46 protein-coding genes and 3 pseudogenes (2 of these 49 running past the window's edge) are annotated in these 115343 nt (G+C 71.1%); 12 read left to right on the top strand and 37 right to left on the bottom strand.

Annotated elements, in window-relative coordinates:
• The 13 genes and pseudogenes from RMN57_RS06225 to RMN57_RS06165 form a co-directional block, all read right to left on the bottom strand.
• Window positions 1-7956: the 5' portion of a type I polyketide synthase gene (locus tag RMN57_RS06225; RefSeq protein ID WP_313762361.1), read on the bottom strand. 6225 nt of this gene lie to the left of the window's left edge; only the first 7956 of its 14181 coding nucleotides appear in the window; it begins with the start codon at window positions 7954-7956; its stop codon lies beyond the left edge, outside the window.
• A gap of 54 nt (window positions 7957-8010) precedes the next feature.
• Window positions 8011-12987: a type I polyketide synthase gene (locus RMN57_RS06220; protein WP_396327988.1), complete on the bottom strand. Its 4977-nt coding sequence runs from the start codon at window positions 12985-12987 to the stop codon at window positions 8011-8013.
• Between the two features lie 113 nt (window positions 12988-13100).
• A complete protein-coding gene (locus RMN57_RS06215; protein ID WP_396327987.1) occupies window positions 13101-19790 on the bottom strand; it encodes an SDR family NAD(P)-dependent oxidoreductase in 6690 nt (2229 codons plus the stop codon).
• Window positions 19791-19833: 43 nt separating this feature from the next.
• Window positions 19834-22650, bottom strand: a complete 2817-nt coding sequence (locus tag RMN57_RS06210) for a type I polyketide synthase (RefSeq protein WP_313762358.1) — start codon at window positions 22648-22650, stop codon at window positions 19834-19836.
• On the bottom strand, window positions 22647-30206 hold the full coding sequence (locus tag RMN57_RS06205) for a type I polyketide synthase (RefSeq protein WP_313762357.1): 7560 nt from the start codon (window positions 30204-30206) through the stop codon (window positions 22647-22649). Before RMN57_RS06205 ends, RMN57_RS06210 begins: the two co-directional genes overlap by 4 nt.
• A 130-nt stretch (window positions 30207-30336) precedes the next feature.
• A complete protein-coding gene (locus RMN57_RS06200) occupies window positions 30337-40269 on the bottom strand; it encodes an SDR family NAD(P)-dependent oxidoreductase (RefSeq protein WP_313762356.1) in 9933 nt (3310 codons plus the stop codon).
• A 42-nt stretch (window positions 40270-40311) separates the two neighbouring features.
• Window positions 40312-50127, bottom strand: a complete 9816-nt coding sequence (locus RMN57_RS06195) for an SDR family NAD(P)-dependent oxidoreductase (RefSeq protein ID WP_313762355.1) — start codon at window positions 50125-50127, stop codon at window positions 40312-40314.
• A gap of 272 nt (window positions 50128-50399) precedes the next feature.
• On the bottom strand, window positions 50400-51095 hold the full coding sequence (locus RMN57_RS06190; RefSeq protein WP_313762354.1) for a demethylmenaquinone methyltransferase: 696 nt from the start codon (window positions 51093-51095) through the stop codon (window positions 50400-50402).
• 451 nt (window positions 51096-51546) lie between these two features.
• Window positions 51547-51792 (bottom strand): hypothetical protein, encoded by a 246-nt coding sequence (locus tag RMN57_RS06185; RefSeq protein WP_313762353.1) that lies wholly within the window; start codon window positions 51790-51792, stop codon window positions 51547-51549.
• 115 nt (window positions 51793-51907) lie between these two features.
• Window positions 51908-52027, bottom strand: a pseudogene (locus RMN57_RS06180) (exodeoxyribonuclease III); the annotation flags it as partial.
• An 18-nt stretch (window positions 52028-52045) separates the two neighbouring features.
• Window positions 52046-52570 (bottom strand): flavin reductase family protein, encoded by a 525-nt coding sequence (locus RMN57_RS06175; RefSeq protein ID WP_313762352.1) that lies wholly within the window; start codon window positions 52568-52570, stop codon window positions 52046-52048.
• Window positions 52571-52593: 23 nt separating this feature from the next.
• On the bottom strand, window positions 52594-54726 hold the full coding sequence (locus tag RMN57_RS06170) for a tetratricopeptide repeat protein (RefSeq protein WP_313762351.1): 2133 nt from the start codon (window positions 54724-54726) through the stop codon (window positions 52594-52596).
• Window positions 54727-54756: 30 nt separating this feature from the next.
• The gene (locus RMN57_RS06165) at window positions 54757-55902 is read right to left on the bottom strand and encodes a hypothetical protein (protein ID WP_313762350.1); all 1146 of its coding nucleotides are present in this window, start codon (window positions 55900-55902) and stop codon (window positions 54757-54759) included.
• Between the two features lie 390 nt (window positions 55903-56292).
• Here RMN57_RS06165 and RMN57_RS06160 point away from each other — a divergent pair, with 390 nt between their 5' ends.
• The 3 genes from RMN57_RS06160 to RMN57_RS06150 all read left to right on the top strand — a co-directional run bounded on the left by RMN57_RS06160 (window position 56293) and on the right by RMN57_RS06150 (window position 62861).
• The gene (locus tag RMN57_RS06160) at window positions 56293-56859 is read left to right on the top strand and encodes a flavoprotein (RefSeq protein WP_313762349.1); all 567 of its coding nucleotides are present in this window, start codon (window positions 56293-56295) and stop codon (window positions 56857-56859) included.
• 40 nt (window positions 56860-56899) lie between these two features.
• Window positions 56900-59863 (top strand): AAA family ATPase, encoded by a 2964-nt coding sequence (locus tag RMN57_RS06155; protein ID WP_313762348.1) that lies wholly within the window; start codon window positions 56900-56902, stop codon window positions 59861-59863.
• 61 nt (window positions 59864-59924) lie between these two features.
• A complete protein-coding gene (locus RMN57_RS06150) occupies window positions 59925-62861 on the top strand; it encodes a type 2 lanthipeptide synthetase LanM family protein (protein ID WP_313762347.1) in 2937 nt (978 codons plus the stop codon).
• A 427-nt stretch (window positions 62862-63288) separates the two neighbouring features.
• On the opposite strand, the gene RMN57_RS06145 is transcribed toward RMN57_RS06150, so the two are convergent.
• The gene (locus tag RMN57_RS06145; RefSeq protein ID WP_313762346.1) at window positions 63289-63723 is read right to left on the bottom strand and encodes an Hsp20/alpha crystallin family protein; all 435 of its coding nucleotides are present in this window, start codon (window positions 63721-63723) and stop codon (window positions 63289-63291) included.
• Window positions 63724-63832: 109 nt separating this feature from the next.
• Here RMN57_RS06145 and RMN57_RS06140 point away from each other — a divergent pair, with 109 nt between their 5' ends.
• Entirely contained in the window at window positions 63833-64669 is an 837-nt protein-coding gene (locus RMN57_RS06140; protein WP_380235034.1) for a hypothetical protein, read from the top strand.
• Here the strand turns inward: RMN57_RS06140 and RMN57_RS06135 are convergent.
• From RMN57_RS06135 to RMN57_RS06100, 8 genes are all read right to left on the bottom strand, one after another.
• Complete coding sequence (locus RMN57_RS06135) at window positions 64654-65016, bottom strand: hypothetical protein (RefSeq protein ID WP_313762345.1); 363 nt, start codon at window positions 65014-65016, stop codon at window positions 64654-64656. The two genes, RMN57_RS06140 and RMN57_RS06135, sit on opposite strands and share 16 nt — an antisense overlap.
• Window positions 65017-65077: 61 nt before the next feature.
• Window positions 65078-65257, bottom strand: coding sequence for a hypothetical protein (locus RMN57_RS06130; protein WP_313762344.1), 180 nt, complete (start codon window positions 65255-65257; stop codon window positions 65078-65080).
• 345 nt (window positions 65258-65602) lie between these two features.
• Entirely contained in the window at window positions 65603-65884 is a 282-nt protein-coding gene (locus RMN57_RS06125; RefSeq protein ID WP_313767727.1) for a MerR family transcriptional regulator, read from the bottom strand.
• An 809-nt stretch (window positions 65885-66693) separates the two neighbouring features.
• The gene (gene aspA, locus RMN57_RS06120; RefSeq protein ID WP_313762343.1) at window positions 66694-68103 is read right to left on the bottom strand and encodes an aspartate ammonia-lyase; all 1410 of its coding nucleotides are present in this window, start codon (window positions 68101-68103) and stop codon (window positions 66694-66696) included.
• A 37-nt stretch (window positions 68104-68140) separates the two neighbouring features.
• Entirely contained in the window at window positions 68141-69157 is a 1017-nt protein-coding gene (locus tag RMN57_RS06115; protein ID WP_313762342.1) for an asparaginase, read from the bottom strand.
• Window positions 69158-69262: 105 nt separating this feature from the next.
• Complete coding sequence (locus tag RMN57_RS06110; protein ID WP_313762341.1) at window positions 69263-70702, bottom strand: amino acid permease; 1440 nt, start codon at window positions 70700-70702, stop codon at window positions 69263-69265.
• Window positions 70699-71376, bottom strand: a complete 678-nt coding sequence (locus RMN57_RS06105; protein WP_313767726.1) for a FadR/GntR family transcriptional regulator — start codon at window positions 71374-71376, stop codon at window positions 70699-70701. The genes RMN57_RS06110 and RMN57_RS06105 overlap by 4 nt, the downstream gene beginning before the upstream one ends.
• Window positions 71377-71462: 86 nt before the next feature.
• A complete protein-coding gene (locus RMN57_RS06100) occupies window positions 71463-72251 on the bottom strand; it encodes a gamma-glutamyl-gamma-aminobutyrate hydrolase family protein (RefSeq protein ID WP_313762340.1) in 789 nt (262 codons plus the stop codon).
• A 264-nt stretch (window positions 72252-72515) separates the two neighbouring features.
• Here RMN57_RS06100 and RMN57_RS06095 point away from each other — a divergent pair, with 264 nt between their 5' ends.
• The gene (locus RMN57_RS06095; RefSeq protein WP_313762339.1) at window positions 72516-73424 is read left to right on the top strand and encodes a LysR substrate-binding domain-containing protein; all 909 of its coding nucleotides are present in this window, start codon (window positions 72516-72518) and stop codon (window positions 73422-73424) included.
• 260 nt (window positions 73425-73684) lie between these two features.
• Here RMN57_RS06095 and RMN57_RS06090 read toward each other — a convergent pair whose 3' ends face one another.
• From RMN57_RS06090 to RMN57_RS06070, 5 genes and pseudogenes are all read right to left on the bottom strand, one after another.
• Window positions 73685-74125 carry a DUF1931 family protein gene (locus tag RMN57_RS06090; RefSeq protein WP_313762338.1) on the bottom strand — a complete coding sequence of 147 codons (441 nt, stop codon included), beginning with the start codon at window positions 74123-74125 and terminating at the stop codon, window positions 73685-73687.
• Window positions 74126-74171: 46 nt separating this feature from the next.
• Window positions 74172-75848 carry an FAD-dependent oxidoreductase gene (locus tag RMN57_RS06085; protein WP_313762337.1) on the bottom strand — a complete coding sequence of 559 codons (1677 nt, stop codon included), beginning with the start codon at window positions 75846-75848 and terminating at the stop codon, window positions 74172-74174.
• A 33-nt stretch (window positions 75849-75881) separates the two neighbouring features.
• Window positions 75882-76145, bottom strand: coding sequence for a UBP-type zinc finger domain-containing protein (locus RMN57_RS06080; protein WP_313762336.1), 264 nt, complete (start codon window positions 76143-76145; stop codon window positions 75882-75884).
• Window positions 76145-76603, bottom strand: coding sequence for a thioredoxin (trxA, locus tag RMN57_RS06075; RefSeq protein ID WP_313767725.1), 459 nt, complete (start codon window positions 76601-76603; stop codon window positions 76145-76147). Before trxA ends, RMN57_RS06080 begins: the two co-directional genes overlap by 1 nt.
• Window positions 76604-76702: 99 nt before the next feature.
• Window positions 76703-77822, bottom strand: a pseudogene (locus RMN57_RS06070) (Hsp70 family protein); the annotation flags it as partial.
• Between the two features lie 567 nt (window positions 77823-78389).
• Between RMN57_RS06070 and RMN57_RS06065 the strand changes: the two are divergent.
• Window positions 78390-79934 (top strand): helix-turn-helix domain-containing protein, encoded by a 1545-nt coding sequence (locus RMN57_RS06065; protein WP_313762335.1) that lies wholly within the window; start codon window positions 78390-78392, stop codon window positions 79932-79934.
• Window positions 79935-80136: 202 nt separating this feature from the next.
• Here the strand turns inward: RMN57_RS06065 and RMN57_RS06060 are convergent.
• Window positions 80137-80280 (bottom strand): annotated as a pseudogene (locus RMN57_RS06060) (exodeoxyribonuclease III); the annotation flags it as partial.
• Window positions 80281-80367: 87 nt separating this feature from the next.
• On the opposite strand from RMN57_RS06060, the gene RMN57_RS06055 reads away from it, so the two are divergent.
• Window positions 80368-81951, top strand: a complete 1584-nt coding sequence (locus RMN57_RS06055) for a recombinase family protein (protein WP_313762334.1) — start codon at window positions 80368-80370, stop codon at window positions 81949-81951.
• Between the two features lie 93 nt (window positions 81952-82044).
• On the opposite strand, the gene RMN57_RS06050 is transcribed toward RMN57_RS06055, so the two are convergent.
• The 3 genes from RMN57_RS06050 to RMN57_RS06040 all read right to left on the bottom strand — a co-directional run bounded on the left by RMN57_RS06050 (window position 82045) and on the right by RMN57_RS06040 (window position 91108).
• Window positions 82045-83094: a hypothetical protein gene (locus tag RMN57_RS06050; protein WP_313762333.1), complete on the bottom strand. Its 1050-nt coding sequence runs from the start codon at window positions 83092-83094 to the stop codon at window positions 82045-82047.
• Window positions 83095-83133: 39 nt separating this feature from the next.
• Window positions 83134-88389 (bottom strand): ATP-binding protein, encoded by a 5256-nt coding sequence (locus RMN57_RS06045; RefSeq protein ID WP_313762332.1) that lies wholly within the window; start codon window positions 88387-88389, stop codon window positions 83134-83136.
• Window positions 88390-88720: 331 nt separating this feature from the next.
• Window positions 88721-91108: a preprotein translocase subunit SecA gene (locus tag RMN57_RS06040; protein ID WP_313762331.1), complete on the bottom strand. Its 2388-nt coding sequence runs from the start codon at window positions 91106-91108 to the stop codon at window positions 88721-88723.
• Window positions 91109-91569: 461 nt separating this feature from the next.
• Between RMN57_RS06040 and RMN57_RS06035 the strand changes: the two genes are divergently transcribed.
• From RMN57_RS06035 to RMN57_RS06015, 5 genes are all read left to right on the top strand, one after another.
• Window positions 91570-92340, top strand: a complete 771-nt coding sequence (locus RMN57_RS06035; protein ID WP_313762330.1) for a recombinase zinc beta ribbon domain-containing protein — start codon at window positions 91570-91572, stop codon at window positions 92338-92340.
• Window positions 92341-92502: 162 nt separating this feature from the next.
• Window positions 92503-94572, top strand: coding sequence for a Shedu anti-phage system protein SduA domain-containing protein (locus tag RMN57_RS06030; RefSeq protein ID WP_313762329.1), 2070 nt, complete (start codon window positions 92503-92505; stop codon window positions 94570-94572).
• A 488-nt stretch (window positions 94573-95060) separates the two neighbouring features.
• Complete coding sequence (locus tag RMN57_RS06025) at window positions 95061-100301, top strand: sacsin N-terminal ATP-binding-like domain-containing protein (RefSeq protein WP_313762328.1); 5241 nt, start codon at window positions 95061-95063, stop codon at window positions 100299-100301.
• Window positions 100302-100507: 206 nt separating this feature from the next.
• On the top strand, window positions 100508-101155 hold the full coding sequence (locus RMN57_RS06020; RefSeq protein ID WP_313762327.1) for a DCL family protein: 648 nt from the start codon (window positions 100508-100510) through the stop codon (window positions 101153-101155).
• Between the two features lie 679 nt (window positions 101156-101834).
• Complete coding sequence (locus tag RMN57_RS06015; protein WP_313762326.1) at window positions 101835-105311, top strand: hypothetical protein; 3477 nt, start codon at window positions 101835-101837, stop codon at window positions 105309-105311.
• A gap of 402 nt (window positions 105312-105713) precedes the next feature.
• Here the strand turns inward: RMN57_RS06015 and RMN57_RS06010 are convergent, their stop codons facing one another.
• The 6 genes from RMN57_RS06010 to RMN57_RS05985 all read right to left on the bottom strand — a co-directional run.
• The gene (locus RMN57_RS06010) at window positions 105714-110054 is read right to left on the bottom strand and encodes a hypothetical protein (RefSeq protein WP_313762325.1); all 4341 of its coding nucleotides are present in this window, start codon (window positions 110052-110054) and stop codon (window positions 105714-105716) included.
• A 433-nt stretch (window positions 110055-110487) separates the two neighbouring features.
• Window positions 110488-112653 (bottom strand): hypothetical protein, encoded by a 2166-nt coding sequence (locus tag RMN57_RS06005; RefSeq protein WP_313762324.1) that lies wholly within the window; start codon window positions 112651-112653, stop codon window positions 110488-110490.
• Window positions 112654-112907: 254 nt separating this feature from the next.
• On the bottom strand, window positions 112908-113543 hold the full coding sequence (locus tag RMN57_RS06000) for a hypothetical protein (protein ID WP_313762323.1): 636 nt from the start codon (window positions 113541-113543) through the stop codon (window positions 112908-112910).
• Between the two features lie 338 nt (window positions 113544-113881).
• Window positions 113882-114187 (bottom strand): hypothetical protein, encoded by a 306-nt coding sequence (locus RMN57_RS05995; RefSeq protein ID WP_313762322.1) that lies wholly within the window; start codon window positions 114185-114187, stop codon window positions 113882-113884.
• 180 nt (window positions 114188-114367) lie between these two features.
• Window positions 114368-115198: an SDR family NAD(P)-dependent oxidoreductase gene (locus RMN57_RS05990; protein ID WP_396327986.1), complete on the bottom strand. Its 831-nt coding sequence runs from the start codon at window positions 115196-115198 to the stop codon at window positions 114368-114370.
• Window positions 115199-115246: 48 nt separating this feature from the next.
• A protein-coding gene (locus RMN57_RS05985) for a Tn3 family transposase (protein WP_380235046.1) crosses the window boundary here: on the bottom strand, window positions 115247-115343 show its end. The gene runs 623 nt beyond the window's last position; the window shows 97 of its 720 coding nt (coding positions 624-720); its start codon lies off the right edge, out of view — the gene reads right to left on this strand; it ends in the stop codon at window positions 115247-115249.

Here is a 115343-nt window from a genome sequence, read left to right as displayed (position 1 = left end):
TCCGAGTTCGAGGTAGGTGGTGACGTTGTGGTGGTGGGTGAGGGTGGTGATGGCTTGGGCGAATTGGACGGTGTTGCGGAGTTGTTGGGCCCAGTAGGTGGGGTCGGTGAGTTGTTGGGTGGTGGCGGGGTGTCCGGTGAGGTTGGAGATGAGGGGGATGCGGGGTGGGTGGTAGGTGAGGGTGGTGGCGGTGTGGGTGAGTTGGGTGAGGGCGCTGTCCATGGCGGGGGAGTGGAAGGCGTGGCTGACGTTGAGGGTTTTGGTTTTGCGGCCTTGGTTTTCGAAGTGGGTGGCGATGGTGTGGAGGGTGTGGGGGTCGCCGGAGAGGACGAGGTTGGTGGGGCTGTTGATGGCGGCGATGCTGACGTGGTGGTGGTGGCCGTCGAGGTGGGGGCGGATTTCGTCTTCGGTGGCTTGGATGGCGGTCATGGTGCCGCCGGTGGGGGCGGCTTGCATGAGTTGGGCTCGGGTGGCGACGAGGGTGACGGCGTCGGTGAGGTTGAGGACGCCGGCGAGGTGGGCGGCGGTGAGTTCGCCGATGGAGTGGCCGAGGAGGTAGTCGGGGGTGAGGCCGAAGGTTTCGATGAGTCGGAAGAGTGCGACTTCGAGGGTGAACAGGGCGGGTTGGGCGTAGCCGGTCTGGTGGAGGAGGGTGGCTTCGTGGGTGTCGGGGTCGGCGAAGACGAGGGTTTTGAGTGGGCGGTCGAGGTGGGTGTCGAAGAGGGCGCATGTGTGGTCGAAGGCTTCGGCGAAGACGGGGAAGCGTGTGTACAGCTCGCGTCCCATGCCGGCTCGTTGGGCGCCCTGACCGGTGAACAGGAAGGCGGTTTTGCCGGGGGTGGTGGTGTCCTTGGTGAGGCCGGGGGCGGGCTCGCCGTCGGCGAGGGCCTGTAGGCGGGTGAGGAAGTCGTCGCGGTGGTCGGCGAGGACGACCGCTCGGTGGTCGAACGTTGCCCGTTCCATTGCCAGCGACCAGGCCACGTCGGCGAGATCGAGTTCGGGGTTGGTCTCGATGTGGCTGTGTAGGCGTTCGGCCTGGGCGCGCAGTGCGGCGTCGGTCTTGCCGGACAGCACCCACGGCACCAGGCCCGTGGCGGGAGTCGCCCCCTCCACCGGATCCGGTGCCTCGACCAGCGGTGCCTGCTCCAGGATCACGTGCGCGTTGGTCCCACTGATGCCGAAGGAGGAGATGCCGGCCCGGCGCGGTGCACCCGTCTGGGGCCAGGGGGTCTCCTCGGTGAGGAGGGAGACGGCGCCGCTGGTCCAGTCGACGTGTGGTGTCGGTTCGTCGACGTGCAGGGTGCGGGGGAGGATGCCGTGGCGCATGGCCATGACCATCTTGATGACGCCGGCGACGCCGGCGGCGGCCTGGGTGTGGCCGATGTTGGCTTTGAGGGAGCCGAGCCACAGCGGCCGGTCCTCCGCGCGTTCCTGGCCGTAGGTGGCCAGCAGCGCCTGAGCCTCTATCGGGTCGCCGAGCGTCGTACCGGTGCCGTGGCCCTCGACGGCGTCGACATCGGTCGCGCTGAGCCCTGCGTTGGCGAGCGCTCGCCGGATGACGCGTTGCTGCGACGGACCGTTGGGGGCGGTGAGGCCGTTGCTGGCGCCGTCCTGGTTGACGGCCGAACCCCGGACGACGGCCAGCACCCGGTGCCCGTGGCGCTGTGCGTCGGAGAGCCGCTCGATCAGCAGCATGCCCACGCCCTCGCCCCAGCCGGTGCCGTCGGCGGCCGCGGCGAACGGCTTGCACCGCCCGTCCGCCGCCAGCCCCCGCTGCCGACTGAACTCCACGAACGAGATCGGACTCGGCATCACCGAGACACCACCGACCAACGCCAGGTCGCACTCGCCCTGCCGCAGCGCCTGCGCGGCCAGGTGCAGCGCCACCAGCGACGACGAGCACGCCGTGTCGACCGTGACCGCCGGCCCCTCCAGGCCGAGCGTGTAGGCGATGCGGCCGGACATGACACTGGCCGCGTTGCCGGTCAGGGCATAGCCCTCGATCCCCTCCGGCCCGCCGGGCAGCAGCGCGGCGTAGTCCTGGGACGACGCCCCGGCGAAGACCCCGACCTGCTGTCCCCGGACTGACGCCGGGTCGATCCCGGCCCGCTCGAACACCTCCCAGGACGTCTCCAGCAGCAACCGCTGCTGCGGATCCATCGCCAGCGCCTCACGCGGCGAGATCCCGAAGAACCCGGCATCGAACTGCGCAGCTTCGTACAGGAAACCGCCCTCGCGCACATAGCTCGAACCCGGGCGGTCGGGATCCGGGTCGTACAACCGCTCCAGGTCCCAGCCACGGTCCGTCGGGAAGCCGGAGACGGCGTCCTGTCCCTCGTGCACGAGCCGCCACAGGGCCTCGGGGGAGTCCGCGCCGCCGGGGAACCGGCAGCTCATCCCCACGATCACGATCGGATCCTCGCCCGTGGTCGGAGCCGGGCCCCGCGTCGGCGACGGCCCCGCCGACCGCACCGCCCCGGCGTCCGCCCCCAGGACCTCCACCATGAGGTGACGGGAGAGCACCTCGGGCGTCGGGTAGTCGAAGACCAGAGTGGCCGGAAGCCGCAGCCCGGTCAGGGAGTTGAGGCGGTTGCGCAGCTCCACGGCGGTCAGCGAGTCGAACCCGAGCTCCCGGAACGGCCGTCCGGCCGCCACCGACTCGGCACCCGTGTGGCCGAGTACCGCGGCCACCTGGGCCCGTACCAGATCCAGCAGCAGACCCGAGCGGTCCGAATCCGTCCGGCCCAGCAGTCGCTGTCGCAGCTGGGAAGCGGCGGCCTGCGAGCCGGACTCGACCGCTCGACGTGCCGGTGCTCGGACCAACCCGCGCAACAGTGCAGGGAGTTGACCGGAACGCGCCTGGGCGTGCAAGCCCCCGAGATCGATGCGCACCGGCGCCACGACGGCGTCGTCGAGGGCCAGCGCGGTGTCGAACAGCGCCAGCCCCTCCTCGGTGGACAGCCCAGTCACACCGCCGCGCGACATCCGCCGCACGTCGGTGTCGCCCAACGCGCCGGTCAGCGCGCTGCGGTCGGACCAGAAACCCCAGGCGAGCGAGTGCGCAGGCAGGCCCTGGGCCCGGCGCTGCTCCGCCAGGGCGTCCAGCAGGGTGTTCGCCGCGGCGTAGTTGCCCTGCCCGGGGGCGCCCAGCACGCCGGAGAACGACGAGAACAGCACGAACGCGGACAGCTCCGAGTCCCGCGTCAGCTCGTGGAGATGGAGGGCCGCGTCCGCCTTGGCCGCGAGCACCCGGTCGAGCCGCTCGGGCGTCAGACTCTCGACGGTGCCGTCGTCCACTGCCGCCGCGGCGTGGACGACGGCGGTGAGCGGACGGTCGGCCGGCACGTCGGCCAGGAGCCGGGCCAGCGCCGCACGATCCGCCACGTCGCACGCCGCGATCGTGACGAAGGCTCCCAGACCGGTCAGCTCGTCCTGCAACGCCGACGCCCCCGGGGCCTGCGGTCCGCGCCGACCGGTGAGCAGCAGGTGGCGGACCCCATGGCGCCGGACGAGGTGACGCGCCAGATGCGCGCCGAGCACACCGGTACCTCCCGTGATGAGAACCGTCCCCCCGGCTGCGAAGCCGGGCGCCTCGCGGTCACCGTCCGCCGCCGCCACCTGCTGGAGGCGGGCGACCGACAACCGGCCGCCCCGCAACGCGAACTGGGGCTCGTCGGCGCCCAGCACCGCGGCGAGCACGGCGCCGGACAGCGTGACCGCGGTGTCGGTGTCGGTGTCGACGGCAGGGTCGGCCCCGACGTCCAGAAGCGTCAGGCGCTGCGGATTCTCCGACTGCGCGGACCGCGCCAGACCCCACAACGGTGCGTGCACGAGGTCGGTGAGGGAATCGGTCGACCCGGTCTTCACCGCGCCGCGCGTGAGCACCACCAGGCGGGTGTCCCGTAGCCGGTCATCGCCCAGCCAGCCCTGGAGTGTCGTCAGCAGGTGCTGTGCGACGCCATGCACAGCCGTCGCGGTGTCGGCCGAGTCGCCGCCGGCCGCGTGCGGCGACCCGAGGAAGGGAAGCACGATCACGTCGGGCACGTCGCTGCCGCCCGCCGCCAGTGCCTCGGCCAGCGCGGTCAGATCGGCGTAGCGGTCGACCTGCTCCAGGCCTTCGAGCCGCAGCAGGCCCGTGGCCGAGCTGGAGTCCGCGTCCGAGTCCGCGTCCGACGCTGCATTGGTGCGGCTCTCCAGAATGGCCAGCCGGCCTACCGCCCCCGCGACGGGCACCCCGGCATCGAGCGGCGCGAGCTGCGCCGGCGTCCACACCGTCCGAAACAGCGACTCGCCACGCCTGCTGGGCACGCCCGCCAGCTGCTCCTCCGAAACGGGCCGCAGCACGAGCGAGTCGGCCGAGGCCACCGGCTCCCCGGTGTGATCCGCGACGGCGACCCGGACTGCGCCCTCGCCCACCGGCGACAGCCGGACACGCAGTGAGGAAGCACCCGTGGCGTACAGCGACACGCCGGTCCAGGAGAACGGCAGCCCGACCTGCCGCGCCCCCTCCGCGGCGCGCAGCCCGAGGGCGTGCAGCGCCGAGTCGAGCAGCGCCGGGTGCAGGCCGAAGCGCGTGGCCTCGTCGAGCTCCGCTTCGGGCAGGCCGACCTCGGCGAAGACGTCCTCGCCCAGCTGCCATGCCGCCCGCAGCCCCTGGAATACCGGCCCGTAGCCGTAGCCGGTCTCGGTAAGCCGCTCGTACAGGGTGTCCACGGGGAGCGCTACCGCGCCCTCCGGAGGCCAGACGGTGAGGTCGAACGAGGGAGCGGGAGCGTTGCCGGCCAGGACGCCACTGGCATGGCGGATCCACTCGCCGCCACCAGGCCCTGTACCGTCCTCCGCCCGGGAGAACACCGTCAGCGGACGGCGGCCGGTCTCGTCGGCTCCACCGATCGAGAGCTGGAGCTGAAGGCCGCCGGCCTCCGGGATGACCAGGGGTGCCTCCAGCGTCAGCTCGTCGACGTGCTCACACCCGACCTGGTCACCAGCCCGGATCGCCAGCTCGACGAAAGCCGTTCCGGGCAGCAGCACCGTGCCCAGCACGCCGTGATCGGCAAGCCAGGGATGGGTGGAGAGCGACAGCCTGCCGGTCAGCAGCACGCCGTCGGCATCGGCCAGCCCGACCGCGGCACCGAGCAGTGGGTGGTCGGCGGAGCTCAGTCCGATGGCGGCGACATCACCCAGAGCGGAGTTGGAATGGTCGAGCCAGTAGTGCTGGTGCTGGAAGGCGTAGGTGGGCAGGGCGAGGTGATCGGTGTGGGGTTGGAGGTTGAGGGTGGTCCAGGTGGGGGTGGTGCCGTGGGTGTGGGCTTGGGCGAGGGAGGTGAGGAAGCGGGTGGGGCCGGGTTCGTCGCGGCGCAGGGTTCCGATGGCGGCGGTGGTGGTGTTGGTGGTGTTCTCGATGGTGTCTTGGATGGGGGTGGTGAGGACGGGGTGGGGGCTGGTTTCGATGTAGAGGGTGTGGCCGTCGTGGAGTAGCGCGGTCAGGGTGGGGTGGAAGCGGACGGTTTCGCGCAGGTTGGTGTACCAGTACTCGGTGGTGAGTTCGCGGGTGTCGAGAAGGGTGCCGGTGACGGTGGAGTAGAAGGGGATGGTCGAGGTCTGGGGTGTGATGTCGGCGAGGAGGGTGGTGAGTTCGTCGTGGAGTTCTTCGACGTGGGTGCTGTGGGAGGCGTAGTCGACGGGGATGGTGCGGGTGTGGATGCCGTCGCTTTCGCAGGTGGTGAGGAAGTCGTGGAGCGCGGTGGTGTCGCCTGAGATGACGGTGGAGGTGGGGCCGTTGAGGGCGGCGACGGACAGGCCGGGCCAGGCCGTGAGTCGTTCGGTGACCTGGTCCTGCGGCAGCGCCACGTGTCCCATGCCGCCCTTGCCGGTGATGCGGGTGATGGCCTGGCTGCGCAGGGCGGCGATGCGGGCCGCCTCTTCCAGGGTGAGGGCGCCGGCGATGTGGGCGGCGGCGATTTCGCCCTGGCTGTGCCCGATGACGGCGGAGGGTTCGATGCCGTGGGCCTGCCAGAGGCGGGCGAGGGAGACCATGACGGCGAAGAGGACGGGTTGGACGACGTCGACGCGGTCCATCGATGCCGCCCCGGGCAGGCCGCGGAGGACGTCGGTGAGTCGCCAGTCGGTGTGCGGGGCGAGGGCGCGTTCGCAGGCCTCGATGTGCTGGCGGAACGCCGGGGAGACGTCCAGCAGGTCGAGGGCCATGCCGGCCCATTGGGAGCCCTGGCCGGGGAAGACGAACACCGCCCGCCCGTCCAGGCTGCCCCTGGTGCCGCGTATCACGCTGGGTGTGTCCTGGCCGTCGGCGAGTGCCGCCAGCCCGGCCATCATGTCCTGGTGACTCGCTCCGAGGATGACGGCGCGGTGGTCGAAGTGGGTGCGGCCGGTGGCCAGCGACCAGCCGACCTCACCCAGCCCCACCTGCTCCTCGGCATGCGAGGTGAGGAAGTCCCGCAACCGGCCGGCCTGCGCCCGTAGGGCCGTGTCCGACTTCCCGGACAGTGTCCACGGCACCAACTCGGCACCCACCAGCGGCTCGGCCGTAGGAGTGGCAGCGGCGGAGTCCACGTCCGGCGCCTGCTCGATGATGACGTGCGCGTTGGTCCCACTGCCACCGAAGGACGACACCCCGGCCCGGCGCGGCTCGCCCGTTTCCGGCCAGGGCGTCTGCTCGGTCAGCAGCGACACGGCTCCGGTAGTCCAGTCCACATGCGGCGTCGGCTCGTTCACGTGCAGGGTGCGCGGCAGCACCCCGTGCCGGATCGCCATCACCGTCTTGATCACACCCGCCACACCGGAAGCCGCCTGGTTGTGACCGATGTTGGATTTGAGGGAGCCGAGCCACAGCGGCCGGCCCTCGGCGCGTTCCTGGCCGTAGGTGGCCAGCAGCGCCTGTGCCTCGATCGGGTCGCCCAGCGTGGTGCCGGTGCCGTGGGCCTCCACCGCGTCGATCTGGGCCGCGGTCAGCCCGGCGTTGACGAGCGCCTGGCGGATGACCCGCTGCTGTGCCGGCCCGTTCGGAGCGGTGAGCCCGTTGCTGGCGCCGTCCTGGTTGATGGCGGAGCCGCGGATCACCGCCAGCACCTGGTGCCCGTTGCGGCGGGCGTCGGAGAGCCGCTCCAGCAGCAGGACACCGACGCCTTCGGACCAGCCGGTTCCGTCCGCGTCGGCGGAGAACGCCTTGCACCGGCCGTCCGCCGACAGCCCGCGCTGCCGGCTGAACTCGACGAAGGATCCGAGGTTGGACATCACGGCCACACCGCCGACCAACGCCATGGCGCAGTCGTCCTGGCGCAGCGACTGGCAGGCCAGGTGCAGCGCCACCAGCGACGACGAGCACATCGTGTCGACGGTGACCGCGGGCCCCTCCAAGCCGAAGGTGTAGGCGACGCGGCCGGAGAGCACCGCTCCCGAACCACCCGTCAGCAGGTGGCCCTCGACCTCCTCGGGCACGGACGCCAGACCCGTTCCGTACGCCTGCGGGGACGCCCCGACGAAGACTCCCGCCCGGACCCCGCGCATGGCCTCCGGGTTCAGCCCGGCCCTCTCGAACGCCTCCCACGACGCCTCCAGCAGTACCCGCTGCTGCGGATCCATCGCGACCGCCTCACGCGGCGAGATCCCGAAGAAGTCCGCGTCGAACCCGGCGGCGTCGCGCAGGAATCCGCCCCCGCGTGCGTAGAAGGTGCCGGCCCGGCCGGGGTCGGGGTCGTAGAGGCCGGCCACGTCCCAGCCGCGGTCCGTGGGGAAGTCGGCGACGGCGTCCCGGCCGTCGCGGACCAGCTCCCACAGTCCCTCGGGTGACTCCACGTCACCCGGATAGCGGCAGCTCATCGCGACGATGGCGATGGGCTCCTGATCGGCCTCGGCGAGCTCCCGCAGACGCTCGCGGGTGTCGTGCAGGTCGGCCGTCACCAGCTTCAGGTATTCGCGCAACGTCTCTTCGTTGGCCATGGCAGGACTCCCCGTGTTCTCTCTGATCTGGTTCGGTGGTGCGTGCGCGAAGATTCAGGATCGGCCGAGCTGTTGGTTGATGAATGCGAGAAGCTCGTCGTCGTCCGCCGACTGGATCATCTCCTTGGTCCCGGCGGAACCGGAGCGGGCCGACGTCTCGTCGAGGCGCGACAGCAGGGCCTTCAACCGCTTGGCGACGGTGGCCCGGGACAGGCCGTCCAGAGCCCCTCCGACCAGCGTCTCCTCCAGCCGGTCGAGCTGGTCGGGCAGGGGCAGGGCGGCCGCCGCGCCGTCCTGGACCAGCTCGGTGCGCAGGTACTGCGCCAACATGCGCGGTGACGGGTGGTCGAACGCCAGCGTGCTGGGCAGTCGCAGGCCGGTGGCGGCGTTGAGCCGATTGCGTAGGCTGACGGCGGTCAGCGAGTCGAAGCCCAGGTCGCGGAAGGCCCGGCCCGGGTCGATCGCCTCGCCCGCCGTGTGCCCCAGCGCCGCCGCGACGTGGTGCCGTACCAGGTCCACCAGGATCCGCTCCCGTTCCGCCTCTGAGGACGTCGCGAGCTGCTGCGCCAGCGCCGAACCGGCGGCCGACGGGTCGGTACCGTCCACTGCCACCGCCGTCTCGTCCAGGACCCGCCGGACCTGGGGGATGTCTTCGATCAAGGGACGGGGACGTCCCGAGGAGAAGGCGGGAGCGAAGCGTGCCCAGTCGATGTCGGCAACGGTCAGCGTCGTCTCGTCGTGGGCGAGCGCGCGGTGCAGCGCCGTGACGGCCAGCTCCGGCGACATCGCCCGTACCCCGCGCCGCTCCAACTGCTCCTCGCCCGCACCCGAGACCATCCCGCCGCCGCCCCACAGCCCCCAGGCCACCGAGGTCGCGGTCAGTCCGGCAGCCCGGCGGCGCTGGGCCAGCGCGTCCAGGTGGGCGTTGGCCGCGGCGTACGCGCCGTGGCCGCCGCTGCCCCAGACGCCGGAGTTCGACGAGAACAGCACAAAGGCGTCCAACGGCCTTCCCTGGTCGAAGAGTTCTGCCAGGCTCTCGGCACCCGCGGCCTTCGCCGCCAGCGTGTCGGCCAGATCGGCGACGGTGGTCTCGGACAGTGGCGCCGCCGTGAGGGTCCCCGCGGCGTGGAAGACCGAACGCACCGGTGTCCCCCGACCCTCCAGGTCCGCGACCAGCCGCTTCAGCGCCGCCCGGTCGGCGACGTCGCAGGCCGCGAACGTGACCTGCGCGCCCAGCGCGGTGAGCTCCGCCGCCAGCTCCCCGGCCCCGGCCGCTTCAGGGCCCCGGCGACTGGTCAGCACGACGTGCTCGGCACCGCCGCGCACCAGCCAGCGAGCCACGTGCGCCCCCACCGCCCCGGTGCCGCCGGTGATCAGCGCCGTACCCCGTGGCCGCCACTCCCGCCCGACCGTGGAACCACCGGTACCGGCCGGGACCAGCCGCCGCACGAACACGCCCGAGGGGCGCACGGCCAGCTGGTCCTCGTGGCCCGAAGCCGTGAGCGCCCCTGCCATCCGGGCCAGGGCACGCTCGTCCAGGGTGTCGGGCAGGTCCAGCAACCCGCCCCAGCTCTGCGGATGCTCCAGCCCCACGATCCGGCCCAGGCCCCACACCTGCGCCTGTAGCGCGCTCGCGAGCACATCGGTGACACCCACCGACACGGCGCCCCGGGTGACCAGCCACAGTGGCGACTCGGCGGCGGTGTCGCGCAGCGCTTGCACCAGTGCCAGGGTCGCGGCCACGCCGGCGGGAACCGTCGGGTGGTCCGGATGCGGTGACTCGTCCAGCGCAAGGAGGGAGAACACCCCGCCGACGGTCCCGGCTCCGGCACCCCTGACCACGTCGCCCAGGCGCGCCGCGAGGTCCGTACGCAGCACCGCTGAGGCGTCAAGCTCCAGCACGGCCACCCGCGCGCCGCGGTCGTTCAGAGCGCCAACGCACGCCGCCACCCAGGGGTCGGAGGCCAACGCGGACGGTACCGCGACCAGCCATGTGCCAGACAGCCTGGTCTCATTGCCGTAGTCGGGCCCCTGGTTCCAGACGATCCGGTACCGCCAGGAAGCAACCGTTGACTCCTCGACCCGATCGCTGCGCCAGGACGACAGGACGGGCAGGACTGCGCTCAGCGCGCTCTTCTCGTTCTCGGCCCCGACTCCCAGCGTGCGCACGAGCTCGTCGAGGTCCTGGTGCTCCACCGCCGTCCAGAATGTCGCATCGACGGGATCGGCTGCACCCGGACCGACCATGGATGCGGCGGTCTCGGGCCAGTACTTCCGCTGTTGGAAGGGGTAGGTGGGCAGGTCGACATGACGATCGATCAGGTTGAGCGCCGTCCAGGTGACGGCGGCGCCGTGGGCGTGCGCCTCGGCGAGGGAGGTGAGGAAGCGGGTGGGGCCGGGTTCGTCGCGGCGCAGGGTTCCGACGACCGCCCCGCCGGTGGCGGTGGCGGTGGCGGTGGTGTCGATGGTGTCTTGGGTGGGGGTGGTGAGGACGGGGTGGGGGCTGGTTTCGATGTAGAGGGTGTGGCCGTCGTCGAGTAGCGCGGTCAGGGTGGGGTGGAAGCGGACGGTCTCGCGCAGGTTGGTGTACCAGTACTCGGCGGTGAGTTCGCGGGTGTCGAGCAGGCCGCCGGTGACGGTGGAGTAGAACGGAACGGCCGACGCCCGCGGCGTGACGTCGCCGAGGAGGGTGGTGAGTTCGTCGCGGAGTTCCTCGACGTGGGTGCTGTGGGAGGCGTAGTCGACGGGGATGGTGCGGGCCTGCACCCCGTCCGTCTCGCACGCCGTGATGAACTCCTGGAGCGCGGTGGCGTCGCCCGAGATGACGGTGGAGGTGGGGCCGTTGAGGGCGGCGACGGACAGGCCGGGCCAGGCCGTGAGTCGTTCGGTGACCTGGTCCTGCGGCAGCGCCACGTGTCCCATGCCGCCCTTGCCGGTGATGCGGGTGATGGCCTGGCTGCGTAGGGCGGCGATGCGGGCGGCGTCGTTGAGGGTGAGGGCGCCGGCGATGTGGGCTGCGGCGATTTCGCCCTGGCTGTGGCCGATGACGGCGGAGGGTTCGATGCCGTGGGCCTGCCAGAGGCGGGCGAGGGAGACCATAACGGCGAAGAGGACGGGTTGGACGACGTCGACGCGGTCCATTGACGGGGCCCCGGGCAGGCCGCGGAGGACGTCGGTGAGTCGCCAGTCGGTGTGCGGGGCGAGGGCGCGCTCGCAGGCTTCGATGTGCTGGCGGAACGCCGGGGAGACGTCCAGCAGGTCGAGGGCCATGCCGGCCCATTGGGAGCCCTGGCCGGGGAAGACGAACACCGCCCGCCCGTCCTGGCTGCTCCTGGTGCCGCGTATCACGCTGGGTGTGTCGTGGCCGTCGGCGAGTGCCGTCAGCCCGGCCATCATGTCCTGGTGACTCGCTCCGAGGATGACGGCGCGGTGGTCGAAGTGGGTGCGGCTGGTGGCCAGCGACCAGCCGACCTCACCCAGCCCCACCTGCTCCTCGGCATGCGAGGTGAGGAACTCCCGCAACCGGCCGGCCTGCGCCCGCAGTGCCGCGTCCGACTTCCCGGACAGCGTCCACGGTACCAGGGCGGTGGTGATCAGAGGCGCCGCCTCGGGCCGGTCGGCCTGGGCATCGTCGTCCTGGCTCTGTGGTGCCTGCTCGATGATGACGTGGGCATTGGTCCCGCTCATGCCGAAGGACGACACCCCGGCCCGGCGCGGCTTGCCCGTTTCCGGCCAGGGGGTTTCTTCGGTGAGGAGGGAGACTGCGCCGCCGGTCCAGTCGATGTGCGGCGAAGGATCGTTCACGTGCAGGGTGCGCGGCAGCACCCCGTGCCGGATCGCCATCACCGTCTTGATCACACCCGCCACACCGGAAGCCGCCTGGGTGTGGCCGATGTTGGACTTCACCGAGCCGAGCCACAGCGGGCGTTCGGCGGGTCGCTGCCTGCCGTACACCGCCGTGAGCGCCTGCACCTCGATCGGATCACCCAGCGAGGTGCCGGTGCCGTGCGCCTCCACCGCGTCGACGTGCTCCGCCGACAGCCGTGCCCGGGTCAGGGCCTGGCGGATGACCTGCTGTTGAGCGGAACTGCTGGGCGCGGTAAGGCCGTTGCTGGCACCGTCCTGGTTGACGGCCGAACCGCGGATCACCGCCAACACCTCGTGCCCGTGACGCTGCGCGTCGGAGAGCCGCTCCAACAGCAGCATCCCGGCTCCCTCGGCGAAGCCGAAGCCGTCCGCGTCGGCGGAGAACGCCTTGCACCGGCCGTCCGCCGACAGCCCGCGCTGCCGGCTGAACTCGACGAACGACTGGAGGGAGGACAGGACGGTCGCGCCTCCGGCGAGCGCCAGGGAGCACTCGCCCTGACGCAGGGCCTGACAGGCCAGGTGCAGCGCCACCAGCGACGACGAGCACGCCGTATCGACCGAGAACGCAGGCCCCTGGAAGCCGAAGGTGTAGGAGATGCGGCCGGACGCGACGCTGGTCGCAGTGCCGGTGACCAGGTGGCCCTCCAACTCCTCGCGCGCGGGTGAGGTCTCGGCGTCGTAACCGGAGAAGAAGGTCCCCACGAACACGCCGGTATCACTGTCCCGCAGCGATGCCGGGTCCAGGCCCGCGCGCTCGAACGTCTCCCAGGAGGTCTCCAGCAGCAGCCGCTGCTGCGGATCCATCGCCAACGCCTCACGCGGGCTGATCCCGAAGAAGTCGGCGTCGAAGGCATCGGCGTCGTGCAGGAAACCGCCCGCCCGGGAGTAGAACGTGCCAGGGGCGTCGGGATCCGCGTCGTACAGCCCGTCGACGTCCCAGCCGCGGTTCCTCGGCAGGTCCGAGACGGCCTCGCCACCGGAGGAGACGAGTCGCCACAGGTCCTCGGGGGAGCGGACGCCCCCCGGGTACCGGCAGCCCATGCCCACGACGGCGATCGGCTCCCGCTCCCTGGCCTCCATGTCGCGCAGCCGGCCGCTGACCTCGTGGAGGTCGGCGGTCACCCGCCTGAGGTAGTCGCGGAGCTTGTCTTCGTTCGCCATCAGTCTGTCACCTGTTCGAATCCATGAGGGGGAGTGGTCAGAGGAGCCGCATCCGGCCCCGGGCCGGGCCGGCGCCCTGAGGCCCGGGCCGGGCCTCAGGGCGCCGAGAGGCTCCGTCAGGACGTGCCGAACTCGTCGATGAAGGCGAAGAGTTCGTCGTCCGATGCCGACTGGAGCCGCGCGGACACCGGTTGGGCGGCGCCCTCCGGCGCCGCCGCGGCCTCGGTCCACAGCGAGACGAGGGACTTCAACCGGCCCGTGACGGCCGAGCGCGCCTCGGCATCGGGCGCGATCGCGGCCAGCTCCTCGGGCGAACAGGACGCCAGGACCGCCTCCAGCCGACCGATCTCCTCCAGCAGACCGGCGGACGCGGCACCGAAGCCGGCGGTCTCCGGAGCGATCTCGGTCCGAAGCCGGCGGGCCAGCGCCCCCGGCGTGGGATGGTCGAAAACGAGCGTCGCCGGCAGCCGCAGCCCGCTGACCCTGTTGAGCCGGTTGCGCAGCTCCACCGCGGTCAGCGAGTCGAACCCGAACTCCTTGAACGAACGCTGCCCGTCGACCCCGTCGGCGGAGGAATGGCCGAGCACCGCCGCGATGTGGCCCAGGACCTCGCGCAGCACCACCCGCTCCTGCTCCGCCTCCGGCAGCCCCGCCAGCCGCTGCCCCAGCGACGGCCCGTCCGACCCGGCTGCCGCACCCCCCGCGGCGCGCCGCGCCGGGGCACGGACCAGACCCCGCAGCAGGGAGGGCACCGAAGCCTCGTCGGACCGGGGCCCGCCGTCCGCCAGCCGGAGTGCGACGGAGAGCGGATGCGGCGTGGCGAGTGCGGCGTCGAGGAGCGCGAGCCCCTCGTCCGTGGCCAGCGGGGCCATGCCGGCGCGGGTCATGCGGTGGATGTCGGTGTCGTTGAGGTGGCCGGTCATCGCGCTGCTCTCGGCCCAGAGGCCCCAGGCGATGGAGGTGGCGGGCAGGCCTTGGGCGTGGCGGTGGTGGGCGAGGGCGTCGAGGTAGGCGTTGGCGGCGGCGTAGTTGGCTTGTCCGGTGGCGCCGAGGATGCCGGAGGCGGAGGAGAAGAGGATGAAGTGGTCGAGGGGGAGGTGACGGGTGAGGTGGTGGAGGTGGACGGCGGTGTCGACCTTGGGGGTGAGCGCGCGGGCGAGGTGCTCCGGTGTCTGCCGGGTGAGGACCGCGTCCTGGAGCGCGCCGGCGGCGTGGACGACGGTGCTGAGCGGGTGCCGGTCCGGGACGGCGTCCAGCAGGCGGCCCAGGGCCTCGGGGTCGGCGGTGTCACAGGCGGCGATGGTGACGGTGGCGCCGAGTGCGGTGAGTTCGGCGTGGAGTTCGGTGGCACCGGCGGCGTCGGGCCCCGACCGGCTGACCAGCACCAGGTGCCGGGCGCCGTGGTCGGTGACGAGGTGCCGCGCCACCAGACCGCCCAGGACGCCCGTCCCGCCCGTGATCAGCACCGTCCCGTCGGGGTTCACCGGCGCCGGGACGGTCAGCACCATCTTGCCGACGTGCCGTGCCTGGCTCAGATGGCGGAACGCCTCCGGAGCCCGCCGGACGTCCCACACCGTGATCGGCAGAGGCTGGAGAACGCCCTGCTCGAACAGGCCGAACACCTCGGTGAGCATCTCCCCGATCCGTTCCGGACCAGCCTCGACCAGGTCGAAGGCCCGGTACGACACACCGGGGTGCACGGCCGCGACCTCCCCCGGCACCCGGATGTCGGTCTTGCCCATCTCGATGAACCGCCCGCCCGGAGCGAGCAGCCGCAAGGACGCGTCGACGAACTCCCGGGCCAGCGAATCCAGCACCACGTCGACCCCGCGACCCCGCGTGACCGCACCGAACGCTTCCTCGAAGCCCAGGTCGCGCGAGGACGCGATGTGGTCGTCGTCCAACCCCATCGCACGCAGCGTGTCCCACTTGCCCGAACTCGCCGTGCCGAACACCTCGGCACCCCAGTACCGGGCCAGCTGCACCGCCGCCATTCCCACACCGCCGGCCGCCGCATGCACCAGCACCGACTCCCCGGCCCGCAGCCCGCCCAGGTCGCGCAGGCCGAAGTACGCGGTCAGGAACACCACCGGAACCGCCGCCGCCTCGGTGTACGACCAACCCGCCGGCATCGGCACCACCATCCGGTGATCCGTCACCGCCACGGTGCCGAAGCCGCCCGCGAGTAGCCCCACCACCTGGTCTCCGGGGGCGAGACGGGTCACCCCCGGCCCCACCTCCAGCACGACCCCGGCGGCCTCGCTGCCCATCAGCGCCGTCGCGTCCGGGTACATTCCGAGCGCGATCAGCACGTCACGGAAGTTCAGCCCGCTCGCCCGTACGGAGATCCGCACCTGCCCCTCGGCCAGTGGCTCGTCCACCGACGGACAGGGCACCAGTGCCAGATTCTCCAGCGTCCCCGGACCGTCGACCTCCAGCCGCCACGGGGACGCACCGGCGGGAGCCGCCAGCGCCCTCCCGACCTGGGAGGACCACGCCAGCCGAGGCACCCGGGCGACACCCTCGCGGATCACCAGCTGCGCATGCTCGGCGGCCAAGGCGGCGGGCAGTGCCGCGGGCAGCGACCGCCAGGACGCCTCCTCGCCGTCGACGTCCAACAGCACGAACCGGTCCGGGTTCTCCGACTGGGCGCTGCGCAGCAGACCCCACAGCGGGGCCTGCGCCAGGTCGACCGGAACGGCGGGCCCACCCACGGCCTCCGCGACCGACACGGCGCCGCGCGTGACGACGACCAGACGGGAGGAGGCGAGCGCCTCCACACCGGCACCGGACAGCCAGTACTGAACATCGGCCAGCGCCCGCCGCGTCACGGAGTGGACGGCGGCGATCTCGCGCAGGGCCGACTCCCCGGCCGACTCCCCGTCGGCGCCCGCCCCGGCCTCGGGGGCCCAGGACACGAACACCGCCGTCGGCGCCGGCACACCGGAAGCCACCGCCGCACCGAGCGCCTCCAGACTCCCGTACCCGGCCACCGGGACGGCTGCCGCCGCCAGGGACCCGGCCAGCCCCGGGGCGTCGGAGCCCACCACGGCCCACGACCCGGGAGCCACCGACGGCGCGGCCCCGGTGGACAACACGCTCCAGTCCAGCTGAAGCAACGACCGGTCGTTCGCGGCGCGGGCACCGTCCAGCTGGGCCGCCGACACGGGGCGCAGGACCAGCGAGTCGACCGAGGCGACCGGCTGCCCGCCCGGGTCGGCGACGGTCAGCGAGACCGTGTCCTCCCCGGCCGGCGACAGCCTGACCCGAAGCGCGGTCGCACCGGTCGCGTGCAGGGAGACACCGCTCCAGGAGAACGGCAGGCCCACGCCGCCGCGCCCGGCGCCCTCGACCAGGCCGAGGGCGTGCAGCGCCGCGTCGAGCAGCGCGGGGTGCAGTCCGAACCTCGCGGCCGCGGCATGGTCGTCCTCGGCCAGGGCTACCTCGGCGAAGATCTCCTCGCCCAGGCGCCACGCGGCCCGCAGCCCACGGAAGGCGGGACCGTACGCATACCCGCGTGCGGCGAGCTCCGGATACACGCCCTCCACGGGGACCGGGGTCGCCCCGGCCGGAGGCCAGGACCGCAGGTCCGCAGGTGCCGGGTCCCGTCCGTCGTCGGGCAGCAGCGTGCCGCTGGCGTTGCGCACCCAGGGCTGCTGCGCGGCGGACGTGCCGCCCTCCGGACGTGAGTACACGGCCAGCGCACGACGGCCGGCCGCGTCCGCCTCGCCCAGGGACAGCTGAAGCTGAACCTCGCTCTCCCGCGAGAGCACCAGCGGTGCCTCCAGCGTCAGCTCCTCGACCCGCCCGCAGCCGACCTCGTCACCCGCCCGGATCGCCAGCTCGACGAAGGCCGTCCCGGGCAGCAGCACCGAGTCCAGCACGGCGTGATCCGCGAGCCAGGGCTGGGCCCGCAGCGACAGCTGCCCGGTGAACAGCATCCCGTCCGCCTCGGCCAACCCGACGGCTGCGCCGAGCAGGGGATGCCCGACGGCACCCAGCCCTGCCGACGATACGTCCCCGAGCGTCCCGGCCGCCGTCTCGGGCCAGTAGTGCTGGTGTTGGAAGGGGTAGGTGGGCAGGGCGATGTGACGAGTAGTCAGGTTGAGGGTGGTCCAGGTGGGGGTGGTGCCGTGGGTGTGGGCTTGGGCGAGGGAGGTGAGGAAGCGGGTGGGGCCGGGTTCGTCGCGGCGCAGGGTTCCGACGACCGCCCCGCCGGTGTCGGTGGTGGTGGTGGTGGTGGTGTCGATGGTGTCTTGGGTGGGGGTGGTGAGGACGGGGTGGGGGCTGGTTTCGATGTAGAGGGTGTGGCCGTCGTGGAGTAGTGCGGTCAGGGTGGGGTGGAAGCGGACGGTTTCGCGGAGGTTGGTGTACCAGTACTCGGTGGTGAGTTGGCGGGTGTCGAGAAGGGTGCCGGTGACGGTGGAGTAGAAGGGGATGGTCGACGCCTGGGGTGTGATGTCGGCGAGGAGGGTGGTGAGTTCGTTGCGGAGTTCTTCGACGTGGGTGCTGTGGGAGGCGTAGTCGACGGGGATGGTGCGGGCCCGCACCCCGTCCGTCTCGCACGCCGTGATGAACTCCTGGAGCGCGGTGGTGTCGCCCGAGATGACGGTCGAGGTGGGGCCGTTGACGGCGGCGACGGACAGGCCGGGCCACGCCGTGAGTCGTTCGGTGACCTGGTCCTGCGGCAGCGCCACGTGTCCCATGCCGCCCTTGCCGGCGATGCGGGTGATGGCCTGGCTGCGTAGGGCGGCGATGCGGGCCGCCTCGTCCAGGGTGAGGGCGCCGGCGATGTGGGCGGCGGCGATTTCGCCCTGGCTGTGCCCGATGACGGCGGAGGGTTCGATGCCGTGGGCCTGCCAGAGGCGGGCGAGGGAGACCATGACGGCGAAGAGGACGGGTTGGACGACGTCGACGCGGTCCATTGACGGGGCCCCGGGCAGGCCGCGGAGGACGTCGGTGAGTCGCCAGTCGGTGTGGGGGGCGAGGGCGCGCTCGCAGGCTTCGATGTGCTGGCGGAAGATCGGGGTGGTGTCGAGCAGGTCGAGGGCCATGCCGGCCCATTGGGAGCCCTGGCCGGGGAAGACGAACACCGCCCGCCCGTCCTGGCTGCTCCTGGTGCCGCGTATCACGCTGGGTGTGTCCTGGCCGTCGGCGAGTGCCGCCAGCCCGGCCATCATGTCCTGGTGACTCGCTCCGAGGATGACGGCGCGGTGGTCGAAATGGGTGCGGCCGGTGGCCAGCGACCAGCCGACCTCACCCAGCCCCACCTGCTCCTCGGCATGCGAGGTGAGGAACTCCCGCAACCGCCCGGCCTGGGCGCGGAGGGCCGTGTCAGTGCGTCCTGACAGCACCCACGGCACCAGGGCGGTGGTGATCAGAGGTTCGGTCGCTGTGGTGGAAGGGTCGGTGTCCGGGTCCGGCGCCTGTTCGATGATGACGTGGGCGTTGGTGCCGCTGACGCCGAAGGAGGAGATGCCGGCTCGGCGCGGTTCGCCGGTTTGGGGCCAGGGTGTCTGTTCGGTGAGGAGGGAGACGGCGCCGCTGGTCCAGTCGATGTGGGGGGAGGGTTCGTCGGCGTGGAGGGTGCGGGGGAGGATGCCGTGGCGTATGGCCATGACCATTTTGATGATGCCGCCGACGCCGGCTGCGGCCTGGGTGTGGCCGATGTTGGATTTGAGGGAGCCGAGCCAGAGTGGTTGGTCGGGGGTGTGGTGTTTGCCGTAGGTGGCGAGGAGTGCTTGTGCCTCGATGGGGTCGCCGAGGGTGGTGCCGGTGCCGTGGGCTTCGACGGCGTCGATCTGGGCTGCGGTCAGTCCGGCGTTGGTGAGGGCGTGGTGGATGACGCGTTGTTGGGAGGGGCCGTTGGGGGCGGTGAGGACGCTGCTGGCGCCGTCTTGGTTGATGGCTGAGCCGCGGATGACGGCGAGGATGTGGTGTCCGTTGCGTTGGGCGTCGGTGAGGCGTTCGAGGAGGAGCATGCCGGCGCCTTCGGACCAGCCGGTGCCGTCGGCGTGGGCGGAGAAGGATTTGCAGCGGCCGTTGGTGGCGAGGCCGCGTTGGCGGCTGAATTCGATGAAGACGCCGGGGGTGGCCATGACGGTGACGCCGCCGGCGAGGGCGAGGGTGCAGTCGCCTTGGCGGAGGGCTTGGGTGGCGAGGTGGAGGGCGACGAGGGAGGAGGAGCAGGCGGTGTCGATGGTGACGGCGGGGCCTTCGAGGCCGAGGGTGTAGGAGATGCGGCCGGAGGCGATGCTGCCGGAGTTGCCGGTGCCGAGGAGTCCTTCGACGTCGTCGGGGACGTGGTTGAGGAGTTGGACGTAGTCGTGGTACATGACGCCGGTGTAGACGGCGGTGCGGGTGCCGCGGAGGTGGGTGGGGTCGATGCCGGCGTGTTCGAGGGTTTCCCAGGTGGTTTCGAGGAGGAGGCGTTGTTGGGAGTCCATGGCGAGGGCTTCGCGGGGGGAGATGCCGAAGAAGTCGGCGTCGAAGTGGGTGGCGTTGTGGAGGAAGCCGCCTTCGCGGGTGTAGCTGGTGCCGGGGGTGTCGGGGTCGGGGTTGTAGAGGGTGTCGGTGTTCCAGCCGCGGTTGGTGGGGAAGGGGGTGATGGCGTCGTGTCCGGTGGCGACGAGGTTCCACAGGTCGTCGGGGGAGCCGACTCCGCCGGGGTAGCGGCACCCCATTCCGACGATCGCGATCGGCTCCCGCGACGAGGACTGGACCTCGGTCAGTTGCTGACGGGTCTGGTGCAGCTCGCCCGTCACCCACTTCAGGTGCTCAAGAAGCTTTTCTTCGTTACCCATCAGAACGTCCCCCATGGTGAAATGCCGACAACTACCGGTCGCGCGCTCAAGACTTTCCGAACTCTTTCTGGATGAAATCGAAGATCTCGTCGGCGGTCGCCGACTGGATCTTCTCGGCCACCGAGGCACCGTCCGCCGCGCTGTGAGTTCTGTTCCACGCGGCCAGCAGGTTCTGCAGCCGCTCGGCGATGCCCGACACCGCTTCCTCGTCGAATTCGGCCGTCGTCAGCGCGGCTTCGAGGCGGTCGATCTCGCGGACCACGTGTTTCGCCGCCGCTGTCCTGTCTGCTTCCGGGAAGAGCTCCGTGAGCAGGAATTCGGAGAGCGCTCCCGGCGTGGGATGGTCGAAGGTCAGGGATGCCGGTAGCCGCAGGCCGGTGGCCGCGCCGAGGCGGTTGCGCAGGTCGACGGCGATCAGGGAGTCGACACCGAGCTCGCCCAGCGGTCGCCCGGCGTCGATCGAGGTCGACGTGCTGTGGCCGAGGGCCGTCGCGATCTCCGTGGTGACGAACCTGAGCAGGCCCCTGCCGCGCTCGGCACCGGACAGCTCTCCCAACCGCCGCCTCAGTGTGCCGCCTTCCTCGCTGCCGTCCGCCTCGGTGTTCGCCGCCCGGCGTAGCGGTGCCCGGACCAGGCTGTGGAGTAGTGGGGAGATGGGTGTGGAGGTGGCCTGTGTGCGGATCTTTGCGAGGTCGAGGTTGAGTGCGATGAGGAGTGGGGTGTTGGTGGTGAGTGCGGTGTCGAGGAGTGCGAGTCCGTCGTTGGTGGTCAGTGGGGGCATGCCGGCGCGGGTCATGCGGTGGATGTCGGTGTCGTTGAGGTGGTTGGTCATGGTGCTGGTTTCGGCCCAGAGGCCCCAGGCGATGGAGGTGGCGGGTAGGCCTTGGGTGTGGCGGTGGTGGGCGAGGGCGTCGAGGTAGGTGTTGGCGGCGGCGTAGTTGGCTTGTCCGGTGGCGCCGAGGATGCCGGAGGCGGAGGAGAAGAGGATGAAGTGGTCGAGGGGGAGGTGGCGGGTGAGGTGGTGGAGGTGGGTGGCGGTGTTGATTTTGGGGGTGAGTGTGTGGGTGAGGTGGTCGGGGGTTTGGTGGGTGAGGGTGGCGTCGTGGAGTGCTCCGGCGGTGTGGATGACGGTGGTGAGGGGGTGTTGGTCGGGGATGGTGTTGAGCAGGTGGCGTAGGGCGTTGGGGTCGGTGGTGTCGCAGGCGGTGATGGTGACGGTGGCGCCGAGTGCGGTGAGTTGGGTGTGGAGTTGGGTGGCGCCGGGGGCGTTGGGGCCGGAGCGGCTGGCCAGCAGCAGGTGGCGGGCGCCGTGGTGGGTGGTGAGGTGGCGGGCGATGTGGGTGGCGAGGGTGCCGGTGCCGCCGGTGATCAGGATGGTGCCGTTGGGGTTGATGGGGGTTGGGGGTGGTGTTGGTGGTGGTGTGGTGGGTGAGGTGGGGGTGTGGGGGGTGCCGTTGCGGAGGGCGTGTTGGGGGTGGGTGGTGAGTGTGGTGGGGAGGGTGTGCCAGCTGGTGGGGTGGTTGTCGGTGTCGATGAGGGTGATGCGGTGGGGGTGTTCGGATTGGGCGGAGCGGGTGAGGCCCCAGAGGGGTGTGTGGGGGAGGTCGGTGATGTTCTCGTCGGGGTGGGTGGCGATGGCGTGGTGGGTGAGGAGGACGAGTCGGCTGGCGGCGTAACGCTCGTCACCCAGCCAGAACTGCAGAAGAGCCAGCGCTCGTCGGGTGCCGGACAGGGCCGCGGCGGGGATGTCGTCCACCGCCCGTGCCGGGTCCGAGGCGAACGGCGCGAACACGTACTCCGGCACCGCCGACCCGGCCTCCATCGCGGCCGCGAACGCCTCGATGTCGGGATAGACGTCGAGGCTTGCGCCGGTCGACTTCAGCCCGGCGCTCATCCCCAGCGGGTCGTCCCCCACGACGGCCCAGCGGCCCTGTCCCGCCGCGCCCGGAACGGTCTCGCCGGAGGAGCCGGCCGACGCGGTGACCGTACGCCACTCCACCTGGAACAGTGGGGAGTTCGGGACCGATCGGGCGCGGGCTATCTGCTCCGCGGTGATCGGCCTGGTCATCAGGGCGTCGATCGTGGCCACGGGGGCGCCGGAGCTGTCGGCGATGGTCAACGTGTAGCTGTCGCTGCCGCGGGGAGCCAGGCAGGCGCGCAGCACGGTGGCGCCCGTCGCGTGCAGGGAGACGCCGTTCCAGGAGAACGGCAGCTGAGCCGCGCCGAGTTCCTCCCCCGACCTCAGGCCCAAGACGTGCAGCACCGCGTCGAGGAGCGCGGGGTGCAGGGCGAACGCCTCCCCGTTCTCTTGCAGGCCTCCTGGTAGAGCCACCTCGGCGTAGAGGACGTCGGCGCTTCGCCAGACCGCCCGCAGACCTTGGAAAGCCGGGCCGTAGCCGAACCCGATGCCGTGAAGGCGTTCGTACAGGCCGTCGACGCCCACCTCGGTCGCCCCGGCGGGCGGCCACTGGACCAGGGAACCGGGCTCGCCGGCCGCCTCGGGCTCCGGGCACACAGCGCCGGTCGCATGCCGCGTCCACCCGTCGGCGGAGTGCAGGGCGTCCGCCAGGTCGCCCGGGATCCGCGAGTGAACGGCCACCGGGCGCCGGCCGTCGCCGTCCGGCTCGCCCACCGTGACCTGCACCTGCACACTGCCCTCCGCGGGGATGACCAGCGGCGCTTCGAGGGTGAGCTCCTCGACGTGCGGGCTGTCGGCCTGCGCACCCGCGTGCAGGGCGAGTTCGACGAAGGCGGTGCCGGGCAGCAGGACCGAGCCCATGACGGCGTGGTCGGCCAGCCAGGGGTGGGAGGCCAGGGACAGCCGTGAGGTGAAGAGGTACCCGTCGGTGTCGGCCAGGTTCACCGCCGCGCCGAGCAGCGGATGAGTGGTGGTGGCCAGTCCCAGAGCGGCCGCGTCGCCGGGTGTGGTGGGGGTGTCGAGCCAGTAGCGGTGGTGTTGGAAGGGGTAGGTGGGGAGGTTGGTGTGGGTGGTGGGTGTGTGGTTGAGGGTGGTGGTCCAGGTGAGGGGGGTGGTGTGAGTGTGGGCTTGGGCGAGGGCGGTGAGGAGGGTGTGGGTTTCGTTGCGGTTGTTGTGGAGGGTGGGGATGGTGTGGGTGGTGTCGGGGGTGTGGGGGTGAGGGTGGGGTGGGGTCCGAGTTCGAGGTAGGTGGTGACGTTGTGGTGGTGGGTGAGGGTGGTGATGGCTTGGGCGAATTGGACGGTGTTGCGGAGTTGTTGGGCCCAGTAGGTGGGGTCGGTGAGTTGTTGGGTGGTGGCGGGGTGTCCGGTGAGGTTGGAGATGAGGGGGATGCGGGGTGGGTGGTAGGTGAGGGTGGTGGCGGTGTGGGTGAGTTGGGTGAGGGCGCTGTCCATGGCGGGGGAGTGGAAGGCGTGGCTGACGTTGAGGGTTTTGGTTTTGCGGCCTTGGTTTTCGAAGTGGGTGGCGATGGTGTGGAGGGTGTGGGGGTCGCCGGAGAGGACGAGGTTGGTGGGGCTGTTGATGGCGGCGATGCTGACGTGGTGGTGGTGGCCGTCGAGGTGGGGGCGGATTTCGTCTTCGGTGGCTTGGATGGCGGTCATGGTGCCGCCGGTGGGGGCGGCTTGCATGAGTTGGGCTCGGGTGGCGACGAGGGTGACGGCGTCGGTGAGGTTGAGGACGCCGGCGAGGTGGGCGGCGGTGAGTTCGCCGATGGAGTGGCCGAGGAGGTAGTCGGGGGTGAGGCCGAAGGTTTCGATGAGTCGGAAGAGTGCGACTTCGAGGGTGAACAGGGCGGGTTGGGCGTAGCCGGTCTGGTGGAGGAGGGTGGCTTCGTGGGTGTCGGGGTCGGCGAAGACGAGGCTTTTGAGTGGGCGGTCGAGGTGGGTGTCGAAGAGGGCGCATGTCTGGTCGAAGGCTTCGGCGAACACGGGGAAGCGTGTGTACAGCTCGCGTCCCATGCCGGCTCGTTGGGCGCCCTGACCGGTGAACAGGAAGGCGGTTTTGCCGGGGGTGGTGGTGTCTTTGGTGAGGCCGGGGGCGGGCTCGCCGTCGGCGAGGGCCTGTAGGCGGGTGAGGAAGTCGTCGCGGTGGTCGGCGAGGACGACCGCGCGGTGGTCGAATGTTGCCCGTTCCGCGGCCAGCGACCAGGCCACGTCGGCGAGATCGAGTTTGGGGTTGGTCTCGATGTGGCTGTGCAGGCGTTCGGCCTGGGCGCGCAGTGCGGCGTCGGTCTTGCCGGACAGCACCCACGGCACCAGGCCGTGCTCCCCTGGGGACGCCGCTTCCTCCGTCGGCGTGGTGAGCCCCTGCTCCAGGAGTACGTGGGCGTTGGTTCCGCTGACACCGAAGGACGACACCCCGGCTCGGCGCGGTCCACCCGTCTGGGGCCAGGGGGTCTCCTCGGTGAGGAGCGAGACGGCGCCGCTGGTCCAGTCGACGTGTGGTGTCGGCTCGTCGACGTGCAGGGTGCGGGGGAGGATGCCGTGGCGCATGGCCATGACCATCTTGATGACGCCGGCGACGCCGGCGGCGGCCTGGGTGTGACCGATGTTGGACTTCACCGAGCCCAGCCACAGCGGGCGTCCGTCAACACGATCCTCGCCGTACGTCGCCAGCAGCGCCTGAGCCTCGATCGGATCGCCCAGCCTGGTGCCGGTGCCGTGCGCCTCGACCGCGTCGACGTCGGCCGCGGACAGCCGTGCGTTGGCGAGTGCCTGGCGGATGACGCGTTGCTGCGACGGACCGTTGGGGGCGGTGAGGCCGTTGCTGGCGCCGTCCTGGTTGACGGCCGAACCCCGGACCACTGCCAGCACCCGGTGCCCGTGACGCTGCGCGTCGGAGAGCCGCTCGACCAGCAGCATGCCCACGCCCTCACCCCAGCCCGTGCCGTCGGCCGCCGCGGCGAACGGCTTGCACCGCCCGTCCGCCGCCAGGCCCCGCTGCCGGCTGAACTCCACGAACGCGCCCGGTGTGGACATCACCGTCACGCCACCGGCTAGCGCCAGGTCGCACTCGCCCTGCCGTAGCGCCTGCGCGGCCAGGTGCAGCGCCACCAGCGACGACGAGCACGCCGTGTCGACCGTGACCGCCGGCCCCTCCAGGCCGAAGGTGTAGGCGATGCGGCCGGACATGACACTGGCCGCGTTGCCCGTCCCGATGTGTCCTTCGAGGTCCGCGGGCGCGTAGGTCGAGTGACTCGCGTAGTCCTGGCCGTTGGTCCCGGCGAAGACGCCGGTCCGGCTGCCCCGCAGCGTCACCGGGTCGATCCCGGCCCGCTCGAACACCTCCCAGGACGTCTCCAGCAGCAACCGCTGCTGCGGATCCATCGCCAGCGCCTCACGCGGCGAGATCCCGAAGAACCCGGCGTCGAAGTCCGCGGCGCCGGCGACGAAGCCGCCCTCGTGTACATAGCTCGTTCCGGAGCGGTCGGGGTCGGGGTCGAAGAGCTCGCCGAGGAGCCAGCCTCGGTCCGTCGGGAAGGGTGTGACGGCGTCCTCGCCGGCGATCAGCAGGTCCCACAGCTTCTCCGGCGAGTCGGCCCCGCCGGGGAACCGGCAGCTCATCCCGACGATGACGACCGGATCGTCCTCGGCGTCGCGGGTCGGCCCCGTGACCGCCCCGATCCGTGCACCGGTACCGAGGACCGCCTCCACCACGTGCCGGGACAGGGCCTCGGGGGTCGGATAGTCGAAGATCAGGGTGGCGGGCAGCGACAGACCGGTGGTCGCGTTGATCCGATTGCGCAGTTCCACGGCGGTGAGCGAGTCGAATCCCAGCTCGCGGAATGCCCGTTGGGGTACGACGGTCTCCGCGGAGGCGTGCCCGAGCACCGCGGCCACCTGGGTGCGGACGAGATCCAGCGCCACTTCCGTACGAGCCCCCGCCGGGGTGTCCGCGAGCAGTTGCGCGAGAACCGACGTGGCGGCGCCGCCGCCCGTTCCGGCCGGCGACGAGACGGGGCAGGCCGCGGAGGCCAGCCGCCGTGCCGCCGGGAGCGTGGCGAGTAGCGGGCTGGGACGGCTCGCGGTGAAGGCGGGCAGGAACCGCTCCCAGTCGATGTCGGCCACCGCGAGCGTCGTCTCGTCATCACCCAGCGCCGCTTCGAGCGCCCTGATCGCCTGCTCCGGTGCCATCGGGCGTACCCCGCCGCGGCGCATGCGCTCCCGTACCGCGTCGTCGAGGGCCATACCGCCGTCCGCCCAGGGGCCCCAGGCGATGGAGGTGGCGGGCAGACCTTCGGCGCGGCGCCGTTGGGCGAGCGCGTCCAGGTAGGTGTTCGCCGCGGCGTAGTTGCCCTGCCCCGCGCCGCCCAGTGTGCCGGACAGCGACGAGAACAGCACGAACGCGTCGAGGTCCAGCCCCCGGGTGAGCTCGTGCAGGTGGTGGGCCGCATCGGCCTTGGCGCGGAAGACCCGGTCGAGCTGCTCGGGCTCCATCGACTCCAGGACGCCGTCGGCGAGTACCCCGGCGGCGTGGACGACCGCCCTCAGGGGCGGCGCGGCCGGGAGGGAGTCGAGGAGCCGTGCCAGCTCGGCGCGGTCGGCGACGTCGCAGCCGGCGACGGTGACCGCGGCGCCGAGGGCGGCCAGTTCGTCCTGCAGCTGCTCGGCGCCGCGGGCCCGCGCCCCGGAACGGCTGGTCAGCACGATGTGCTCGGCACCGTTGCGCGCCAGCCACCGTGCCACCCGGGCACCCAGCGCGCCGGTGCCGCCGGTCACCAGGACCGTGCCCCGCGCGCGCCACGGGGTCGGTGCACCCTCTGTGTCCGTCGCCGGTGCGGGCACCAGGCGGCACGCATAGCCGCCGGAGACCCGGACGGCCAGTTGGTCCTCGTCCCGCGGCTCCGCGAGCAGGTCGGTCAGCAGCCGCGCGGCACGGCCGTCCGGGGTGGCCGGCAGGTCGATCAGCCCGCCCCAGCGGTCGGGGTGCTCCAGTGCCGCCACCCGACCCAGGCCCCACAGCGCGGCGGACTCCGCACGGGCCGGCGGATCCGCCGGGCTGACCCGGACCGCGCCGCTGGTGGCCACCCACAGCGGGGCCGACACCGCGGCGTCAGCGAGCCCCTGCAGCAGCGCGAGGGTCGGGGCGACGGCGGCCGACAGCGGTGGCTCGCTGAAGGCGCCGCCGTCCAGGGCGAGCAGCGACAGCACGCCCTGGACCGGACCGCCGTCGGCAACGGTACGCCGGACGAGCTCGGCGACCGTGTCCCGGTCGCTCCGCCCGTCGCGGACGGGGACCTCGACGACACGGGCGCCGGCGTCCTGGAGCGCGGCGCGGACGGTGGCGATCCAGGATGGCCCGTTGTCCCCGGTCTCCGTGTTGTCGCCGATGTTCCCGGTGCCCTCACCCGAACCCGAGTCCTCACCCGAGTCCGAGTCCGAGCCCGACCCGGACGGGGTCACCAGCAGCCACCCGGCACCCCGGAGCGTCGTGGCCGTCGGACGCGGGCCGAGGGCGGTCCAGCTCGTCCGGTAGCGCCAGCCGCTCACCGCCGCGTGCTCGCGCAGCCGCCGGTGCCAGGTGGAGAGCGCGGGCAGTACGGCGTCCAGGGGCAGACCGTCGGCGTCCTCCAGGCCGAGAACCGAGGTGAGTGCCGGTACGTCGCTTCGGTCCACCGCCTCCCAGAACCGTGCCTCGGCGGGATCCGCCGTCACACCGGGCTGCTCCGGTGAGGCCTGCTCGCTCCCCGCCGCCGGCTCCAGCCAGTAGCGGTGGTGTTGGAAGGGGTAGGTGGGGAGGTTGGTGTGGGTGGTGGGTGTGTGGTTGAGGGAGGTGGTCCAGGTGAGGGGGGTGGTGTGGGTGTGGAGGTGGGCGAGGGCGGTGAGGAGGGTGTGGGTTTCGTTGCGGTTGTTGTGGAGGGTGGGGATGGCGTGGGTGGTGTCGGGGGTGTGGGGGGTGAGGGTGGGGTGGGGTCCGAGTTCGAGGTAGGTGGTGACGTTGTGGTGGTGGGTGAGGGTGGTGATGGCTTGGGCGAATTGGACGGTGTTGCGGAGTTGTTGGGCCCAGTAGGTGGGGTCGGTGAGTTGTTGGGTGGTGGCGGGGTGTCCGGTGAGGTTGGAGATGAGGGGGATGCGGGGTGGGTGGTAGGTGAGGGTGGCGGCGGTGCGGGTGAGTTGGGTGAGGGCGCTGTCCATGGCGGGGGAGTGGAAGGCGTGGCTGACGTTGAGGGTTTTGGTTTTGCGGCCCTGGTTTTCGAAGTGGGTGGCGATGGTGTGGAGGGTGTGGGGGTCGCCGGAGAGGACGAGGTTGGTGGGGCTGTTGATGGCGGCGATGCTGACGTGGTGGTGGTGGCCGTCGAGGTGGGGGCGGATTTCGTCTTCGGTGGCTTGGATGGCGGTCATGGTGCCGCCGGTGGGGGCGGCTTGCATGAGCCTGGCTCGGGTGGCGACGAGGGTGACGGCGTCGGTGAGGTCGAGGACGCCGGCGAGGTGGGCGGCGGTGAGTTCGCCGATGGAGTGGCCGAGGAGGTAGTCGGGGGTGAGGCCGAAGGTTTCGATGAGTCGGAAGAGTGCGACTTCGAGGGTGAACAGGGCGGGTTGGGCGTAGCCGGTCTGGTGGAGGAGGGTGGCTTCGTCGGTTCCGGGGTCGGCGAAGACGAGGCTTTTGAGTGGCCGGTCGAGGTGGGTGTCGAAGAGGGCGCATGTCTGGTCGAAGGCTTCGGCGAACACGGGGAAGCGTGTGTACAACTCGCGTCCCATGCCGGCTCGTTGAGCGCCCTGACCGGTGAACAGGAAGGCCACCGGCTCGGCGCCGCCGGACTGCACACCCCGGACCACGCCCGCCCCGGTCTCCAGGTCTCCCCGGGCAAGGGGCTCCAGGGCGGTGACGAACTGCTCCAGCGAGTCCGCGATGACGACGGCCCGGTGCTCGAAAGCCGTCCGCCCCACGGCGAGGGACCGGCCCACGGCAGCCGGGTCCAGCGACGGATCGGCCGCCGCGAACGCCCGCAGCCGTTCGGCCTGGGCGCGCAGTGCGGCGTCCGTCTTCCCCGACAGCACCCACGGCACCGGGCCCGTGGCGGGAGCCGCCCCCTCCACCGGATCCGGTGCCTCGACCAGCGGTGCCTGCTCCAGGACGGCGTGCGCGTTGGTGCCGCTGACCCCGAACGAGGACACCCCGGCCCGGCGCGGTGCACCGGTCCGCGGCCACGGGGTCTCCTCGGTCAGCAGCGAGACCGCGCCCGCGCTCCAGTCGACGTGCGGCGACGGCTCGTCGACGTGCAGGGTGCGCGGCAGCACCCCGTGCCGGATCGCCATCACCGTCTTGATCACTCCGGCGACGCCGGCCGCCGCCTGGGCGTGACCGATGTTGGACTTCAGCGAGCCCAGCCACAGAGGTTGGTCCCCGGTGTGCTCCTGGCCGTAGGTGGCCAGCAGCGCGTGCGCCTCGATCGGGTCGCCCAGCCTGGTGCCGGTACCGTGCGCCTCGACCGCGTCGACCTGGGCGGCGGTCAGGCCCGCGTTGGCGAGGGCCTGACGGATGACCTGCTGCTGTGCGGGGCCGCTCGGGGCGGTGAGGCCGTTGCTGGCGCCGTCCTGGTTGACGGCCGAACCGCGGACGACTGCCAGCACCTGGTGCCCCTGGCGCTGCGCGTCGGAGAGCCGTTCCAGCAGCAGAATGCCGGCGCCCTCACCCCAGTTGGTGCCGTCGGCGGCCGCCGCGAACGGCTTGCACCGCCCGTCGGCCGCCAGGCCCCGCTGCCGGCTGAACTCCACGAACGCGTTGGGTGTGGACATCACCGTCACCCCGCCGGCCAGGGCGAGCGTGCAGTCGCCCTGCCGCAGTGCCTGGCAGGCCAGGTGCAGTGCCACCAGTGACGACGAGCACGCCGTGTCGACGGTGACCGCCGGCCCCTCCAGGCCCAGGGTGTAGGCGATGCGGCCGGAGGCGATACTGCCCGCGCTGCCGTTGTCGAGGTACCCCTCGACGCCCTCCGGGACCGAACGCAGCCGCGACGCGTAGTCGTGGTACATGACACCGGCGAAGATCCCGGTCCGGCTGCCCCGCAGCGTCACCGGGTCGATCCCGGCCCGCTCGAACACCTCCCAGGACGTCTCCAGCAGCAGCCGCTGCTGCGGATCCATCGCCAGCGCCTCACGCGGCGAGATCCCGAAGAACCCGGCGTCGAACTGCGCCGCGTCGTACAGGAAACCGCCCTCGCGCACGTAGCTCGACCCGTGGCGCTCGGGGTCCGGGTCGTACAGCCGCTCCAGGTCCCAGCCGCGGTCGGCCGGGAACTGCGCGATCGCATCGGTGCCGTCCAGGACGAGCTGCCACAGCTCCTCCGGCGAGGTCACCCCGCCGGGGAAGCGGCAGCTCATCCCCACGATCGCGATCGGCTCGCCGTTCCTGTCCTCCAGCTCGCGCAGACGCCGGCGGGCCTGACGAAGATCGGTCGTCGCCCGCTTGAGGTAGTCGCGGAGCTTCTCCTCGTTCGACATCTGGCATCTCCACACGGAAAGGGTCGGAAGTTCGACGTACGGGGGTGGACGGGTGGACGGGCAGGGCTGACGGAGGGCAAGGGCGCGCGTGGACTGCTCCGGGAAGGGCACGGCCGCGCGGCCCGGTGGGCTAGTCGTCGAACCCGCTGTCCAGGAGCTCGAAGAGTTCGTCGTCGGTGGCCGACTCGACGTCCCGGTCGCGGATCCGCTCCCCGGCGCCGTCCGCCTCGCCCGGTGCCGGCTCCGGGCCGGTGGAGCTCCACCGCGCCAGCAGTGCCCGCAGCCGCGAGCCGACCGCCTCCCGCACCGCCTCACTGGCGTCCACCGTGGACAGCAGCGACTCCAGCTGCGCCAGCTCCGCCAGCGACGAGCCGGCCGACGCCCCGTCCGGTGACGAGCCGGCCGCCGCGGGCGATCCGGCCGGTGGCCGCGTGAGCTCCTCGGCGAGTTTCTCCGCCAGATGCCCCGCCAGGGCACCGGCCGTCGGGTGGTCGAAGACCAGCGTGGAGGGGAGCCGTAGCCCGGTCACCGTGATCAACCGGTTGCGCAACTCCACCGCGGTCAGCGAGTCCAGCCCCAGGTCGACGAAACTCTGCTCGGTGTCCACGCGGTCCGCACCGGTGAACCCCAGCACGGTGGCGACCTGTGTGACGACCAGGTCCCGCAGCGTCCGGACCCGCACCGGCTCGGCCAGGCCGGCCAGACCGGCACGCAGCGAGCCGGCGGCCTCCGGCTGCGCGGCCGCGTCCTGCGCCCGGCGGACCGCCTCGCGCACGAGCCCCCGCAGCAGCACCGGCACCGTCTCCGGCGCCCGACGGGCCTGTTCCTGCAAGGCCGGTACGTCCAGCCGGGCGGCCACCGGCGCGGCGTCCTCGCCGGCCCGTGCGGCGTCGAACAACGCCAGTGCCTGGGCCGAGGACAGCGGCGCCACACCGGAACGCGCCATCCGGGCCAGATCGGCCTCGCTGAGGTGACCGGTCATCCCGCTGGCCTCGCCCCACAGGCCCCAGGCGACCGAGGTCGCCGGCAGACCGGCGGCCCGGCGGCGGCGTGCCAGCGCGTCGAGGAAGGCGTTCGCCGCCGCGTAGTTCGCCTGCCCCGCACTGCCGAAGGCGGCTGCGGCGGAGGAGAAGAGCACGAACGCGGAGAGCCTCAGACCCGCGGTGAGCTCGTGCAGGTGCAGAGCGGCGTCAACCTTGGGCCGCAGCACCCGATCGACCCGCTCCTCGGTCAGCGCGCCGATCACACCGTCGTCCAGCACACCCGCGGTGTGCACCACGGCCGTCACCGGACGGTCGGCCGGCACACCGGCAAGCAGCTCCGCCACCTGAGCGCGCTCCGCGACGTCGCAGGCGGCGACCGTCACCTCGGCGCCCAGCGCGGTGAGCTCCGCCACCAGCTCGCGGGTGCCGTCGGCCGCGGCGCCGCGCCGGCTGGTCAGCAGCAGGTGCCGTACCCCGTGCTCGGCGACCAGGTGCCGGGCCACCAGAGCGCCCAGCACACCGGTGCCACCCGTGATCAGCACCGTGCCGTCCGGCGCCGCGGCACCGTCCCGGGTGGGCGCGGCCGACGGCGGCATGGTGAGCACGACCTTGCCGACATGACGCGCCTGGCTCAGGAAGCGGAACGCCTCCTCGGCCCGCCGCACGTCCCAGGTCGTCACCGGCAGCGGCTGCAGCACGCCGCTCTCGAACAGCTTCACCAGTTCGGCCAGCATCTCGCCGAGCCGCTCCGGGCCGGCCTCGCCCAGGTCGAAGGCCCGGTAGGTGACACCCGGATGATCGGCGGCCACCCGAGCCGCGTCCCGGATGTCGGTCTTGCCCATCTCGACGAACCGGCCGCCGCGCGGCAACAGCCGCAGCGACGCGTCCACGAACTCCCGGGCGAGGCTGTCGAGCACCACGTCCACCCCGCGCCCACCGGTGCGCGCCAGGAAGTCCCGCTCGAACTCCACCGTGCGGGACGAGGCGATGTGGTCGTCCGCCAGACCCGAGGCCCGCAGCGTCCCCCACTTGCCCGGGCTGGCGGTACCGAAGACCTCAATACCCCAGTGCCGCGCCAGCTGCACCGCGGCCATACCGACCCCGCCGGCGGCGGCGTGCACCAGCAGCGACTCCCCGCGCCGTACCCGGGCGAGGTCGACGAGCGCGTAGTAGGCGGTGAGGAACACGATGGGAACGGAAGCGGCCTCGACGAACGACCAGCCCTCGGGCATCCGCACCACCGTGCGGTGGTCGGCCACCGCGACGGGCCCGAACGCCCCCGAGAACACACCCATCACCCGGTCGCCGACCGAGACGCCGCTCACGCCCGGGCCGACCTCGGTGACCACACCGGCGCCCTCGCCGCCCATCTGTGCCGCGCCCGGGTAGACCCCCAGCGCGATCAGCACGTCACGGAAGTTCAGACCCGCCGCCTCCACGGCGATCCTGACCTGGCCCGCGGCCAACGGCCCGCCGGCGTCCTCGCGGCACGGGAGCAGTGCCAGGTTCTCCAGGGTGCCGTTCTCGGTGATGTCCAGACGCCACTCGGCGACCCCTGCCGGGGCGGACAGCACCTCGTCGGCCGCCGGACGAACCAGCCGCGGCACCGACATCGCGCCGGCACGCAGCGCCAGCTGCGGCTCACCCGACGCCACGGCTGCGGGAAGCTGCCGCGCCGACGGCTCCTGCCCGTCCACGTCCGCCAGCACGAACCGGCCCGGGTGCTCAAGCTGGGCCGAACGCACCAGCCCCCACAGGGGAGCCCGCACGAGGTCCGGCAGCCCGTCGCCGCGCTGGACCTCCACCGCTCCGCGGGTGGCCACCACCAGCCGGGCCGCGGCGAACCGCTCGTCGGCCGCCCACTGCTGGAGCAGGGCCAGCGCCCGGTGCACGGCGGTCCTGGTGGACGCGGCGACGTCGTCGGCCGACCCCGTGACACCACCGGCCAGGCCACCGCGCGGGGCGTCCGGCCCGCCCGGTACCAGCATCGTGTCGGCGACCAGCACCGTGTCGGGCGACGGCGCGCCCGCGGACACCGCGTCCTGCAGCGCCCGCAGATCGGCGAACACCTCCACCGCGACGCCGTCGACATACCGCCCGGCCGCGTCCGCGTCCGCACCGATCACCGCCCAGCGACCGCCGGGCACCTGCTGACCGGCGACCGGCTCCGGCAGCGCCACGACGTCCCAGCGCACCTCGTACAGCGACTCCTGACGCGCACCGCGAGCGGCCCGCATCTGATCCGCCGAGATCCGCCGCGTCACAAGCCGGTCGACCGACGCGACCGGAGCGCCCGTGCCGTCGGCGACCGCCAGCGCGACCCCGCCGGAGGCACCGCGCGACCACCGCACCCGCAGCGTCGAGGCACCCGAGGCGTGCAGCGAAACGCCACTCCAGGAGAACGGCAGATGACCCTCGCCCCCGTCCTCCAGGAGCGTCCCCAGGGCCAGCGAGTGCAGCGTCGCGTCCAGCAGCGCCGGGTGCACCCCGAACGCCCCGGCCTCCGACACCTGCTCCGGGCGCAGTCGCACCTCGGCGAACAGCTCGTCCCCGAGCCGCCACACGGCCTCCAGGGCCCGGAACGCCGGACCGTAGGCGATCCCGGTCTCCTCGAACCGCTCGTACAGGCCGTCCGTCGGCACCGCGACCGCACCGGCCGGTGGCCACACGCCGAAGTCGGACCCCGCCGGCGCCGCAACGCCGCCCGTGCGTGCCGACGCCAGCAGAGCGCCGCCGGCATGGCGGGTCCACGGCTGATCCGGGGCGGCGTCCTCCGGCCGCGAGAACAGGGCGAGCGGCCGACGACCCGACTCGTCCGCCGAGCCCACCGAGAGCTGGATGTGCACGGCCTGACCCTCCGGCAGCACCAGCGGCGCTTCCAGCGTCAGCTCCTCCAGCAGGTCGCAGCCCACCTGGCGGCCGGCCTGGACGGCCAGCTCGACGAACCCGGTGCCCGGGAGGATGGCCGAGCCCATGACGGTGTGGTCGGCCAGCCAGGGGTGGGTGCGTGGGGACAGTCGGCCGGTGAACAGGTGGCCGCCGTCGGCCAGGTTCACCGCCGCGCCGAGGAGTGGGTGTTCGGTGGGGTGGAGTCCGAGTCGTGTGACGTTCTTGGGTGTGGTGGGGGTGTCGAGCCAGTAGCGGTGGTGTTGGAAGGGGTAGGTGGGGAGGTTGGTGTGGGTGGTGGGTGTGTGGTTGAGGGTGGTGGTCCAGGTGAGGGGGGTGGTGTGGGTGTGGGCTTGGGCGAGGGCGGTGAGGAGGGTGTGGGTTTCGTTGCGGTTGTTGTGGAGGGTGGGGATGGTGTGGGTGGTGTCGGGGGTGTGGGGGGTGAGGGTGGGGTGGGGTCCGAGTTCGAGGTAGGTGGTGACGTTGTGGTGGTGGGTGAGGGTGGTGATGGCTTGGGCGAATTGGACGGTGTTGCGGAGTTGTTGGGCCCAGTAGGTGGGGTCGGTGAGTTGTTGGGTGGTGGCGGGGTGTCCGGTGAGGTTGGAGATGAGGGGGATGCGGGGTGGGTGGTAGGTGAGGGTGGCGGCGGTGTGGGTGAGTTGGGTGAGGGCGCTGTCCATGGCGGGGGAGTGGAAGGCGTGGCTGACGTTGAGGGTTTTGGTTTTGCGGCCTTGGTTTTCGAAGTGGGTGGCGATGGTGTGGAGGGTGTGGGGGTCGCCGGAGAGGACGAGGTTGGTGGGGCTGTTGATGGCGGCGATGCTGACGTGGTGGTGGTGGCCGTCGAGGTGGGGGCGGATTTCGTCTTCGGTGGCTTGGATGGCGGTCATGGTGCCGCCGGTGGGGGCGGCTTGCATGAGCCTGGCTCGGGTGGCGACGAGGGTGACGGCGTCGGTGAGGTTGAGGACGCCGGCGAGGTGGGCGGCGGTGAGTTCGCCGATGGAGTGGCCGAGGAGGTAGTCGGGGGTGAGGCCGAAGGTTTCGATGAGTCGGAAGAGTGCGACTTCGAGGGTGAACAGGGCGGGTTGGGCGTAGCCGGTCTGGTGGAGGAGGGTGGCTTCGTCGGTTCCGGGGTCGGCGAAGACGAGGGTTTTGAGTGGGCGGTCGAGGTGGGTGTCGAAGAGGGCGCATGTCTGGTCGAAGGCTTCGGCGAACACGGGGAAGCGTGTGTACAGCTCGCGTCCCATGCCGGCTCGTTGAGCGCCCTGACCGGTGAACAGGAAGGCGGTTTTGCCGGGGGTGGTGGTGTCTTTGGTGAGGCCGGGGGCGGGCTGGCCGTCGGCGAGGGCTCGTAGGCGGGTGAGGAAGTCGTCGCGGTGGTCGGCGAGGACGACCGCTCGGTGGTCGAATGTTGCCCGTTCCGCGGCCAGCGACCAGGCCACGTCGGCGAGATCGAGTTCGGGGTTGGTCTCGATGTGGCTGTGCAGGCGTTCGGCCTGGGCGCGCAGTGCGGCGTCGGTCTTGCCGGACAGCACCCACGGCACCAGGCCCGTGGCGGGAGTCGCCCCCTCCACCGGAGCCGGTGCCTCCACGGCCGGTGCCTGCTCCAGGATCACGTGCGCGTTGGTCCCACTGACGCCGAAGGACGAGACACCGGCCCGGCGCGGCGCCCCGGTCTCCGGCCAGGGGGTCTCCTCGGTCAGCAGGGCGATGCCGCCCTCGGACCAGGCCACGTGCGGCGACGGCTGGTCGGCGTGCAGTACGCGGGGCAGCACGCCGTGGCGCATGGCCATCACCGTCTTGATGACGCCGGCGACGCCGGCTGCGGCCTGGGTGTGGCCGATGTTGGCTTTGAGGGAGCCGAGCCACAGCGGCCGGTCCTCCGCACGTTCCTGGCCGTAGGTGGCCAGCAGCGCTTCGGCCTCGATCGGATCGCCGAGCGTCGTACCGGTGCCGTGCGCCTCGACGACGTCGATGTCGGCCGCGACCAGGCGCGCGTTGGCGAGTGCCTGGCGGATGACGCGTTGCTGCGACGGACCGTTGGGGGCGGTGAGGCCGTTGCTGGCGCCGTCCTGGTTGACGGCCGAACCCCGGATGAGGGCCAGCACCCGGTGCCCGTGGCGCTGGGCGTCGGAGAGCCGCTCGACCAGCAGCAATCCGACACCCTCGGCCCAGCTGGTGCCGTCGGCGGCCGCCGAGAACGGCTTGCACCGCCCGTCCGCCGCCAGGCCCCGCTGCCGGCTGAACTCGACGAACGCGCCCGGTGTGGACATCACCGTCACGCCACCGGCCAGCGCCAGGTCGCACTCGCCCTGCCGTAGCGCCTGCGCGGCCAGGTGCAGCGCCACCAGCGACGACGAGCACGCCGTGTCGACCGTGACCGCCGGCCCCTCCAGGCCGAAGGTGTAGGCGATGCGGCCCGACACCACGCTGGGCGTGTTGCCGGTCAGGAGATATCCCTCCACCTCCGCCAGCGGCTCGTGCAGCCGGGGCCCGTAGTCCTGGTGGGTGGTCCCGGCGAAGACTCCGGTCCGGCTGCCCCGCAGCGTCACCGGGTCGATCCCGGCCCGCTCGAACACCTCCCAGGACGTCTCCAGCAGCAACCGCTGCTGCGGATCCATCGCCAGCGCCTCACGCGGCGAGATCCCGAAGAAGACCGGGTCGAATCCCGCGATGTCCGTCAGGAAGCCGCCCTCGCGCACGTAGGTCGTTCCCGAGTGTTCCGGATCCGGGTGGTAGAGGTTCTCCAGGTCCCAGCCACGGTCCGTCGGGAACGGCGTGATCGCGTCGGCGCCCTCCACGACGAGCCGCCACAACTCCTCCGGCGAGCGGACGTCTCCCGGGAAGCGGCAGCCCATCGCGACGATGGCGATCGGTTCGCCTTCGTCCGATTCCCGGCCGGCCGGAACGAGCGCGCCGGCCCCGCGCCCCTGCCCCAGCAACTCCTCGCCCAGGAATGCGGCGAGCGCGCGCGGTGTGGGGTGGTCGAAGACCACGGCGACCGGCAACCGCAGGCCGGTCCTGGCGTTGAGCCGGTTCCGCAGGGCCACGGCCGTCAGCGAGTCGAAACCGAACTCCTTGAACACCCGGGCGGGCTCCACCGCGTCCAGCTCGGCATGTCCGAGGACGGCAGCGGCCTGGGTGCGCACCAGGTCGAGCAGCATCTCGTCGCGCTCGGCCGGGGCGAGGCCGCGCAGCGTCCGCGCCAGCGAGCCGGCGCCCTCGTACGGCGCCTCGGAACCCGACTCCCGGGCGATCGCAGCGAGCTGCACCTGCCCCGTGACGTCAGCGGTCACCGGGTCGATCCAGAATCGCTTCCGCTGGAAGGCGTAGGTGGGCAGGTCGACATGACGATCAATCAGGTTGAGCGCCGCCCAGGTGACGGCGGCGCCGTGGGCGTGCGCCTCGGCGAGGGAGGTGAGGAAGCCGGCGGGCCCGGGTTCGTCGCGGCGCAGCGTCCCGACGACCGCCCCGCCGGTGTCGGTGGCGGTGGCGGTGGTGTCGATGGTGTCCTGGATGGCGGTGGTGAGGACGGGGTGAGGGCTGGCTTCGACGCAGAGGGTGTGGCCGTCGTCGAGCAGCGCGGTCAGGGTCGCGTGGAAGCGGACGGTCTCGCGCAGGTTGGTGTACCAGTACTCGGCGGTGAGTTCGCGGGTGTCGAGCAGGCCGCCGGTGACGGTGGAGTAGAACGGAACGGCCGACGCCCGCGGCGTGACGTCGCCGAGGAGGGTGGTCAGCTCGTCGCGGAGTTCCTCGACGTGGGCGCTGTGGGAGGCGTAGTCGACGGGGATGGCACGGGCCCGCACCCCGTCCGTCTCGCACGCCGTGATGAACTCCTGGAGCGCGGTGGCGTCGCCCGAGATCACGGTGGAGGCGGGGCCGTTGACGGCGGCGACGGACAGGCCGGGCCACGCCGACAGCCGGTCGGAGACCTGGTCCTGCGGCAGCGCCACGTGTCCCATGCCGCCCTTGCCGGCGATGCGGGTGATGGCCTGGCTGCGCAGGGCGGCGATGCGGGCCGCCTCCTCCAGGGTGAGGGCGCCGGCGATGTGGGCGGCGGCGATCTCGCCCTGGCTGTGCCCGATCACGGCGGACGCTTCGACACCGTGGGCCTGCCAGAGACGGGCGAGGGAGACCATCACCGCGAAGAGGACGGGCTGGACGACGTCCACCCGGTCCATCGACGCCGCCCCGGGCAGGCCGTACAGGGTGTCGGTGAGCCGCCAGTCCGTGTACGGGGCGAGCGCGCGTTCGCACGCCTCGATGTGCTCCCGGAACGCCGGGGAGACGTCCAGCAGGTCCACCGCCATGCCCGCCCACTGGGAGCCCTGGCCGGGGAAGACGAACACCGCCCGCCCGTCGGCCTGGCGGCTGCCGACCGCCGCGACACCGCGGACCACACCCGGCGCGTCATCGCCGGCGGCGAGCGCGGCCAGGCCCTCCAGCATGTCCTGGTGGTTCGCCCCGAGGACGACGGCCCGGTGGTCGAACCGGGCCCGACCGGTGGCCAGCGACCAGCCGGCCTCACCCAGCCCGATCCGCTCCTTCCTCGGGGTGACGAACTCGCGCAGCCGAGCGGCCTGCGCCCGCAGCGCCGCGTCCGTCCGCCCCGACAGCACCCACGGCACCAACCCCGTGCCGACCAGCGGCGGCAGGTACGCCGGCCCACCGGCCGCGGTGCCACCGCGGCCGTCCTCGGAACCGGTTCCCGCCGAGCCCGCGGAGCCCGCGGAGCCGTCCGGGCCGGCGCCCTCCGCCGCCTCGGAGCCCTCGGAGCCCTCCGCACCCTCGCCCGGCACCGGCTCCGCGAAGGACGGCGCCTGCTCGACTATGACGTGCGCGTTGGTGCCGCTGACCCCGAACGAGGACACCCCCGCCCGGCGCGGCTCACCGGTCTCGGGCCAGGCGACCGGCTCGGTGAGCAGCCGGACCGCACCGCTGGACCACTCCACGTGCGGCGACGGCTCGTCGACGTGCAGGGTGCGCGGCAGCACCCCGTGCCGGATCGCCATCACCGTCTTGATCACACCCGCCACACCGGACGCCGTCTGGGCGTGACCGATGTTGGACTTGAGCGACCCCAACCACAGCGGACGGCCCTCGGCCCGCCCCTGGCCGTAGGTGGCCAGCAGCGCCTCCGCCTCGATCGGATCACCGAGCGTGGTGCCCGTCCCGTGCGCCTCGACCGCGTCCACCTGGCCCGTGGTGAGCCCCGCCTGGCCGAGGGCCTGGCGGATCACCCGCTGCTGGGCGAGGCCGTTGGGGGCGGTGAGGCCGTTGCTGGCGCCGTCCTGGTTGACTGCCGAACCCCGGATGACCGCCAGCACCTGGTGCCCGTTGCGGCGGGCGTCGGAGAGCCGCTCCAGCAGCAGCATGCCCACCCCCTCCGCCCAGCCGGTCCCGTCCGCGGCGGCCGCGAAGGACTTGCAGCGGCCGTCTGCCGCAAGCCCCCGCTGCCGGCTGAACTCGATGAAGACCCCGGGCGTGGACATCACGGTGACGCCGCCGGCCAGCGCGAGGCCGCACTCGCCCTGCCGCAGCGCCTGGCAGGCCAGGTGCAACGCCACCAGCGAGGACGAGCAGGCGGTGTCGACGGTGACGGCGGGCCCCTGCAGGCCCAGCGCGTAGGCGACCCGGCCGGACACGACACTGGTCGTGTTGCCGGTCAGGAGGTAGCCCTCCAGCCCCTCCAGCCCCTCGTGCAGACGCGGGCCGTAGTCCTGGGACATCGCGCCGGCGAACACCCCCGTCTGGGAGTCGCCCAGCGAGAGCGGGTCGATCCCGGCCCGCTCCAGGACCTCCCACGACGCCTCCAGCAGCAGCCGCTGCTGCGGGTCCATCGCCAGTGCCTCACGCGGGCTGATCCCGAAGAACTCCGCGTCGAACCCGGCGATGTCACGGACGAACCCGCCCTCCCGCACGTACGAGGTGCCGGGCCGGTCGGGGTCCTCGTCGAACAGCCCGTCCAGGTCCCAGCCGCGGTCCTCCGGGAACCCGGAGAGCACGTCCCGACCCTCGGCGACCAGCTCCCACAGGTCCTCGGGCGAGTGGACGTCCCCCGGGAAGCGGCAGCTCATCGCGACGATGGCGATCGGCTCCCGCTCCCGGTCCTCGATCTCCCGGAGACGGCGACGCGCCTGGCGCAGATCGGCGGTCGCGCGCTTGAGGTAGTCGAGGAGCTTCTCCTCGTTCGACACGTGAATTCCCCCCGTGGGACGGACGACCCGGGCCTCGTGGGCTCAGGACGCTCCGAGTTCCTTGTCCAGTAGGTCGAAGATGTCGTCCGCGGTGGCCGACCGCAGCGCCTCGTCGGCGCCCTTCTCGTCGGCCGCGGCAGTGCCCGCGGACGTGTGCCGGTGCCGCTCCTCCCAGCCCGACAGCAGGGCCTGCAGCCGGGTGGTGATGCCGCCCTCCGCGTTCCCGTCCGGGTCGAGCGCCGACAGCGCGGCCGCCAACCGGTCGATCTCCCCGAGCAGCGCGGCCGCCCGGTCCGGCCTCTCGGCCGGCCCGTCCGGCAGCAGCTCCGTGCGCAGTCGCCGGGCCAGCGCGGCCGGCGAGGGATGGTCGAACACCACCGTCGTCCGCAGCCGCAGGCCGGTCGCCGCGTTGAGGCGGTTTCGCAACTCGACCGCGGTGAGCGAGTCGAAGCCCAGATCCTTGAACGACCGCGCCGCCCCGACCACCTCCGTGCCCGCATGACCGAGCACCGTCGCGGTGTGGGCGCGTACCAGGTCCAGCAGCAGGGGGTCGCGCTCGAACTCCGCGGCGGCCCGCAGCCGCTCCACCAGCGTTCCGCCCGCCGTCGCCCCGGCGTCCGACCCGGTCCGCTCGGCGACGACCCGGCGCACCGGAACCCGGAACAAGCCCCGCAGCAGAGCAGGGACCTCCTGCGCCGCGGACCGTACGACCGAGGTGTCCAGCCGGGTCGGAACCACCAGTGCGTCGTCACCGGCGAGGGCCGCGTCGAACATGGCCAGGCCGTCGGCCGAGGACAGCGGCGCCATCCCGGCCCTGGCCATCCGGCGCACATCGGCCTCGTCGAGATGCCGGGTCATGTCGCCCCGCCGGTCCCACAGGCCCCATGCCAGCGACAGGCCCGGCAGCCCCCGCGCCCTGCGGTGCTGCGCCAGGGCGTCCAGGAAGACGTTGGCGGACGCGTAGTTCGCCTGGCCGGCGCCACCGAACGTCCCGACGGCCGAGGAGAACAGGACGAACAGGGCCAGGTCCCGGTCCGCGGTCAGTTCGTGGAGGTGCACCGCCGCATCCACCTTGGGACGCATCACCCGGTCGATCCGTTCGGGCGACAGCGACTCCACCAGGCCGTCGTCCAGCACGCCCGCGGCATGCACGACCCCGGTCAGCGGGTGGGTGGCCGGCACCGCGGCCAGCACCGCCGCCACGGCGTCCCGGTCGGCGGTGTCGCAGGCAGTCAGCGTCACCTCGGCGCCCAGCCCGGCCAGCTCGGCCACCAGCTCCGCCGCTCCCGGCGCCCGCTCGCCGCGCCGGCTGGTGAGCAGCAGGTGCCGCACACCGTGCTCGGCCACCAGATGGCGCGCCAGCAGCCCGCCGAGCGAGCCCGTCGCACCGGTGATCAGCACCGTGCCCCGCGGATCGAGCGGGCGCGGCACCGTCAGCACCACCTTGCCGACATGGCGCGCCTGGCTCATGAAGCGCAGCGCCTCCGGTGCACGGCGGATGTCCCAGGTGGTGAGGGGCAGCGGACGCAGTACCCCCTGCTCGAACAGGGGCAGCAGCTCGCCGAGCATCTGCTGGATCCGGTCCGGATCGACGCTCAGCAGGTCGAACGCGCCGTACCGGACGCCGGGATGTGCGGCCCGGACCTCCTCGGTCGACCGGATGTCGGTCTTGCCCATCTCCACGAACCGGCCGCCCGTGCCGAGCAGTTCCAGCGACGCGTCCACGAACTCCCGGGTCAGGGAGTTCAGGACGACGTGGAACCCGTCGCCGTCCGCGCCGGACGACCGCTCCCGCAGCCGCTCCCGGAACTCCTCCCGGAACGCCAAGGTTCGCGACGAGGCCAGGTGCGCGTCGTCCAGGCCGAGCGACCGCAACGCCTGCCACTTGCCGGGACCGGCCGTACCGAACACCTCGGCACCCCAGTGCCGGGCCAGCTGCACCGCCGCCATTCCCACACCGCCGGCCGCCGCGTGCACCAGCACCCGCTCCCCGGAGCGCAGCCCGCCCTCGTCGCGCAGCGCGTAGTACGCGGTCAGGAAGACCACCGGCACCGATGCGGCCGCCGCGAACGACCACGCGTCGGGCATCCGCACGAGCAGTCGTTGATCGGTCACCGCCGACGGGCCGAACGAACCCGTGAACAGACCCGTCACCCGGTCGCCGGGGCGCAGCCCGCGGACCCCGGGGCCCGTGTCCGTCACCACGCCGGAGCCCTCGCAGCCCATGACCTTCTGGTCCGGAACCATGCCGAGCGCCATCACGACGTCACGGAAGTTCACGCCCGCGGCGCGGATCGACACCCGTACCTGGCCCGGCCCGAGCGGATCGGCCACCTCGGGGCAGCCGACGACCGCGAGGCTCTCCAGGGACCCCTGACCGGAGACGTCCAGTCGCCAATCCCCGTGAGCGGGGGGCGTCAGCCGGCCCCCGGCTCCCCGGTCGCCGCCGCCCGGACCACTCGCACCGGGAGCCTCCAGCCGCGCCAGACGGGCGGCGTGGACCTGGCCGGCACGAACGGCGACCTGAGGCTCCCGCGAGGCGAGCACGGCCGGCAGCACCGCCCGGGACAGCCCGTCACGATCCAGATCGACCAGTACCAGACGGCCCGGATGCTCCGACTGGGCGGTGCGCACGAGCCCCCACACGGGCGCCTCGGACAGCCCCGGCACATCCGCATGACGCTCCGTCGCCACCGCGCCGTGCGTCACCACCATCAGACGCGCCGTGGCGAGCCCCTCGTCCTCCAGCATCAGTCGGACTGCGGCCAGCGCCCCGCTCGCGGACTCGCGGGCGGCCTCCCGTACCCCCAGCGACCCGGCCCGGCCGGAGGGCACCACCACGACCAGCACATCCGGTACGTCCGCCAGACCCCGAGCCCGCGCGTCGGCACGGGCCGACGCCAGCGAGGGCAGGTCCGGATGGACGGCCACGCTCCGCACGCCCGCGGGCCCGGAGCCGAGCGCCTGCGCGACAGCGCCGACCTCGTCCCCCGAACCGATGACGGCCCAACGGGCAGGCCCGGCCTCGCCCGGCTCACCGGCCCGCGCCACCGAAGGCAGCACGACCGGCTCCCAGCCCACCCGGAACAGCTTGTCGTACAGCGGGCCCGCGTCCGAGTGGAACTGGTCCGCCGTGGCGGCACGCAGCACCAGAGACTCCACCGACGCGACGGGGCGGCCGGCGGGGTCGGCGACCGTCAGCGCCACCGAGACGCCGGCACCCCCGCCCTCGCGCGCGCCGTGCTCGCCCTGCGAGGCCTGTGCGCCCTGCACGCTCTCGACGGGACGCAGATGCACCCGCAGCGCGTCCGCACCCACCGCCTGGAGCGAGACCCCGTTCCACGAGAACGGCAGCAGACACTCCGTCGACGGCTCCGGCGAACCGAGCCCGATCGCGTGCAACGCGGCGTCCAGCAGCGCCGGGTGCAGGCCGAAGCCCGCGGCCCCACCGTGCTCCTCCGCGGGCAGCGCGACCTCCGCGAAGACGTCCTCGCCCAGGCGCCATGCCGCCCGCAGCCCCCGGAACACCGGCCCGTACGCGTATCCGCGCCGGCCCAGCCGCTCGTAGACGTCGTCCAGCGACACCACGACCGCACCGGGGGGAGGCCAACTCGCGTCGCCGAGGAACCGCTGCGCCGGAGCGGCCGGCTCGTGCGGCGACACGCTCCCGGAGGCATGACGGGTCCACCCCTGCCCGGCGGGGGCGTCCTCCGGATACGAGTGCAACGTCAGCGACCGGCTCCCCGCGTCGTCGGCGGGACCGACGGCCAGGTGCAGCACCACGGCACCCTGGTCGGGTAGGACCAGCGGGGCTTCAAGGGTGAGCTCCTGGACGTGCCCGCAGCCGACCTGGTCCCCGGCGTGCACCGCGAGATCGACACAGGCCGTTCCCGGCAGCAGCACCGTGCCCAGCACCGCGTGATCGGCTAGCCAGGGATGGGTCTGCAGGGACAACCGACCGGTGAACAGGTACCCGTCGCCGTCCGGCAGCGGCACGGCGGCGCCGAGGAGCGCGTGATCCGCCGGGACCAGCCCCAGACCGGCCGCGCCGACCACCCCGGCGCCGCTGGCAGTGTCGATCCAGTACCGCTTCCGCTGGAAGGGGTAGGTAGGCAGGTCGACATGGCGATCGATCAGGTTGAGGGTGGTCCAGGTGACGGCGGCGCCGTGGGCGTGCGCCTCGGCGAGGGAGGTGAGGAAGCGGGTGGGGCCGGGTTCGTCGCGGCGCAGGGTTCCGACGACCGCCCCGCCGGTGTCGGTGGCGGTGGTGTCGATGGTGTCCTGGATGGGGGTGGTGAGGACGGGGTGGGGACTGGTTTCGATGTAGAGGGTGTGGCCGTCGTCGAGTAGCGCGGTCAGGGTCGCGTGGAAGCGGACGGTTTCGCGCAGGTTGGTGTACCAGTACTCGGCGGTGAGTTGGCGGGTGTCGAGCAGGCCGCCGGTGACGGTGGAGTAGAACGGAACGGCCGACGCCCGCGGCGTGACGTCGCCGAGGAGGGTGGTCAGCTCGTCGCGGAGTTCCTCGACGTGGGCGCTGTGGGAGGCGTAGTCGACGGGGATGGTGCGGGCCCGCACCCCGTCCGTCTCGCACGCCGTGATGAACTCCTGGAGCGCGGTGGCGTCGCCCGAGATCACGGTCGAGGCGGGGCCGTTGACGGCGGCGACGGACAGGCCGGGCCACGCCGACAGCCGGTCGGAGACCTGGTCCTGCGGCAGCGCCACGTGTCCCATGCCGCCCTTGCCGGTGATGCGGGTGATCGCCTGGCTGCGCAGGGCGGCGATGCGGGCCGCCTCTTCCAGCGTGAGGGCGCCAGCGATGTGGGCGGCGGCGATCTCGCCCTGGCTGTGCCCGATGACGGCGGACGGTTCGATGCCGTGGGCCTGCCAGAGGCGGGCGAGGGAGACCATGACGGCGAAGAGGACGGGTTGGACGACGTCGACGCGGTCCATTGACGGGGCCCCGGGCAGGCCGCGGAGGGTGTCGGTGAGTCGCCAGTCGGTGTACGGGGCGAGGGCGCGTTCGCAGGCTTCGATGTGTTCACGGAAGATCGGGGTGGTGTCGAGCAGGTCGAGGGCCATGCCGGCCCATTGGGAGCCCTGGCCGGGGAAGACGAACACCGCCCGCCCGTCCGAACCGGCCCGAACCCCGCGTATCACGGTGGGTGTGTCGTGGCCGTCGGCGAGTGCCGCCAGCCCGGCCATCATGTCCGCGTGGTCGGTTCCGAGGATGACGGCGCGGTGGTCGAAGTGGGTGCGGCCGGTGGCCAGCGACCAGCCGACCTCACCCAGCCCCACCTGGTCCTCGGGATGCGAGGCGAGGAAGTCCCGCAACCGGCCGGCCTGCGCCCGTAGGGCCGCGTCCGACTTCCCGGACAGTGTCCACGGCACCAACTCGGCACCCACCAGCGGCTCGGCCGTAGGAGTGGCAGCGGCGGAGTCCACGTCCGGCGCCTGCTCGATGATGACGTGGGCGTTGGTCCCACTGACGCCGAACGAGGACACACCCGCCCGCCGGGGACCGCGGCTGTCGGACCAAGCCGTTTGCTCGGTCAGCAGCGCCACAGACCCGCTGGTCCAGTCCACATGCGGCGTCGGCTCGTTCACGTGCAGGGTGCGCGGCAGCACCCCGTGCCGCATCGCCATCACCATCTTGATGATGCCGCTGACACCCGCCGCGGCCTGGGTGTGGCCGATGTTGGATTTGAGGGAGCCGAGCCACAGCGGCCGGCCCTCGGCGCGTTCCTGGCCGTAGGTGGCGAGGAGTGCCTGTGCCTCGATCGGGTCGCCCAGTGTGGTGCCGGTGCCGTGCGCCTCCACCGCGTCGACGTCGCCCGCCGACAGCCGGGCGCTGGCGAGGGCTTGGCGGATGACCCGCTGCTGCGACGGCCCGTTCGGAGCGGTGAGCCCGTTGCTGGCGCCGTCCTGGTTGACGGCCGAACCGCGGATCACGGCGAGCACCTGGTGCCCGTTGCGCTGCGCGTCGGAGAGCCGCTCCAGCAGCAGGACACCGACGCCTTCGGACCAGCCGGTTCCGTCCGCGTCGGCGGAGAACGCCTTGCACCGGCCGTCCGCCGACAGCCCGCGCTGCCGGCTGAACTCCACGAACATGCCGGGGCTGGACATGACCGCGACGCCCCCGGACAGTGCCATGGAGCACTCGCCCTGACGCAGTGCCTGGCAGGCCAGGTGCAGGGCCACCAGCGAGGACGAGCACGCCGTGTCGACGGTGACCGCGGGCCCCTCCAGGCCCAGCGTGTACGCGACGCGGCCCGATATGACACTGGCTGTGTTCCCGGTCAGCAGGTAGCCCTCCAGGCCGACCGGTGCCTGATGCAGCCGGGGCCCGTAGTCATGGGACATGGCTCCGACGAAGACGCCCGTCGCGCTACCCCTGAGCCGCTCGGGGGCGATGCCCGCCCGCTCCAGCGCCTCCCAGGACGCCTCCAGCAGCACCCGCTGCTGCGGGTCCACCGCGACCGCCTCACGCGGGCTGATCCCGAAGAACTCCGCGTCGAACTGGTCGGCGTCGTAGAGGAACCCGCCCGCGCGCGTGTAGCTCTTCCCCGACTGCTCGGGGTCCGGATCGTAGAGGTCGCTCAGGTTCCAGCCCCGGTTGCCGGGGAAGTCCGCGACGGCGTCCCCGTCCGAGCTGACGAACTCCCAGAGGTCCTCCGGGGAGCGAATATCACCGGGAAGCCGGCAGGCCATCCCGACGATGGCGATGGGTTCACACTCATCGCCCCTCGCGCTGCTCGCCACGGGAATGCCGGTCTCGCTCGCACTCCCGAGGAGTGCGCCGTGGAGGAACCCCGAGAGGACGCGCGGCGTGGGGTGGTCGAACAGGAGGCTGCTGGGCAGTCGTAGCCCGGAGGCGAAGCTCAACCGGTTGCGGAGGTCGACGGCGCTCACCGAGTCGAAGCCGAGCTCCTTGAAGGAACACGTGGGCTCGATCGCGTACGGGGAGGCGTGCCCGGTCACCGCCGCGGCGTGTTCCCGCACGACGTCCAGCAGCAGACGCCTCTGCTCGGCCTCACCGAGCGCGGCCAACCGCGCAGTCAGGGGCAACGGCGTCTCGATGTCCGTGCCGGCCTCGGCGCCGGCGGGCGTTTCCGGCGCGCGAGTGTGGGTCGGGGCGAGCGGAGTATCGATCCAGTACCGCTGCCGCTGGAAGGCGTAGGTGGGCAGCCCTGGACGGCCGTGATGCGGTTGGAGGTTGAGGGTGGTCCAGGTGACGGCGGCGCCGTGGGCGTGCGCCTCGGCGAGGGAGGTGAGGAAGCGGGTGGGGCCGGGTTCGTCGCGGCGCAGGGTTCCGCCGACCGCCCCGCCGGTGTCGGTGGTGGTGTTCTCGATGGTGTCCTGGATGGGGGTGGTGAGGACGGGGTGGGGACTGGTTTCGATGTAGAGGGTGTGGCCGTCGTCGAGTAGCGCGGTCAGGGTCGCGTGGAAGCGGACGGTCTCGCGCAGGTTGGTGTACCAGTACTCGGCGGTGAGTTGGCGGGTGTCGAGCAGGCCGCCGGTGACGGTGGAGTAGAACGGAACGGCCGACGCCCGCGGCGTGACGTCGCCGAGGAGGGTGGTCAGCTCGTCGCGGAGTTCCTCGACGTGGGCGCTGTGGGAGGCGTAGTCGACGGGGATGGTGCGGGCCCGCACCCCGTCCGTCTCGCACGCCGTGATGAACTCCTGGAGCGCGGTGGCGTCGCCCGAGATCACGGTCGAGGCGGGGCCGTTGACGGCGGCGACGGACAGGCCGGGCCACGCCGACAGCCGGTCGGAGACCTGGTCCTGCGGCAGCGCCACGTGTCCCATGCCGCCCTTGCCGGTGATGCGGGTGATCGCCTGGCTGCGCAGGGCGGCGATGCGGGCCGCCTCTTCCAGCGTGAGGGCGCCAGCGATGTGGGCGGCGGCGATCTCGCCCTGGCTGTGCCCGATCACGGCGGACGGTTCGATGCCGTGGGCCTGCCAGAGACGGGCGAGGGAGACCATGACGGCGAAGAGGACGGGTTGGACGACGTCGACGCGGTCCATTGACGGGGCCCCGGGCAGGCCGCGGAGGGTGTCGGTGAGTCGCCAGTCGGTGTGCGGGGCGAGGGCGCGTTCGCAGGCTTCGATGTGTTCACGGAAGATCGGGGTGGTGTCGAGCAGGTCGAGGGCCATGCCGGCCCATTGGGAGCCCTGGCCGGGGAAGACGAACACCGCCCGCCCGTCCGAACCGGCCCGAACCCCGCGTATCACGGTGGGTGTGTCGTGGCCGTCGGCGAGTGCCGCCAGCCCGGCCATCATGTCCGCGTGGTCGGTTCCGAGGATGACGGCGCGGTGGTCGAAGTGGGTGCGGCCGGTGGCCAGCGACCACCCCACCTCACCCAGCCCCACCTGCTCCTCGGCATGCGAGGCGAGGAACTCCCGCAACCGCCCGGCCTGGGCGCGCAGTGCCGCGTCCGACTTCCCGGACAGTGTCCACGGCACCAGGCCGGTAGTGATCAGAGGCGCCGCCTGGGAGAAACGTTTCTGCTCCGCCGGTCCGGGCTGCGGCACCTCGGAAAGCACGACATGGCAGTTCGTGCCGCCCATGCCGAAGGAGCTCACCCCCGCGACGCGGGGCCGGTCCGCGGGTGCGGGCCACGGTTCCAGGACGTCCTGGACCCGGAGGCGAAGGTCGTCAAAGGGGATATCCGGGTTGGGGGAGACGAAGTTGAGACTCGGGGGCAGTTCCCGGTGCCGGATGGACAGCACCGTCTTCATCACCCCCACGATCCCGGCCGCGCCTTCGAGGTGCCCGACCGTGGTCTTGGCGGACCCCACCGCGAGCCGCGCGTCCGAGGCCCTGCCGGCACCCAGCACCGCGCCCAGGGCCGCGGCCTCGATCGGATCGCCGAGCTCGGTTCCGGTGCCGTGGAGCTCGACGTACTGCACGTCGACGGGGCGGACCCCGGCGTGCTGGTAGGCGCGCCGCAGCACGTCCTCCTGCGCGGACCGGCGCGGGGCGGTCAGCCCGTCGCCACCGCCGTCGTTGTTGACCGCGCTGCCGCGGATCACGCAGTAGACGTCGTCGCCGTCCGCGAGTGCCCGGGACAGGGGCTTGAGGAGGACCACGCCGCCGCCCTCGCCGCGGACGTAGCCGTTGGCCCGGGCGTCGAAGGTGAAGCTGCGCCCGTCGGGGGAGAGGGCGCCGAACTGCGAGGCGGCCACGGTGCTCTGCGGGGCGAGGTTGAGGTTCACCCCGCCGGCCAGGGCCAGTGTGCATTCGCGCTTCCGCAGGCTCTCGCAAGCCAGATGGATGGCGACGAGGGCGGAGGACTGCGCGCTGTCGACGGTCAGGCTGGGGCCCTGAAGCCCGAGGAAGTAGGAGACGCGGTTCGCGACGAGGCCGCGGTTCAGCCCGGTCATGGAGTGCCGGCCGAGGCTGTCCGGGCCCTGGTGGTGGACGAGTGCGGCGTAGTCGTCCCAGGTGGCGCCGGTGAACACGCCGGTGGCGCTGTCCCGCAGGTCGCCGGGCACGATCCCGGCGTCCTCCAGGGCCTCCCAGCTCAGCTCCAGCATTAATCGCTGCTGGGGGTCCATGCTCGTGGCTTCACGCGGGGAGATGCCGAAGAAGGCGGCGTCGAAGCGGTCCACCTGGTCGAGGAAGCCGCCCCAGCGGGTGTTCGTCTTTCCGGGTCGAGTGGGGTCGGGGTCGAAGAACAGATCGGCGTCCCAGCGGTCCGCGGGTACCTCCGAAACGGCGCTCTCGCCATTTCGAAGAATGTTCCAGAACTCGTCGGGGCCGGCCGCGCCGGGGAGTCGGCAGGAGAGCCCGACGATGGCTATCGGCTCGCATTTACCCGCAACGGTCGTGGACTCGTTCCGGTCGCCTTCTTCCATTTCTGAAGCGGTTCCCCCAGCCGCCCGAGGCGAATTCGCCCGGCCTGATATACCGCCGTTCTGTTCCGATCGCACAGGACCCCGTTTCGAACATTTCCGACTGTGCGCAACAATTTCCCCGGGACGGCGCAGGCCAATTCCGAGGCATTTCTTCTGAGGCTATAGATCGCGATGTAGGCACGTCAAGATCCTCCCCGGAGCGTGGCAGCTTGCTGCAATCCGGGTCGACCCTGCAGGTTGTTCGTGTGATGTATCCGACATGCGCGAGTGCGCTATGCGGGTTTGGTGGCCCGGTGGAGCGTCACGATGCCGTTCGTGAGGTTCCGCCAGCCGACCCGGCTCCAGCCGCTCCTGGCGATGGTGTCCGCGAGGCTGCGCTGGTCGGGCCAGCTGCGGATGGATTCGGCCAGGTAGACGTACGCCTCCGGGTTGGACGAGACGCCCTTGGCCAGAACCGGCAACGCGCGAGGCACGTAGTTCCGGTAGACCGTGCGGAACGGCCGCCAGACCGGGGTGGAGAACTCGCAGATCACCAGTCGGCCGCCGGGCCGGGTGACGCGGGCCATCTCCGAGAGGGCGGCCGCGGTGTCCTGCATGTTGCGCAGTCCGAAGCAGACGGTCACCGCGTCGAAGGACTCGTCCTTGAAGGGCAGTAGCATTCCGTCCGCCCCGACCATCGGCACATCGCGGCCGAGCTCGCGCCCGCGGAACAGCATCCCGGTGGAGAAGTCCGCGGCGATGCAGCGGGCACCGGACCGGGACAGTTCGACGGTGGAGATGCCGGTGCCGGCGGCCAGATCGAGAACGCAGTCCTGCGGTGTCAGTCGAAGGGCCTGGTGGGCCGCTCTGCGCCAGTACCGGTCGAGGCCGAAGCACATGACCGTGTTCGCCCAGTCGTAGTGGCGCGCCACGCCGCCGAACATCTCGGCAACCTCGCGGGGATTCTTGTCCAGCCCGGCTCGTGACATGTTCCGCACTCTACCCGAGAGCCCAGCGGGGGCCAAAGATCAATAATTCACCATAATCGGATCGGATGATTCCGATTTGGTGGCTTCGGTGTGGTCCCAACGCCAGGCCGCGGGTACTCGCGCGTCCCCAAAATGGCACTCACCTGCGCGTTCACCGAAGATCGCCGGCGCTCCCGGGGGTGCCCCGGTCGAGGGCCCGCCGCGGTCCCGAGCCGTGAGTCGCGACGAGGAGTGGCGGTCGTCGTCGCTGAATCGGGTGATCAGAGACGATTAGGGGAAATGCGTACCCCACTCGTCAATGGCGCGTGATTTCACATCTCGGGCGAACTCGATGGCGGAGCACGACCCCGCCGCACCCTGCCGCACCCGACCAGGGGCGCGGCCACCGGTCGGAACGGAGCGCGCTGCAACGCGCGGCGTGCGATCCCCGCTTCCGGTTCGGACCGCCCGCTCAGGTCTGGTCGCCCAGCCGCAGATGGGTGGCGAGCCGGCGGCGGCCGTTGGTGAGGGCGCCTCGGCGAGGACGGCGGTCGCGGTCAGCGCGGCGAGCGCCGTTGCGGGGGACGGCGGGCGGCGGGGCGCTGAGGTGCAGACCGGCCAGCCGGGGATCCGCCGGCGTGGACAGGTCGACGGCCGCCGCGCACGCGCGGGTCGGGCTCGGGGTGGTGGCGATCGGCGGTTGGGTTGCCTGGAGCACCGGCTGACGCGCTGATATCGGTGGGAGCGGTGCCGCCCGGTTCCGGATCCTGTGCGCGGCCGACGGGACCGTGTCCACCAGATGGCCCGGCGCTTGGCAACGCCGGGCCGTCGGGTCAGAAGCCGTGGTCGTACGCCACGGTGACGGGGGCGTGGTCGCTCCAGCGCTCGGTGCGGGTCTCGGCGCGTTCGACGTACGCCTCGACCGCCTTGGCGGCGGGCACCGGCGTGGCGACCACGGACGAGCGACCGGATCACGCACGTGCCGATCCCACGGCCAGACACTCGTAGTGGCTTCCGAAGTGCACCAGGGGGTCGGCGGCGCCGTTCTGGTCGCACCACATGGGCTGCCCCAGCACGAGCAGGTGGTCGGCGGCGGCGACGGTGCGCTCGACCCGGCACACCAGGGCCGCCATCGCTTCCTCGATCACCGGGACGTCCCGGACCAGCCGGTGGCCGATCCCGGCGAACCGCTGTTCGGCCGGTGCGGTGGCGAACCGGTCGGCCAGGTCCTGGTGATGGCGGCCGAGCAGGTTGATGCCGAAGGCGCCCTGGCTGGTGATCACGGCCAGGGTGCGGCTGCTCCGGTACAGCGACACCAGAACGAGCGGCGGGCTGAGCGAGACCGAGGTGAACGAGCTGGCCGTGCAACCGGTCGGCCGGCCCTGGGTCGCGGCGGTGACCAGGGCGACCCCCGTGGCCCAGCGGCGCATGACGCTCCGTAGGGCCGGTCCGGTGACGGCCGGGGTCTCCGGCCGGGGCGTCACCGGACCGGTCACGGTGTCAGGATCCGGCCCGGCCGTCACGACCTCACCGGATCCGCGGCCGCGTTCGGCGAGCTCGCAGCCGACTCGGCCGCCGCCAGGTCGGCCTGATGGGCAGTCGGATCCCCCAGTGCGAGGTGGCATTCGGCGCGGTGTCGCAGCAGGTCGGCTCGGTCGGCGCCGGGCAGCAGCAGTGCGGCGGTGTAGTCGCGGCTGGCCGACTCCCAGTCACCGGCGCTCTGGTGGACGTAACCACGGTTGTAGAGCAGGTCGGGATTGTCGGCCTCGATCGCCAGCGCCCGGGTGAGATCCGCGACGGCGGTGCGGTGGTCGCCCGTCTCCAGGACCAGGGCCGCGCGGTTGGCCAGCGCGCTCACCAGGTCCGGCTCGGCGTTCAGCGCCAGGTCGAAGTCGCGCAGCGCCGCCTGGTCGGCGCCCGCGTCCAGCGCCAGCAGCCCCCGGGCGCACAGCAGGCGGGCGTCGCCCGGATGGTGGCGCAGCCCCTCCTCGATCTGGGCCAGCGAGCCCGCCGCATCGTCCTGCTCCCGCAGCAGGCTGGCGAGGTTGATCCGGGCGTCCAGCTCGTCGGGTTCCAGCTCGAGCACGTACCCCAGGTCCGCGATCGCGCCCGCCAGGTCGCCCAGTTCCAGGCGCAGGTCGGCCCGGTTGTAGTGCATCTCCCAGAACGGCGCGGCGAAGGTGATCGACTCGCTGTAGTCGGCCAACGCGCCGGGCAGGTCGCCCATCCGGCGCCGCACGTCGGCCCGGTCGAAGTAGTAGTCCGGGTAGTTGGGATCCAGCTCGATGACGGTGTCGATGTCGGCCAGCGCCTCCTCCAGCCGGCCGAGCGCCGTGTACACCCGGCCCCGGTTGTGCACCAGCACGGAGCGGTGCAAGCGGTGCTTCTCGGCGGGGAGTTCGCGGTCGATGTCGGCCAGGCCGGTGCTGACCAGGCGCAGCGCCTCGGTCGGGTTGCCCAGCTGGAGCTCCACCAGGGCCAGGCCGTTGCGGTTGAAGACCGACTGGAAGACGCGCTGGTCGTGGTCCGGCAGCAGGGAGGCCATCGCGAGCACGTTGTTCAGGTGGGCCTTGGCCAGTTGGTGGTCCTTCTGCTCGGCCGGGTAGTAGCGCGTGTAGAGCATGGCCAGGGCGTAGCCGGAGAAGATGTGCAGCATCGGCTGGTCGAACATGGCGCGCAGCTCGATGTAGCGCCGTTCGGCCTCCTCCGGCCGGCCGAGGATCGCCAGTGCGGTGGTGACCTTGGTGCCCAGCATCCAGTACTTCCGGGGCTCCTCGGCCGGGTCCATCAGGGCCGTGCCACGTCCGGCCACGTCGAGCAGCGAGTGGTAGAAGCCCATCGAGACCAGGTACTCGGCGGCTTCGAGGAACGCGTCGGCGGCCGCCTCCCGGTCGCTGCCGTGCTCCAGGTGATAGGGGATCGCCCCGAGACACAGGCTCCAGTCTCCGCTGCGGCGCAGCTCGGCCGCCCGCTGGTCGTGCAGTCGGGCCCGCTCGGCGGCGTCGACGCGGCGGTAGGCTGCTTGTTCAGCGGGGTCGTGGGAGGTGCCGTCGGACTCGACGTAGGCCAGGGCCAGCTTGTGATTGTCCGTCAGATCTTCGTGCTCGTCGGGATGTTGGGCGATGGTGTGGGTGGCATGGGCGGCGAGAGTCGTGGTGAGTTCGGGGATCAGGTCGGTGCCGCCGGTGTGCACGGTGACCATCACCAGGTCCGGCAGGGCCCGGCGCAGCAGGATGGCGAGGAACTCCTGGTCGGTGTGATCGGCCTCGTCGACCCGGTCGAAACGCAGGGCCAGCGCGTGGCCGCGCTCGCGGGCGTGGCCGTGCAGGAACTCGATGATGCCGTGGGCGAGACGGCGGGTGCGCTTCGCCGGGTAGAGGCGGGTGCGCTCGTTGGGCACGGCCAGGGAGGTGAGGGTCTGCGGTCCCGCGCCGATCAGGTCCTTGAGTTCCGGCGCAGCGGACAGGATTTCGACGGCGTGGTGCGCCACGAGCTCCGGGCGGGCCCGGTGCGCATCCGGCACCAGTGAGCGCAGCAGGGTGCCCAGACCGGTGTACGGTCCGCGCAGCCGCCGGTGGCAGTCCGCTCGGGCGTCGTACCGGTCGTCGTGCGCGGTGCCTTCGGGCTGGAGGCGCCAGGTGTGGGAGGTCACGGGCTTTCCTTTCGTGAGTGCGCGGGCCGCTCACGCGGCGGCGCGGCGTTGCCTGCGGCCGACCAGCAGGGGCAGCACGACGACCTGGACGACGATGACGAGCAGGGCGACGGCGGCATCCCAGAGCCGGCTGTCGCTCAGCGAGCGGTGCGCGATGCCGTCGGCGAGTCGCCGGGCGAACGAAACGGCCGGCAGGACGACGGTGAACACGGCGGCGACCAGCAGGAAGGCGGTGCCGATCGCGGTCAGCAGGGCGTACCAAGGGGCCAGCGCCCGCTCCCGCGCCGTCCAGCGGTCCTCCGCCCAGCCGCCCCGGCCCAGACGGTGGCGCAGATAGGCCGAACCCACCTCGTGCAGGCTGGAGCAGCCCAGGGCCGTGGCGAGGACGTAGTAGAGGTCGGTGCGCAGGAAGATCAGAAACTGCCAGGCCAGCCGGGGCAGGACCAGGTACGCCACGGCGAGGGCGAACCGCCCGGCCCAGGACGGTCCGGTCGCGAGGTCGACCGCCGCCGCGAGGGTGAGCGCGCCGAAGAGCACGACCTCGCCGAGCATCCCGGCCAGGAAGGGCAGGTAGCGCTGCGCGGGCCGCACACCGAACAGCGCATCGAGCCGGGTCTCGAAGACCACGAAGTAGAGCCGTCGTCCGATGCCCAGGCCGGTGGGCAGGCCGAGCCTGCGGCCGGCCAGGACGTGCCAGCCCTCGTGCCAGAGCATGAGTGGCATCTGCAGCGCGGCGAGGGTCACCTCCACCGCGACCAGGGACGGGACGAAGAACAGGTTCCGGGTGTGCGGCTGCAGTCGGGGCTCGTAGATCATCGCCGCGATCGCCAGTGCGGTGATCAGCGCGTAGCAGCTCCAGCCGAGCGGCGAGAACATGGCACGTCCCCAGGCCTGGAGGCGTACGGGCACGGGCTCGGCGGCGGCGCCGGGCTCCTGGACGAAGCCGAGATCGCGCATGGTCTCGATGAAGTCGGCCAGGTCGACCGGCTCTCCGTAGACCGCGTCGTACCAGGCGGCGGCCTCGGCGAGCGGCATGCCGTCGGCCAGGCGTCGCAGCAGCGCCGCGCCGTCCTCCGGGAGCAGCGCGAAGGACCCGGTGTCGGGCCGGCCCACCAGCGTGCCGTCGCGTTCGGTGACGAAGGTGAGCGGATGGAACGCGAGGTCGGCGGTCGCCATGATCTCTCCCTCGGAGGGGTGCGGGCCTCCCGGACGGGTGCGGCCCGCTCGGGCGGGTGCGGCGGGACGAACCCGGGCCTGCGTGCTGTGCTGCACGCAGGCCCGGGTTCGTCACCGGGTCAGCAGACCACGAGGACGTAGGACGCCGGCGAGGTGAGCTTGATGGAACCGGTCTTGCGCACAGCGATCTTCTTCATGGTTCGACTCCCTTGATGGAGAGGTGGGTTGGCACCGCCCGCCCTGGTGGCGGATCGGCGAGTCAGACGATGGCATGGCGCCCGGTGGGCGGACATGGGTAGTCGGTCCCCGTCTTCCTGCCGAGAGCCGGGACGGAAAACGGGGGCCCGATCCCCATACCGGGGTAGGCCGGGTTCGGACACCATCCAAGCCATGCGAGATGACGCCCTCTCCGTGATCGCCTGTGGCTCGATCGCGGCCAAGGACCTGCCGAACTACCTCGTCTTCCTCCGCCAGGAGATCGACCTGCCGTTACGGGTCCTGCTGACCGCGAGCGCCGCGCGCTTCGTCCACCCCCAGGTACTGGCCTGGCACGCGGACGAGGTGTACGTCGCCGACGACCCGACCCTCAACCCCACCGAGTTCGCGCACCGCTCGCTCGGTCTGGTGGTGCTGCCCGCCACCGCCAACACCCTGGCTGCGGCGGCACTCGGGCTGGCCGCCACGCCGGCCCAGACGGTACTGCTGGCCCACGAGCGGCCCGCACTGTTCTTCCCGAACATGAACGGCTCGATGTGGCGCAAGCCCGCGACCCGACGTCACGTCAGTACGCTGCGCGCCGACGGCCACACCGTGGTCGAGCCGACCGAGCGCGAGATGTTCCTGCTGTGGCAGAAGGAGAACGGCGTCGGGCCTGCCATGCCGATGCCCGACGAGGCCGCCGAGACGGTCGTGAAGTGGCTGGAGGACGCCCTCAACGGCGATGACGAGTCGGCATAGGGTCCCCCTTGTTCGGATCAGCAGACCGGAGAGGAGCACGATGACGGAGCCGCGCGCGGACCGATCCCGTGGATTCGTCGGACGCGAGGACGAACTCGCCCTGCTGGACCGCGCACTGCAGGACGCGCGGACGTCGCGGGGCGGCACGGTGTGCGTGACCGGAGAGCCGGGGATCGGGAAGACCAGGCTGGTCGGCGAGGCGATCACGCTGGCCCGGGAGGCCGGGATGACCGTGCTCAAGGGCCGCTGCATCGCCACCGGCCCGGCCGTGCCGTACCGGTCGCTCACCGAGGCACTGCTGTCACTCGCCCGGGCCGGTGGCGCGCCGCCCGCCGACGCGCTCGGACCGTACCTGCCCGTGCTGGGCCGCCTGGTACCCGAGTGGGCGATCGGGGACGTATGCGACCGGTCGCCGATCGTGCTGGCCGAGGCCGTGGTCCGGCTGGCCGCCGCCTGCGGCCGGGAGCGCGGCTGCCTGCTCGTCATCGACGACCTGCACGACGCGGACCCCGAGACGCTGGCGGTCCTGGAGTATCTGGCGGCCAACCTGGCCCTGCTGCCGGTCGCCGTCGTCGCCACCCTGCGGGACACACCGGGCGCCGCCCACTCGCTCGCGGACACGCTGGCCCAGCGCGGGGAAGCCGGCCTGTTGAGACTCGGCCGGCTCGGTGCCGCGCAGGTGCACGCGCTGACCGCGAACTGTCTCGGCTGCCCGCCGGACGAACTGCCTGTGGCGGTGTCCGACCGGGTGCTCGCCGACAGCAGCGGAATCCCGTTCACCGCTGCCGAGTTGATCCGCGGCATGCGGGCCGAGGGCCGACTCGTCCGCACCGAGGGCCGCTGGCGGCTGGTCGGCACCAGCCGCGCGGCCATCCCGTTCACCCTGGTCCGGGCGGTCGAGCAGCGGGCGGAGCGGCTCGGACCCCAGACGCTCCGGCTGCTGTCGGCCGCCGCAGTGCTGGGCCGCAGCTTCCCGCTGTCGGTGGCGCGGCGCTGCGCCGTGCCGGACGACCACGAGCCCGCCGTCTCGCTGCGCTCCGCCGTCGTCGACGGCCTGCTGGTGCCGGACGACGAGCGTGGGCCCGACTGGTACGCCTTCGAGCATCCGCTGACCCAGGAGGCGTTGCTCGACCGGCTCACGCCGGCCGACCGGGCCGAGCTCGCCGCCCGGGCCGTGGCGGCCATGAACGAGCTCGACCCGAGCCTGCCCGGCACATGGTGCCTGCTGGCCGCGCGGCTGCACGGGCAGGCGGGGGACCGCCGGACCGCCGCCGTCCGTTACCTGGAGGTGGCCCGCCGTGCCCTGGCCGGCCACGGGCCCGGAACGGCGATCGCGGCGCTGCACGAAGCCCGGTCGGCCTTGGGGCCTGTCGACGGATCGGACATCCACCTGCCTGACGACGCCGTACCGGAGGGCGTGCGACGGGAGTTGCTGGAGACCCTGCTGCTCGCCCTGGCGGACGACGGCCGGCTCGACCGGGCCACCGAGGTGGCGCAGCAACTGCGCCGGGCCGATGTCGAGGCCGATCCGGGACGCCGGGTCGAGCTGCACGTGCGGCTGGCCTGGGCGGCGCAGGTGGCCGGGCAGTGGGACGTGGGACTGGAACAGGTCCGCGCGGCCCGGGAGCTGCTGCCCGAGGGGGCGGGTGCGCGAGACACCGCGGGCATCGACGTGGTCGAGGCCTACCTGGTGGTGTCGACGGCGGAGCAGGGGCGGATCGGCCGCAGCGAGCAACTGGCACGCCGGGCGATCGAGGGCGCGGAGCAGCGCGGTGACCACGCACTGGCCTGTCAGGCGTGGTACGCGATGGGTTTCGCGACCCGTGGGCGTTCCCTGGCCGAATCCGACCGGTGCTTCCGTCGCACGCTGCGGACGGCCGCCGAGAGCCGCCAGGTGAGCTGGTACAACCACGGGCTGATCGGCCTGGGCAGCAACGCCTGGCTCGCCGAGGCCGACCTGGACGGGCTGCACCACGCTCACCAGGAGGCGATGCGAACCGGTTGCGTGAGCCTGGCGCACAACGTCGGGGCGATGCTGGCGCTCGACGCGGTGCTGCGAGCCGACTTCGACCGGGCCGCGGCCCTGCTGGACGGCTCCAGGGCCGAGACCGAGCGACTGCAGTTGCACTCGGTGTCCCGGTACGCCCTGATGGTGGGCGCGGTGGCCGCCGCCCACCGGGCCCGCAGGCCCCAACTGCGGGTGGCGCTCGCCCGGTTCCGGACCAGCGGTGGGAACGAGTCGCGGGAGGCACCGCTCGTGCTCGGTCTGGCCGAGCTGTTCTGCGCGCTGCTGGAGGAGGACCACGAGCAGGCGGCGGAGCTGGCTGCGCGGCTGGCCGCCGCCGTCCCGCCGGACGAGGAGAACTACTTCCACCTCGCCGGCAGCCACGGGCTGGTGCTGCTGCTGTCCGTGCTGGCCGGGCGAGCCGACTGGGCAGAGGTCGAACGGATCACCGCGAGTCAGGCCGGCCGGATGCGGTGGAACCGGCAGTTCGTCGGCCTGGCCCGGGCGGTCCTGTACGGTCGGGAAGGTCGCCCGGCCGAGGCCGTGGCGGCGTGCCGCGCTGCGCAGGCCGACGCGGTGATCTTCCCGACGGCTCGTCACCTCGGCCTGCGTCTGGTCGCTGACGCCGCGGGCGCCGACGGATGGGGGGCGGTCCGCGACTGGTTGACCGAGGCCGAGACGTACTTCCACCACTCGGGTGCCGACGCCGTCGCCGCCGCGTGCCGCTCCCGGCTTCGTTCGCTGGGCGCTCCGGTCGGGCAGCGCCGTACCGGCACGGATCGGATTCCGGCCGAACTCGTCGCGCTCGGCGTCACCCTGCGCGAGTACGACGTCTTCTGCCTGCTGGTCGAACGCGTCGGCAACAAGGCCGTGGCCGCCCGCTTGCAGATCTCTCCCCGGACGGTCGAGAAACACGTCGCCAGTCTGATCGGCAAGACCAACTCCGCCACCCGCGCCCAGCTGTGCGATTTCGTGGCGGACTTCCTCGCCGCACGGTAGGCCTGCCGGGAAGTCTGATGCCGCCCTGTCAGAGTGGGCGATGATGTGTCAGAGTTGTGGAGTGACAGTGCAGACGACCCAGTCGGTTCCGCTGCCCGCGGCATCCGGCGCCTGGTGGCTGCCCGCACTGTCGCCGGCCGAACGCGATGCCCTGCCGCCCGGGCGAACGCCACGCTGGGCCGAGTTGGTGGAACAGGCGCTGCGCCTCGCCGAGTCGGCGCCCGGCGGGCGGATCCGCTCGCTCCCCGGGACGGGCCCCGAGGGTCGACTGCTGCATCCGCTGCTGCCGTTCCTGCGGACCACCTCCCGCCACTTCGCGGCGGCGAACGCTGCATCGGCAGAGCGGCGAGTGGTGTGGGCCGGTGCACGGCGCCACCTGGCCGACGGCTTGGTGCGGCTGGCCGGACGCACACTGGTACAGGAGTTGGGGCACGCGCGCCGGGCCGGAACCTTGACCGGGCAGGACGGGCGCGAGCGGTTCGACGCGTTCCTGCGCGAGGTCGCCGCCGGACCGGCCCTGGGCGCGGTGCTGCACCGTCATCCCGTGCTGGCCCGGCTGCTGGCCGAACGGTGCATGCGCACCGTGGCCGCAGCCACCGAACTGCTGGAGCGGCTCCACGCGGACCGGGAGCAGCTCACCGCCGCCCTGCTCGACAGCGAGCCCGGTCGGTTGACCCGGGTCCGCTTCGGACTGGGGGACCCGCATGCGGCGGGCCGGTCCGTCGCCGTGCTGGAGTTCGACGGCGGGCAGCGTCTGGTGTACAAGCCGCGCCCGCTCGGTCTGCACGCCCGGTGGAACGAACTGCTCGCCTGGTTCGGCGGACACCAGCCCCAACTGGCGGCGCGAGCCGTTCGGTTACTTCCGCAGGCGGGGTACGGTTGGGCCGAGTACGTCGCACCACGCCCATGCCGGTCCCAAGCCGAATTCGGGCGGTTCTATGAGCGGCTCGGCGCCCAGCTCGCGCTGCTGCACGTGGTGAACGCGGTCGACATCCATGCCGAGAACCTCATCGCCGCGCGCGACCAGCCGGTCGTGGTGGACGTGGAGACGCTGTTCCACCCGTGCTGGGCGCCCGTCACCGACGGCGGCGCCGATCCGGCCGCCCGGGCGCTCGCCGCGTCCGTTCAGCGGACCATGGTGCTGCCGAACCCGTGGTTCGGCGGCGGCGGTTCACTCGACCTCTCGGCACTTGGTGGCCAGGCCGACCAGTGGACGCCGGACCCGATGCCCGGATGGGCGGACGCGGGCACCGACCTGATGCGGCTGGTCCGCCGCCCGGCGCGCTGGCCGGGTGCCGACAACCGCCCGATGCTGGCCGGGAGACCCGCCGATCCGGCCGACCAGCTCGACCGGCTGCTGTGCGGATTCCGCGCCGGCTACCGGGCGATTGCCGCACATTCCCATGAACTGCTCGGCGAGCAGGGGCTGTTGCATCGCTTTGCGGGTGAGACGATGCGCTTGGTGGCGCGGCCCAGTCAGAGCTATGCGACGCTGCTCGCCGAGGCGACCGAGCCGGGGCTGCTGCGCGACCACTCCGGTCGGGAGCGGGCCTTCGCCGCACTGCACGACGAGACCGGCTACCCGCACCTGCACGTGCTGGCTCCCCACGAACTCACCGACCTGCTCGCCGGCGACGTCCCGTTCTTCACCACGACCCCCGCCGCCCGCACCCCGCGGACCTGGGACGGTCGTGAACTCCCGTTCCTGCTCGACGAATCCGGGCTGACGGCCGCCGCCGGGACGATCCGGGGGATGTCGGAGGGCGACCTCGACCGGCAGGCGTGGCTGATCCGCGCCTCCCTGGCCGCCGGACGACGGTCTCCGGGCCGCCATGCTCCGGGGCGCCCCGCTGCCGAATCCGAGGACGCCTACGACGGTGACCCCGGTGCCCGGGCGCTGGAGCTCGCACGGGGGATCGGGGAGGACCTGCTCTCCCGGGTTTGTCGGGGCGAGGGCCGGGTGAACTGGCTCGGGCTGCAGGAGGCCTGGCCAGGACAGTGGGCGGTGTTGCCGATGGGCATGGCGCTCGGCGACGGCTACACCGGCCCGGCGCTGTTCCTCGCCGAGCTGGGCCGGCTCACCGGGGCGGTCCGCTATCAGGAGGCCGCCGCCCAGGCCGTCCGCGTCCTCCCACGGCTCCTGAGGCTCTTGGCGGAGCACCCCGAACTCGCGCGTGCCGTGGGGCCGGGCGGCTTCTCCGGGCTCGGCGGAATCAGCTACGCCACCGCCCGGCTCGCCAGCCTGCTGGACTCCCCGGAGCTGAGCGCCGCCCTGCCCGCCGGCCTCGCCGCGCTTCGCACGGCCGCTGTCCACCCGGCAGCCCCCATGGACATCGCCGACGGCCTGGCCGGTGCCCTGCTCGCGGCCGAGGCCGTGCATGCTCAGACGCGGCTGCCAGCAGCTGCCGAACTCGCCCACACTGTCAGGACCTTGGCAGGCCATCGGCCCCGTCCTGAGCGGCCCGGATTCCTCCACGGCCACGAGGGCGTCGCGTGGGCCCTGCGGGAGCGAGCGGCGGTGGACCTGGCGGACTCCGACGGCCCCGGCCGGTGCCCGGACCGGGTCGGCCGGGCGCTGCGCGCCCGCGAGGCGGACCAGCACCTCGCCCTGCTCGCCGACCGAGTGCCGATGCCGGGCCACTCGCTCCGCCACGGCGAACTCGGTCTGCTGGAACCACTGGTGGAGCTGATGCCGACCGATGCCGGCCATCGCCGTACGGCCGCTCGACTGGTGCGGTCCGTCGAACAGCAAGGCGCCCGTTGCGGCACCCCCGGCGAGGTGCCCACACCCGGCCTGCTGACCGGACTGGCCGGCATCGGCTACGGCCTGCTGCGGCTCGGCTTCGGCCCCAGGATCCCCTCGGTGCTGCTGTTGCGACCGGCAGCAGGACCGGGGCCCGTCGAACGAGAGGGAGGGCATCACCATGATGGACGGCGAACTGCTCGACAATGTGGACAACGAGCTGCAGGAGACCGACGAGCGTCGCCCGGCGGCTGACCACGCGGCCCGCCAGGCCCGGCAGCGGGTGGCGATCCTCGCCGGCCTGACCGTTGGCGCGACTGCCGTGGTCGTACTGGGCCAGGGGGATCCAAACACAAGCACCGTCGCGAGCATTGTCTTCTGAGAAGGCGCCATTGTCCGAGACAGGTGGTGGGGCCGCCCTCGGGCGGCCCCACCACCAAGCAGGCCATCTGACATTGCGTCGGACCGGTCGTCGGTCCAGCCCTTGGTTTCCGCCGACTTCCCCTCAGCGGTGGAGAATCATCGCGGGCTGTCGGCCAGTCGGCCGAGCTCGAAGCGTTTCCGCGTCGCTGCGGGTAGGCCGGTCCACGTAGGCCGGCCCGCGGGTCGATGGGTGTTCCGGCCGCCCCATTCGATCGAGGGGGGAGAGATCGGGGCGGCCGGAACGGCATCGGGGAACGGGTCAGGCCTGGATCTGCTTGCGGCTTCCGCTGTGGCTGATCTCGATCTTGCGGGGCTTGGCCTTCTCGGCGACCGGGATCTTCAGGGTCAGCACGCCGGCGTCGTAGTCGGCGGTGATCCCGGCGGGGTCGAGGGTGTCGGAGAGCATGACCTGGCGGGAGAAGACGCCGAGCGGGCGCTCGGACAGCTCCCACTTGACCTCGTCGCCCTGGCGGTGCGGGCGGCGCTCGGCCTTGACGGTCACCATGTTCCGCTCGACGTCGATGTCGATCGCCTCCGGGTCCACACCCGGCAGGTCGAAGCAGATCACGTACTCGTCACCGGCCCGGTAGGCGTCCAGCGGCATCGGCGTGGGACGCGACCAGGTGCCGGTCGTGTTGAGGAACTGCTGGGTCAGCCGGTCCAGCTCGCGGAACGGGTCAGTGCGCAGCAGCATTGCGAAACACCTCCATGGGTCGAATGGGTGCCAGTGCGCTTCACCTGAATCCTTTCTAGCGCGTCATCCATCCGATGACAAGTTGCCGCGTCGCCTATAGAGTGACTTCATGAGTGAGAAGTCCCGCCGAGCCGCCCCCGACGCCGCCCTGCCGGTCGGGCCCGCCTCGTTCCTGGCGGCCGCGGCGGCGCTGGCCGCCATCGACGACGCCGTCCGCACCGCCCAGAACCCCGCGTCCCAGCCCCCGACCGCCCCTTGCGAGCAGGAAGGCCCCGAGCAGGCCCTGGCCGCACTCGTCCTGCTGCGCGAACTGCGCGGCCAGCTCGCCGGCTGGGAAGCCGGCCTGGTGGAGAGCGCCCGGGAGGCCGGCGCCACCTGGGCCGACCTCGCCCACCCGATGGGCGTCGCCAGCCGCCAGGCCGCCGAGAACCGCTACCTGCGCCTCAAGCCCGCCGCCGCCGACGCTTCGCGGTCCGGTACCGGCGCGGAACGGGTCAAGGCCGTCCGCGACCGGCGGGCCGCCGACCGGACGGTCACCGCATGGGCCCGCGACAACGCCGCCGAGCTGCGGGTCCTCGCCGCCCAGATCACCACGGCCGCACTCGCTCCCGGCGCCCGTCCCGCCCAGGCCGCCCTGACCGCCGCCCTCGGTGCCACCGACCCCGCCGAGCTCATAGAGCCCCTCGCCGCCGTCCGCCCCCACCTCGGCACCGGCCAGGGCGACCTCGCCACTCGCCTCGACGCCCTCACCCACCACGCCACCCAGCTCCGTGATGACAGCGACCGACGCCGCGGCTGCTTCGCCTGGTCGAGGGCGCTGGAGAGCGCTTTGACGGCTTCGTCGGCGGAGTCCTCGAACCGGCGAACGCACTGCGACGGGGAGGCAAGGCAAGGCACCGAGCCGGTCGGCCACTCGGCCCGCTGTGGCGATCAGGAATCGGAGTAGTTGAGGTCCCCGACCGTCCAGCTGCTGACGTCCGCGATGGCGATGCGGTACATGCCGCCGGTGTGGGGCAGCCCGAAGTCGCCCTGCAGGATCTTCGCCCGGTGGAGATGCAGATGGGTGGGCCGTGCGGGTGGGCCGTCGGCGGGCGGGGCGAAGAGAGCGGCGAACGGCTTCAAGTGCTCCGAGGCCTGGAGGACCTCCGCCACCCGCTCCAACCACAGGGCCACCGGCGCGAGCCTGCCGGTGATCACCGCGCCGGGAACGACCACGGTCAGGGACATCTGATTGCTGTGCTCGGACTCGACCATCGCCGCGATGTCGACGAGCAGCCCGTCAGGGTTCGACATGACCCCAGAATATGGCACGGCCTCCGCAGCACCCACGGGCCTGAGGCAGCAGCCATGGCGGTCAGGATCCCTGCGCCTGCTGTGCGGCAGCCGTGAGGGCCGGGCCGTCGCCCGGATCGCGCGGCCGGCGTTGGCGAGCAGGGTCGGCTCCGATGGCGGTGAGGGCGGAGCCCGCAGAGCCGAGGACCTCCGGCAGGTCCAGCATCAGCTCGCTGCGGATGCCACGGAAGCCGGTGCGCACGGCGACGACGGCGGGACGCGGAAGCAGGCGTGAGGGGCGGTCCGCTCAGGTCTTGGCCCGGGGCCCTGTCCAGCGCCGGTGATCCTTGGATCCGGCCGTCACCGGTGAGGCCGCGGCCGCAGCGACGGGTGCTCGTGTGGTCCGACGAGGGCGTGCGGCCCCCAGCCGTCGTGGCGGCCAGGGGCGTGTACCACAGGGCCCGCTTCATGCGCGGGGCGGCAGACTCGGCGGAGAACGGCGTGCGTCCGGTGTCAGAGTCCGAACGTCGCGGTGCAGGGCAGGGTGGCGGCCTGCGGTGAGCACGTGCCGCTCGCCGCAGGCCGGTCTCGTCGGCCTGGTGGCGGGTCAGGTGTCCGCGGTGGGCTCCTGGCGGTCCTGGGAGCGGCGGAGTTCTTCGTTGAGGCGCAGGGCTTCCTCGAGTTGGTCCTCGAGGATGACGATGCGGCAGGCGGCCTCGATCGGGGTGCCCTGGTTGACGAGGTCGCGGGCGCGCATGGCGATGCGCAGTTGGTAGCGGGAGTAGCGGCGGTGGCCGCCGTCGGAGCGTAGGGGGGTGATGAGGCGGTGTTCGCCGAGGGCTCGGAGGAAGCCGGGGGTGGTGCCGGTCATCTCGGCGGCGCGGCCCATGGTGTAGGCGGGGTAGTCGTCGTCGTCGAGCTTGTCGGGGCTGGCCGTTGTAGTCACTGCACCTCTCTGGTTCTCGAGGAGAACGCGTCGAGGGGCCCCGGGGCCGTGTCGGCTCCGGGGCCCCGAAGGGAACAACACCATCTACCGGCCTGGGCCGGTCCTTCTACTTCCGCACTGCCCCGGGGGGGTGTACGGGGATCGCGTATGCGTGACCGGAAACCACCGTCCTTGGGTTGGGGTCTGCGGTGTCCGCCCGGGCGAGTGTTCACGGGCCGGGCGATCCTGATGGCGCTTGCGCCCTCCGTTCATCCTCTGTACTGAACTGTCACTTTTCGGTACCGCTGGTACTGCACCTGCTGAACTGCGTACTGCTGGTGGGTGGCCGTGGCGGCCCACCCGGTCCGGCAGCCGGTCCCGTCGCCGTCGTGCACCTGCTTGGCTTCGGGGCTCCACTGCCGGACCGAACTGCGAACCTCTGTCCAACAACCCCGGCCAGTTCGTGTCTGGCCGGTATCGCCGACTGCTGTCTACGAGAGAAACCCTAGATCCGGCCGCGAGTAATGTCTACTCCGGCGCACATAGATTTTGCGGTGTCCGCGAGTGAGATGGTCTCCAGCTCGTCGCGGTCAGCCGGCTGTGGCCCACGGGCGGGCCTGTGCACGTAGCGGGGAGACGACGGCGGCGTAGCAGTTCCGGGCGGGTCGGGGACCCAGCGGTCCGCCCCGGAAGGCCGTCGTCATGACCCGGCACCGCCGCCCGATCCAGCAGGTCCGCACCCTCGGCATCGCTGATCCGCGCCGGGGCGGTCCTCAGACCACGCCCGCGCCGCTGCCGGCGATGACCTCGGGCCGCAGCAGGGCCGCGAGCCGCTCCGCGGGCAGCAGCCCCCGCTCCAGCACGAGTTCAGCGACGCCCCGGCCGCTGGCCAGGGCCTCCTTGGCGATGTCGGTGGCTGCGGTGTACCCGATGTGGGGGTTCAGGGCGGTCACCAGGCCGATGGAGTTCTCGACGGTCGCGCGCAGCGCCTCGACATTGGCGGTGATGCCGACCACGCAGCGCTCGGCGAGGGTGAGGCAGGCGGCGCGCAGGTGGGTGATGGACTCCGACAGCGAGTGCAGGATGATCGGCTCGAAGGCGTTGAGCTGGAGCTGCCCCGCCTCTGCGGCCATGGTGATCGCGACGTCGTTGCCGATCACCTCGAAGGCGACCTGGTTGACGACCTCGGGGATCACCGGGTTGACCTTGCCCGGCATGATGCTCGAACCGGCCTGCACTGGTGGCAGGTTGATCTCGCCGAGGCCCGCGCGCGGCCCGGAGGACAGCAGTCGCAGGTCGTTGCAGGTCTTGGACAGTTTGACGGCGATGCGCTTGAGGACGCCGGACATCTGGACGAACGCGCCGCAGTCCTGGGTGGCTTCGACCAGGTTGGCGGCGGTGACCAGGGGCAGCCCGGTGATGTCGGCGAGGTGGCGCCGGGCGGATTCGGCGTATCCGGCGGGGGCGTTCAGGCCGGTGCCGATCGCGGTGGCGCCGAGGTTGATCTCGTGGATCAGCTCGACGGCTTCCGCGAGCCGGCTGCGGTCCTCGTCGAGCATGACGGCGAAGGCGGAGAACTCCTGCCCGAGCGTCATCGGCACGGCGTCCTGCAACTGTGTGCGGCCCATCTTCAGGACGTCGCGGAACTCGACGGCCTTGTGGGCGAAGGCGTCCTGGAGGACGGCCATCGCGTCGAGCAGGCCGCGCACGGCGAACACGGTCGCGATCCGGACGGCGGTCGGGTAGACGTCGTTGGTGGACTGGCCGAGGTTGACGTCCTCGTTGGGGTGCAGGTGGCGGTACTCGCCCTTGGCGTGTCCCAGCAGCTCCAGCGCCCGGTTGGCGAGGACCTCGTTGGCGTTCATGTTGGTCGAGGTGCCGGCCCCGCCCTGGATGACGTCCACGACGAACTGGTCGTGCAGCTTGCCGCCGCGGATCTCGCGGCAGGCGGTGGCGATCGCGGCGGCCTTCGCGGGTTCCAGCAGGCCGAGTTCCTCGTTGGCGAGGGCGGCTGCCTCCTTCACGGCGGCCAGGGCGTCGATCAGGTGCGGGTAGGCGGAGATGGGCGTGCCGGTGATGGGAAAGTTCTCGGTGGCGCGCAGGGTGTGGACGCCCCAGTAGGCGTCGGCGGGGACGTCGCGGTCCCCGAGCAGGTCGTGTTCGCGGCGGGCGGCGGCGGTCATGGGTGTGCGGGTCCTCTTCTCGGAGTGGTGGTTCGGGTCACGGGCGGGCGAGCAGGCCCGAGGGGTCCAGCGCGGCCACCGGCCGCACACCGCCGACCGGCCGGCCGCCGCCGCACGCCGGCTCGCCCGCGAAGCCGGTCAGCAGCCGCGGGTCGACTCCCGCCAGCGCCAGGGCGGCTGCCGCCACCGGGATGCGCGCCCGGTTCGCCCCGTCGGCGATCTTCAGGGCGACGGCGCGGCCGTCCGGCAGCGCGGCGATCTGGACGCCCTCGAAGCCGTCCTTGGCGATCAGCCCGGGCACCGCGTGCATGAGTCGGGCCACGTCCCGTCCGGCGCCGGAGGCCATCTCCGGGTGGCCGCGCAGCGCGTCCGCCACCCGGAACTCAGGTGTCCCGGGCGCGCCGGTGGCGATGCGCGCGGCGGCACGGGCCAGGCCGTGCAGGGAGACGGCGAACAGGGGGGTGCCGCAGCCGTCCACGGTGGCGTGCGCGATGCGCTGGCCGGTGAGGTCCTCCACGGCTTCCGCGATCATCCGTTGGAGCGGGTGCTCAAGGGCGTCGTAGTCCTGCAGAGGCCACCCGTTGAGCCGGCACAGGTGGAGCATGGCGGCGTGCTTGCCGGAGCAGTTCTGGGCGATGCGGGAGGGCGGGCGGTCCTCCCGGATCCAGGTGTCGCGAACGGCCGGGTCGTACGGCAGGTCTGGGACGTTGCGCAGGTCGTCCTCGGTGAGGTCGGCGAGCGCCAGGATCCGCCGGGCGGCGGCGAGGTGGCGTTCCTCGCCCGAGTGGCTGCCCATCGCGAGGGCGAGCAGTTCGCCGTCGAGCGGCAGTCCCGCCCGGACCATGGCGACGGCCTGGACGGGCTTGAGGGCCGATCGCGGGAAGAACGCGGCCTCCACGTCGCCGAGATGGAACCGGAGTTCGCCGTCGCCGTCGAGGACGACGACGGAGCCGTGGTGGGTGCTCTCGACCACGCCGCCTCGGGTGAGGTGGGCGACGGGCGCGTGGCGGGGCTCGCGGATCGCGGGCGTGTCCGCGAGGGGGCTGGTGAGCATGGCTGCCTCGATCGTGATGGCTTGGGGCTGCTGACCTGGGTGCCTGACGGCGGCGGCCCGGGCGGACGCGCGGTGGGTCCGCGGATCCGCCCGGGCCGCCAGGGTTCAGTCGTCGGTTCCGGCGGCGGTGCGCGCGATGCGCCCGCGGATCGCGTACCAGCCGGCGACGAGCACGGCGGCGATGAGCGGTACGCACAGCACGGTGGTTCGTCCGGCGCCGCCGTCGGCGTACATGAGGACCAGGACGGCGACGAGGAAGGCCAGCGTCACGAGTTCGGTCCAGGGCGAGCCGGGCAGGCGGTAGTCGGGGCGGGTCAGTTCGCCGGCCGTGGTCTTCCGCCAGAACAGCAGGTGACAGACCATGATCATGCTCCAGGTGGCGATGATGCCGATGGCCGCGAGGTTGAGCACGATCTCGAAGGCGTCGGCGGGGACCACGAAGTTGAGGCCGACGCCGAGGACGCACATGCCGCTGGTGAGCAGGATGCCGCCGTAGGGCACCTGGGTGCGGCTCATCCGTGCGGTGAAACGCGGGGCCGATCCGTTGACGGCCATGGAGCGCAGGATGCGGCCGGTGGAGTAGAGGCCGGAGTTGAGTGAGGACATCGCCGCGGTGAGGACGACCAGGTTCATCACACTGCCCGCCGCCGGGACACCGATGTGGGAGAGCACCGTCACGAAGGGACTCTGGCCGGAGGTGTACCTGTTCCACGGCATCAGCATCGACAGCAGCACGACCGAGCCGACGTAGAACAGGCCCACGCGCCACATGATCGAGTTGATCGCCTTCGGCATGATCTTCTCGGGGTTCTCGGTCTCCCCGGCCGTCACACCGACCAGTTCGACGGAGGCGTAGGCGAAGACGACGCCCTGGATGATCAGCAGCATCGGCAGCAGCCCGTTGGGGAAGATCCCGCCGTTGTCGGTGATCAGGGACGGGCCGGGCACGGCGCCGTCGACCGGGTGCTGGGTGACGAGCAGGAAGATCCCGATGCCCATGAAGACGACCAGGGCGCTGACCTTGACGATGGCGAACCAGAACTCCAGTTCGCCGAAGATCCGCACCGAGATGAGGTTCACGGTGAGCACCACGGCCAGCGCTATGAGTGCGATCACCCATTGCGGGACGTTCGAGAACAGGTGCCAGTAGTGGGTGTACGTGGCGACGGCGGTGATGTCGGCGATGCCGGTGGTCGCCCAGTTGAGGAAGTACATCCAGCCGGCGGTGTAGGCGCCCTTCTCTCCCAGGAACTCCCGGGCGTACGAGACGAAGGCGCCGGAGGAGGGGCGGTACAGGACGAGCTCGCCGAGCGCGCGGACGACGAGGAACGCGAAGACGCCGCAGACGGCGTACGCGACGAACAGGGAGGGCCCGGCGTCGGCGAGCCGTCCGCCGGCGCCGAGGAACAGCCCGGTGCCGATCGCGCCGCCGATGGCGATCATGTTGACGTGCCGGGCTTTCAGGGACTTGCTGTAGCCGGTGTCGCCGGCGTCGACGTGACGGGTCGTGGGGCGCTTCTCGTCTTTGAGGAACTGCTCGCTCACGCCTCGGCTCTGCCTTCTCTTGAGGTGTCCGCGCGCTGGGGGCGCACGATGTCGGTGAGGGTGGCCTCCACGCGGTGGAGGTGGTGGGACATCGCCTCGACGGCGTCGGACTCGGAACCGTCGATCAGGGCCTCGACGATCGCGCGGTGCTCGCAGTTGGACTGCTCGCGCCGACCGCCGAGTTCGTTGAGGAGGGTCGACTGACGCGCCAGTGCGTCACGGATCTCCTCGATCACCCGGCGGAACACCGGGTTGCCGGAGGCCTCGGCCACCGCCAGGTGGAACACGGTGTCCAGGGCGACCCACGCGGTGGTGTCGGTCTCCCGTTCCATCCGGTCGAGCAGGTGGGCCAGGTGGTCCAGGTCCTCCGGGGTCCGGCGCAGCGCCGCGTAGCCGGCGACCGGGATCTCGACGTGCCGGCGCACCTCCAGGAGGTCGCTGGCGGCGTAGTCGCCGAAGGTGGGGTCCTCGACCGTGTTCGCCACGACGAAGGTGCCCTTGCCGGTCTTCGAGACGGTCAGGCCCATGGCCTGCAGGGCACGGAGCGCCTCCCGCAGCACGGGCCGGCTGACCTCCAGGGTCCGGCACAGCTCCGCTTCCGAGGGGAGCTTGTCCCCCACGGCGTACTGACCGCGCTCGATGGCGCTGCGCAGGTGGCCGAACACCGCTTCCATCGCGCTGACGCGCCGCGGGACCGAGCCACCTGTCTGGCTGTCTGACAGGTTCACAGGGTGATCCTGGGGGGCGGAGCTCCGCGGTGTCAAGACATCGGGGTCGGCGGAGTGGCCTCCGGTGTACTCCGCCGGATGCGCACCTTGCTCTCGGCGATGCGACCCGGAGCGGGGTGCGGGGCCGACCTGGCCGCGGCCACCAGGGCGTGCACCACGGCCGAATCGAAAGCCATTTCGGGGTGCCACTGCACGCCGAGCGCGAAGCGGTGCCGGGTGCTCTCGACCGCCTCGACGGTGCCGTCCGCCGTGCGGGCGCCCACGATCAAGCCGGCCCCGAGGGAGTCCACCGCCTGATGATGGTGCGTGGCTACCTGGCGGGTCCCCGGAAGGAGTGCGCCGATCCGGGTCCCCGGCACCGTGGTGACGGCATGGGGCGAGAAGTGGCCGCCGTGCAGGTTGTGCCCGTGATGACCCACCGTTTCGGGGAGGTGCTGGATCAGGGTGCCGCCGGCATGCACGTTCATCAACTGCATTCCCCGGCACACTCCGAGCACCGGTATGTCACGCGCGAGAGCCTCGGTCAGCACAGCCCACTCCCACTGGTCGCGCTCGCGGACCGGCGGTCCCGTGCACGGATGCGGCTGCGCCCCGTACAGTGCGGGATCCACGTCCTCGCCGCTGGTCAGGACGATCGCGTCCAGGCGCGCGACGACGTCGGCCGCGGCTTCCGGCGCGGCCGGCGGCAGCAGGACCACACCGCCGCCCGCCGCCTGGAGACAGCTGATGTACGCCGCCGGCAGCAGCGCGGCGGGCAGCTCCCATTCCCCCCACTGAGCGTCGGCGAGGTAGGTGGTCAGTCCGATGAGCGGCTTGGGCATACCACTTCCTTTCAGAGGCGGGAGTCGATCGTCGACGGCCGTCTCCTCCGCAGCCCACCCGCCCGACGGACGCGGGGTCAGGAGGCTGCGGAAGAGGGGGTGCACGGCCCTGCGGGCGCACGAACGCGCCCGACGAGGGAGGTGGTGGGTCGCGGCCCGGGCGCGGAGGCTTGCGCATCCGGGCCGCGAGCAAGAATCCTGCTGCCGTTCATGCTTAAGCACAAGAAAAGACATCTTCGCGACAGATAAGTGAGCCTTAACGCCGTGCAGAAACTCGACCCCCGGTTGCTCGCCACCCTCGAAGCCGTGGTCCGCCACCGCTCCTTCAACGCCGCCGCACGCGAGCTGGGCTACAGCGCGCCTGCCGTCTCGCAACAGATCGCCGAACTCGAACGCCGCGCCGGCCTCATCCTGATCGAGCGCCGTCCCGTGCGCGCCACCCCGGCCGGCACGGTCCTCCTCGACGCCGAACAGCGCGTCCGAAGCGCACTGGCGGCGGCGTCCGTAGAACTCGACGCCATGCGTGCGGGCACAGCCGGACGGATCAGGCTCGGCGCCTTCGCCTCCGCCGCCGCCGGCATCGTCCCGCAGGCGCTGGCAGAGCTTCACGCGACCTATCCCGATGTACGGGTCAGCCTCTCCCAGGTGGAGCCCGAAGCCGGCTACAGCCGGCTCAAGCGGGGAGACATGGACCTGGCCCTCAGCTACGACTACGACTTCATCCCGATGCCACCGCCCCGGACGCTGCGCCGAACCCTGGTCGCACGGGACCCGGTCGTGGCGGTCGTCCCGGCCGACCACCCCCTCGCCCACCGGGACGTCATCGACCTGGCCGGCCTCGCGGCCGAGACCTGGATAGCGGCTCCGGAAGCCGCGTTGCGCCTGGAACTGCTCGCTCAGATGGCCAGGACGCCGGGCTTCCAGGCCCGCCTGGAATACGACGGCGACGACTTCAACACCGTGCTCGGCTTCGTGGCCGCCGGCCTGTGCGTCGCCGTCATGCCGCGGCTGGCACTCCCCCCGGGTAGCACCCAGGTCGTGGCGCGCCCCCTCGCCGACCCGGAGCTGACGCGCTTCATCTACACCGTCCGCATCGACACCCGGCACGCCCCACGCGCCGTCCTGGGCCTGGAACGGATGCTCGCCGCGCAGGCGCTGGCCGCCCTCTCATGAGGCGGGGCAACGCATCGGCGAGTTCGGACTTCGAACGTCGCCGGCCCCCCCCTGCGGGCCGGTCCCTCCGGGTAGCCTCTCACCCCTCCGGTCGGACAGTCCGGTCGGCGGTGAGCCGCTCCCGCCACTCGGCCACGGCGACGGGGGACATCGCCGCGAGACGGGCGATCACCTCGTCGTCCCGCCCGTCGGTCCAGCTGATGACCCGGGTCAGGACGGTGTTCCGGACCAGGCGGACCTCCGGTCTGGTGGCTGCCCGCTCAGATCAGCAGGTCGAAGAGTTCGAAGGCCTCGTCCCACTGGTCCGTGGAGGGGCGGCAGGTGTCGCGGGCGATGGTTTTGAGGGCGCGGGCGAGGGCGACGCTGAGGCCGCCGGCCAGGTCGGGCAGCCGCTGTTGGGTGTCCTCGGCGGCCTCCATGCCGAGGGTCGGGCGGGCGGCGAGCTGGTCGAGCAGGGGGCGCAGTTCGATGCCCTCCTCCAGCTTGTCGAAGGCGTGGATGCTCTCCTGCAGGCCTTTGGTGACCGGGAGGTCCTGCGGCTCGATGACGTCCCGGCCGTTGGCCTTGGCACTGGCCGTGCCGATGAGGAAGAGGTCGTAGAGCTTGGCGTCCACGAAGTCGTTGTAGCGCTTGAGGTCGTTCTTGTGGACATCGAGGCCGGCGGCTGCGCGGAAGAAGCGCTCGAACTTGGGAATACCCATGACGGGCATGGCATGTTCCTTTCTTGCGTCGATGGACGAGCTGAGGTCATCGGATGGCGGGTGGTCTCACCTCCTCGAGGTGCTCGTGGGCCAGGCGGACGGCCATGGCGCCCTCGCCCACTGCGGAGGCCACCCGCTTGACCGAGCCGCTGCGGACGTCGCCGACGGCGAAGACCCCCGGCAGGCCGGTCTCCAGGGCGAGTGGGGCCCGGCCCAGGGGTTTCCAGAGGTCCGCTGCCACATGGGCCACGTCCTGCCCGGTCGGAATGAAGCCGCGGGGGTCCAGAGTGACGGCGCCCGTGAGCCAGGAGGTGGCAGGGCGCGCCCCGATGAAGACGAACAGGGCACGGGCCTCCAGCACCTGCTGCTCGCGGGTGCGGTTGTCCTGGACGACGACGGCTTCGACCCGGTCCTCGCCGGTGACCTCCTGGACCTCGGTGTGCAGCCGGACGTGGATCCGCGGGTTCTGCTCGATCCGGTCGATCAGATAGCGGGACATGTTGCGGCCCAGGTCTTCGCCGCGGACCAGCAGGTGCACGGCGGGCGACTCGCGCGCCAGGAACAGGGCTGCCTGGCCGGCGGAGTTGCCGCCGCCGACGACGGCCACCGTGTCAAGACGGCAGGTCCGCGCCTCCCAGAGGGTGGCGGCGTAGTGGACCCCGAGTCCTTCGAACCGCTCGACGCCGCGGGCGGGCAGCCGCCGGTAGCGTGCGCCGGTGGCGACCACCACGTTGTTGGCGGCGACCGTGCTGCCGTCGGTGAGCCGTACCACGTTGGCACCGTCGCGCTGTTCGAGGCCGGCGGCCTCGGCGGGTACGGTGATCCGGGCGCCGAACCGGGTGGCCTGCACGACGGCGCATTCGGCGAGCTCCATGCCGGAGATCCCCGCGGGGAAACCGAGGTAGTTCTCGATCCGGGAGGACGTGGCGGCCTGGCCGCCGGTCGCCACCGCGTCCAGGACGACGGTGGAGAGCCCCTCGGAGGTGCCGTACACTGCTGCGGCCAGGCCTCCGGGCCCCGCGCCGACCACCACGAGGTCGAGGACTGCCCTCGCTACGGTCTCGGTCCGCAGCCCGATCACCTGGGCGAGTTCGGCGTTGGAGGGATTGCGCAGCACCCGGTGCTCGTGCCAGACGACAATCGGAGTCTCCTCCGGAGCGATGCCGAGACGCGTCAGCAGCGCCTCGGCCTCGGTGTCCTTCTCCAGATCGGCCCAGCGGTGCGGGAGGCGGTTGCGGGCGGCGAAGTCCAGCAGGCGCCGGGTGTCGGGGGAGAAGGCGGAGCCGATGATACGGAAGCCCGTGCCCGCGCCGGCCAGGATCGTGCGGCGCAGCAGGTAGGCCCGCAGGATCACGTCGCCGAGCGCGGGTTCTCGGCTGAGCAGGTCGCGCAGGGCGGCCAGAGCCACCGCGAGAACCTCGCCGGGCGTGCTCACCAGCGCGCCGAGGAGGGCGGTCTGGCCCTCCAGTACGCCGAGTTCGCCGAGGAAGCTGCGCGCCTCGTGCAGGTGGACGAGCTGCTGCTGCTCGCTGTGGCCTTCGACCACGGCCACCGTGCCGCTGAGGACCACGAAGAACTCCTCGGTGGGGTCGCCCGCCCGGAAGAGTTGTTCCCCCTCGCGGACCGGCCTTACCTGTCCGCAGGGTCTCAGGATCGCGATCTGGTCGTCCGACAGCAGCGGATAGGCGCTGTAGACGTCAGCTGTCGGCGTGAGCGTCGGCACGATGGACTCCCTTCGGTGGAAACGGACGTCGGCTCAGACCATCGCCTCGTGTGCGAAACACCACCGCCAGTCCTCGCCGGGTTCGAACGACCGGACAATCGGGTGCCCGTGGGTCGCCGCGTGACCGCGGGCGTGCCGCATCGGCGAGGAGTCGCAGCAGCCGACGTTGCCGCAGGTCAGGCAGAGACGCAGGTGCAGCCACGGAGTCCCCGTGCGCAGGCAGGCCTCGCAGCCCTGCGGTGTTCTGGGCGCCACGGGCCGAACCATGGACAGGTGCGGGTCGGGAAGGCTGGTCATCATGGGCTCCCGGAGGTGGAGTCGGCCGGTCCGCGGGACGCAGAGAGTGACTCGCCCACCCACCGGCGCAGCGCGTTGGCGGGCGCGGCTCCGGTCTGGCGGGCGACGGGCCTGCCGCGGTCGAGGATCAGCAGGGTGGGTACGGCTTGGACCTCGAACCGCCGCGCCAGAGCCGGCGACTTGTCGATGTCGACCTTCACGAGCTTGATCCGGCCGGCCAGATCCTTGGCGACCTGTTCGAGGGCTGGGCTCACCATGCGGCAGGGACCGCACCAGGTGGCCCAGAGGTCGACGAGCACGGGTAGGCTCGCCTGCTCGGCGACCTCCCCGAAGTCGGCGTCGCCCGCTTCGGCGATCCACGGCAGCGGGGCCCGGCAGTTTCCGCAGCGCGGGCTGCCCTCCGCCGCGGCGGGTACACGGTTGGTCCGGCAGCAGTTGGTGCAGGCGACCGTCGGCAGCGGGGCCCCGGCGCCGTCGCTACTGCCGTCACGGGCCCTGCGGGCGGCGCGGCCTTCCGGAGACCCCAACCGCACCTACCACTGGTCCGGCCAGATCGACCCGGACGGCAAGGCGGGCGGCCCGGCGTACGACGGCGGCGACGAGACGCTCATGTTCGGGTCCTTGCCGCCGGTCAGCCGGCGGACCAGGTTCTGCACGGCCGGGATGCGGGTCGAGCCGCCGACGAGGATGACCTCGTCGATGTCGTTGTCGGTGACCTTGGCGTCGCCCATCGCAGTCCTGACCGGCTCGAGACAGCGCTCCACCAGATCCGAGGTGATCTGCTCGAAGGTGGAGCGGCGGACCGTCTCGGTGAGGTGCTTCGGCCCGGAGGCGTCCGCCGTGACGAACGGCAGGCTCACCTGGGTCTGGCTGACCGAACTCAGCTCGGTCTTCGCCTTCTCGGCCGCCTCGAACAGGCGCTGCAGAGCCTGCGGGTCCTTGCGCAGGTCGATGCCCTCGGCCTTCTGGAAGCCGTCCGCCAAGTGGTCCACCAGACGGCGGTCGAAGTCGTCGCCACCCAGGTGGGAGTCGCCCGCCGTGGCGCGGACCTCCACCACACCGTCGCCGACGTCCAGCAGGCTGACGTCGAACGTGCCGCCGCCGAGGTCGAAGACCATGACCGTCTCGTGGCCCTTCTTGTCCAGCCCGTAGGCCAGCGCTGCGGCGGTCGGCTCGTTGATGATCCGCAGCACGTCGAGGCCGGCGATCCTCCCGGCGTCCTTGGTGGCCTGGCGCTGGGCGTCGTTGAAGTAGGCAGGCACGGTGATGACCGCCTCGGTCACCTTCTCGCCGAGCGACTTCCCGGCGTCGTCGGCGAGCTTGCGCAGCACCTGCGCGCTGATCTCCTCCGGCGCGTACTGCTTTCCCCTCACCTCGAAGCGGGCCACCCCGCCGGGCCCCTCCACGACGTCGAAGGACACCGCCTTGGCCTCGTCGGAGATCGTCGTAGCGACGTCCGATGAACCGCTTCGCGGAGGTGATGGTGCCCTTGGGGTTGAGGATCGACTGCCGACGCGCGAGCTGTCCGACCAGCCGCTGGCCGTCATCGGAGAAGGCCACCACCGACGGGGTCGTCCTGGCTCCCTCCGCATTCGGGACGACCGAGGGCTCACCGCCCTCCCATACCGCGATCACCGAGTTGGTGGTGCCGAGATCGATGCCAACTGCCTTCGCCATGGGAATCTCCTCCGTCGCGACGCGGGACCGGTCGGCGGGCAGCCAGCCGTACGGACGGCTCGCCACACCCATGAGCAGCCTCGCGCGGTACGCGGCACACTTCCTCGCCTCGGCAGGACCAATCCGCGCTGCGGTTCCGGTCCCCGAGGACAGGGACCGGACGTCGTGGGAACGCGTGTCGAGCGGCGTAGCGGGTAGACGGTAAGGACTTCCGAGCCGCGCATGGACCTGCTATGGACGCTGTGCCTTTTCGAACCACCGGTCTCCTCCGCCCCGTCCCGCAGCCGGCGGCCGCGCAGCACGCTCTGCTACGCCTGGTGACGGTCATGCTCGACGGCGAGGACGAGCGCGAGGTGCTGTGGGGGCCATGGCGGCGATCGCCGCCACCGGCCCTTTCACCGCCGAAGCGGCCTATGCCACAACGGTCTGGCGCGGCGCTGCTCACCACGCCGGGTGGCTTCCACCGCGGTCACCCGGCCGGGGGATGCGGCGGCGCGGGATCCTGAAACGCGGGATCCTGAAAGGGGCCCCGCCGGCGAAGCCCCTGGTGAAGCAGCCACTGCCCGCGTGGAGGCCGCCGACCGGCTCGACCGGCGGATCGACTCCCTGGACGGCCACAGCCACCACCTGCACAAGCCGGGCGGACCGTGGGCGTGGGCCATCGCACTGCGGTACCGGGAAACCTGCCTCGGCTATCTCGTCGTCCGGTCCCCGACCACACCCTCGGCTGAAGAGACCGCGCTGACCGATCTGCTCGCGCGGCAGACCGGGATAGTCCTCGCGCGCCTCACCGGGCGCCTGGGCGAGCCGGCCGCCGGGTCGGGGGACATGCGGGCGAGCGGGGACCTGTCCGACACCGGGAACCCACCGGAGCCCGAGAACGGCTCGACCACCGTGGACCTCGGCAAGAGAACTGCCTCCGCCCTGGCCTCGCGGCTCGCCACCTACGACGCGCTCTCCCGCGCCGCCGTCTCCGGCAGAGGCGAGGCGGGAATCCTCCAGACCCTGCACGAGCGCACAGGATTCGCGACCCTCACCGAGGACAGCTTCGGCAACCCGCGGGCCTGGGCAGGTCCCTGCGCGGGCGCCCCCCGGAGCGGAGTCGGCAGCGGAACCCGCCCCGAGTCGGAGAACCGGCGCCGGGACACCCTGATGCACCGCGCGCGGCGCCAGCCCGGCGCCGTCCGGGACCGTGACCGGCTGGTCGTGCCAATAGAGATGGCGGGAGACCTGCTCGGTGTCATCGTGCTGGAGGATCCGGACCAGCGGGCGACGGAGGCGGACACCTCGGCGCTCGAACAGGCCGCTCGGGTGCTGGCTCCCCTTCTCTTCCACGAGCGCAGACTGGCTGAGCTGGAGCCCCACCTGCGCCGCGACCTGGTCGACCGGCTGGTCTCAGGTGAGGGGACCAAGGACGCCTTCACGCAGGCAGCAGCCCTGGGCCACGACCTGCACCGGCCGCACAAAGTCGCCGTACTGGAGTGGCCGGGGGCACCCGAGGGGGCCGCGCTCTGCGATGCGGTGACACGGGCGGCGGAACGGTTGAGCCGGGACGTGCTCGTCGGCTCACGTGGCGCGACGGTTGTCGTCCTGATGACCGGTGAGGACCCGGGTCATCCGGGAGACGAGCTGTACAAGGCCGTCTCAGAGGACCTGGGCACCGGCGCAGGCGCGATCGGGGTCGGCGGCCAGTGCGAGGTCCTCGCCGATCTGCCGCACTCCTACGACGAGGCCGTCCGTGCCCTCGCCGTCCGCCGCCGCTCCCAGGACCCATACGGCAGCACCGCCTTCGACGAGCTGGGCCTATGCCGCATGATGGGCACCGGCGCAGGCGAGCGGGAATCCGACCTCTTCGTCCACGTATGGCTGGGCCGGCTGCTGGACTGGGACGCCCAGCACCACACCGAGCTGGTAATGACACTTTCGCGCTACCTGGAGAGCGGCTGCAGCTACGACGCGACCTCCGAGATGCTCCTCATCCACTGCAGCACGGTCCGCTACCGCCTCCAGCGCATCGGCGAGATCACCGGCCACGACCTCGGCGTCGTGGAGACACGCCTCAATCTGCACATTGCCACCCACATCCACAACGTCCTCGACCCACCGCGTTGAGTCGCGAGCGAGCCAGGGCGTCCGGCTTTGCAGAACGAGTCGTTTCCCTGAGCGGCGCCCGGCCTGTCCACTGCCAACGGGTGGAAGCTTCGCCGTGTTGGGTGCGGCGCGGTGATGGGCAAGCGAACGCCTTGGTGCTGCCCTGCCCGGGTGTGGCTGTGACCGGGAGGGCCTCACCTGGGTGCTCCATCTTCCCCCAGTACTATACGAGTTGGCCGAAATCGAAGACCGCGGTGACCGGTGCGTGGTCGGACCAGCGCTCGGCGTGCGAGGCGGGCCGCTCGACGTAGGCCTCGATGCAGGTGGCCGCGAGTCCCTGACTGGCCATCAGATAGTCAATCCTCCAGCGGAACGACGGCTTTTGTAAAAGGTCCACCCGTTCGAGTGCAGGTTGTTCGAGGGTGTCTGCTGGCCTGGGCGGTAGGGGCCTCCTATGGGCAGCATGACAGCTTTGGCGCCGGTTCGGGCGGTGGTTGGTTCGCGTGTGTCGGACACGCACGGGGACGAGGGCAAGGTCTCGCACCTGGTACAGGCGGAGTCGGCGACGCGGCACGCGCTCTCGAAGGAGTGGGAGATCGTCGGGTCCTTCGAGGACCTGGACGTCTCTGCCCAGATCACCCCGTGGGAGCGTCCCGACCTGGGGCCGTGGCTCACCGAGCGCCAGGGCGACTGGGACGCGTTGGTGTGGGCGAAGGTCGACCGGGCATTCCGGTCGGCCAAGGACTGCGCGGACGTGGCGCACTGGGCGGAGGAGAACCACAAGGTTCTGGTCTTCACCGACGACGGCATCACACTCGACTACCGAGAGGGCCGCGAGTCGTCGTTCGGGAACGAGCTGGCCAAGACATTCCTGATGCTGGCATCGATCTTCGCCGAGATGGAGCTCAAGCGGATCAAGGCCCGCGTCACGGCGGCGCACAAGCACCTGCGAAAGACGGACCGCTGGGCCGGCGGCCAGCCGCCGTACGGGTACCGGATCGTCGACCGGCCCGGTGGCGGTCGCACCCTGGAGCCGGACCCGGTCACCTCCGAAGCCGTGCGTTACATGGGCAAGCTCCTTCTGGAGGGGCAGAGCCAGTGGATGATCGCCACGGCCCTGGAGGCGGCTGGCTTCGACACCCCGTCGATGCACGCGTACAAGAACCAGGGCGAGACGTACTCGAGCAAGCGCAAGACGCCGCCGTCGAACCACTGGAACCCCACCAGTGTGGGCAAGATCCTGCGCTCGCCGGCGACGATGGGCGTGAAGCTGACCGGCCGCTCGGTGAAGGCGCGCAAGGTCGCCCGTGATGCGAAGGGCCTGCCGATCCGCATGGCGAAGCCTCTGTTCACGGAGGAAGTATGGGCAGCGGTCCAGGCTGCAATGGACGAGCGGTCGATTACGAAGGAGCGCTCCAACGGCGCCTCGCCCTGGCTCGGCGTGCCGCACTGCGACCGCTGCGGCGACCGGTTCTACAGGCAGGTGAACCTCGCCAAGAACGGCAAGATCTACGAGTACTACCGCTGCGCGAAGACGGCCGGCAAACCGGCCTGTAAGGGCCAGTCCGTGAAGGGCGAGCGCGTCACCGCCGCGATCACCGCGCTGGTCGAGCGCCTGGCCGGCCTCGCGATGACGGTGCGCAGGTTCATCCCAGGTGAGGACCACACTGAACAGCTCAACCACGTCACCCAGGCCATGCGCGATCTGCGCGAGGAGAAGCTCCGCAACCTGTTCGACTACCCCGGCGGCGACGACGAGTACTCCGAAGCCCTCGAAGTCCTCGTCGACGAACGCCGCCGCCTCGCCGCTCTCCCACAACGCCCCTCCGCCTGGATTGAGGTCGAAACCGGACGGACCTTCGCCGACGCCTGGGCCCAGGCCGACCAGGAACACCGCCGCCAGCTCCTCCTCGGCCTCAAGGCCCGCCTCTACATGACACCCACCAACGAAGGCTGGTACCTGCCCACCGACCTTGGTGCCCGGCTACAGCAACTGGAGGGCGCTGCGAACCGGGCGGTTGGTGTGTGGCGCTTGTGATCGCCATAGCCCCGGGTTGGATACCTGGCAGGGGCGCCTGCTGGAGAGCGGCCGCCGTCGACGACATCATGGGCGGAACCGGTGTTCTCCGCCTTACGACTCCGGTTCCAGCCGCATAACGACGTCTCGGATGACGATCGGTGCGGATGCCTGTTGGGACAGGACGTCCAGCAGGTCGGGGCGGATCACCACGGCGCAGCCGGTCGTCCGCGGCCACGGGAGGCGGTAGGCGCTGCGCTCGTGCTCGGTGCGCCAGCAGATGAGCCGCAGGGCCGGACCGTGGTCGTCGTCCAGTGTCAGCGGGGCTCCGGGCCTCAGGCGCAGTGCGGCACGCAGCCTTGGGGTGGGTGTTAGTGCGAAGCCGGGCAGTCCCAGGCCTTGGGCTGCGTCTGCGGCGGCGGTCATTGCGCGGTCGAGGCCGAGGAGCGGGGTTCCCGGCGGGATGTCAGCGTCGGGGTACTGCCCCAACGGTCGGGTCCACTCCTCAAGGTCTCCGTTCAAGAGGAAGGGCGGAGCGCTGCCTTGCTGGTTCCTGGTGCCCGTCACTTCCGGGCCCGAGAAGGTCACGACGGTTAGGCCGGTCGTCCTGGTTTCTGGTGACAGGAACCTGCGTTCCTCCACGGAAGCGAGGATGTGCCAGCTCGGGAGGGCCCGTCCGATGAGGGTGGCGGCTCGCGCCAGTGGCCGTGTGGAGATGGTCTCGGCGGTTGTTCCGGCTGCCGGGGTGCCCTGGTCGGACGGGTCATCCGGGCCGGGTGGCAGAGGAAGGTCGGGGCGCGGCCAGCGTGCTTCTTCGAAAGCCAGCGGGATGCGGGGGTCGTCTGTCAGTACGGTGGCCAGCTGATCCTCCCAAATTGCCGGATCGCTCACACCCAGGCCCTGCGAGACCCTGTGTGCGCGGCTACCTGCTGCCACCCTGTGGATCGCCTCTTCGATGGTCTCGTCGATGGCGAGGTAAGCGTCTGGCATCTCACTCTCGTCGGCACTGCGGTTGGCGCGGCGCTGGGCCTTGTTCCTCTCGATGGTGCGCTCGGTGTCGACCTCGCGGCGGACCTTGGCGAGGACCGCTCGGATCAGCCCGGGCTGCAGTTGCTCGGCTTCGCTCAGCCGCGCGCGGGCCACTTCTGCGACCATCCCCTTCACGAAGCGGTCTTTCTGGCTGTCTTCCTGTACGGCGGAGGTTCACAGGCGGCTTGGCGGAGTAAGCGCGGCCGGATCGGAGGGTCCCATGGGCACGTCAGCCGCATTGGTGAGTAGTCGGCGGGCAAGGGCGCGGACGGTGAGCAGCGGTCCGCGGGCCAGTGCTTCGAGTGCGTGCTGGCAGTGGTCCACGACGGGTTGGGCTGCGGGGCCCTGTCCCTGGAGGAGGCACAGCAGCCACATCAGGGTCGCCGGATCGGAGAGTTGCTCCAATGCGAGGGCCATGGCGGGTGCCGTGGCTTCGGGGCGCAGCGTGATCAGGGACCGCGTCGCGACCATCGCGCGGCGTTTGCCTTCCCGGTCCGCGTAGGCAACTGCGGCCAGTGCCGCTGTCGCGAAGGCGCGATCGAGATCGCCGGGTGCGGGGGTGCCGTTGTCGTTGTCGGGGGCGCGGTAGGGGCGCTGGGGGTCGTCGCTGTCGTGGACGCGGGGTGCTCTGTTCTCGATGATCGTTGCGGCTTCGTCCCAAAGGGCAAAGGCCAGGTCGAGAGAGTCGTTCGGGGGCAGGCCGAGGGCTTGGTGGGCGAAGGCGAAGACCAGTGCCTGGGTGATGCCGTGGGTCCCGTACCGGCCAGCGCCCACCACTGCTTCGGCTTCATCGGTGATGACGCGGTGGGTGAGGGCGGGGTCGAGTTGGGAGGCCGTGCGAAGGGCGTCGAGGGCTGTCTCGCCCCCGAAGTTCAGCCATCCACCTTGTCCGCGGGTGCGTACCCAGGTCAGTGCGTAGGCTTCGGCGGCGAGAGTGTCGTGGCCGTTCTGGCGGAGCTTGTCCGCGAGTTGGCGCAGCAGGAGCGGGCCATCCCGGAAGTCGAAGGGGCCCGCGATGGCGCGCAGGACTTGCGCGGCCTCGTCGGTCTGTCCTCGGGCGATGAGGTCGAGCAGGCCGTCGCCGACGAGGCCTGTCATCTGTTCCAGGGTGTGCTGTGGTGCGCCGGCCTCGTACGAGCTCAGGTGCCATGCGCGCAGTACCCGGATCAGGCCGACCGGCTCGGAGCGCGCGGGTGACAAGGCGGCAGGTGACGTCGGCGGCGGAGCGGCCAGCTGCGCGGGGCTTGGTGCGCTGCGAAGGGTCTGGGGCTCGTCGGTGACCAGTGGTTCGGGCAGGGGGGTGAGCTGCGGGGCGCCGATGCGTTCGGCGACGGCGTTGAGTTCCGCAACAAGCTGCGCGTCGGTCGGCATGGTCTCGTCGGTGGAGGAGCCGCGGTTCGCTTGCCGCTCGTCGGCCCTGCTCAGTGCGAGGCGCAGCAGTCGTGGAACGCCGTCGGGAGTGGAGGGGCCGATTGTCCGGGCGAGCCGGTCCAGAAGTTCGGCGTCGGCTTGGAGGAGCGGGGTGTCCAAGGTGATGCGGAGCGCGGTTGCCGCGACCGGGTCTGCGGTGTCGCTCCACGCGCGCCAGAGGTCTTCTCGGGCGCCGTGGAGGAGGGTGTTCGGGCCGTTGCAGTCACTGAGCAGGTCGGCGGCTGCGAGATCGGCAAGGGCCGCGGGGTCTGCCCCGGCCAGGACGCGCCACCATCGCGGGCGGGCGGCGTTGGTCTCCTTGCCGTCCGTGTGAAGGACAAGGCGTTCGCACAGTGGCTGGATGCGCGCCACCCGCGCCCGCCCCCGGGCCGGATCCGTAGCGACCAGGGCGGGCAGCGGATCCAGGACCTCGTAGACGGTGATGTCCTTGCGCCAGCCGTAGGCCACCAGGAAGCGGCAGGCCGCCAGCCAGAGTTCCTCCGCCTTGACGAGGTCGTCGGCGATGAGGGCAAGACGCGCGTGGATGAGACGATAGCGGGCGAGGTCGCTGTAGAAGCGTCCGCCGGCCTGCTGCAGGAGCTCATTGCGGACGGCTTCGTCGACGTCGGCCCGCCGTGCGGGCGTGGTGTGCTCGACGGCAATCGTCAGGAGAGTGTCGGTCGGCAGCGGTCCGCCCATCTCGCCGCTCGCACTGACGCTGAGTTCCCGGCTGACGTGGATGAGGGTCTTCCACGCCTGTGGCCAGTCCTGGTCGGACACGAGGGTGACCGCTCGGCGTACCGACTCTTCGATGAGCGGATGGATCGGGTAGAGGTCGCAGGCGCGGGGTTTGCCGGTGAAGCGGCCGAGGTCTGCGGTCAGGAGCCCGAGGGCTTCGATGACCAGGCCAGACCGGGTGGGTGTTTCGGCGGTCTCGGCACGGGCGAGGGCGATCGCGAACCGCAGCCAGCAGGGGTACCAGCCGGGCCCCTGGACGAGAGAAGGTGCCGCGCCCAGGGCAATGGGGTCGGTCCGTGCCGTGATCGCCAGCGCGTCGAGCCACCCGGCCACGACCACGGGGCTCCACCGGACCTGTTCGTTCTGTACGTCGCGGGTGAGAGAGAACAGGGCGTCGCGGGCCGTCGAAGTCTCCTCTGCCGCAATGCCTTCGGCGAGATCGGCGGCGGCGACCCCCAGTGCGAGCAGCCGGTGCGCCGTTCCCATCACATAGCCCAGGTCGGCGGCCTTCTGCGCCCAGTCCGCGGCGCTGCCTGCCGCCTCGGGCGCCGCGCCTGCGGCGACCTGCTCGGCGAGCGCGAGGCATACCGGGCCGCCCGTCTCAAGGCGCGGAACCAGGTCGGTGACGGCCTCCATGCCGACGGTGTCGAGGAGCGTCTTAACGACAGCGTCGGCCGCTTCCTGGTCACCCCGTTCGTCAAACCACTCGGTGATGCGGTCCAGCGACACCGGCCGGCCGGGCCCGTCCTCGCGTGGTTCCTCCCCTGTCCCCTGATCGGTCGCCGACAGGCGCAGCCGGCCGCGCAGGTATGCCAGTTCGACGGCCCGGTCGGACTCCGCACCGTAGGAGGTGTTGTCCGATTCCGCCTCGTGGTCATGTGCCGTCATGTACGCGTGCCAAGGTGCCACGGCACCTGCCTCGTCGAGGACGGCGCACATCTGCAAACCTGCCCGGGCAGGCATGACAGTCCGCCCGTCGTAAAGGAGCCGATCCGCCAGCGTCTGAGCCCCCACCAAGGCGATCGGCACGTCGGCGAATTCCACCAGGTCCGACTCGAAGCGCTCGAACTCGAACGTCTGCGCGGCCCTGGCCAGTTCGACACAGCGCGCGACGAGGGGCCAGTTCGCCGTCCTGGCGGCGCAGCGCACGCCGGTGGCCAGATTGTCCCTGATCGCCGAGGCCGGGTGGGCGGTGGCAACGGCACGGGTGACGAAGTCCCGCCCGATGAGATCGAGCACCTCCGCGTCGCGTCCCGCTTCGGCGAGGATCTGCAGGAGGCGACGGAAGGCCCGCGAGTCGTCGAACAGTCCCTTCCCGGTCAGCCAGGTGGCGATCAGCGCCAGCGTCGATTCCAGAGCCCGAGGGTCGTTGTCATAGCCCAGGCGCAGGTAGCGGGCAAACGACTCGTGGTAAACACGGATCTCTCTGGGCCCGGCCGTCCCGGAGAGCACCGGGGCCAGCACCTTCAACGCGCCGCCGATCCTGTGCGCCCGGTCCGGGATGATCTGCTCGAGCTCCTCGCGGGTAACGGACATGCCGAGCAGGGCGATGATGTCCGCGACGACATAGGCGTCCGCGCCGAGGGTGTCGTAGAGATGGTTGTAGTAGCCCTCCAACGATCCCTGGTAGGCCGGGAGCGCCCGCACCACTGCCGCGGCTTTCGTGATCGTCTCCGGCCGGAGGGCGACCTCGCGGCAGAGATACGTCGCGTACAGGGCGTTTCCACCCGAGTGTTCCTGCAGCGCGTCCAGGAAATCGGTCACGTCGCGGTCGTCGGTCAGGAGCGCTTCGGTGCGCTCGTCGTCCGCCGCCGGGACGAGTCTGAGCCGCTGGGCGACGGCGCGGCACTCGTGCGCTGTCAGTGGCGGCACGGCGACGGAAGCCGCCCCCGTGTCCTGGAGCGGGACGAGGTGGTGTCCGGGCTGGCTGAGCACGATAAGGACGCTGCCGGGCGGAAGGGGCATCGAGCCGAGGACCGCGGCGAGAGCCAGGGACGGATCGGCTCTCCTGGTCCTTCCTCCTTGTACGCGGGTGACGTGGTCCAGACCGTCCACGACGAGCGCCACGCGCCGGGTGGGATCCTTGCGCAGCGCGGTGTCCACCGCCGTGGTCAGTGCTTGCGCATCGGCGGCGAAACGCGGACGCTGCTCCTGGATGAGGTCGGGTTCCGCCTCGGCCAGCCGGCCCAGCAAGCTGCCGAAGACCGTTTCCGTGACCACCCGGGTCAGCTGATCGCCGTCGGCGTCGCCGAGGTAGCAGTAGTGCTCGGCGACGAGCCATCCGTCACTCGTGAGTTGGTCGACCAGCTGCTGGCACGCCCAGGACTTGCCCTGTCCCGGGGGGCCCGTGACCAGCAGGACTGCCCCGTCGGCTGCCGCCGTCGCGGCTGCTTCCACCAGGACACCAACTGTGGCGGGCCTCGCGACCTCCAGGGCGCGGTCAACAGGGTTCTCGCGCACGACGGCGCCGAGGTCGCTGCGCAACTGGGCCTGGCGCAGTAGCTCGCGCGGTGTCACCTCGGTGCCGCGCTGCCGGGCGGAGCGGACTGTCCGGATCAGCGCCTCGGCGACGTTCACCGGTGAGCGGCCCTCGTTGGGGTAGATCCCCGCGCCGAGCTCGCCGCGTACCCGTTGGAGGAGAAGCTGTTCGGCTGGCCCGGGCTGTAGGAGGTCCGTCGTCATGGCTGGTGCGCTGACTTCCACCACCAAGTGCTCGCACAGCCATTCCAGGTCCTGCTTGGAGACGGCCTTGTCGCCGCTGGTCAGGAACCCGAAGATGTTGCCTGCCCTGCGCCGGCCCCGCGCGGGCAGGTCAAACCCTCGCCAGAGCGCTTCCGCGTCGAACCGCAGGAGTGTGGTGTTCATCCCCGCCAGGAATGGCGGGTCGGAGGCGGGAGCGGACACCATCACCGCCTTCAGCGCGTCGTCTTCCGGAGGAGCGTCGCGCATCACGATGCGCAACCGGTGGGCGGTGGCACCCGCGCCGGGCCCGTCCCGGTCGGCGACGGCAGCCGCGACCAGGCGGTCCAACCTCAAATCGCGGCTGTCGGACGTGAACGTGGTGTAGCCGAGAGGTGCTTCTTCGTCCGAGTGCTTGAACTGGGTCCGCTCGCGGGATCCGTCCACATTGATCACCGTAAGGTCGTCGAAGCGGTCGTCCGCCACCAGCTTCTCGTCGACACGGACCCTGGCGACCCCGCCGAGCAGCAGGTCGACGACGCGGCCTGCCTCCATCAAATCCTGGTACTCGTACCCGCGGTGCGCGGCAGTCAGATCACTCATATCGGCAGCATTCTCCACCGTCGAAGCACCCCGCTGGCGCAGAAGTGACCAAACCGCGACGAAGGCGCCGGTGAGGTCTACCGGCTTTGCTGTCGCTGAGGACCGCGGCTGCCGTGAGGCGCACCGCTGACAACGCCGGTGTCGAGCGGCGCAGTCCGTGAGGACGCAACAGCCGCTACGGCGAGCCGATCTCCGCGCCGGTCCTGCCCGCACTCCAACGGGCGCTGGCTTTCCTCGGCCGCTGAGAAGGTACTGCCGCCGCCGCATCGGTGACGTCCGCTGGACGGGCTGCCATGGTGTGGAAGGTGACCTGTTGTGTCAGGGTGCGGTACTAACGCTTTCGCTTCTGCCTTGTTCTGGCAATGCTGCTCGCCTTATGCGGTGGCCGCTTGGCGTTCGGATGGAGCGCTCGCTGAAGGTCCGAGGCGGCTCGCAATGACCTCACAGTGGCCGTCAGCGTGGCGTCGAGCGGCCCGATGTGTCCGTCGTAGAAAGCTCCGACGAGACTCCGAGTCTGTTCGTCGTACAGGAAGACGACGCCCCTCGGGATGCCGAGTTGGTGCTTCTTCGCCCTCAAGTAGCCGCAGAGGTTCTTCTCGGTATCGGCGGGATTCGCCCTGGGTGGGCGGGTGGCCCAGACGAACAGCCATCCCTCGGCCGGGTCGACGCTGCCTGTCATGGGAATGGTGAGACTACGTCCGAGCCCGTTCGGATCGGGGTTGTTCAGGAGGTCGCCGCCGTGCCGGGCGAATCTGTGCTGCACGTCCGTCGACGTCGAGAGAAGCGTCGCACCGATGCTGAGCCACCCGGTCACGTTCCGGGTTTGCAGCTCATCAACGAGAGTGGCGACCGGAGACGGCACCATCACCGGCTTTGGAGCCGTTCCGGCACCTACGCTGGCGCGATGGAACCATCTGTCGAGCGCGTCAGTGCGGCTGCTCAGGAAGACCGGTTGCTGTGCGCGGTACCGGCGCAGCTCGGCTGTGGTCGGTTCAGGCAGGAACGGAAACGCGCTGCGTACCTTCGCCGGGTCGGGTTCGACCCAGAGGCCGGCTTCGAAGAAATAGAGGAATAGGTCCAACTCGTCCGGTGCGCTGAACATGACGGTGACATCTGGATTGCGCCGCCGGCGGAGGTAAAGGAGGAACTCGGCTGGGCGATCGACGAGTTCGGTAATCACCTCGAGGTCGTGCAGCGAGACGGTCCATGGAATGTTCTCGGGGCTGAGGATGCCAGCCTGCATCAGCTCCGAAGTGGCTGTCAGGACAGTCGGCAGATCGTCGAGGCTTACCGCGATCGTGTGGATCTCGCGGATGTGCCTGAAGCCAACCCAGCCCTCGCCTTCGATCTGGAGGCCACCGTCTCTCTCGATCCCGTTTCGCATCCGGCCCGCCTGCGCGGCGGCGTTCGTGATGATGCCGGTCAGATCCCTGCGAATCCGTGCCGTTCTTCCAGCCCTGGATAGGGCGCTCAACGCGACGGCCTTGTCCTCCACGATGATTGCAACGTCGTCGAGGATGACAAGGTGATCGCCCTCGACGCGTTTGGTGTATCCCGCTGGATCAGCGGCCACCTCCTGGGCGCTGTTCGCGGGCACGTAGTACTCGAAGGCGTCCCTGTAGTAGGCGCCTGGAAGTACGCGGCCCAACGCGGTCCGTGTTCGGGACTCGAGAAGGTCTCCGCGGTGCTTCGCGTAGCTGTCCCACGCGACTGAGGTCTTCAGGTGATCTTCGAGATTCTCTCGGACTGCGAACACGTTCAGTGCGGAGTGCGGGAGCATGAGGCGCCCGTTCTCGGTTTGGACGAGCGGCCTGGTACGCATCGGGTTCCTGCCGCTCGTGAAGGCGTCGACGACCTGTGCCGGTGTAGCGCTGCCAAGATCGAGGCGGAACCGTTCGACGACCGCTTCGACTCGTTCCCCGGAGATGCCGGTGTGCGCGGCGATGTCATCGACCGTAACCGTCACCTCGTCGGCGCCGGGCTCGAACATCGACATGAAACTGGAGCGTGCGAGGTCCTTCAGTTCACCGTCTGGCTGGCCGGCCTGTGTCGCGGCCATGGCACTCAGGATCGTGTTGCGCATGGCGTCCATGCGGCTGTTCATGCCGTCCTCTTGCAGGTCGTGGCACGCCTCCAGAACGGCGATGGCGTCCGTTGCATCGAAGCCGAGTTCGGCATTCAATGCGGCGCGAACATTTGGATCTCCGTCGAGGAGTTCACGGTTGGTTGCCTCGACCATCTCCGGGTAAGACGAGTTGCGCATCCACACCTCGGCGCCGCGAAGAAGCAAGGTCACCAGAGCGAGCTTGTCGGCCCGATCCACGGCGGCAAAAGCCCGGATCTGTGCAAGACGAAGAAGCCTGTCAAGGTCTTCCCTCGCCTCCTCAGAGACGAAGCGGCTCATCTCCTGGTCCGCGACTGGATCGGGGAAAGGGGTACCCGCTGCCGCTGCTTCCCGGCGCGCAGCAAGAGCAACAAGGGTGAGCAGCTCCACTTGAGCGGCGCTGGCCTCCGCAACGACCGGCACCGTTCCCTCAGGTGCCATCGGAAGCATCGCCAGGCGAGCCACCTCGATGAGCCGGATCGCGTCGAATCGCCGAAGCTTCGCGACAAGATCGGCAACGGCGCCATCGAACGCCATGCCGGCAGCCGCTTCAGGGTCGTCGGCCTCGGCAAACCTGGCCATCAGGTCCACCAGCGACGCCCAGGACTCGATCATCACACGGGCATGTGGGTCGAATGCCGATGATGAAGAGGCAATCCGAGACTGCTTCTTCTTCCGAGCTTCGCGGCGTTTCGATCGAGAACCCATCGGCCAACCTCATCACACTTCGAGACCCTTGAGCCAACCGATTCACACACCGGGCGCGGACAACTCCGAGTCGGCACAGCTCGGCAGCGATCGCGGCATCCCGGGTCGGCGACGAGCTGACGGCACGGATCGCCAAAGTGGACCCAACACGGCGTCGCATCCGCCTCTCGCTTCCTACCGAGCATGCGCCCGCGGACTGACACCGTGGCCACCTGGGTGGTCAGCCCAGAGCACGCCTGGGAAATTACGTGGCCTTCCACAACCACCGGGTCCTCCGGCCGCTCCGGCAGTCGGTTGGTCCCGTACGCGCGCCCAGATGCCCCCTTCGCAAAGGCGGTGACGGTTAGATCCTGCGCTCGCCGGCGACGATGGGCCCAAAGCTGACCGGTCGGTCCGTCAAGGCGCGCAAGATCGCGCGTGACGCGAAGGGCCTGCCCATCCGGATGGCCAAGCCGCTGTTCACCGAGGAGAAGTGGGCGGCGGTCCAGGCCGCGATGGACGAGCGGTCCATCACGAAGGCGCGCTCGAACGGCGCCTCGCCCTGGCTCGGCGTGCCTCACTGCGACCGCTGCGGCGACCGGTTCTACCGGCAGGTGAACCTCGCCAAGAACGGCAAGATCTACGAGTACTACCGGTGTGCGAAGACGGTCGGCAAGCCCGCCTGCAAGGGCCAGTCCGTCAAGGGCGAGCGCGTCACCGCCGCGATCACCGCCCTGGTGGAGCGCCTGGCCGGGCTGGCGATGACGGTGCGCAGGTTCATCCCAGGTGAGGACCACACCGAGCAGCTCAGCCATGTCACCCAGGCCATGCGCGACCTGCGCGAGGAGAAGCGCCGCAACCTGTCCGACTACCCCGGCGGCGACGACGAGTACTCCGAAGCCCTTGAGATCCTGGTCGACGAACGCCGCCGTCTCGCCGCCCTCCCACAACGCCCCTCCGCCTGGGTCGAGGTCGAAACCGGCCAGACCTTCGCCGACGCCTGGAACCAGGCCGACCAGGAAGAACGCCGCCAGCTCCTCCTCGGCCTCAAGGCCCGCCTCTACATGACACCGGCCAACGAAGGCTGGTACCTACCCGCCGAACTTCAAGAGCGAATACGACAGCTGGAGTGCGTCCACGGCTCGGCGTACGTCGGGTGACTCGGCTCGACGGTGAGACCGGCCAGAGCCTTGCCGACACCCGCAGCCTCGCCCGGACGCGCTGCGACGTTCTCGCGGCCAGCCAGACATGTTGATGTCGGAGTGAGAGCGGAATCTCCCGATAGCCCTCCGCACGGCGTACCAGCCGTCCATCATGGAGGCATGACGTCCAATGACCCCGACCCGGCGTACGCTCGACCAGAGATCACTGCGGTGACGCGGCAAGACATCCTCAAGTACCTGCGCGGGATGTCGAGCCCCTGGTGGGGGAAGCTGGACGAGGTCACGTTTCTGGAGGGCCTCTACGACCTGGACCGTTGTCAGTCCGAGAACAGCCAGCTTCCGACTGTCCGGGCCGATATCCAGCAGCACCGGTTCAACAACTACGACCTGCCCGACGACTGGATCTTCGAGGACCCCAGGTTGGAGCTTGCCCAGGGGCCGGACGAGGTACTGCTCGCCTTTCTGGCACGGGTGGTCCATCCCGAGGTGGCAGCCGACGTCGAGGAGGCGTTGGCGTATGTCGAGGAGCTGAACCGGCTTCTGGCGCCCGATGGATGGGGCCTGCGCTCCTACGAGTTCGTTTCCGGCCGCCCGCTGTATACCCCGGTCCGCGTCGCGCCGACGGGTCCGCTGGTCCCGTTGCCGCTGGGCGATGAGGACACGGGCAAGCTCGACCTGGTACTGGGCCAGACCTACAGCCTCCTGGACTGCGCCAGCGAGGAGAGCGCACGCGATCTTCTGCGCACCGCGGTTCTGACCCTGCGCCGCGACGGCGGCTTCTTCCATCCCATGCCGGGTGACGGCTGGACGGCGGACACGTACGAGGCGGTCCTGACGGTGGAGCGCGAGCTCCTGCACGCCGTCACCGAAGAGACGAAGGGGTTGATCTGGCGGACGCTGGAGGCTGTGCTCCGCCAGCTCGGGCGCGCCGACGTCCAGGGCCTCGTGGTCGAGGGCGATCCCCGGCCGATGCCCAACATCGCGCCGGACTGGCGGACCCATGCCGCCGCACCTGCCGCCCCCATCGTTCGCGGCTTCCGCCTCCCCTTCACCACCACCGAGTTCGACGTCACCAAAGGGGACTTCGCCAGCCTGGAGATCCGCGGTTCCCAGGACGGCGACGGGCTCCAGCACCTCTACGACACCCGCGCACGCCGAATGATCACCAGCTTCGTCCTCGACGACCGGCCCCAGGTAGCGACCCTGCTCAACGTCACCATCATCAAGAAGGGCGACAGCTACACGCCGAGGATCAAGCTCTGGAAGAAGGACAAGAATAAGGCGCCGGACACCCCCATTTCCCAGATGATCCCTGACACCGGCGCCACCCGTGCCGTCAAGGCGCTCGTCGACACCGGCGACGTTCACGAGAACTTCTGGAAGGTCATCAACTTCCTCCAGGGCTGCGCCGGCCTGAGCACTCCCGGCGACCTCCACCAGTGGGCGACCGGGGACGAAGCACAGCTGGTCCAGCTGCTGACTGGTCAGGACCGGACGATGGTTCTTGGTGCGGTCAGGTCCGCGATCGGCGGCGGACTCACGGAAGAGGACATCCGGCTGATCAGCAACCGCAAGGAACAGCTCCAGAGGTTCGAGCGACTGCTTACCGATCCGGACTACTTCCAGCAGGCGGAGAGCCTGGCTACGACACGCGGGCCGGAGGCGGTCTGGCAGGCCTTCTTCGAGGAGAATCAGTGGATCTTCGGGTACGGCCTCAACCTCATCGCCTGCCAATCCGTCGACGACGGCAAGCTGGAACGCATCACCACAGGCGCCAACATCTTCGGCGGTGCGGGGAAACGCATCGACGCCATCATGCGTTCCAGGGGACTGATCAGCAGCATGCTCTTCTGCGAGATCAAGACCCACGCGACAGAGCTGCTCGCCAAGACCCCGTACCGATCGGGCGTCTACCAGGCATCGAAGGAGCTGGGCGGAGGCGTAGCTCAAGTGCAGACGACCGTCAACAAAGCCCAGCAGCTCATCTCCCGCGAGTTCCTCGAGCGCATCTACGAAGACGACGGCACCCCAGTCGAGATAGGTCTGTCTACCACCCGCCCTCGGCAGGTAGTGGTGATCGGCAGCCTCCAGGAGTTCATCCAGAACGGTGCTGTGAATCCGGCGATGCTCAGCTCCTTCGAGCTGTACCGGACGTCGATCCAGGACGTCGAGATCATCACGTTCGACGAGCTCTACCAGCGGGCGTGTTTCATCGTCGAGGACCGCTGAGTCTGGCTGGTACAAGAGCATCGGATCGAGAGCTCCATCGCGTGGGCATTGCGGCGGAACAAGTCGCCGCCTCGGTTCAGAATGCGTGGCCGATCGGCGTCTTGACTTGAAGTGCGACCTGTTCCGGCGGCTGAAAGCTACGGTTTATCCGACAGCTCGCGGTAGCCCAGTCGGCAGCTGCGACAATTTGGCACTGCACTGCACTGCACTGCACTGCACTGCACTGCACGGCTGCGGAGGCGGTGTGCGCGGGCCGTACGCTCATTCACTTGAGCAGTCCTGGCGACGCGCTGCGCAGGGTGCTGGACAAGACCGAGCTGGTGGATCAAGGCCTCGGACTCATTGATCATGACCAAATGCGTGCCCTAGTGGCATGGCTGCGGATGATTTCGTACGGCATGTGGAGGCGGCGGTTGAAGGACCCCGGGGCGGCGGGTTCCCGTCGGCGGCAGGTGTGGGCGCAGTCGGTGAAGAAGGCGCGGACGTGCTTGAGGAGCCTGGCGGAGGGCGATACGGACTCGCGCGATCTGAAGGCCGTGATCGAGGAGGTACTGGCCCCCGAGTACAAGGGGCGAGTGATTGTCGAACTGCTGCAGAACGCCCACGACGCGCACCCGGCCAAGGCGGGCGTCGGGCGGGTGGAGATCCTGCTCGACGAGACCGAGGGCGAGCACGGGGTCCTCTACGTGGCCAACAGCGGCCGCGAGGTGACGCGGGAGCGCTTCGACGCGCTGCGCCGGGTCGCGGCGTCGCCCAAACGGCCGGACGAGGGGATCGGGCACAAAGGCGTGGGCTTCAAGAGCGTCCGTCAGCTGACCGAGGCCCCGGAGGTCTACAGCGTCTCCCGCCCAGGCGCCAAGACCTTCGACGGCTACGGCTTCCGCTTTGCCCGGCCGTCGGACTTCGACCGGCTGGCGGCCGAAGCGGCCCCGGACGACCCCAGCGCGGCCGACAAACTTCGCGAGAACCTGTCCGCGCTGATGCTCCCGGTGCCCGTCGATGAGGTCCCGGAGCCGGTGCGGCAGCTCTGCCGTCGCGGGATCGTCACCGTCGTCCGGCTGCCCCTCAAAGACACCGAGGCCCGCGACTCGGCTGCCAGGCAGCTGCGCGAACTCACCGACGACAGCGCGCCCTTCGAGCTCTTCCTCGACCGTCTGGCCACGGTCGTGGTGTCCCACACCCAGGCCGGCGCCGCCCCGAAGCGCGTCGTCTTCGGGCGGCGGGTGACCACGTTGTACAAGGGCCGAGGCCTCAGGATCGAGGAGGTGGCGCTGCGCCGCGGGCGTCTGCAGCTGGTCCTGGTCCGCAGCCGGGTGCCGGAGGAGCGCGTCCTCCCCGCCATCGCGGCCAGCGGCGACATGGGCAAGGCCTGGGACAAATGGCGCGGGTCCGCCGAGGTGGTGGTCGCCGTCCCGGCAGGCGAACCGCTGAGGGGCGGCCGGCTCTACACCTTCCTGCCGATGGGTGCCACGACCGAGTGCCCGGTCGACGGGTACATCAACGCGCCGTTCTTCTCCCACGTCAGCCGCCGCACGCTCGTCGTCGAGACGCCGTGGAACCAGTTGCTGCTGGACGAGGTGGCCACGGCCTGCGCCCGGGCGGCCGTGCTGGTCGACGAGGGGCGGGTGCGGTTGCCGGGCGAGTCCGTGATCGACCTGGTCTGCCGGAACGGCGCCGAACTGGATCGGCTGCAGGAGGCGTTTCGGAAGCTGGACCGCAAGCTCAACGAGGTAGCATTCATGCCGAGGGTGCACCCGGAGGGCTCCCGCACCTCGTTCGACCGCGGCAAGTTCATCGAGCAGCCCGAGGGTGTCGAGGTCTTTACTCCGCAGGCAGTCGGTGCGACCGGCAGGGCGGAGATCATCGACTCTGCCCTGCACCCGCTGCGCGCCGAACGGCTCCGGAGGATGGCCCGTCTTCTCTACCTGCGCCTGGAGCCCGCGACCTTCCAACTCGCCCAGTGGGCCGAGGCCGTGGCCGAGCAGCTGGCCGAGAGCACCGGCGCAAAGGACGCTGACCACGAGCGCTGGGCCGACTTCTACCATGACCTGGCGCTGTCGTTCCCCGACGCCGCCGTATTGCAGGGCAAGCGGATCGTCCTCGACACGGGCGGCCGGCTCGTCCCCGCCGGTGGCGAGCACGTCTTCTTCCCCGGCACGGGCGACGTCCTGCTCCAGCCCGACACGCTGCCCGCCCGCGTACGCGAGCACCTCTCCTTCGTTCATGACCAGATCCCGTGGTCGACAGGCCGGGGCAAGGTTCGGAACCGCCGCGCCGCCGGGCGCCGGTGGCTCGAACAGCAGCGGCTCGTGCAGACGTATACCCCGGCGGCGCTGCTGCCCGTCCTGACCGCAGTGATGGGGCAGGACGGGCAGGACGACGAGACCCGGTGGGAGTGCCTGCACCTCGCCTGCCGCCTGTGGATCGCGCAGGGCTCGCGTGGTGGCCGCATCAAGGGCCTGCTCGTCCCCACTAGGGGAGGCTGGTCGCCCACCTGGCGGGCGATGTTCGGCCCGGGCTGGGCGGGACCGTCCTCGGTCGTCGACGGCACCCTCGTCCGCTTCCTGGACCTGACCCGGCCCCTGGACCGCTCCCTCCGTCAGGCCCATGACACACTGCTGAGGCCGGCCGCCGAGGTGTGTGAGGGCAGCGGCACCGACCCGGCGGTGTTCCAGCGCTTCCTGGAGCGCCAGGACGTGCGCCACGGCCTGCGGCCGACCTACCTCACCGTCACGGACTCGGTGAAGGGGAGCCAGCTCAACCACCCGTGGTCCTTCGACGCCTACCGGTCGATCTACCGTACGGCTGAGGCGCGCAGGCAGTGGGTGGCCACGGCCCAGACCTGGCCGAACAGGCACGGCGGCCTCTACGCGACCGTCGCCTACCAGCCCCAGAACCGTCTGCTGGCGAAGCTCCCGGGTCAGGACGCCTACGCCGAGTTCTCGGACGAGGGCCGCCGGCTCTACGCCGAGCTGATCGTCCACGGCCTGGGCACGTGGCTGCCCAACGCGCTGGAGACCCGGTTCGTGCGTGGCAGAGACGGCTCCGGGACTGCCTGGCCGACCCCGCTCGCCGCGTTCCTCCGCCATGCGCCGTGGATTCCGCAGGCCCTGGACCACCAGGGCCGGAGCACCTTCGCCCCAGTCTCGGCCGCGTGGTGGTGGAGTGAGAGCGAGCAGCCGCCCGCCTACCTCTCCGTTGTGTCCGCAGAGCTTCGGCAGATGGCGACCGGCAAAACGCTGGAACGGCTCGACCTGCTGGGCGTACGCCACTGGACTGACCCCCGCACCGCCCTCGACCGGCTCCGCCACCTTCCCCAACTGCTGCTCGAAGCACCACAGTTGCGCACCGGGGTGCACGCCAACGCGATCCGCCTCGCCTACGAGCGGGCCTGGTCGGAGCTGCTGCCGCCCCACCAGGGCCAGGACAGCTCACGGGCCGACCTCGAAGCCCTCCTGGTCTCCCGGGCCGGCGCCCTGGAGGTCCTCCCCGCCGCCCTCGAGGGCGAGGCCGCCGAGCCGGTGCACCTGCCGGACCCGGGCAGCGGCCAGCAGCGCAGGCTGCTCGACCAGGTCCCCGTCCCGGTGCTGCCGCTGGACGACCGGGCCCTGGGCGGCCGGGTGCACGAGTACCTCGCGGACCACGACGGCTTCGAGCCCCGCCCGTGCAGCGAGGCCGCGGTCCAGGTGGTCGCGGACCAGCTACCCGCTCCGCAGGCGCCGAGCACGTCCCTGCTGGAGTTCGCCGGCCCCTGGCTGCGCGCCCTGGTGGCCGCGGTGGTGGAGTACGACGAGGACCGCGCCCTGCGTCCGGGGACCGTCACGGTCGACCGGCTCACCGGGCGCCTGCGAGCCTGCTCCCTGGTGCTCGCCACCGAGGCCGTCACCCATGTCGCCGGACACGCGCTGGCCGCCACCGACCGCTCGGTGCTGCACGACGATCCCGAGCGCCCCTGCCTGGTGGCCGTCCAGGCGCCGCCGCGAGCGCACTGGCCGGTCCTCCAGGCGGCCGCGCCGAGCATCGCCGAGCTGGTCGGCGCTCCCTACCTCGCGGCGGAACTCGAACTCGCCCTGCTGAGGCTGGGGCAGCGGATGCAGGGCCGAGGAACCGCCGAGGTGACGGAGGCCGACCTGGCCGCCGCGCTCGACCTGCCGCTCCACCGGCTGGAGGCGGTGCTCTCCGACCGCGCCTCCGCCCGCTCGGGCAGCGCCCGACTGGTACCCGTCCTCGCCTGCGAGGACGTCGGGTTGGCGGAACAGCTGCAACGGCTCCAGGAGACCTTCAACAGCCGTGAGGAGCTGCGCGGTTGGCTGTGCGGGAAGCTCGGCACCGACCGCGCCGAGCTGCTGCTCTCGCTTCCGGAGGACGACTGGCAGCGGCTGCTGCTGCGGCTCGGCGTGCCGCTGGAGCGTGCCAACCGCGCGTGGGAGGCCCTCGGGCTGGCCACGATCGACAACTCCGCACTGCACACCCGCCAGTTCGAGGCCTGGCTGCAGGGCAACCGCTCCCGGCTGGTCGACCGGGTGCGCGACGCGTTCGCGGCCACCCCCCGCGCCGGGCGGGATCTCGGGGAGTACGTGCGGCTGCGCGACCTGCCGGGGCTCGGCCCCGAACCGGCGTGGCACCGGACGCGCTGGGAGCTCCCCGCCCACCTGATGGCCGACCACGCGGACCAGTGGCTGGCCGAGCACCTGCCCCCGGCGGGCAAGGGCTCGGGGGCCCTGCCGCCGGTGAGCGAGGTCCGGGGCATGTGCGTGGGCTTCGTGCACGCCCGGCTGCCGGAACTGCGCAGCCTGATCGAGCGCTGGCTCGCCCGGCAGGGGGGTGCCGCGGAGTCCACCTGCCCTGGGGCAGCCCAGGTGGCCCGGGAGATGGAGGCGGAGGGGCTCCTCGACTTCGCCCCGCTGACCCGCAGGGCGCTGATCGCCTGGCTGCAGTCGCGCGGCCACTGGCCGGAGGGGATGCCGGCCACGACGAACCCCGGCGACCTCGGCCTGGAGGGCGGCGCGGCGGGCCGACAGCCGTCGTCGCCGCGCGACGGGAAGGGAGCGGCGCTGTCGGGGCGCGCCCAGGCGCCGACGCTGGAGTTCAACGGTGAGCACCTGCCCACAGGGAGCGACGACCTGCGCGAACTCGCGCGCCGAGTGGTGGCCGACCTCACCGAGGCGCAACTGGCGACGTCGGTCGACCCGGTGACGCCCCGGGCGCCCGGCCCCGCGGCCGCCGTCCCGCGCCAGCGCGGATCCGGCGGTTCAGGGAACGGCGCGGGCGGCGCGCGGGAGTCCGGTGCCGGAGAGAAGCCCGTCGCGGTCGGCCTCGCCGGCGAGGTGGCGGTCGGCGCGTGGCTGGAACGGCACTTCGGGGTGCCGTCCGAGGAGTCGTGGAAGTCGGAGATGCGCCGCCACGTCCTCGCCGACGGGCTGGGCGACGACGGCCTCGGCTACGACTTCCTGATCCGGGACGGCGAGCGCACGCTGCTCTTCGAGGTCAAGTCGTCCACCGGTGCGGACGGCGACATCCAGCTCGGGGAAACCGAGACGAGGGCCGCGCGGGCGAGCCAGCTGAAGCCCGACGTGGAGTACCGGATCGTCTACGTCTCCCACGTCAACGACCACGAGCGCCGGAGGATCACCCCGCTGCCCAACCCGTTCAGCGAGTCCGGCCTGACCAGCTACCAGATCGTCAGCACCGCGATGCGGCTGCGATTCATCCTGCCACAGGAGGAGTGACGGCTATGCACCGATGCCCGCTGGTGGACCCGAACCCCCGTGAAGGCAGAGCGGACGAATTGGCCCGGGTACGCCCGGACGGGTGGTGTTGGGGACGCGAACTCCCTTACCACACCTGCGGTATTCGCTTCCCTCGTGTTGCTTGGCGGGTCCATCGTTGTGGGGGCGCCCGGATGTGGCGTGCGGATGATCAGGAGGTTGATCTGGTGGCAGTGACTTGGATCGGGCGACGTCGGTACACGACGAAGACGGCGGCCGGCGACGCGGTGCGCAAGATTCTGCACGGGAACCCGATCGGCACCGAGTTGGCCGGTGAGGAGTTCGACCTGGTGCGGGACCTTCTCGACATGCACCACGAGGCCGAGGAGAAGATTGGCGTAGGCGTGGCTGGCATCCGTATCGCTCCTCCGCAGAAAGGCAAATACCCCGGATTCGAGGTGGTGCGGACCGACGGCAGCACGATCGACTTCTCTTATAAGACCTGCCTCACGACCCCGAGCCTCCGCTCCCAGGTACACAACGTGATGCAGGTGGAGATCGAGGAGAAGAAGACTGCCTACTTCGAGTCGCGTCTCGCCGCCGGGACGTTCACCTCTGACCTATCCAGCATGCCGCTGGATACCAGCGACACCGCCGTAAGCCACTTCCGGGGCCCGGCGTTCGCCCAGATCGCTGATGGGTTCGCCGCCGCCGAGGGCGGGTGGGAGGCCATCGAGCTGACCCCTTCGACCGACTACGGCCTCGGGCTGTTCGTCGATCGCGACCAGGCCGACCGGTGGCGCGCGTATTGGGAGAAGCGGGCAGTCCTCGGTCTCCTGACCCAGGCGGAGAACCGCAGCCGCCCGCGCGCCTGATCACCGACTGCGGCCCCGGCTCCTGGGCGAGGGCGGGGCCGCGCTGTTCCCTCTGTCGGGATGTTCTACCGGCTGTGTGCAATGCGGACTCGGTGGTGGCAACGTCTGTGCGGCCTGTGCGCAGCGCGGTGACGTGTCGAGGTCCTGCTTGGCGGGGCAGGGCAGGGGCAGGAGGCGGCGGTGGGGCCGCTGAGCTGTCCGCGCTGCTGCCTGGGCGGGGGCGCTCCCGCTCCCTGCCCAGGCAGCCCTGGGTACGGCGCCTGACCGGAGCAGCGTCCGGGGAGAGGACGAAGTCAGTGCGTACGGGTCCACCACTGGACCACTACCAGGACGATGGAGCCGCTTGAGCCGGCCAGGCTGAGGACGGCGCGGCGTACGGCTTCGCTCCATGCTGACGGGCGGTGGAAGGGGTGGGCGCGGGCGCGGGTACGGGCTTGGGGCGGTCGGCGGTGATCATCCACGGCGGAACTCCTCTGACAACGTACGGAGATGACTCGCCGGGCCCGGCGTGGGGTCAACAGTGCCGTCGATCGGGCGGATGTCCGGATGGTTCCGGGCGGAACGGGTGTGACCGCGTACTACGCTGCTGGTCAGCGAGCAGGCCAGGAGGGTGCAAGCCTGCCCGTTCCGGGCGGGAACGAGCTGGGCGGGCGGGGTTTTGGAAAGGGGGCCAGCTGTCGTGGGATCGCAGCGCCAGCAGTTGTACGACCGGTTGAGGGGGCTGCGCGAGCGGGCGGAATCGGCCCGACGCGCGGCTGGGGAACAGGGCACCCAGACCGATGCGCAGAGTTGCGTGCGGCGCTCGCGCAGGCCGGGCGCCGAGCGGTTCTCAGGCAAGCGGATCAGCGACTGGGCACCGAAGACGTCCGACGGCTTCAACGTTCCCCAGGCCGGCACGGACGATCAGGTGCTGGCGCTGGTCTCCGTGTGGTCACAGTGGGCTGGCGAGCCGTGGAACGAGCGCAACTGGCGCGACCACCTGGAACGCGCCCGTGACGAACAGGTACAGGAGCGGCGCGACCAGCTTCAGGGCCCGACCTCCACGCAGGATGATCCGTCGCCGGCGTTTCACGGTGCGACGGTGGAACAGCTCCAACCCTCCGCTCTGGAGGTCCACGGAGCCGCCGTCCCCGCCTCAGCAGTCGGGACGTACCCGTGGTTGACCCCCTACCTCCCTCGCGAGCACGACGCGGTACTGCGCCAGGTGATGGCCCTGGCACTCGACGGTGGCCCGTCGGTGCTGGTGATGCTGACCGGTGGTTCCTCCACGGGCAAGACGCGTGCTCTCTACGAGGCGCTCGGCGACCTCGCTTCCAATAGGCCGCTCCTGCGCCCGTCGACGGCGGCCGATCTGCTCGCGATCGCGGAGAGGAGGCTGATCACGGCCTGGGCGGTGCTGTGGCTCAACGAGACCCAGCGCTTCCTGGACGGCGGCGAGGGAGAGGCGGCTGCGGCCCGTCTGCGAGTACTCCTGGAACAGCAGCCCGGCATCGTGGCACTGGGAACGATGTGGCAGCAACCGCACTGGGAGAGGTTCGTTCGGCAGGGTCTGCCGGGAGACCCGCACGGCCAGGCTAGGGCACTCCTCAAGGGCGGATTCACCCGGCGGATCCAGGTCCCGGGCGAGTTGTCGAAGCGTGACCAGGAACGCTGGAGCGACCTTGCTCAGCGACACGGTGACCTGCGGATGACTCATGCCCTGAGGGCCGGGGCCGCCGATGGTCTCGTGGTCCAGCACCTCAGCGGCGGGCCGGAGCTGCTGGAGGCGTACCTGCAAGGTCCTGATGCCACCTTCAGTCACCAGGAGCACGCACTGGTCACCGCCGCGCTTGACGCTCGGCGCCTTGGCCACTACATGCCCCTTCCCGCCGGTCTGCTCAGGGACGCGGCCGATGGAGCCCTTACCGCCCGGCAGCGAAGCTCCGACCCGGACTGGGGACTCCGCGCCCTTCACACGTTGAGCACTGGTGAACGGGCAGACGGCAGCCGCATCGACGTGCGTGCCCCCCTCACCCCGCTCGTCGCCCTTCGCGCCCGGTCGGGAGGCGCCGCCCTCTTCTCGCCCGCCGACTACCTCGACCAGCACACCCGGGCCGCACGCGTCGAGCAACTCGGTACGCGATCGCTCTGGGCGGCCTTGGCCGCCCACACGACCCACCCCGACGACCTCGACCGCCTTTTCGAGGCCGCATGGCGACGCGGACTGTACAAGCAGGCCATCGCGCTGGGACGAAAGGCCGTTTTGGCCGGGCGATCGCGGGTGCCGGCCACCCTGGCCCGTCGTCTCGACGGCCCGCTTGATCCTGATCGACGTGGCGCTCTGTGGATCGCGATGCATGCGGACACCGAAGACGTGGGAGGCGTACGAGAGTTGCTGTTCGCGCTCCGGAGGACGGCTACGGAGGCCTTCGACCTGCTGGCCAGCCGGGTCGTCGGCCACACCGACACGGGGAACGCCAAGGCAGTACGGGAGCTCATGTCGCTGCTCCGGATGGTCGAGGCCTGGCCCGCCATGGATGAACTGGTCGAACGATGCGGAGCCGACGCTGGGCTCGTCAGCGACCCGGGGCTCCTCGGGAAACTTGTCGAGGAACTGAAGGACGCGGGCCGCGCGGCGACGGCAGAAAGGCTCGCAAACCTCGCCGCCGCACATGCCGACCTCACCGACCCGCGGGCCGCCGGTGATCTGCTGCGGTCCGCGAGGACCGTCGGCGCGGATAGGGCCGCCGCCGTCCTGACCGATCGCCTCGCCGCACACGCGCGCCTGGTCGACCCCGCGCTCCTCCCACACCTGCTGCGGGACCTCTGGAACGCTGGCGAAGAACGGGCCGCCAGGGAACTGCTGGCGCGCGATCCAGCCGGACATGTCGACATCACGGACACCCCCGCTCTGGTCGCCCTCCTGGACGTGCTCCACGCCACGGGGGCGGTCCAGCACCTCGCGGCACTGCTTGGCCGTGATCTGGCCACCTGCGCAGACCTAGACGATCCGGCTGCCGTGGAAGGCCTGTGGACGGTTCTCCGAAAGGTGGGGGCGGAGCCGGCCCTGGCCGTACTGGCCCGGCGCTCGGCCGACGAGGTCGACATCAACGACGTCGTCGCCGTCACCCGCCTCCTCTCCGAACTGTGCGAATCCTCCTCGAAGCCCGGGCTGGACGTCCTCCTGGCGCGCTCTCCCGCCGCGCACGTCGACCTCGCCGCAAGCGACGACCCCTACGAGGTCGACGACCTGCTGAGGACGTTGAAGCGAGCCGGGGCGATGGCGGACGTCGACACCCTGGCACGGCGGATGGTCGCTGACACCGACCTCGAAGACCCGGACGAGGTCAGCTGCGTCTCGGCGACGCTGCGCGAGGTCGGCGCAGACCGCGCCCACGACGCCTTGGTCGACAGAGTCGTCGGCGTCCTGCAGACGAACGGCCCCTTCTACCAGCTGTTGAACCTGAAGAACATCGGCTCGAAGCAGACCATCGACAGGGTCGCCCTCCACGTGGCCGCCCACGCGGACCTCTCCGACCCGGAGGCTGCCTACCTGCCCACCATGTTGTGGGACCTCGATGCCCAGGAAGCGTTGCACATCCTGCTGGCCCGAGGGCCGGCCAACCACGTCGAACTCGACGGGCCCGATGCCGTCGAGCGCGTCTGCGAGCTGATGAGAGTCCTCGATGCGCTCGGGCACACGGATGCGGCCCACGAACTCGCCAACCGGGCCTGCGAACGATTGGACCCGACAGAGGCCTTTCCCGTAGCCCAGGCCTTGAGCGTGATGCGTGAGATCGGCGCCGAGCCGGCCGCCCACGCACTGGCCCGCCGTGCCGCCCGGCAATCCGACTTGCGCTGGGCGTTCGGCACCGCGAGCCTGCTCGACGAAATGGACGAACTTGACGCGGACGAAGCCGTCCAGGACCTGCTTCGGCGTGACCCGGCACACCAGGCCGAGCTCAACACCAATCACCACCACGAAGAGTGGTCGACCGTGAAGTCACTGCACGAGACCCTGAGGTACTTGGGGACCGACGCTGCCGCGGACGCCCTCGAACGCCGGGCTTCGAACGCAGGCCTCGCACCCCCCGACAGTTGGCCGGTCTACGGCCGCGAGACCGACGGACTGCCTGCGGCTCCCTGGACGTGGGACGACATCGCCATCGAGGGGTAGCCTCCCATGACCCCGACGCCCCGCGCGGTGAGCGAAGGCCGAAGCGTACGAACCCGACCGAGGCGCATCTCCTGGCGACCGGCGTCTGCGGGATCAGGGTGAAGATGGCCGACGCGGTCGTGCTCGCCAAGCCCTACGGGACCGTTGATGTCGACTGCGCACTCGCCACCGCGGCGATGGTCGGGTGGCGAGTTACTGCCGATGGGAGCACCCGTACAAGCGGAGCGGCGGGCGCCACGTGCCGGGGCCCTTGTCGGCCTTGGCCTGTCCGAGACGCCAGAGAGTGTGAGCAGTCGGCTGTGGGCGAGGTCGTTGGAGACGGCACGTCGCTCGTCGGTGGTCCAGGCGTCGGCGCCTGACCTCCAACTCGCTGCCAACGGGACAGAGATCGATGTCGAGTGCTCATGGGCGGGTTACTGGTGGGGCCAGAGGCTGGGCCTTGTCGGCCTCGATGGCCGCGGTGAGGGCGAAGTTGAGTTTTGCGGCGGCGTGACACTCCGGAGGGATCTGGAGTTTGGTGGTGTCGAGGTCGGCGAAGCCAATGGCCAGGCCGGAACCTTGTCCGTCTTCGTCGGCGACCAGAGCGCACACCTCGAGCACGGTCTGGACGGCGATGAGGTGGGCCTGCTCGCCGGGGGTTAGCTGTTCGGGGTGGTCCTGGAGGGCGAGAACGGCCGCCTGGTCATGGGCCACCGCCTCGGCGACGCGGTCCGGAGCCTGGGGTCGGTCTGGGTTCGTGGCCCAGTCTGGCGGGCGGTGGGCCCGGCGCACCAGATCGTAGGAATATGCGCGCAGGGCCTTCGCGGGTTCCTCCAACGCTTCCTGCGTAGCCCGGCCACGCAGCGGCAAGCTCAGAGCGTCCAGCAGTCGCGGAAGAGCATCGGGGAGCAGGGGCAGCGCTGGCCCGAACTGGGAGGTGCGGATGCCGACCGGAAGGGCTTCGCCGTCCTCGACGGGAACGAGGGCGACCCGGCAGCGTAGGCCGGCCTCCCGGCGCCGCTCGTCCGTCCACCCACGAAGTGCCTCGCAGGCGACCAACCACTGCTCAAACGGGACGGCGATCGCGACCTGACGGTCCAGCCATGCAGCGGGCGGTGCCGTTTCGTCAGCGAAGCCCGTTGCTGCCGGGAACACACCGGCATCGCGCAGCACCCGGGTCGCGGCCTGCAGCGCGCGGTCCAACACGTTCCGGAGGGCTGCGTCGACTGCGGCATCGAGCTTCGCGTGATCGGAGGCGCCCCGACCAAGCGCGGCGGAGACTGGTGGTTCATCGACGGCGGACAGTAGTCGCGCGGCACGCCTGACCACGGTGACCAGTTCCGCGGGCAGCGTGTCCCCGATACCGGAGTACACCGGCGCACCCCGTGTGATAGCGCTCTCCAGGTCTGCGACCGTGTCGGACAGCCTGGCGCCGGCGCCGCGCAACCCCTGGAGGTTGCCGGGCGAGTGAGCGACCTGATTGAGGCAGGACGCCAGTTTCACCAAAGCCTTCTTGGCCAAGTCCTGACGCGCCGTGTCGAGCACTGCATGGTCCTCACCAGCGGCGGTGTAGGCGAGGGACTCGGCCTCGGCAGGGGAGAGCGGAGTGGTCAGTTCGCTGGGCTGTGGGGGCAGGGCGGTAGCAGCCTCGTGCGCCCGCTGCACTTGGGTCATCCACATCTGTCGGGCCGGCACGGTGTCGCGTGACCGCAGTCGGGAAGGGAGTTTGTCGAACAGATTCAGTAGGTCCCGGCTCAGCTCAGCCTGGGCCCGGCAGCGCCGGGTCCAGCTCCCGGTGCCTTCGGCCTCCACCGCCATGGCGTGCAGGGCGACGTTCGGGGCAACTTGGGGTCCGCGCCGCAGCACGCCAGCAAGGATGTTCTTGACCCCATCGGTCATCTGCTCGAACATCATGGGCCGCCCGTTGGCGTGCCAGAGTTCCGCGTGGATGACGTCGATCTCCGGGCAGGCATCGAATACCCGCCGCATCAGCAGCACGATCTGGGAGTTCTCCGACCGTGGATCAGCCCCTGGCTCGGGCATGTACGCCGACTCTGCTGAGGGTTCGTCGCCCATGAGAGCGTACGAGATCACCCGTGCCGTGCAGGCCTGGTCAGGGGAGTACGTCCAGGCTCGCGCCAGGCTGCTCCCGCCCCTGGCACGCAACTGCCGGACCGACGTGAGGGACACCTCGACGCTATGACCCAGGTAGTTGCTCGCAACGGCGTCGGCCGCCCGAGCCTCCACGTCACCGAAAACTTCCGCGACTGCGGGCCCCCGTAGGTCGGCCAGTACGGCCAGCGAGGCGGTGAACCGCGCGCGTAGGTCCGCCGCGACACCGGGATCACTCCCAGGTGGATCGGGGAGGGCGGGAATCCGGTCCCAGTACGCCGCGCCAGCCTGGTCGCGGCTGAGGCAGATCAGCGTCTCGGCTGCCTCCGCCAGCCGGACCGCGTCCTTGATCGGGGCACCACACAGCAGCCTCATCAGACCGTCCGCCCCGAGGGCCCGCCCAGCGGCCGGCGCGGCCTGTGGCTTACGCGCGGGTAGCAGCGGAACGAGCACATCCAGGATGTTCGGTCCCGGCAGGTTGCTGATGTCCATCCCGTCCGTGGCAAGCCAGGCCAACCACAACAGTTCCACCCTGTCGACCTGCGCAGGACGGACCGCGTCGGCGACGGGCAAGCACGCGTAGACGTGCGCGAGGGTGTCGATCCCGTCGGCGACCTCCAACAGCGCGGCCGCCCGTGCCGCTGCTCCGTCGACCGGTCCCGGCCCGGCGAGGCCGCGCAACTGCTCGCCGATGCATTCCGTCAGCGGTCGCAGCGCGTAATGGAGCTGCGTCAGCCGCTCCTCGGCATTCAACGGGTTCACGACCGGGCCACACGACTTCGTCACGCGCATCGCCGCACGCCGAAGCGCCAGCGGACGGGCTGCCGGTCCGAGCGCCATCACGGCCGCAGCGAACGTCGCTCCGAGCGCGGGATGTCCCCGCTCGTGCAGCAACTCCAGCAGCACCTCGGCCCGCAGATCATGCAGCCCCCGCAGACCACCGACTCCGATGTGGGTGATCAGGTGTTCACCCAGCAAGCGGCGCAGGGCACTCTCTACTTCACCGGCAGACCGTCCCAAAGCGGTCGGGACGGTGTCGGAGAGCGTCTCGAAACCCAGGGCATGTGTGGCGCAGACCAGGCGTAGCAGCTCCCGGTCGACTTGGCGCTGCTCCTCGTCCAACCGGTCCACCTGCTCGGCCAGGACCTCTCGCAGCCGACGCCCAGTGGTCACCAACGCCAGGAACTCCATCAGGAGTCCGTCCGCTCGTACGACGGCCTCCTCACGCGCCATCTCCACCGACACCCCGGAGGCGCACACCGCTTGATGCACCTCTGCGGCCGCACTCGGCATCAAACGCGCGTCCACGATCACGGCCCCGCGCGACAGGGAAGCCGTGAGGTCCTCCCGCCGGGCCGCCGCCATGATCTTCACCCCCGGAAGCCCTAGCAATCTGTCGCGGGCCTCGGCCCACGCACCGGTCCTGGCGCGGCCTAGGTCGTCGATGCAGACCACTACCCGGTTCTGCTCCGTGGGTTGGGCACGCTGGACATGCCGGAACAACAACTCCGCGTCCGACGATGTCTCCACCCGCAAGACACGCAGCAACTGCGGTCCGGCCTCGATCAGGCGTGCACATCGCCACAGCAGGGCCGACTTTCCACTGCCGCTGGGACCGGCGATGACCACGTGCCCGCGGCTTCCCAGAGCGTCCAGGACCGCTTGAGACTCCTCGGGCCGCACAACGTCCAGCCCTGCTGCGATGTGGCTGGGGAGCACGCTGACACCCTCGTAGAACCCGCGGGCGTCCTGCGGCGATGGGGCCAGGAAGTCCACGGGTTCGCAGACCCCGGCCTTGACGGCCTCCTCGAGGGCGTCGACGCTCACCTCTCGGGCCAGCCGGGCGGCCATGGCATCGAGGTCGGCGATGGTGCGGACGCCGACGGTGGCCCGGGTAGCCTGGCGCTGCAGGGCCGCGACCTGCTCCAGGTCGTCTTGCAATTCCCGCCGTAGCCTCACGGCCAACGCCGGATGCAAGCCGAGGCCGGCCAGCAGATGCGTGACGGCGGCCTGCCCCGGAGCATCCTGATGGACAAGGTGCGTGCGCGCCACCACCATCGGCGCCAGCCCCTCGTCCAGGCCAGCTCCCTTCAACTGAGCCTTCAAGGCCGTCAGCAACGTCTGTCGGACCGCGGCACCGGTCGGCAGCGCAGAAAGGGCGGCATCCAGGGTCTGCGTCCACCCGGTGAGCGGAAGGGAACTGCCGAAGGAGCCGTTCGTGACCACTGCCAGACGAGTGCTCGGCCCCGTCGCGCCGGGACCGGCCTTCGCCGCCTCATCGCTGAGTTTGACGCCCAACGCAGCGTGGGCCAGGATCCCCGCGAGCTCTGCCGCCGCGATCTTCGCGGCACCCGGCCCCCTTTCCTTGCTCTGCACCAGCAGCTTGGAACCATCGACAAGTTGACAGTCGATGTCCTCCAGGCTCTCCGGGATCACCGCCGTCACCGGCAGCCCGGGAACCGTACCCGTCCGGCCGGCCGCCAGCAGCATGGCCGACAAGGCCACCTGGTAGGTGACACCAGCCACGTTCGCCGCCCCCGAACGCAGTTGAGCGAACAGCTCGTCAAGATCGGTGGCGAGTGGCTTCGGCTGTTTGCGCTTCGCCTGCCCCGCACCCTTGCCCGATACCCTTGCCTTGCCGGAAGACCCCAACGCTCAACCCTTCTCTCGTCGTAGCTACCAGGCGCTTTGCAAGGCCCACGTCCGACCCAGGTCCGACCGCATGGCCGCAGCGGTAACGAGATGGATCGCTTTCCCACGGCCCATGCCGGTACGGTCGGTCGCCAGGCGGACAAGATGATCCGCGACTCGACGGATCGCGGCGACCCAGTGCCCCGGATTGTTCAGCTCCATACTCGCCGAGCCCACGATCCTCCCGTCCACGACGGCCGCGCCTCCTCTAACCCCTGCCCCTCGGGAAACGCGTACGTCCGCCCCTCGGCCGTGATCACGGAGTGGAACGAATAGATGCCCGGCCAGTCCTCATCAGAAGCAACACGAATTTCCGTCCGCCCCACCTATCGGCCTACCCCTCACCCCCCCCCGTCAATTTCACCCCCACCCCACCCGTCCCGACGGGGCCCGGCTACTCGACGTCCTCGTACTCCTCGTCGTCGTCCTCGTGCTCCTCGTCATCTCGACGATCCACGGCCGGGGCGTTCACGAGGATGTCGCCACCCAACTTGCGCACCTCGTCGATGATGCGGTTCTGCTCCTCGGCCGATCCGAACGGGTGCGAGGTGGTGGCCCGTGCCTCAGGAGCTTCCGCGAGGGCCATCAGCCGCTTCACGGCCTGCCGCGCGTCGTTCACGGCATGGCGCAGGGCTCGCCGCTCGGCCGCCAACTGGGCGTGGATGGACTGATCGGCGCTGGCCTTCTCCTTCTCCGAGTTCTGCTCGTCCTCGACCTCGCGAGCCTTCCCCGGGTCGGAGAGCACCACGATGCTCCACTGGCTGAGTGCTTCGGGGGCCACACCCCCCGCGTCCTTGCGGATCTTGTCCTCAGTCGTGAGGTCGACCGCCGGGACGGAGTACATCGTGGCCGTGTTGCGTCCGAGGAGCTGCGTGTCGGTGAAGGCGTTGAGGCACTCCCGCTCCGGGTCGAAGGCCTTGGCGGCGAAGGCCAGGGTCCACAACCCCTCCTCGGACTCCGTGAGCCCGGCGATGATCTGGTCCGCGTTGGCGCGGAACGGAACCGTCCGACCCACCGCCGACCCGACGTTGCGCGTGATGAGCTTGTCCGTGATGAGCGCGACCCCTCCGGCCACCGCGAGGGTCTGCCGCGCACTCTCGTTGCCGTTCAACGCGGGTTGGACGAGTTCGGCGAAGTCCGCCGTGGGAACCGGCTGCCAGTTCCCCATGACGCCCTTGGTGAGCACGCCGCCGTTCGCCCAGGCGTTCCGCGCTTGTTGGAGCGATCCCGCCTTGTACCCGCGCCAGGGCAGGTCGATGACCGGCCCGAGGAGTTCCGCGTACCCGGCCGTCCTCATCTTGCTGGTGCCCTTGATGTCCTTGGCGAACCGCTTGACCTGCTCGAAGATCTCGGGCCGGGTGAGGAAGTTCACCAGGTAGACGGCCCGCCAGAGTGCTGTGCCCGGAATGCGGTTGTTCTGGAACACGGCGGGTAGTTCCGTCGGCTTCCGGCGACCGATCGCGAGCCCGATGATCTCCTCCAGGAGATTGTGCTGCGGCAGCCCGGGAAGGCGGATGCGGCTGATCGCCCGGGTACCGACCTCGACGTTCTGCGCTGCCGCGTCCCAATGCCGGAACTCGACGTGGATCGAGGCGAGGATGGAGCGGATCGCGTCGTCGAAGACCTCCTCCGGGGAGAGCCCGGCCGAGCTGTGCCGGTGGACGCCGACCGTGACCTGGGCCGGCAGGACAAGGGTCTGGCCAAGGCGCACCGCGCGGTCCGTCGGCTGCGCCTCGTTCACTCCGCGCTGGAATTCGGCGAGGAAGCCGACGAGTGCCTCCTGCCGGCCGAGCGCCATGCGCTGGCTGAGGGCCTTCTCGCTGGCACCGCGTCGCTGGGGCTTCTCGGCGGTCAGCACCTTGAGAGCCGTCGCGGCGATGTCGTCGGCGTACGGTGCTTCCCCTTCGGTGAGCAGTGCCCAGGCACTGGTCAGACGCGTGATGCCGTCGCGCACGGCGAGGACGTCGATGTGTTCGCTGCCGTCGGCGAACTCGAGCCGGCACGGGTGCGCGATGACGGCACGGGTGATCCGCCGGGCCAGGATCGACCGGTCGTAGGGATTCGGATTGGCGTGTCGAGTCTGCTCGATGGTCTGCGTCAGGTGGTCCCGCAGATGATCGCGGTCGCGGTAGCGGTAGACGACACGGGCATACGGCCGTCCGCCCTCGTCCACATCGCCGTGGACCTCCGGATCGTTCACGGGCAGTGCTCCCTGGCTGGTCCGCGGCTGGTGCCCCGGGAACAGTTCGGTCAGCCATACCCTGGTGTGGAGCGAGCGGAGCGTCGCCCCCTCCACGTGTTCCTCGATCAACGCGGGCGCCTGCCCCTTGGAGGATCGCAGTTGGGCTGCCGCCGCGTCGGGGGAGACGACGGCACGAGCCACGACGTGCCACCCGTCCTCGTCCAGTGAAGCGCTCTCGGCCGCCAAACCCGCCCGCACCAGTGCGGAACGATCACCCGCGGTGGCGGGAGTCGGCAGGGTCCGCTCGAATCCCGAGACCGTGAACTCCTCCCCCGCGAAGCGGAACGAGATGCTCTCGGGGTCGCTCGCCGGTGTCACGACACTGGATCCGTGGTCGCCGTCTTCCTCGTCGATGACCTGGGATTCGCTGACGTCAGACATGTTCTTCCTTTCAAGAGACTGTCAAAGTTGACTGATTTCCATCGATTGCTCCACTGGCTGGCCACTGCCTCGGCAGTTAGACTGGGGAACGCAGTCAGGGCTCGCGCCCCGTGCGCGTGCCAGGTCTGCTTTCACGGACCCCGGCCGGCGGCCGGGGTCTCGTCATACCGCCGCCCTGTCCGATCCCTCGGTCAACTCCGTTCCGGAGCCGGGGCCTTCGGCAGGTACCGGCCGAACCAGCCCCACATCATCCGCTTCGCCTCCTGCCTGGCGATCGACTGGCACGCGGCGTGTGCCACCAGGTCCGCCATCTGGAGCCACTCCGAGGTGTCGGCCGGAGCCTGCGCGGCCGGCAATGGGATCCACCGGGGGTTCACCAGCCGGTGGACCTCTTCGTAGAGCCCCTCGGTCCCGTCCCCGTCGACGATCAGCCCAGCAGGTTCACCGATCTCGGCCAGCCGCCGGTCCAGGCGACGGAGCAGTCCCTCGTAAGCCCGCCGCTTCGCCGTCCCCCAGTGCGAGGGCTCTTCGGCGTAGACCGTCACGATGTCGAGTGAGGGCCAGGAGCCGATCACGGAGAGGGCCTCCTGGGCCATGCGGTACCGCTCGATCTTGCGGGGATTCAACCCGCCCGGACGGCCACGCCCTCCGAGGAAGTCGGTCGCGTGCAGCTCGAAACCGACTGGCACGCTGTGCTCGTGGTTCCACCGGCGGCGCATGTTCTGCCAGTCGGCTAAGACTTCAGGGGCCAGTACGGGGGAAGCCCCGATCGCGGTGTAGAGCGCGAGGCCGGTCTTGGGGATCCCGGAATCGTCGACGTACCACAAACGGTCGACCGACTGATGGGCGTTGATGGTGGTTCCCGGCCTTTCGCTCGAATCCGAACATGATCAGGACGATCTGCGGCTGCACCGCTTCGAACTGATCGACCAACCGGGCTGAGACACGGTCGGACACACGGATTCGGGCGATACGTGCTGCGTCTCCCCACCACCAGGCTCCCCGGGCCCTGTCTCGACGGCCTGCTGAGACTCAACGAGTCTGTGAGGTCCGCCAGTCAGAGTTTCCGGGTAGCGTTCGGCCGTCTGCCGAATGCCGGTCACTAGGTCGTGGAGGGCTCGTACACGCCCAGGCTAGATCCACTGCCTCCACGCGGTCAATTCAACTATTTATAGGAAGACTTGAGCCACATGGTCCACTTGGCCACGTGAACGACCGTGGCCTGTTCGCCCCGGAGCGAGGACGCGGCGGCGAACTCCAGGTCGGTCGCGCTGGCCGTGCGGCGCGCGGGGAGGAGTACCCCGCCGATCGGTTGGCGCGGGGCCGGCGAGCCTGAGTAGGCGTCGAAGGTGCTGCCGCCGACGATCGCGGTGACGGTCTCCGCGTAACCCGGGTCTTGTTCCTGCGCGGCTCCGCAGAACTCCAGGGGGCGGACGAGGCCGGCCGTCGCCGCGGTGCTGGCGGGGCACATCCGCAAGGCGTACCGGGATCCCGAGGCGCCGCGGCATACGGACCGGGTGCGTGGGCCGCGAGCGGGCCGATCGCAACCACCTCCGGTGGCTGAGCAAGGACGAGCCCGACGACGCACGGAACGCCGCTGACCGGGACGACCGGTGACCAGCGGCGTTTCGCGCGTCGGGGGAGCGGAGTACTATGCGAACTGGCCGTGCGCGTAGTCCCACAGCCTGTCCGCAGCGACCGGGTCGATCGACCGCCGCGCGACGCCCGACATGGTGAACTCGGCTCCTCCATGCATGACTTCGGACTCTCGGTTGTCTTCGAAGCGGCGGCCCGTGACACCCTTCACCAGTGGTGAGGCGGCCAGCAGGACGCTGGTGGCCGCCCCCTGCGCGGGAGTCTTGTAGTAGTCGGGAGTCAGCAGGTTCCCCTCCTCGTCCATGGCGCCGACCGCCTGCATGGTGGCCCGGCTGAGGTGGCGCGTCAGGTTGGTGTGGATCCAGCCGGGCTCAAAGGAGTTGGCGACGATGCCGTCCCGCGCCCAGCGGCGGCTGATCCCGACGGCGAGCAGGACGTCGGCCGTCTTCGACTGCGCGTAGGCGGCCATGGGGTCGTACGGGCGGCGCTCGAACTGCGGGTCGTCGAAGTCGAAGCCGTACAGGCGCTGCGCCCCGGAACTGACGACTACGACGCGCGGCTCCTCGGCGGCCCGGAGGGCGTCGTGCAGTCCGTGGACCAGCGCGAAGTGGCCGAGGTAGTTGATCGCCAGCTGCATCTCCCAACCCTGCGCGCTGACCTGCCGCTCCGGCGGCGCCATCACGCCCGCGTTGGCGACGACTGCGGCGACGGGGCCGCTCCAGCCGTCGCAGAAGGCCCGGACGGATCGCAGGTCGGCGAGGTCAAGCGCGGCGGCCTCGGCGGTGGGGAACCCCCTGAGGATGGGCTCGGCGGCGGCCGGGTTCCTGGTTGCGACGACGACCTGGGCGCCGGCCCCCGCAAGGGCGCGTACGGTCTCGGTCCCGATCCCCGAGGCCCCCGCCAGTCACGATCATGCGCTTGCCGTCAGGTCGACCTAGGACAGGATCTCGGCCGTCGTGGCCCGGTCGTCGAAGGGGTGGTGATGAGCGTCATGGTAAGGAGACGTGTCCTCTCGGTGCTGACTGGTCGTC

Origin of the sequence: Kitasatospora sp. CM 4170 (assembly GCF_032110285.1) — a bacterium.
In the GTDB taxonomy this organism is placed as follows: Bacteria; Actinomycetota; Actinomycetes; order Streptomycetales; family Streptomycetaceae; genus Kitasatospora; species Kitasatospora aburaviensis.
The sequence above is the reverse complement of the archived record's forward strand: the minus strand, read 5'-3'. Positions and strand labels throughout refer to the sequence as shown.

Excerpts from the sequence above, each read along its gene's own strand:
- RMN57_RS06205 (WP_313762357.1), bottom strand. The coding sequence starts at position 30,206 with ATGTCGAACGAGGAGAAGCTCCGCGACTACCTCAAGCGGGCGACGACC.
- RMN57_RS06195 (WP_313762355.1), bottom strand. The coding sequence starts at position 50,127 with ATGGAAGAAGGCGACCGGAACGAGTCCACGACCGTTGCGGGTAAATGC.
- RMN57_RS06190 (WP_313762354.1), bottom strand. The coding sequence starts at position 51,095 with ATGTCACGAGCCGGGCTGGACAAGAATCCCCGCGAGGTTGCCGAGATG.
- RMN57_RS06165 (WP_313762350.1), bottom strand. The coding sequence starts at position 55,902 with ATGGCGACCGCCGACCTCGCGTTCCATCCGCTCACCTTCGTCACCGAA.
- RMN57_RS06160 (WP_313762349.1), top strand. The coding sequence starts at position 56,293 with ATGCGAGATGACGCCCTCTCCGTGATCGCCTGTGGCTCGATCGCGGCC.
- RMN57_RS06155 (WP_313762348.1), top strand. The coding sequence starts at position 56,900 with ATGACGGAGCCGCGCGCGGACCGATCCCGTGGATTCGTCGGACGCGAG.
- RMN57_RS06145 (WP_313762346.1), bottom strand. The coding sequence starts at position 63,723 with ATGCTGCTGCGCACTGACCCGTTCCGCGAGCTGGACCGGCTGACCCAG.
- RMN57_RS06140 (WP_380235034.1), top strand. The coding sequence starts at position 63,833 with ATGAGTGAGAAGTCCCGCCGAGCCGCCCCCGACGCCGCCCTGCCGGTC.
- RMN57_RS06135 (WP_313762345.1), bottom strand. The coding sequence starts at position 65,016 with ATGTCGAACCCTGACGGGCTGCTCGTCGACATCGCGGCGATGGTCGAG.
- RMN57_RS06125 (WP_313767727.1), bottom strand. The coding sequence starts at position 65,884 with ATGGGCCGCGCCGCCGAGATGACCGGCACCACCCCCGGCTTCCTCCGA.
- aspA (WP_313762343.1), bottom strand. The coding sequence starts at position 68,103 with ATGACCGCCGCCGCCCGCCGCGAACACGACCTGCTCGGGGACCGCGAC.
- RMN57_RS06115 (WP_313762342.1), bottom strand. The coding sequence starts at position 69,157 with ATGCTCACCAGCCCCCTCGCGGACACGCCCGCGATCCGCGAGCCCCGC.
- RMN57_RS06105 (WP_313767726.1), bottom strand. The coding sequence starts at position 71,376 with ATGGAAGCGGTGTTCGGCCACCTGCGCAGCGCCATCGAGCGCGGTCAG.
- RMN57_RS06100 (WP_313762340.1), bottom strand. The coding sequence starts at position 72,251 with ATGCCCAAGCCGCTCATCGGACTGACCACCTACCTCGCCGACGCTCAG.
- RMN57_RS06090 (WP_313762338.1), bottom strand. The coding sequence starts at position 74,125 with ATGGGTATTCCCAAGTTCGAGCGCTTCTTCCGCGCAGCCGCCGGCCTC.
- RMN57_RS06080 (WP_313762336.1), bottom strand. The coding sequence starts at position 76,145 with ATGACCAGCCTTCCCGACCCGCACCTGTCCATGGTTCGGCCCGTGGCG.
- RMN57_RS06055 (WP_313762334.1), top strand. The coding sequence starts at position 80,368 with ATGGGCAGCATGACAGCTTTGGCGCCGGTTCGGGCGGTGGTTGGTTCG.
- RMN57_RS06045 (WP_313762332.1), bottom strand. The coding sequence starts at position 88,389 with ATGAGTGATCTGACTGCCGCGCACCGCGGGTACGAGTACCAGGATTTG.
- RMN57_RS06040 (WP_313762331.1), bottom strand. The coding sequence starts at position 91,108 with ATGATCGAGTCCTGGGCGTCGCTGGTGGACCTGATGGCCAGGTTTGCC.
- RMN57_RS06035 (WP_313762330.1), top strand. The coding sequence starts at position 91,570 with ATGGGCCCAAAGCTGACCGGTCGGTCCGTCAAGGCGCGCAAGATCGCG.
- RMN57_RS06030 (WP_313762329.1), top strand. The coding sequence starts at position 92,503 with ATGACGTCCAATGACCCCGACCCGGCGTACGCTCGACCAGAGATCACT.
- RMN57_RS05995 (WP_313762322.1), bottom strand. The coding sequence starts at position 114,187 with ATGTGCCCCGCCAGCACCGCGGCGACGGCCGGCCTCGTCCGCCCCCTG.